The organism is Streptomyces sp. NPDC088745, assembly GCF_044751045.1.
Lineage (GTDB): Bacteria > Actinomycetota > Actinomycetes > Streptomycetales > Streptomycetaceae > Streptomyces > Streptomyces cremeus.
Genome location: NZ_JBIVLB010000007.1, coordinates 169,677 through 282,340, shown reverse-complemented (window position 1 = coordinate 282,340; position 112,664 = coordinate 169,677). Strand labels below are relative to the sequence as shown.

The window sequence follows — 112,664 nt, the reverse complement described above, 5'->3', positions numbered from 1 at the left end:
CCGGCCGTGTAGTGCCCCCTCCCCCCCCCGCGGTTATACCCCCCCTGGGTTTCACCAACCAGGTGTCCCATTGCGGCACGGGGGGGGGGGGCGGGCCGCACCCCCCCCCCCCCGCCCCCGCCCCCGTACCGCCAGTACCTGCCGTGCTCGTGCGGCAGCGCGTGCCGTTCCTACTGCGCGCCCGGCCGCACCAGGCCGCTCTCGTACGCGAACACCGCGGCCTGCACCCGGTCGCGCAGCCCCAGCTTCGTCAGCACATGACCGACGTGCGTCTTGACCGTCGTCTCGCTCACGAACAGGTCCGCCGCGATCTCCGCGTTCGACAGCCCGCGCGCCACCAGCTTCAGGACCTCCACCTCACGGTCGGTCAGCGTGTGCAGGGTGTCCGGCATCTCGTCCTCACCCGACGGCAGGTGGTCCGCGTACTTGTCCAGCAGACGGCGCGTGATGCTCGGCGCCAGCATCGCCTCACCGGCCGCCACCACCCGGATCGCCTGCACCAGCTCGTGCGCGGGGGCGTCCTTCAGCAGGAAGCCGCTGGCTCCCGCCCTGAGGGCCTCCACCACGTACTCGTCCAGGTCGAACGTCGTCAGCACGAGCACCTTCGCCGGACCGTCCCGGCCCGGCCCGGTGATCTGCCGGGTCGCCTCCACCCCGTCCATCCGCGGCATCCGGATGTCCATCAGCACCACATCGGGCTGCAAGGCCCGCACCTGATCGAGCGCCTGCAAACCGTCACCGGCCTCGCCGACGACCGCAAGATCCTGCTCGGCCTCCAGGATCATCCGGAAACCGGTGCGCAGCAGAGGCTGGTCGTCGACCAGTAGGACGCGGATCGCCACAGGAACTCCTTCATTAGACCGGCCCCATTCTGCCCTGTGCGCGGATCGGTGCGTCCGGGCGCGGGTGCTGGGGGGAGGGGGGAGTCGCGGGCGGGTGCGTGGCGCATGTCACGTGCGGGTGCGTCGTGGCCGGTGCGCGTCCTGTGCGGGTGCGTCGTGTTCGGCGGGCGTCCTGTGCGGGCGCCTCATGGGCGGCGGGCATTCGGTGCGGGTGCGTCGTGGCCGGTCGCGCAGTTCCCCGCGCCCCTGATGGCCTGCCGTGCGGGCAGCCGTCCCCTGCGGCGCGGCCGCCCCCCTCCCGGCGAGCGCCTGCGCCGGTCGCCCTACTCCGCCAGCGCCTGCCTCGGCACCACCGGCAACGGATACACCGGGGGAGTGCCCCCGAACTCCGGACACACCGCCTGGTGATCACACCACCCGCACAGCTTCGTCGGCCGCGGCCGCCATTCCCCCGTCTCCGTCGCCTCCACGATCGCCTCCCACAGCGCGTGCAGCTTGCGCTCCATCCGCTCCAGATCCGCCTCGTTCGGGTCGTACGTCAGCACGTCTCCACTGCCCAGGTACACCAGCTGAAGCCTGCGCGGCACGATCCGCTTCCACCGCCAGATCACCAGCGCGTAGAACTTCATCTGGAACAGCGCGCCCTCCGCGTACTCCGGACGCGGCGCCTTCCCCGTCTTGTAGTCGACGATCCGCACCTCACCCGTCGGCGCGACGTCCACCCGGTCGATCACCCCGCGCAGCCGCAGCCCAGACTCCAGCTCCGTCTCCACGAAGAGCTCCCGCTCGGCCGGCTCCAGACGCGTCGGATCCTCCAGCGTGAACCACTTCTCGACCAGGTCCTCCGCCTGCCCCAGCCACCGCGCCAGCCGCCCGCCCTCGGCGTCGTCCGCGAACAGCCCGGCCAGCTCGGGCTTCGACTCCAGCAGCCGGTCCCACTGCCCCGGCACCATCGCCCGTGCCCGCGGCGCCGTCCGCTCCACCGCGGGGTCGTCGAACAAGCGCTCCAGGACGGCATGGACCAGCGTGCCCCGGGTAGCAGCCTCACTCGGCTTCTCCGGCAGCTTGTCGATCACTCGGAACCGGTACAGCAGCGGACACTGCATGAAGTCGCTCGCCCGCGACGGGGACAACGACACGGGCCGCCTCGCCACGTCCGCAGGACCGCTACTCGTATTCATGACTCAGACCCTACGACCCACCACTGACAACGCCCGCCTACCATCGACGGCAGACCCCGTCGCACTGCATGATCGGGGCATTGCCCCGCACAACGGCACCAGGTCGACACAGGCTTCAACAAAGATTTACCCGACGGCGCAGCACCCGGCACCACCGACGAGACGCCAGCCAACGAAGGGACACCGTGGACGAGAGCGGCGACAGCGGACGCCCCCACACCGGCGCGGACGACACCCGCCCCGACGCCACCCGCCCCCCGGGCCCGGACGCCACCCACGCCTCCGACCCCACCGGCACCCGCGTCCCCGGCCCCGACACCACCGGCACCCCCGGCCCCGACGGCAGCCGCGCCCCCGGTCCCGACGGCAGCCACGTCTTTGGCCCCGACGGGTCCCGGGCCTCCGGCCCTGACGGCAGCCGTGCCCCCGGCTCCGAGGCCACTCGCGTCTCCGGTTCCGGCGGCACTCGGACGCCTGGCTCCGACGGCAGCCGCGTCCCCGGCCCCGACGCCACCGGTACCCCCGGTCCCCGCGTCCCCGGCCCCGACACCACCGGCACCCCTGGTCCCGACGGCCCCCGCGCCTCCGGTCCCAGCGGCACTCATACGCCCGGCCTCGACGACACCCGCGCCCCCGACGCCACCGGCACCCCTGACCCCGACGGCCCCCGCGCCCCCGGTCCTGACGACAGCCGCACCCCCGACCCCGCCCCCACCCCCGGCGGCCCGACCAGCACGGACGCGGCCCCCGCCCCGTCGGCGTCCGCCGAGCGGTCCAGCAATCCCGGCGGCGGTCTTCTCATGGGCCGTCCCTTCGGGGTGCCCGTCTACGTCGCCCCGAGCTGGTTCCTCGTCGCCGCCCTCATCACCTGGGTCTTCGGCGGCCAGCTCGACATCGTCCTGCCCGAGCTCGGCGCGGCCCGCTACCTCGTCTCCCTCTTCTTCGCCGTCGCCTTCTACGCCTCCGTACTCGTCCACGAACTCGCCCACACCGTCGCCGCCCTCCGCTTCAAACTCCCCGTACGGCGCATCCAGCTCCAGTTCTTCGGCGGCGTCTCCGAAATCGAGAAGGAGACCGAGACCCCGGGCCGCGAATTCGTCCTCGCCTTCGTCGGACCCCTCCTCTCCCTCGCCCTCGCCGGACTCTTCTACTGGGCCATGGACCTCGTCGAAGCGGGCACCGTCCCCGGCGTCCTGCTGGCCGGGCTGATGATCTCCAACCTCATCGTCGCCGCCTTCAACCTCCTTCCCGGCCTCCCCCTCGACGGCGGCCGCATGCTCCGCGCCGTCGTCTGGAAGATCACCGGCAACCCCATGACCGGCACCGTCGCCGCCGCCTGGGTCGGCCGCGCCCTCGCCGTCGCCGTCCTCATCGGCCTCCCCCTCCTCACCCACACCGGCGCCCTGGGCAACAAGACCCAGGACATCACCGGCATGGACACCGTCCTCGACGCACTCCTCGCCGCGATCCTCGCCGCCATCATCTGGACCGGCGCCGGAAACAGCCTCCGCATGGCCCGCCTGCGCCAGCACCTCCCCGACCTCCGCGCCCGCACCCTCACCCGCCGCGCCGTCCCCGTCGAACCCGCCACCCCCCTCTCCGAAGCACTCCGCCGCGCCAACGAAGCAGGCGCCCGCGCCCTCGTCGTCGTCGACGGACACGGCACCCCCACCGCCGTCGTCCGCGAAACCGCCATCGGCAACGTCCCCGAACACCGACGCCCCTGGGTCGCCGTCAGCGGCCTCGCCGCCGACCTCACCGACGACATGCGCATCCCCGCCGAACTCGCCGGCGAAGCCCTCCTCGACCGCCTCCGCGCCGCCCCCGCCACCGAGTACCTCGTCATCGAGGAGACCGGCGAGATCTACGGGGTCCTCTCCACCGCCGACGTCGAGCGCGCCTTCGTCAAGGCCATGGCCCGCCCCCGCCCGTGACCACCGCGGTGAGAAGGCATCCCAGCAGCCGGTAGGCTGGTCACATGTCCGAACCGACCGGTGCCGCCCGCCGACGCGGGCCCTTCAAGGTCGGGGACCAGGTCCAGCTCACTGACCCCAAGGGCCGCCACTACACGTTCACGCTCGAAGCCGGGAAGCAGTTCCACACCCACAAGGGTGCCTTCTCGCACGACGAGCTGATCGGGGCGTCCGAGGGCAGTGTTGTCCGAACCACGGGAAACGTCGCCTACCTGGCGCTGCGCCCCCTGCTCCCCGACTACGTCCTGTCCATGCCCCGCGGCGCCGCCGTGGTCTACCCCAAGGACGCGGGGCAGATCCTGGCCTTCGCCGACATCTTCGCCGGCGCCCGCGTCGTCGAGGCGGGAGTGGGCTCCGGAGCGCTCAGCGCCTTTCTCCTGCGCGCCATCGGCGACCACGGAATGCTGCACTCCTACGAGCGCCGCCAGGACTTCGCGGACATCGCCCGGGGCAACGTCGAACGCTACTTCGGCGGCCCCCACCCGGCCTGGACCCTCACCGTCGGCGACCTCCAGGACAACCTCTCCGACACCGAGGTCGACCGCGTCGTCCTCGACATGCTCGCCCCCTGGGAGACCCTGGAGGCCGTCTCCAAGGCCCTGGTCCCCGGCGGCATCCTCTGCGCGTACGTCGCCACCACCACCCAGCTCGCCCGGACCGTCGAGTCCATCCGCGAGATCGGCTGCTTCGCCGAACCCCAGCCCTGGGAGTCCATGGTCCGCAACTGGCACGTCGAAGGACTCGCCGTCCGCCCGGACCACCGCATGATCGGCCACACCGGCTTCCTCGTCACCGCCCGGCGCCTCGCCGACGGCGTCGAGCCCCCCATGCGCCGCCGCCGCCCCTCCAAGGGCGCCTACGGCGACGACTACGAAGGCCCCAACAAGGAGCGCGGCTCCAGCGAGGCCCAGGGCTGAGCCCAGGCACCGCACCCGCAGCCGCCCCAACAGACCGGCGCCGCCGTCCCGTTCCCGTACCGACACGGAAATGGGACGGCGGCGTCTTTTCGTTGCCCGCCCCCACCGATCCGTTCTCTGTACGAAGTCCCACCCCCGGCATTCCCACCCCCCGCCCCGTGTGGCACGATTCCGGCACCCCTCCCGTCGCCGGCGCCCCTCCCGGCACAGCCCCACAGGAGACCCCCGCGTGCCGAACACCGCGCTCCCGGACCTCGCACACACCCGGCCCCGCGCGATGCACTGGCTCGCCACCGCAGCCGCCACCGCAGCCGTCGTGGCCCTCGCCGGACTCCTCCAGCCCACCGCCGCCACCGCCTCCCAGACGGCGGCCGGCAACGCACCCCAGGCCCCGGCAGCGGCCCGCCCCGCCCCCGACCCGGCCACCGCCACCTACCCCCTGCGCTGCCGCGCCGGCAAGCCCGTCGTCGTCCACCGGGCAACCGGCGACCTCGACGGCGACAACGCCCCCGAAACCGTCGCCGCCGTCCGCTGCGAGACCGGCATGGGCACCCCGTCCACGGGCATCTACGTCCTCACCGGAGCCGGAACCGGAGCCGGAAGCAATGCCGGAGCCGCAGCGGAAAACGGAACCGGCGGCCGCGTCGTCGCCACCCTCCTCGACCCCGCCGACCAGCAGAACGCCACCGGCCTCACGATCACCGGGCGCGCCGTCACCGCGACCCTCCTCGGCTACTCCTCCGAAGCCGTCGCCCGCTGCTGCCCCGACACCAGGCAGCGCACCACATGGCAGTGGCGGAACGGAAAATTCCTCCGCTCCGCCACCACCGACGCCCGCAGCGTCTGAGGACCGGTCCCCGCCTACTCGGCGTCCGGCCCGTACACCTCGACCCTGTCCGAAACCCGACGCACATGAATGCAGTCGCCCGGGCACTCCTTCGCCGAATCCACGACATCGTTCAGCAAGGTGAGCGGAACCGGCGTCGTCGCACCGGGCGACTGCAGCAACTCGTCGTCACCGCTCTTCACATACGCCAGACCGTCGATGTCGAGCTCGAAGACCTCCGGCGCGTACTGCGCGCAGATCCCGTCGCCGGTGCAGAGGTCCTGATCGATCCACACCTCGAGAGGGTCGCCGACCTGGGCGCCGTCCGCGGTGGGAGCCTCTTCCTGCACGGTCATATCTCCTGCCGTTTCCTGCGCGGTATGCACCAATTGAAGCCAGCCCTGACGGGTGTTGAACACTTCGAAGATACAACCGCCCGCTTTCCGATGTTGCTGGGTGGGTATCCCCCCACTGTGAGGGAGTACGCAAGGGTGAAGATCAGACACTCCGCGATCCGGTTTGTGATCTAGGGGTTTCAACCAGCACCCACCCAGGTAGGGTCAGGAAGCGTCCAGCTCCCCCTGGAGGAGGTGAGGACCGTGGCAGCCCACGACGACGACATCAACCGCGGCATCCGGCCCGCGCGAGGGTCCGAGGACCCCGCCGGACAGGTTGCCTATCTAGAGCAGGAAATCGCCGTCCTGCGACGCAAGCTCGCCGACTCTCCGCGTCACACGAGGATTCTCGAAGAGCGGATCGTCGAGCTGCAGACCAACCTGGCAGGCGTGTCCGCCCAGAACGAGCGGCTCGCCAACACACTCCGCGAGGCCCGCGACCAGATCGTGGCCCTCAAGGAAGAAGTGGACCGGCTCGCACAGCCGCCGGCCGGCTTCGGAGTGTTCCTGGAAGCCAACGAGGACGGCACGGCCGACATCTTCACCGGCGGGCGCAAGCTCCGGGTGAACGTCAGCCCCAGCGTCGAGCTCGACGAGCTCCGACGCGGCCAGGAAGTGATGCTCAACGAAGCACTCAACGTGGTCGAAGCCATGGAGTTCGAGCGCGCCGGGGACATCGTCACCCTCAAGGAGATCCTCGAGGACGGCGAACGCGCCCTGGTCACCGGGCACACCGACGAGGAGCGGGTGGTCAGGCTCGCCGAGCCCCTGCTGGACGTCACCATCCGCCCCGGCGACGCCCTGCTCCTCGAACCCCGCTCCGGCTACGTCTACGAGATCATCCCCAAGAGCGAGGTCGAGGACCTGGTCCTCGAAGAGGTCCCGGACGTCGACTACGAGAAGATCGGCGGCCTGGGCGACCAGATCGAACTGATCCGCGACGCGGTCGAACTGCCCTACCTCTACCCCGACCTCTTCAAGGAACACGAACTGCGTCCCCCGAAGGGCATCCTGCTCTACGGCCCGCCCGGCTGCGGCAAGACGCTCATCGCCAAGGCCGTCGCCAACTCCCTCGCCAAGAAGGTCGCCGAGGTCACCGGACAGCCCCAGGGGAAGTCCTACTTCCTCAACATCAAGGGCCCCGAACTCCTCAACAAGTACGTCGGCGAAACCGAGCGCCACATCCGGCTCGTCTTCCAGCGCGCACGCGAGAAGGCCAGCGAGGGCACCCCCGTCATCGTCTTCTTCGACGAGATGGAATCCCTCTTCCGCACCCGCGGATCCGGCGTCAGCTCGGACGTGGAGAACACCATCGTCCCCCAGCTCCTCGCCGAGATCGACGGCGTGGAAGGCCTGGAGAACGTCATCGTCATCGGCGCCTCCAACCGCGAGGACATGATCGACCCGGCGATCCTCCGGCCCGGCCGACTCGACGTCAAGATCAAGATCGAGCGCCCGGACGCCGAAGCCGCCAAGGACATCTTCGCCAAGTACCTCAAGGCCAGCCTGCCCCTGCACGCCGACGACCTCTCGGAGCACACCGGCTCCAAGGACGCCGCGGTGCACGGCATGATCCAGACGGTCGTCGAGCGGATGTACGCCGAATCCGAGGAGAACCGCTTCCTCGAAGTCACGTACGCCAACGGCGACAAGGAAGTCCTCTACTTCAAGGACTTCAACTCCGGCGCGATGATCCAGAACATCGTCGACCGGGCCAAGAAAATGGCGATCAAGGCCTTCCTCGACCACAACCAGAAGGGCCTGCGGATCGCACACCTCATCCAGGCCTGCGTGGACGAGTTCAAGGAAAACGAAGACCTGCCCAACACCACCAACCCCGACGACTGGGCCCGCATCTCCGGAAAGAAGGGCGAGCGGATCGTCTTCATCCGCACCCTCGTCACCGGAAAACAGGGCGCGGACACCGGACGCTCCATCGACACGGTGGCCAACACCGGCCAGTACCTGTAAGGCGCAACCCGGCTGCGGATGCCGGCGGACACCCCGCCCGGCATCCGCAGCCGACGCATTCCCCCCACCGCTTCCACCGCTTCACCCCCATCCCGAAGCCATTCCGGAGCAAACACGCAATCGTTCTCCCCACCAGCGCAAAGGCGTTCTAGGCTCTTCCGTACCGCCACCGCCGGTCGCACAGTGCGGGGACGGGACCGCACACGCACCCGAAAGAACCAGCGGTACTTGAGCCCGCCCCAGAACAGGGGCGGCGCCGGGCAAGGAGGGCCGCATGACCGTACGTCGAGTAATGGGCATCGAGACGGAATACGGAATCTCCGTCCCCGGCCACCCCAACGCCAATGCCATGCTCACCTCGTCCCAGATCGTCAACGCCTACGCCGCCGCGATGCACCGGGCCCGCCGCGCCCGCTGGGACTTCGAAGAAGAGAACCCCCTGCGCGACGCCCGAGGCTTCGACCTCGCCCGCGAAGCAGCCGACTCCAGCCAGCTCACCGACGAGGACATCGGCCTCGCCAACGTCATCCTCACCAACGGCGCCCGGCTCTACGTCGACCACGCGCACCCCGAGTACAGCTCCCCGGAGATCACCAACCCGATGGACGCCGTCCTCTGGGACAAGGCCGGCGAACGCATCATGGCCGAAGCCGCCGACCGCGCCGCTCAACTCCCCGGCGCCCAGCCGATCCTGCTCTACAAGAACAACACCGACAACAAGGGCGCCTCCTACGGCACGCACGAGAACTACCTGATGAAGCGGGAGACCCCCTTCTCGGACATCGTGCGCCACCTCACCCCGTTCTTCGTCAGCCGCCAGGTCATCACCGGCGCGGGACGCGTCGGCATCGGCCAGGACGGCAACGAACACGGCTTCCAGATCAGCCAGCGCGCCGACTACTTCGAGGTGGAAGTCGGCCTGGAGACCACCCTCAAGCGCCCCATCATCAACACCCGTGACGAACCCCACTCCGACGCCGAGAAGTACCGCCGCCTCCACGTCATCATCGGAGACGCCAACCTCTCCGAGATCTCGACGTACCTGAAGCTCGGCACGACGGCACTCGTCCTCTCCATGATCGAGGACGACTTCATCAACGTCGACCTCGCCGTCGACCAGCCCGTCCGCACCCTCCACCAGGTCTCCCACGACCCCGGCCTCCAGCAACTGGTCACGCTGCGCAGCGGCCGGTCACTGACCGCCGTACAGCTCCAGATGGAGTACTACGAGCTGGCCAGGAAGTACGTGGAGGAGCGGTTCGGGGCGGACGCCGACGACCAGACCAAGGACGTCCTCACCCGGTGGGAGGACGTGCTCAACCGCCTGGAGAACGACCCGATGAGCCTGTCCGGGGAACTGGACTGGATCGCCAAACGGGAACTCCTGGAGGGCTACCGCCGGCGCGACAACCTCGACTGGGACGCACCCAGGCTCCACCTGGTCGACCTCCAGTACGCGGACGTACGCCCCGACAAGGGCCTCTACAACCGCCTGGCGGCCCGGGGCAGGATGAAGCGGCTCCTGGACGAGAGCGCGGTGGAGCGGGCCGAGACGAAGCCCCCGGAGGACACCAGGGCCTACTTCCGCGGCCGCTGCCTGGAGCAGTACGCGGACGACGTCGCGGCGGCCTCCTGGGACTCGGTCATCTTCGACCTCCCGGGCCGCGACTCCCTCCAGCGCGTCCCGACCCTGGAACCGCTGCGGGGCACCAGGAACCACGTCAAGGAGCTGCTCGACCGGTGCCGGTCAGCGGAGGATCTGGTCCGGGTGCTCTCGGGCGGCTGAAATGCGGCCCAGGTGGGAATCACACAAGTGCGAGGCGAATGTCGGACCCGGGTTATAGGGTCGGATCAGGGGTCGGACAAACGGCCCGCAGGAAAAACATCTAACCGAGCGGGGTGAGGTAGAGATGGCGACCAAGGACACCGGCGGCGGACAGCAGAAGGCGACGCGTTCCACCGAGGAGACCGAGGAGCAGACTGCGGAGGCGCAGGGGTCGGAAGACCTCAAGGAACGCCAGGAAAAGCTTTCGGATGACGTGGACTCCGTCCTCGACGAAATCGATGATGTGCTCGAGGAAAACGCCGAGGAGTTCGTGCGTGGATTTGTTCAGAAGGGTGGAGAATAGGCGTAAATGTCCGATTCCCTTCCGGTCAAGAAATGCTCACGCTGTCAGCGTCTTTTGTCGCGGGATGCTTTTGCGCGGAACAAGGCATCCCGCGACGGCCTTCAAGCATACTGCCGTGAATGCTGGGCCGCGTATTACCAAGAGCGTCAAATTGCTCGGGGCAAGAATGTGCGGCCGAGGGTGCAAACGCCTGAGGGGCATAAGTACTGTCGAGCTTGCGGGCAAGTCAAGCCGCATAGTGAATGGCACAAAAACGCATCGGCATCAGATGGGTTGGCCACACGTTGCAAACCGTGTCGGGCGGAGGAGAGTCGAGCGCATCACCTCAAGCGCGCTTACGGCATCACCGAAGCCCAGCGCGACGAAATGGTCGCCTCGCAGCAGGGGGTCTGCACGATCTGCCTGAAGGCCCCCGCCGTGCATGTGGATCACTGCCACGAGACGGGTAGGGTCCGAGGCGTACTGTGCTTCAACTGCAATGCGGCCCTCGGCCAGTTGGGAGACGATCCCGACACCTTCAACCGGGCCATCGCATACCTGGAGGGAAACGCGTGGAAGCCAACACTCGTAGCACCGGGCGTCTACCAGCTGCCTTCCTGACGCCCGGGTCGTCCTCGTTCATGGACTTCCTCGGCGAGCACTCGCCCGAGCTGCTCCCCGGCAACCGGGTGCTGCCGCCCGTGCAGGGCGTCGTCGAAGCGCCGCACGGGACGACCATCGTGGCCGCGGCCTTCCCCGGCGGGGTCGTCCTCGCCGGCGACCGCCGCGCGACCATGGGGAACATGATCGCCCAGCGCGACATCGAGAAGGTCTTCCCGGCCGACGAGTACTCGGCGGTCGGGATCGCGGGCACGGCGGGGCTCGCGGTGGAGATGGTGAAGCTCTTCCAGCTGGAGCTGGAGCACTTCGAGAAGGTCGAGGGCGCGCAGCTCTCGCTCGAGGGCAAGGCGAACCGCCTGTCGACGATGATCCGGTCGAATCTCGGAATGGCGATGCAGGGGCTGGCCGTCGTGCCGCTGTTCGCGGGGTACGACCTGGACCGGGAGAAGGGCCGCATCTTCTCGTACGACGTCACGGGCGGCCGTTCCGAGGAGGCCGCCGGTTACGCGGCGACCGGTTCGGGTTCCGTGTTCGCGCGCGGTTCGATGAAGAAGCTGTACCGGAAGGACCTGTCGGAGCAGGAGACGACCACGCTGGTCATCCAGGCGCTCTACGACGCGGCGGACGACGATTCGGCGACCGGTGGGCCCGATGTGGCGCGGCGCATCTATCCGATTGTGACCGTCATCACGGAGGACGGTTTCCGCCGGTTGTCGGACGACGAGTCCGCCGAACTGGCGCGGGCGATTCTGGAGAAGCGTCTGGAGCAGCCCGACGGCCCGCGTGCCGCGCTCCTCTGATTTTCCCGAGCTTCTTTCATGTTTTCGCCTCTGACAGAAAGGGACGGATAGCCGGTGTCGACGCCGTTCTATGTCTCACCCCAGCAGGCCATGGCCGACCGGGCGGAATACGCCCGGAAGGGCATCGCCCGTGGACGCAGCCTGGTTGTGCTGCAGTTCGCCGACGGCATTGTCTTCGTCGGCGAGAACCCGTCCCGTGCGCTGCACAAGTTCAGCGAGATCTATGACCGGATCGGCTTCGCGGCCGCCGGTAAGTACAACGAGTACGAGAATCTGCGGATCGGTGGCGTCCGGTATGCGGACATGCGTGGGTACACGTATGACCGTGACGACGTGACGGCGCGGGGTCTGGCGAACGTGTACGCCCAGACGCTCGGTTCGATTTTCTCCAGCAGTGCGGAGAAGCCGTACGAGGTGGAACTGGTGGTCGCCGAGGTCGGCACCGAGCGGGAGGGCGACCAGATCTACCGGCTGCCGCACGACGGGTCGATCGTGGACGAGCACGGTTCGGTCGCGGTGGGCGGCAACGCGGAGCAGATCAGCGGTTTCCTGGATCAGCGGCACCGTGACGACATGAGTCTGGCGGAGGCGTTGAAGCTGGCCGTGCAGGCGTTGTCGCGGGACACCAACGGTACGGAGCGGGAGATTCCGGCGGAGCGGCTGGAAGTGGCGGTGCTGGACCGTACGCGGCCGCAGCAGCGGAAGTTCAAGCGGATCGTGGGGCGGCAGTTGTCGCGTCTGCTGGATGCCGACGGTGATGCGTCGGCGCCGACCGAGGTGCCTTCGGACACCGAGGAGGAGTAGCGCCGAGAGTTCTGCGGGTGGCCCCGGACTGCGTGGATGCGGTCCGGGGCCACTGGTGTGTCAGGGCTTGGCCGGTGCTGCCGTGGAGCCGCGGGTGACGAGTTCGACGGGGAGCTCGGTGTTGTCGGGGGTGTGTCCTTCGAGGACGGCGAGGAGGGCGGCCATGCCGCTTCTGCCGACCTGTTCGGCGGGGAGGCGGACGGTGGTGAGTTCGGGTTCGACGGCGGTGGCGAGGGCGAGGTCGTCGAAGCCGGTGACGGAGATGTCGTCGGGGACGCGCAGGCCGAGGCGGCGCAGGGCCTTGCAGGCGCCGGCGGCGAGGACGTCGTCGTCGCAGATGACGGCGGTGGGGCGGTCGGTGCCGGTGGTGAGGGCGTTTTCGAGGGCGGTGCGGGCGCTGTGCACGTCGAGGGCGGAGTGGACGGTGCGCAGGGTCGTGGTGCCGGGCGGGAGGGTCTCGGCGAGGGCGCGGGCGCGGACGTGGAAGGTCCAGGTGTCGACGGCGGAGGCGAGGTGGAGGAAGCGGCGGTGGCCGAGGCCGAGGAGGTGGTGGGCGACCTGGTGCATGCCGTCGGCGACGGCGAGGTTGACGTGGGCGGCGGCGTGGCGGCCGGTGGCGTGCGTGGCGGTGGCGTCTGTGTCGTCGGCGTCCGGGTCGGTGGTGTCCGCCGGGTCGTGGGTGTCGGTGGGGTAGCTGTCGAGCATGACGAGGGGGAGTCCGGTGCCGCGGAGTGCGCCGAGGGCGTGGGTGGCCATGGAGGAGGCGATGACGCCGTCGAGGGCGGTGCGGGCGGAGGCGAAGGGGTCGCGGGCGGGTCCGGTGCCGTCGGGGGAGGGGTAGAGGACGACGCCGAAGCCGTGTTCGGCGGCGGTGGCGGCGGCTCCGGTGTAGACGCGGGCGAAGAATTCGTTGGTGAGGGCGGGGACGACGAGGAGGGCGGTGCGGGTGTTGCCGAGGCGGAGGCTGCGGGCGGCCTGGTTGGGGCGGTAGCCGAGGTCGTCCGCGGCGCCGCGGACGAGGGCGGCGGTGCGGGGGGAGACGCGGCCCTGCCACTTGTCGCCGAGGACGAGGGAGACGGTGGCCTGGGAGACTCCGGCGGCCCGGGCGACGTCCCTGCTGGTGGGGGCGGTGCGGGCGGGGTGTGCGGGGGTGGGCACCGGGTTCTCCGTGGGGGTGGGCGCTGGGGGTGCGGGGTGGACCGCGGGGTTGGGCTCATGGTACGTATGACGGCGGTAGTTATACGTAAAACCCCTTCGCCCGGCGGGCGGTTCCGGGGGAAGAAGGGCGGGACGGATGGCCGCGGGATACGGCGAGCTGCTCAGGACGCGCCATGCGGCGCGCCTGTTGGCCGGGACGCTGGTGGGGCGGCTGCCGAACGCGACGGCGCCGATCGCCATCATGCTGTTCACGCGTGCGGAGGGCGGTTCGTACACGCTGGGCGGCGCCCTGGCCGCGGTGTACGGGGTCTCCAACGCGGTCGGGCAGCCGCTGCTGGGCCGGGCGGTGGACCTGAAGGGGCAGCCGAGGGTGCAGTTGCCGGCGGCGTTCCTGTCGGCGCTGGGGATGCTGCTGCTGTGCCTGTCCGGGATCGGGCACCCGGTGCTCGCGTACCTGGCCGTCGTGGTGGCGGGCCTGTTCACGCCGCCGCTGGAGGGCGGGCTGCGGGCGCTGTGGCCGAGCGTGCTGGGCGACGGGGACAAGGTGCACCGGGCGTACGCGATGGACGCGGTGGCCCAGGAGGTCATGTTCACGGTGGGTCCGCTGCTGGTGACGGTGCTGGTCTCGCTGTGGTCGCCGGCGGCGGCGCTGCTGGTGATCAACGGGATCGGCGTGCTGGGCGCGTTGTCGGTGGTGGTGTCGGAGCCTTCGCGGGTGTGGCGTTCGGCGCCGCGCGAGGCGCACTGGCTGGGGGCGCTGCGTTCGCCGGGGCTGCTGGCGTTGCTGGGGTCGTTCTTCTTCGTCGGGGTGGCGCTGGGTTCGATCACGGTGGCGGGGGTGGCGTACGGGGACGACCACGGGAAGCCGTGGGTGTACGGGGTGCTGATGGCGGCGCTGGGGCTGGGTGCGCTGGTGGGAGGTCTCGGGTACGGGGCCCGGCGGTGGGCGGGGGCTCCGGAGCCGCGCCTGCTGGTGATCGTGGCGTTGCTGGCGGTGGGGTATCTGCCGTTGCTGCTGACGCCGGGAGTGGTGGCGATGACGGTGCTGGCGGGTGTGGCGGGGGTGTTTCTGGCGCCGGCGTTGGCGTGTGCGTTCATCGTGGTGGACCGGCATGCGCCGCGGGGGACGGTGACGGAGGCGTTCTCGTGGCTGGTGACGACGTTCGGTGTGGGGTCGGCGGTGGGGACGGGTGCGGCGGGGCCCGCGGTGGAGCTGGGGGGTACGGCGGCGAGTTTCGGGGTGGCGGCGGTCGGCGGGGTGCTGGCGCTGCTGGTTCTGGTGGCGACGCGCCGGGTGCTGACGGTTCCTCAGGTCGGGGAGGGCGCCGTAAACATGGCGGGGGCTTCCGAAAATGATCGAATCGGTGAGGTCGAACCCGGTTTCAGCTCGGGCCATCAGGCGTAATGTTCAGACATGGACCGCCGCATTTTCGGGCTGGAGAACGAGTACGGCGTCACGTGCACGTTCAGGGGACAGCGCCGACTGTCTCCTGACGAAGTGGCGCGCTACCTCTTCCGCCGTGTTGTGTCATGGGGCCGCAGCAGCAACGTCTTCCTGCGGAACGGCGCCCGCCTGTACCTCGACGTGGGATCGCATCCGGAATACGCGACACCCGAGTGCGACAACCTGACCGAGCTGGTCACCCACGACAAGGCCGGGGAGCGCATTCTCGAAGGCCTGCTCGTCGACGCCGAACGACGCCTGCACGAGGAGGGAATCGCGGGCGACGTCTATCTGTTCAAGAACAACACCGATTCCGCCGGGAACTCCTACGGCTGCCACGAGAATTACCTGGTGGCGCGGCACGGTGAGTTCTCCCGGCTCGCGGACATTCTCATTCCGTTCCTGGTGACGCGTCAGTTGATCTGCGGAGCGGGCAAGGTGCTCCAGACGCCCCGGGGCGCGGTGTACTGCGTCAGCCAGCGTGCCGAGCACATCTGGGAGGGCGTCAGCTCCGCGACGACGCGTTCGAGGCCGATCATCAACACGCGTGACGAGCCGCACGCGGACGCGGAGCGCTACCGGCGGCTGCACGTCATCGTGGGCGACTCGAACATGTCCGAGACGACGATGCTGCTGAAGGTCGGCGCGACGGACCTGGTGCTGCGCATGATCGAGGCGGGCACGGTGATGCGGGACCTGACGCTGGAGAACCCGATCCGGGCGATCCGCGAGGTGTCGCACGACATCACGGGCCAGCGGAAGGTGCGGCTGGCCAGCGGCCGGGAGGCGTCGGCGCTGGAGGTGCAGCGCGAGTACTACGAGAAGGCCGTGGACTTCGTCGACCGTCGCGAGATCCGCGAGGGCAACGTGGCGAAGGTGCTGGAGCTGTGGGGCCGGGCGCTGGACGCCATCGAGGCGGAGGACCTGGACCGGATCGGCACCGAGATCGACTGGGTCATGAAGTACAAGCTGATCGAGCGGTACCGGGCGAAGCACAACATGACGATGTCGCATCCCAGGGTCGCGCAGATAGACCTCGCGTACCACGACATCCACCGGCGTCGCGGGCTGTACTACCTGCTGGAGAAGAAGGGGCAGGCGGCGCGGGTCTGCAACGACCTGAAGATCTTCGAGGGCAAGTCGGTGCCGCCGCAGACGACGCGGGCGCGCCTTCGGGGCGACTTCATCCGGCGGGCGCAGGAGCAGCGCCGGGACTTCACGGTCGACTGGGTGCATCTGAAGCTGAACGACCAGGCGCAGCGGACGGTGTTGTGCAAGGACCCCTTCCGGTCGGTGGACGACCGGGTGGAGAAGCTGATCGCGGGCATGTGAGCGGGCGCGGCCGGACGGTCGCGGGCGGGCCGCCGGATTTCCGGTGGCATGCGGCTCAGTGCGCGTCACTCGTGGGGCCCCGTGGGCGGTGTGTCCGTGGGGCCCCCTCGCACGCCCTCCGCCGCACGGGGCGGGGCGGGCCGTAGAGTGGCGGCCACTGGCCATCAGTCCCCCCAACCCCCGAGGACACTTGTGCGACGCCGACTTGCAGCCTTTCTGATCGTTCCGGCCCTGGCTCTGACCGCGTGCGGGGGCGGTGAGTCGAAGGAGCCGACGGACGGGAAGAGTTCCTCGGCGAGTCCGGACAAGCCGGCGAAGCAGCCGGAGGCGCCGAAGCCGGTGGAGTCGGCGGACCCGATGCCCACGGTGAAGGGCGAGGTGGGCAAGCAGCCCGAGGTGACGATCCCCAAGGGCGACCCGAGCGGCAAGTTCGTGGTGAACACCCTGAAGGAGGGTGACGGCGCGGAGGTCAAGAAGGGCGACCAGGTGATCACCGGGTACGAGGCGAAGATCTGGAAGGGCGGCAAGGCGCTGGGCGGCTCGTACGGCGAGAAGGCCGCTCCGCCGCAGATCATCTCGGCGGGTTCGCCGACGGTGATTCCGGCGTTCTCGCAGGCGGTGCTGGGCAAGAAGCTGGGCAGCCGGCTGCTGGTGGTGGCGCCGCCGGCCGCCGCGTTCGGTGCGCAGGGGCAGCCGCAGATGGGTGTCGGCCCCACGGACAACCTGGTCTTCGTGCTGGACCTGCAGAAGGTCATGCCGAAGATGGCCGAGGGCAAGCAGAAGGACACCGCCGCCGACCAGCCGAAGATCGTCGCGGACAAGCCGGAGCCGGCCACGATCACGATTCCGAAGAACGACCCGCCGAAGAAGCTGGTCTCGGAGACGCTGATCGAGGGCGACGGCCCCGAGGTGAAGAACGGCCAGACCGTGTACATGCACTACAGCGGTGCGGCCTGGGAGCTGAACAAGGGCAAGCCGAAGGCGGAGCTGTTCGACTCGAGTTGGAAGCGGGGCGAGCCGTTCAACACGGCCATCGGCGCCGGTCAGGTCATCGAGGGCTGGGACAAGGGTCTGGTCGGCAAGAAGGTCGGCAGCCGGGTCATGCTGATCGTTCCGGCGGCGCAGGCGTACAAGGACCAGGCCCGTGGCGAGGCCCTGCCGGCCAATTCCACGCTGGTCTTCGTGGTGGACATCCTCGCGGCAATGTAAGACTGTCCCGTTGTCCGACATGTACGAAGTAGGAGCAGACCTGTGAGCATCGAGAAGCCCGAGATCGACTTCCCCGAGGGCCCCGTTCCCACGGACCTGGAGATCGTCGACATCTGGGAGGGCGACGGTCCCGAGGCGAAGGCCGGTGCCTACGTCAAGGTCCACTACGTGGGCGTGGCGTTCTCCACCGGCGAGGAGTTCGACGCCTCGTGGAACCGCGGCACCCCGCTGGAGTTCCAGCTCGGCGCCGGTCAGGTCATCAAGGGCTGGGACCAGGGCGTGCAGGGCATGAAGGTCGGCGGCCGCCGCCGGCTGACGATCCCGGCGAACCTGGCCTACGGCGACCGCGGCGCGGGCGGCGGTGTGATCGCCCCGGGCGAGACGCTGATCTTCGTCTGCGACCTGGTGTCCGTCTGATCGCAGCGTGTGTACGCCGCCGCCGTGTGTGGTGCGAGGGCCCCCGCCTCCCCGGCGGGGGCCCTCGGCGTCCTCCCGGGGTCTCGGCGCCCTCTCGGGCCCTCTGGGTCTTCCCCGGGGTCCGGGGGCGGGCGGGGGCCTGCCGGAGGGGCCCTCGGCTTTCGCGGCGACACCCCGGGGCGGTACGGTCGACGGTCGTAGCGCCCGGACGGTTGGTGGCGCGCATCTGGGGAGAGAGGGCGTCGATGGCGATTGCCAAGGCCGAGCGTTTGATGAACCTGGCGCTGTGCCTGCTGGGGACGCGGCGCCCGCTCAGCAAGCGTGAGCTGAAGGAGTCCATCGAGGCCTATCTGGAGGCGGGCAACGAGGAGTCCTTCAACCGGATGTTCGAGCGCGACAAGGACGATCTGCGCGAGCTCGGCCTGGTCATCGAGACGGTGGAGAACCTGGACGGCGACGCCGGGTACCTGGCCCGCCGGGACAGCAACCGGCTGCCCGCGATCCAGCTGGACGCCGAGGAGGCCGCCGCGCTGGGGCTCGCCGCGAAGGTGTGGCAGCAGGCCCGGCTCGCGGGCGCGGCCTCGGGCGCGCTGCAGAAGCTGCGCGCGGCGGGGATGCCGGAGGCGGAGGACCCGTACGCCGCCCAGCCGCCCAGTGCGCTGGAGCCGAGGATTCCGGTGCACGAGGCGGCGTTCGAGCCGTTGATGCTGGCCTGCCGGGACCGGCGGCCCGTGGTCTTCGACTACCGCAAGGCGACGGCGGCGCGGCCGGAGCCGCGGCAGGTGGAGCCGTGGACGCTGGAGTGCTGGCGGGGCCACTGGTATCTGGCGGGCTGGGACCGCGACCGGGGTGCGGAGCGGGTGTTCCGGCTGTCGCGGATCACCGGGAAGGTGCGGTCCAGGACGGGGCGGTTCACCGCGGAGGTGCCGGACGTGGTGACGGTGCGGGAGACGGTGGAGAGCTGGGCGGGGGAGACCGCGACCCGCAGCGCGCTGATCAAGCTGCGGGCGGGGGCCGGGTATCCGCTGCGCGAGCGGGCCACCGCGGCGCGGGAGCTGGGCGACGGCTGGGACGAGCTGGCGATTCCGTACGGGCACGGCCTGGACGCGTGGCTGGTGGAGTTCGGGCCCGACGTGGTGGTGCTGGAGCCCGCGGACCTGCGGGCGGATGTCGTGGACCGGCTGCGCGCCGTGGCCAAGGGCTGAGGGGCGGGAGCTTTCTTCATGGCGACGAATGCCATTGACCAGACGCGGCGGATGCTGTCGCTGGTGACGTATCTGCGGGAGCGGCCCGGCGCGTACATCGAGGACGTGGCGCGGGCCTTCGGGATCACCCAGGACGAGCTGATCTCGGACCTGGACGTGCTGCCGATGTGCGGGACCAGTTTCCGGGGCGGTGACCTGCTCGACATCGACACCGACGGCGAGCGCATCTGGTGGCACAACCCCGACGACGTGGCGGAGCCGCTGCGGCTGGCCGCCGACGAGGCGACGGCGCTGCTGGTGGCGGCGCGCGCGGTCTCCACGCTGCCGGGGCTGCGCGAGGGCGACCGGCAGGCGCTGCTGCGGGCGACGGCGAAGCTGGAGGCGGCGGCCGGTGAGGCGGCGGGGGCGAGCTCCCGGCTCTCGGTGACGTTCGAGTCGGAGGGCGGGGTCTTCGCGGACGTCGACCGGGCGATCTCGGAGCGGCGCCGGCTGTGGCTGCGCTACTACTCGCCCGCCCGGGACGAGCTGACCGAGCGCGAGGTGGACCCGATCCGCCTGTTCGCGGTGGGCCACACGTACATGGAGGCGTGGTGCCGCCTGTCGGAGGCGCGGCGCACCTTCCGCCTCGACCGGGTCGCGGAGATCAAGCTGCTCGACGAGCCGTCAGCGCCGCCCCGGATCGAGCTGCGGGACCTGTCGGAGGGGCTGGTGCAGCCCGCGGCGGAGGACCCGGAGGTCGTGGTGGAGGTCGGGCCGGGCGGACGCTGGGTCGCCGAGTACTACCCGCACGACAGCGCCGAGGAGCTGCCCGACGGCGGCCTGCGGGTCACGCTGCGCACCCCCGACCCGGCGTCCCTGCGCCGGCTGGCGCTGCGGCTGGGCCGAGACGGGCGGATCGTGTCGCCGGCGGGTCTCGCGGTGAGCGCCCGGGAGGCGGCGCGGGAGGCGCTGGCGGCGTACGAGGCGCAGCCGGGCGGGCCCGCGTAGCGGCACCGGGGAGCGCGGGGGCGGGACGGGTGCGGGCGGGCGCGTGGGGGCGGGCCCGCCCGGTGTGACGGAACCACCAAGGAGAGCTGGGACATGTCAGTGATGTCTGGTCCTTATCCAGCGGCCGCCGCACCGGAGGCGGTCCTCTTCAAGGCGGCCTGCCCGGACTGCCGGGCCCGCTTCGAGCTGGACGCCGACGGGCTGCGGCTGGCGATCGGCGGCAGCCGCCGCACCACCTTCTACTCCTTCACCTGCCCGGAGTGCGGGAACGCGGTCCGCAAGCCGGCCGGGGAGCGGATCGTGGAACTCCTCACCCGGGGCGGGGTGCGGACGCTGCGCCTCCACTCGGCGCTCTGACGTCCCGGCCGCGCCGCCTCCGCGCGGCGTTGCGACCGCGTGCGACCCCTTAGGCTCCTTCCATGTTCTGGCCCATGCTCGCCATCGCCCTCGGTTTCCTCGGACTCGCCGTGCTCGGCGTGCTGGCGGTCCGGGTCTTCGTCGAAGTCCGTCGTCTGGGGCGGCAGGTCGCCGAGTCCTCGCAGCGGATCACGGTGGCGGCGGAGGACCTGGAGCGGTCGGCGGAGGGGCTGGCGCGCACGGGGGACGCCCTGCGGTAGGCCCGGAAGGCCCGGGTGCGGACCGCGACGTCTCGTGGCGGGCACGTCGGGTGGCTGCCGCTCGTGGTGGCATGGGCGGTACGCTCGAAATGCGGCCCCGAACGAGGCGACGGGCCGCAACCAGGGCGACGCACAGGGATTGCTCGGAGTTTACCCCTGCGGGTTACGATCGCTGACAGCGCGGCGACCGGACAAGCGTCCGGCCGGTCGAGTGCCAGACCCCCTGTCGCCTCGGTGAAGAAGGAAGCAACATGAACCTCGGTGCCCCCGAAATCGTACTGATCATTGTGGTCCTCCTCCTGCTCTTCGGCGCCAAGAAGCTTCCGGACATGGCGCGTTCGCTGGGCAAGTCCGCTCGTATCCTCAAGAGCGAGGCCAAGGCGATGAAGAAGGACGACGCGCCCGAGCCCGCTGCGGAGCCGCAGGGCCCGGTGGTCGAGGCCCCCCGGACGATCAAGGCCGCTCCGGGCGACGTGACCAGCTCGCGTCCCGTGGCCGAGCCGACCGACACCCAGCGCTGACCCAGGTCTGCCGCAGGCGCCGCACGTGGTGACCTGCCGCCGCACGAGATGAGGACGTGGGTTGCTCAAGTCTGCCCGTAAGACGGAGAAGGATCCCGAGGGCCGGATGCCCCTCGTGGAGCACCTGCGCGAGCTCCGCAACCGGCTCGCCAAGGGCGTGGGTGCCATTCTGGTGGCAACCATCGTGGCGCTCGTCTTCAGCCAGAAGGTGCTCGAGTTCATCACGAAGCCGGTGCCCGCCTGCCCGCCGGGCGCGACGAGCAGCGGCGGCAACTGCGCCATCGTCGCCTTCAACTCGCTGATGGCGCCGATCAGCGTGACGATCCAGGTCAGCCTGACCGTCGGGCTCGTGGCGTCCAGTCCCATCTGGCTGTACCAGCTGTGGGCGTTCGTCGCGCCGGGCCTGCACCGGAACGAGAAGAAGTACACCTACGCCTTCGTCGGTGCCGCCGTGCCGCTCTTCGCGGGCGGCGCCTACCTGGCGTACCTGATCCTCCCGGTCAGCGTGAAGGTGCTCATCAGCTTCACCCCCGCCGGGTCGGCGAACATTCTCTCGCTCGGCGACGTCCTCGACTTCACGCTGCGCATGGTGCTCGTCTTCGGTGTCTCCTTCGAGCTGCCACTGATTCTGATCATGCTCAACATGACCGGTGTCCTCACCGGCAGGACCATGCTCAAGTGGTGGCGCTTCGTCATCATGGGCGTCTTCGTCTTCGGCGCGGTGATCACACCCACGACCGACCCCGTCGGCATGCTGGCCCTGGCCGGACCGATCGCCGTCCTCTACTTCGTCGCGGTGATCTTCTCGCTGCTCAACGACAAGCGGCGGGCCCGCCGCGATCCCGACGCGGGTCTGGACGACGACGAGGCCTCGCACCTGGACCTCACGCCCGAACCCCTGGACCACGAGGTCGAACCGGTCGCCGCCTCCCGGATGCTGCCGGAGCAGGCGGGGGCCAAGGGGCCACGGCAGCTCAACGGCTACGACGACATCACCTGATCGCACATGGCCCCCCGGACGACGTCCGGGGGGCCTCTTCGTGCCGGGCGCCGGCCCCCGGGCCCACGTGTCCCGGACGGCGACGCCGCCGACGCCCGGGGCGGGGCGGCCGTGTCCGTCGGTCATTAAAGATCGGGCTGACTGTCACAGGTGACGGGTAGGCTCGAAGACAAGATGACAGAGGACCTCTCACCAGCCGAGCGATACGCCGCCTCCCGGATCCGCGCCGCCGAGGAGGCCACCGCGCTCCACCCCTTCCGCGCCATGTACGACTTCGACCTGGACCCCTTCCAGATCGAGGCCTGCGAGGCGCTGGAGGCGGGCAAGGGAGTGCTGGTCGCGGCGCCCACCGGCTCGGGCAAGACGATCGTCGGCGAGTTCGCCGTGCACCTCGCCCTCACGCAGGGCGGCAAGTGCTTCTACACCACGCCCATCAAGGCGCTGTCCAACCAGAAGTACCAGGACCTCGTGAAGCGCTACGGCGCCGACAAGGTCGGACTGCTGACCGGTGACAACAGCGTCAACTCGGACGCGCCCGTGGTGGTCATGACCACCGAGGTGCTGCGCAACATGCTCTACGCGGGCTCCCAGTCGCTGCTGGGCCTGGCCTACGTGGTCATGGACGAGGTGCACTACCTCAGCGACCGCTTCCGCGGGGCCGTGTGGGAGGAGGTGATCATCCACCTCCCCGAGTCGGTGACGCTCGTGTCGCTGTCGGCGACCGTGTCCAACGCGGAGGAGTTCGGCGACTGGCTGGACACCGTGCGCGGCGACACCGCCGTCATCGTCTCCGAGCACCGGCCCGTGCCGCTGTGGCAGCACGTGCTGGCCGGGCGCCGGATGTACGACCTCTTCGAGGAGTCCGACGACGGGCGCGGCGGCCGCCGCGAGGTCAACCCCGACCTGCTGCGCATGGCCCGCATGGAGAACCAGAGGACGTACAACCCGCGCGACCGCCGCAAGGGCAAGACGGTCCGCGAGGCCGACCGGGAGCGCGAGCGCCGCCAGCGCACGCGGATCTGGACACCGGGCCGCGCCGAGGTCATCGAACGCCTGGACTCCGCCGGGCTGCTGCCCGCGATCACGTTCATCTTCAGCCGGGCCGGCTGCGAGGCCGCCGTCCAGCAGTGCCTGTACGCGGGACTGCGGCTCAACGACGAGGACGCCCGGCAGCAGGTCCGCGAGATCGTCGAGGAGCGCACGGCGTCCATTCCCGGCGAGGACCTGCACGTACTGGGGTACTACGAGTGGCTGGAGGCCCTGGAGCGGGGCATCGCGGCCCACCACGCGGGCATGCTGCCGACCTTCAAGGAAGTCGTCGAGGAGCTGTTCGTACGGGGTCTGGTGAAGGCGGTCTTCGCGACGGAGACCCTGGCCCTCGGCATCAACATGCCCGCCAGGTCCGTGGTGCTGGAGAAGCTGGTCAAGTGGAACGGCGAGCAGCACGCCGACATCACCCCCGGCGAGTACACGCAGCTCACCGGCCGGGCCGGGCGGCGGGGCATCGACGTCGAGGGGCACGCGGCGGTGCTGTGGCAGCGCGGCATGGACCCGCAGGCCCTGGCGGGACTCGCCGGCACGCGCACGTATCCGCTGCGCTCCAGCTTCAAACCGTCGTACAACATGGCGGTCAACCTGGTCCAGCAGTTCGGCCGGCACCGGTCGCGGGAGCTGCTGGAGACGTCGTTCGCGCAGTTCCAGGCGGACAAGTCGGTCGTCGGCATCGCCAAGCAGGTGCGGCGCAACGAGGAGGGCCTGGAGGGTTACGAGCAGGGCATGACCTGCCACCTCGGGGACTTCCAGGAGTACGCGGCGATGCGGCGCGACCTCAAGGACCGCGAGACGGAACTGGCCAAGCAGGGCGCGGCCCAGCGGCGGGTGGCGGCGGCCGACTCGCTGGAGAAGCTGAAGGTCGGCGACATCATCCACGTGCCGACGGGGAAGTTCGCGGGCCTCGCGCTGGTCCTGGACCCGGGGGTCCCGGCGGGACGCACGAACGGCCACCGGCGGGGCCTGGAGCACCACGACGGGCCGCGCCCGCTGGTGCTCACCGCCGAGCGGCAGGTCAAGCGGCTGGCGGAGATCGACTTCCCGGTGCCGGTGGAGGCCCTGGAGCGGATGCGCATCCCGAAGTCCTTCAACCCGCGCTCCCCGCAGTCGCGCCGGGACCTGGCGTCCCAGCTCCGCACCAAGGCCGGGCACATCACGCCCGAGCGGCACCGCAGGGGGCGGGCGGCGGCGGCCGACGACCGGGAGATCGCCCGGCTGCGGACCGCGCTGCGCGCCCACCCGTGCCACGGGTGCGACGAGCGCGAGGACCACGCCCGGTGGGCGGAGCGGTACTACCGCCTCCAGCGGGACACCCGGCAGTTGGAACAGCGCATCGAGGGCCGGACGAACACCATCGCCCGCACCTTCGACCGCATCTACGCGCTGCTCACCGAACTGGACTACCTGCGCGGTGACGAGGCGACGGAGCACGGCAAGCGACTGGCCCGCCTGTACGGGGAGCTGGACCTGCTCGCGTCGGAGTGTCTGCGGGACGGGGTCTGGGAGGGCCTGAACCCCGCTGAACTGGCGGCGTGCGTCTCGGCGTTGGTGTACGAGGCGCGGCAGGCGGACGACGCGGTGGCGCCGAAGGTGCCGGCCGGGGCGGCCAAGGAGGCGCTCGGCGAGATGGTCCGCATCTGGGGGCGGCTCGACGCCCTGGAGGAGGACCACCGGATCAACCAGACCGAGGGCGTCGGCCAGCGCGAGCCCGACCTCGGGTTCGCCTGGGCGGTGTACCTGTGGGCCTCCGGCAAGGGCCTCGACGAAGTGCTGCGCGAGGCGGAGATGCCGGCCGGTGACTTCGTGCGCTGGTGCAAGCAGGTGATCGACGTGCTCGGCCAGGTCGCGGCCGCCGCGCCCGCTTCCAGCGGGGGCAGCACGGTGGCGAAGAACGCCCGCAAGGCGGTGGAAGCGGTGCTGCGGGGCGTGGTGGCGTACAGCTCCGTGGGCTGACGCCTTCGGACAGTGCCCGCAGCGTGCGGTGCGTGGGTCCCGGTCGGGAAGTTTCTGACCGGGGCCCTTCGTCCGTCAGGGGGCGGGCTGCCGCGGGCCGGCGGCCCAACCCTCGGGGTCGGTCCACGCCTGGAGGGTGCGCCGGGACTCGAAGCGGTGCCGGGCGCCCGTGATCGGGTCGGTGAACTCCAGGGTGCGGGCGAGGAGTTGCAGCGGCTTGCTGAAGTCGTCCGGGGCGGGGTCGGTGAGGGCGGGGAAGTAGGGGTCGCCGAGGATCGGCAGGCCCAGGGCGTTCATGTGGACGCGGAGCTGGTGCGTGCGGCCGGTGTGGGGGGTGAGGCGGTAGCGGGCGAGGCGGGCCCGGTGCTCGACGAGCTCGATGTGGCTCTCGCTGTTGGGCTCGCCGGGGACCTCGCGGGCGGCGACGACGCCGGGGGTCTTCTCGATGCGGCTGCGGAGGGTGCGGGGCAGGCCGACGGCCGGTTCGTACGCCGCCAGCGCCTCGTACCGCTTGCGGACCCGGCGGTCGCGGAAGAGGTTCTGGTACGCGCCCCGGGCGGCCGGGTCGACCACGAAGAGGACCAGGCCGGCGGTGAGCCGGTCCAGGCGGTGCGCCGGGCTGAGGGCGGGCAGGCCCAGGTCGTGGCGGAGCCGGGCCAGGGCGGTCTGGGCGATGTGGCTGCCGCGGGGGGTGGTGGCGAGGAAGTGCGGCTTGTCGGCGACCAGGATGCGGGCGTCCTGGTGGAGCACGTCGACCGGATACGGGACCGGGGTTTCCGGGGCGAGTTCGCGGTGGAACCACAGGTGGAGGCCGGGGACGTAGGGGGCGTCCGGGGGGAGCGGAGTGCCGTCGGCGGTGACGAACGCGCCGTCGGCGAACATGCGGTCGACGGTGCCGGGGCCCGCAGCGGCGAGGCGGGTGAGGAGGTGGGCGCGGACGGTGGACGGGGCGGCGCCCTGGAGACCGCTCCGGGCGTCGGCGTCGCCGGCGGCGGGCGGGAGCTTCAGGTGGACGGGGTCGATGCCCAGGTGCTGGGGGAGGGGCGAGGGGGGTGTGGTGCGGGGGCGGGATCTGCGGGTCATGGTGGGAGCAAGGGTATGGGGGCCGGGAGGCGACGCGACGGGCGTCCCCCGCCCTGCTCCCTCCCGCGCACGGGACGCGCCCTCCGAGCCGGTGCTCGAAGGGCGCGTCCCGTGCGTCGTCCGCGGGGCGGACGTACCGGCTGTAGGTCAGGCCTTCGGCATCAGGACGGTGTCGACGATGTAGACGGTCGCGTTGGCCGTGGGCACGTTGCCGCAGACCACGGAGGACGCGTCGTTGACCTTGTACGACTCGCCGGAGCCGGCCGTGGTCAGGGTGGACTTCTGGAGGGTCGGGTAGGTGCCCGACTCCAGCTGCTTCGGGGTCAGCTTCTGGCCGACCACGTGGTAGGTGAGGATGCTGGTGAGCTTGGCCTTGTCGGCGAGGACGGCGTCCAGGTCGGCCTTGGGGAGCTTGGCGAAGGCGTCGTTGGTCGGCGCGAACACCGTGATGTTCTCGGCGTTGTTGAGGGTGTCGACCAGGCCGGCCTTCTTCACGGCGGTGACCAGGGTGGACAGGGCCGGGTTGTTCGACGCGGCGGTCGCGACCGGGTCCTTGGCCATGCCGTCGAAGCTGCCCTTGCCCTCCTTGGGGACCCCGGCACAGCCCGGGCCGAACGGGCCGCTCATCGGCGCCGCGTCGGACGGGGTGGAGTCCATGCTGGCCTCCTTGGTGGGCGTCGCCTTGGAACCGGTGGCGTCGGCGGACTTGCCGCCGTCCGAGCAGCCGGTCAGGGCGAGCGGGAGGATCGCCGCCGCCGACACGGCGAGGGCGGCGCGACGGGCGATGGTGGTGCGGATGCTGCTCATGACGTTCTCCTTGAAGGGTGCTTGCAAAGGGGGGTGTGAAAGGTGGTCGGTGCGGTGGTGGCGGTGTCAGGTCACGGAGACCACCACCGAGTGCAGGCCGGTCGCGCCGTCGGGGACCGTCCCGACGCGGCGCTCCGTCTGGGTGTCGCCCTCGCGGTCCGTCGCGCGGACTTCGAGGGAGTGGCTTCCGGGAGCCGCCTGCCACGGCCAGCTCCACTGCCGCCAGGTGTCGCGGCTGGTCTCGGCGGCCAGTGAGGCGTCCTGCCAGGGGCCGCCGTCGACCCGCACCTCCACCCGGGCGATGCCCCGGTGCTGGGCCCACGCCACTCCGGCGACCATGATCCGGCCCGCCTTCGGCGAGGCGAACGGGCGCGGGGTGTCGATCCGCGACTGCGTCTTGATCGGCGCCTCGCGGGCCCAGTCGCGGCGCACCCAGTACGGGTCGAACGTGTCGAAGGTGGTGAGTTCGAGGTCGCGGAGCCACTTGCAGGCCGATACGTATCCGTACAGGCCGGGCACCAGCATCCGCACGGGGAAGCCGTGGTCGAAGGGCAGCGGCTCGCCGTTCATGCCGACGGCGAGGAGGGCGTCGCGGCCGTCCATCACCGTCTCGACGGGGGAGCCGAGCGTCATGCCGTCGACCGAGCGGGCGACGAGCTGGTCGGCCGGTCCGCCGTCGGAGGGCGGCCGCACCCCGGCCTCGCGCAGGAGGTCGGCCAGCCGCACCCCGAGCCAGCGGGCGTTGCCCACGTAGGGGCCGCCGACCTGGTTGGAGACGCAGGTCAGGGTGATGTCGCGTTCGACGAGGGGGCGGCGCAGCAGGTCTTCGTAGGTGTACGTCAGCGGCTTGGCGACGCCGAGGCCGTGGAGGGTGAGACGCCACCGGTCGGGGTCGGGGCGCGGGACCACCAGCGCGGTGTCGACGCGGTAGAAGTCACGGTTGGGGGTGGTCAGCGGGCCCAGGCCCGGGACGCGGAGCTCGGCTCCGGCCGGGACGGGACGGGCCCGGTCGGCGGGGGCGGGCAGCGCGATGCGGGAGCGGGCCGCGGCGGCGTCGGCCTGGCGGCCGGAGTTCAGCCGGCGGCCGAGGAGACCGGCACCGGCCGACACCGCGACGGCGGTGGACGCGGTGAGGACGAAGCCACGCCGGTTGAAGGGACGCAGGGCGGCCGCCCGGAGGCCCTCCGCTTCGGTCGCGGAGAAGTCGGGGGAAGCCGGGGGCGCGCCGTCCGTGTCCGCGGTGCCGGCGCGGGGCGTGGGGGTCCCGTGCGGGTGCATGTTGTGCGGTTGCGCGGCATCGGGGCGGGCCGGGGCGGGCGTCGGGGTGCTGGGTGCCGGCTCCCCCTCGGGTCCGTCGGCGCCCTGCCCCGGCTTCCGCGCGGGACCCGCAGTGTTCCGCGCGGGGAGCCGGGCGGCGGCCGGGAGGTTTTCCTCCGACGGGCTCCCGGCCGCCTCGGGCCGGGCCGGGGCCGAGGGCGGGGAGCCCACGTTCCCCGGGTCGGCGTCCGGCCCGGTCCGGGGCTCCGCGTCCTGCTCCCCAGCCGCGGGAGACGGACGCGTGCCCGGCTGTACGGCGAGCGCGTCGGGCGCGGACGCGACGTCCGCCCCCGGTCCCCGCGCCGCGCCGAGCTGTGAGGTGAGCAGCAGGAGTACGCCCGCGCCCGCCAGTCCGCCCAGCAGCGACGGCAGCGCGTCCAGCGGGCGGCCTTCCGGCCGGGACACCGCCGCCCACGCGCCGAGCGCGCCGAAGGCGAAGACCAGCAGGGCCGCGGTGCGCCGGTGGCGGGCCGACAGGAGCCCGACGGCCAGTGCGAACACCGCCAGCAGCACCAGGATGCCCAGCTGGAGGACCAGCTTGTCGGCCGTGCCGAAGGTGCGGACCGCGAAGTCCTTCACCGCGGAGGGGGTGCGGTCCACGACCGCCCCGCCGACCGCCGTCACGGGTCCGGCCTCGGGCCGTACCGCCGCAGCCGCCAGTTCGGCGGCGCACAGCGACGCGAAGGCGGCGACCAGGCCGCCGGCCGCGCTTGCGATGGTGCGTGTTTTTCCGCTCACGCAACCCATTCGGGGCTGCGGGGGCGGGCGGATTGGTCAGAAGATTCTCTTCCTCCTTTCGGGGGGACGGACCAATCCAGCGGGTTCGCGGCTCCGAATGAACCGGGGTTCGTCGCCCGGTCGACGCGTGCGGGACCGGCGCCGCCGTCACCGGTGCGGGGGCGGTCAGGCGGTGGGGTCCGGTCCCTCGCCGACCCGGTAGCCGACGCCCGGCACCGTGTGGATCGCCCACGGGGGGCCGAGGCGCTTGCGCAGGGTCGAGATGGTGATGCGCACCGCGTTGGTGAACGGGTCGGCGTTCTCGTCCCACGCCTTCTCCAGCAGCACCTCCGCGCTGACCACCCCGCCCCGGGCGGCCATCAGCACCTCCAGCACCGCGAACTGCTTGCGGGTGAGCGAGATGTAGCGCCCGGCCCGGAACACCTCCCGGCGGAACGGGTCGAGCCGCAGGTCCCCGGTCTCCAGCACCGGCGGTGTGCTCGCCTTGGGGCGGCGGGCCAGCGAGCGCAGCCGTACGACCAGTTCCTTCAGGTCGAAGGGCTTGGTGAGGTAGTCGTCCGCGCCCAGCTCGAACCCGGTGACCTTCTCGTCCAGGTGGGCCGCCGCCGTCAGCATCAGCACCCGGCAGCCGAGCTCGCGCGCCACGATCGTGCGGCACACCTCGTCGCCGTGCGTGCCGGGGATGTCGCGGTCCAGGACGACCACGTCGTACGTGTGCACGTCGAGGCGCTCCAGGGCCGTGTCGCCGTCGCCCGCGATGTCGGAGGCGATGGCCTCCAGGCGCAGCCCCGCCTGCACCGCCTCCGCCAGGTACGGCTCGTCCTCGACAATCAGCACCCGCATCTGCGGCCTCTCCTCGGTCGGCGCACTCCGGTCCATTGAACGACGCGGGGCCTGTCGAAAACGTATCGGGAATCCGAGACGCCCCAGCGACACCGCGACGACTGCACTGGAGCCCTACGACGACGGCTCGACGGAGGACGGCATGCGCGAGACGGATCGGGGACGGGCGGGCTGGACGGCGGCCGGGGCACTGGCCCTCGCGGCGGCCCTGGGCGTGAGCGGGGTGGTGGCCCTGTCGGCGACGTCCGACGGCGGCACCGGGGTGCGCGAGGAGGGGCGGGGGGCGGTGGCGGCCCCGCCGCGCGTGCCCGGCTCCGTGGGGCCGAACGGCGACGGGGCGGCCGACGCGGGCGACGGGTCCATACCCGTGGCCCGTCAGCTCACCCCGTTCGACACCGGGCACTCGGCGCTGCGCCGCCTGGACCCGGTGCTGCTGGCGGCGGTGCAGTCGGCGGCGAAGGACGCCGAGCAGGACGGGGTGGACCTCTTCGTGACGTCGGGCTGGCGCAGCAGGGGGTACCAGCAGCGGCTGCTCGACGAGGCGGTGCGGAAGTACGGGAGCGTGGCGGAGGCGCGGAAGTTCGTGGAGACGCCGGACGGGTCGCGGCACGTGCGGGGGCAGGCGATCGACATCGGTCCGGCGCGGGCGGACGAGTGGCTGATCAGGGAGGGGGCGCGGTACGGGCTGTGCCAGATCTACGCGAATGAGCCGTGGCACTTCGAGGTGCGGGAGGTGGGGGGCGGGCGGTGCCCGGCGATGCGGGGGGACGCGGCGGGGCAGGGGTGAGGCCCGGAGAGGTCCGGTCGGGGGCGGGAGGGGCCGCCCTCCTGCCGGCCGGGTCCCGCCCCCGGTGGAGCGGGGCCCTCAGGGGCGGGAGGACAGGAACCGGGCGCGGGCCTCCGAGAGGTCGACGATCGGGTCCGGATAGTCCAGGCGGGCGCGGTCCGGGCCCGCCAGGTGCCAGGGCTGGTGGACGGCGGAGCCCGGCAGGGAGGCCAGTTCCGGAACCCACCGGCGGACGTAGTCGCCGTGCGGGTCGAAGCGCTTGGCCTGGGCGAGCGGGTTCAGGATACGGTTGGGGCGGGTGTCGGTGCCGGTGCCCGCCGCCCACTGCCAGTTGAGCTGGTTGTTCGCCAGGTCGCCGTCGACGAGCAGCGACAGGAAGTGGCGGGCGCCGATCCGCCAGTCCACGTACAGCGTCTTGGTGAGGAAGCTGGCCACCAGCAGCCGGCCCCGGTTGTGCATCCAGCCCTCGTGCGCGAGCTGCCGCATCGCCGCGTCCACCACCGGAAAGCCGGTCCGGCCGGCCTTCCAGGCCTCGATCTCCCGGGTGTCCGTGCGCCAGCGGTCGTGCCGGTCGCGGTAGTCGGCCCGCGCGACGGCCGGGCGCGCGGCGAGGACCTGGTGGTGGAAGTCCCGCCAGGCGAGCTGCCGTACGAACGCCTCCGCACCCGCGTCCGCCTTCCGCCGCGCCCGGTGCACCGCCTCCAGCGGGGAGAGCGCGCCGAAGTGGAGGAAGGGCGAGAGACGGGAGGTCGCGTCGCCCGGCAGGTCGTCGTGGCGGTCCTCGTAGCCGGAAACGCCGTCGGCCAGCCAGGCGGAGAGGCGTTTGCGGGCCGCCTTCTCGCCGCCGCGGGCCAGCCCCGGCGAGGTGTCCGCCACCGCGTCCCGCGACGGCAGCGGATCGCCCGCCACCCACTCCGGCACCCGCACCGCCCTCGGCGCACCCAGCACCGTACGCAGCTTCACCGCCTCCCACCTGCGCAGATACGGGGTGAAGACGGCGAAGTGGTCGCGTCCGGCGCCCGAGGGGACCTCCGCGCCCGGCGGGACGACGGTGATCACCGCGTCGTGGACGGTCAGCTCGCAGCCCTGCGCGGCGAGCGCCTTGCGCAGCCGCTCCTCGCGGCGCTGTGCGTAGCCGCTGACGCCGCCCGCCACGTGCACGGCGGTCGCGCCCGTCTCGGTCACCAGGCGGGCGACCTCGTCGACGACCTCCCCGGTACGGAGCACCAGCCGCCCCCCGCGCTCGCGCAGGGCGGCGTCCAGGCCGGCCAGGCAGTCGGCGAGGAAGGCCCGCCGGTTCGGCGCGGTGAAGCCGGCGCGCCGCACCCCGTCGTCCAGGACGAACAGTGGAACCACCTCGTCCGCCCCGTGCAGCGCGGACCGCAGCACGGGCTGGTCGTGGACGCGCAGGTCGGAGGTGAACAGGGCGACGGCGATGCGCGGGGAGGCGGGGCTGGACGTGCGGGCCGTACGGGCCGTGCGGGTCGTGCGGGTCATGCCGGGAACTCCATGAGGGCGACGGGGTCGGAGGTGGGTGCGGGCGAGCCGCCGGACGGCTCGACGGTGATGCCCATGCCGGAGGCCTTGCCGACGGGGCCGTCGAGCAGGACGGCGCCGGTGGTGGCCGCCGGGTCCAGCAGACCGGCGGAGCGCATCGTTCCGGCGTCGTTGAACCAGAGCTGGTAGGTCTTGCCGGGCGGCGGAGTCGGCATGCCGGAGGCCACGAACGCGGCCCGGTCGCGGCTGCGCGAGACGACCACCGTCGCCGAGGCCCCGTCGCCCACTCTGCCGGTGGTCGTTCTGGCGTCCGGCGCGGCGAGCACCGCGGCCAGCGCCTCCGTCTGCCGCTGCGCGGTCTGCGCCTGCTGCTGGGCGTCCTCGGCCACCTGGTGCTGCCAGGCGGCGATCCCGCCGAACGTGGCCGCGGCGGCCAGGCACGCGGCGAGGGCGAAGCGGGTCGCGGCCCGCCCGTACCGGCCCCGGACGCGGCCCTGACGTACCGTCAGAGGGCCTTCCTGGCGTTCGGTGGTGATCCGCCGCAGCACTTCCTTCTTCATCCGGACCGGCGGGTTCTCGGTCATCGCACGGCCCAGCCGGGCGGCGGTGGCGGCCAGTTCGGTCACCTCCTGGGCGCAGGAGGGGCAGTCGACGAGGTGGCGTTCGAAGGAGAGACGCTCGTCGTCGGGGAGCGCGTGCAGCGCGTACGCCCCGGTCAGCGTGTGCAGTTCGGCGGTGCTCATGCGCCCACCCCCAGGCAGTCGCGCAGCCGGATCAGTCCGTCGCGCATACGGGTCTTTACCGTCCCCAGCGGGATGCCGAGGAGTTCGGCGACCTCGCGGTAGGCGAGGCCGCGGTAGTACGCGAGGGTCACCGACTGGCGTTGCAGCTCGGTGAGGGTGCGCAGACAGCGGCGCACCTGCTCGCGCTCCAGACGGGCCTCCACCTGCTCGGTGACCTCGTCGTACGCGGGGGTGCGGTCCAGCAGCGCGGCCCGCTGCTCGCGGTCGGCGGAGGCCTGCGCGGAACGCACCCGGTCCACGGCCCTGCGGTGCGCGAGGGTCAACACCCAGGTCATGCCGCTGCCCCGGGCCGGCTGGTAGCGGGCGGCGGTGCGCCACACCTCGACCAGCACCTCCTGGGCGACCTCCTCGGACTGCGCCGGGTCGCGCAGGACGCTGCGGACCAGCCCCAGTACCGGCCCGCTGACCAGGTCGTACATCCGGCCGAAGGCCTCCTGGTCGCCCCTGGCCACCCGGCCGATGAGCTCCTGGAGGCCGTCGGGCCCGGGCGCGGGCGCCCCTTGGAGGTGGACGGCTTCTTTCACGCGGGTTTCCTTCGCTGGTGCTGGGGCGGGCGGTCGACTCCCCACGGTCCCACCGGATATTCGGAGGTGTGGGACCTGCGGATTGGTGTCGTCGGCCGGGGGTGTTACGCGCGTGCCCCCGCGCCGCGCCCGCGCGGTCGCAACCGGTGCCGGGCGGTACGCACGTCACCCGTCCGGTCCCGTGCCGCGCGGGCCGTGTGCGCCGCCCGGACCGTGCGGAAGCCGCTCAGGCCGCGAGCTCCCTGTCGGACCGGCCGGACCGGCCGCGGCGGGCGGGCCCGGGGCGCAGGGCGAGCAGGACACCCGCCGCGGTCGCCACCGCCAGGGCCGCCGCGGCGACGAGCGTCATGGCGTCGGGCCGGACGAGGGCCTGCCCGCGCAGGGCCTGCCAGGTGACCAGGCCGAGGAGTGCGGCGTACGAGGCGCAGGCGACGGCGGTCAGCCGCAGCCGGACGAGGGGGTCGGCGAACCGGGTGAAGCGCGGGGCCAGGGCCAGGAGCAACAGGGCCAGCAGCGGCAGGAGTTGCAGCGAGTGCATGCCCACGAAGTGCGGTATGCGCAGGTCGCCGCCGGTGGTGGCCCAGCCGGTCACCGGCATGGCCGGACCGCCGTCGGCGACCCCCACCCCGTGCGCCCCGACCGTGTCGGTGATCCCGGCCTCGCGCTGGGCGGGGGTGGGCCGCGTCATCAGGAAGCCGAGTCCGGTCCCGACGAGGGCGAGCACGGCGCCGGCCTTCACGGCGAGCGAGGTGGCGCGCTCCAGGATCCTGGTGCGCAGCAGCAGGGCGGCTGCTACCAGGCTGCCCACCCACAGCACCACGATGGTCAGGCCCATCGCGGCGAACACGGCCGAGTCGAAGGCGGTTTCGAGATTGAAGTGGCTGCGCCTGCCCCGGGCGGCCTGGCCCAGGATCAGCACCATCTCGCCGGCGCTCGCCGCGGCGACGACGGTCCCGGCCCGCCGACCGGCCGTGCCCGCCCGCCCCTTCGGCAGCAGCGACAGCATCCAGGCCAGGGACAGCCCGTACGCGGCGAACGACACGGAGAACTTGAACGGCTTGAACCAGACCGGCGAGCCCGCGACCGTGCGGTCGTCGGCCACCAGCCCGATGCCGGTCAATACGGTGGAGGCGATCATCAGGGCCGAGAAGACCACCAGAGGACGGTGCCAGGCACGCCAGGCTGCGGGCATGGGAGACTCCCAACGGAGAACGGATAGTGGCACTGGCCACTATCGGATAGTTGAACTATCCGTCCGGGCCCGCGAGTTGGCAAGGCCCCTCCTCGGACCGAAAGGTGAACAGGCAGTGCGCATAGGTGAGTTGAGCCGCAGGACCGGAGTGCCGGTCCCGACCATCAAGTTCTACGTCCGCGAAGGGCTGCTCCCGGCGGGGGAGCTGACCAGCCCGAACCAGGCGACGTACGGGGACGGGCACGAGCGGCGGCTGCGCCTGATCCGTTCGATGCTGGGCGTGGGCGGCCTGTCGCTGGCCCGGATCGCGGAGATCCTCGCGGTGGTGGACGACACCTCGCAGCCGGTGTTCGAGCTGATGGGCGAGGTGGCCGGCACGGTGGCGGCGCCGCGCCCGGCCGGCAGCGGCGAACCCTCGGCGCGGGCCCGCGCCGAGGTGGCCGCCCTGGGCGAACGCCGGGGCTGGCACGTCCCGGCCGGCCACCCCGACGGCGAGGCCCTGGCCCGCACGCTCACCGAGGCGGAACGGCTGGGCCACGAGGAGTTCGCGGTGACGCTGGACGCGTACGCGCAGGCGGCGGAGCGGGTGGCGGAGGCGGACCTGTCGTACGTGCGGGGGCTGGGGGCGCGGGACGACGTGCTGGAGGGCGTGGTGATCGGGATGATGCTGGGCGACGCGGTGTTCGGCTCGCTGCGGCGCATCGCCCAGGCGGAGGAGGCGGGCCGCGTCTACGGCAGGGGGCGGCGCGGGGACGAGGAGTAGGCACGGGGCGCGGGGGGATACGGCCGGGGTCCACCGCGAAGGTACGCCCAAGGTTCACCGGAGGTCTGCAACCGTCGGCGTATGTGCCCCCGAGGGGTCTCCGTCAGCTTTCTGACCGGCCGCAGGAGCTGCCCGAAGGGGCGCGGCTCCGGGGCCCGGCGAGGAAGTTCCGTTCCGTGACCAGCAGGGGGAACGCCATGAATCCGATCCGCACCCGTGCCGCCCGGCTCGCCGCCCTCCTCGGCGGAGTGGGCCCGGCCCTCACCGCGATGACCGCCCCGGCGAGCGCGGCGGACGTCATCAAGCAGGGATACGAGGGGTACGAGGTCGCCTGCGTGCAGCGCGGGGTGAACATCGTCCAGAACCCGAACGTCGCGGTGGACTCCGACTTCGGCCCGGCCACCCGTGCGGCCGTGGTCCGCCACCGGAAGGCGGAGCGGATCAGCGCCGACGGCCAGGTCGGTCCGACCACCGGCAGCCACCTGATCAGCGACGTCCAGAGCATCCGCCAGAACGACATCCGCTCGGGCGGCACCGGCGTGTTCTGCCCGGACTGGCTGCGGGACTGCACCGGGAGCATCCCGCACCGAGCCGGACATGTGCCAGGGGCCGGTCCTTCGCGGGACCGGCACTGAGCCACGCACGGCGTCAGGGCCGGTCCTCTGCAGGGCCCGCACCGAGCCGGGCACGCGTCAGGGGCCGGTCCTTCGCGGGACCGGCCCCTGACGTGCGCCGTGACTCAGGCCGAAGCCTGCTCCTGCTCGCGCTCCACCTGCTCGTTCCACTCGCGCTTGACCGCGCGCCACGCGTCGTCGTCCTGGCCGAGCCGCCAGTAGCCCGAGACGGACAGCCGCTCGCGCGGGATCTGGCGCTCGACCCGCAGCAGCCGCCGCAGGTCCTTCACGAAGCCGGCCTCGCCGTGCACGAACGCGTGGACGTCACCGGCGGGGAACTCCAGGTCCCGTACCGCCGCGACCAGTTGTTCGCCGACCGGCGCGGAGCCCCGGTGCAGCCACGTCACCTCGACGCCCGCCGGGGACTCGATCTTCTGCTCCTCGGCGGCGTCCGCCACCTCCACGAAGGCGTGCACCCGGGCGCCCTCGGGCATCCGCTCCAGGGCCGCCGCGATCGCGGGCAGCGCGCTCTCGTCACCGACGAGCAGGTGCCAGTCGGCGGCCGGGTCCGGGGCGTACCCGCCGCCCGGACCCAGGAAGCGGACCGTCTCGCCGACCCGGGCGCGGGCCGCCCACGGACCGGCCAGACCCGCGTCGCCGTGCACCACGAAGTCGATGGCCAGCTCGCGCGCCGCCGCGTCCCAGCTACGGATCGTGTACGTCCGGTTCGCCGGCCACTGCTCCGCGGGGAACTCCTCGCGGATGCGGGCCATGTCGAAGGGCTCCGGGTAGGTCACCCCGGGCACCGGGAAGAGCACCTTGACGTAGGCGTCGGTGAACTCGTCGGCGGCCAGGCCCGCGAGAGCCTCGCCGCCCAGGACGACGCGCACCATGTGCGGGGTGATCCGCTCGGTGCGCACCACCTTGGCCTCGTGGGCTCGCGGTGCCTTGCGTGCCGGTCGTTCTGCCACGGTGCTCTCCCCAAACTGCGACTCAGGTACTTAGGTATACCTAAGCTAACAGCTCACCCCTGGAGCACCGAGAGCAGTCGCTGCAAAGATCCGCCCAAGCCCCACTTCCCGGCCAGCGCCTCCAGTGCCGCCGGATCGCGCGGCGCGTGCGGCAGGGCCGCGTCGAACCGCGGCACCGGGACGTCGTTCGCGACCCGCACGACCTTCGGGGCGACCGCGAGGTAGGGCCGGGCCGCGTCCAGCTTCGCGCGCTGGGACGGCGTCAGCTTCGCGGCGGGGTCGTCGACGGCGGCCATGATCCCGGCCAGGTCCCCGTACGCGTCGAGCAGCTTGGCGGCGGTCTTCTCGCCGATGCCCGGCACGCCCGGCAGGCCGTCGCTCGGGTCGCCGCGCAGCAGGGCCAGGTCCACGTACCCCGGGCCGTCCACCCCGTACCGCTCGCGCAGCCAGGACTCGTCGGTGACCTGGAGGGTGCCGACGCCCTTGATCGGATAGAGGATGCGGCGCCCGCGCGCGTCGTCGACGAGCTGGAAGAGGTCGCGGTCGCCGGTGACGACGTCGACCGGGCCGGTCGCGCGGGCGGTCAGGGTGCCGATCACGTCGTCCGCCTCGTACCCGTCGACCCCGACCCGGGCGATGCCGAGCGCGGCGAGCACCTCCTCGATCACCGGGACCTGCGGCGTGAGGGTGTCCGGGGTCTCCTCGGCGTCGGGGGCGCCCTCGATCTCCTCGGCGACGCGGTGCGCCTTGTAGGAGGGGATGAGGTCGACCCGCCACTGCGGGCGCCAGTCGTTGTCCCAGCAGGCCACCAGGTCGTCGGGCCGGTGGTCCTGCACCAGGCGGGCGATGAAGTCGAGCAGGCCCCGCACCGCGTTGACGGGGGTGCCGTCGGGGGCGCGGACCGAGTCCGGGACTCCGAAGTAGGCCCGGTAGTAGAGGGAGGCGGTGTCGAGGAGCATCAGGCGTCGGGTCACCTTCCTGATGATGCCGTACGGCACCGACAGCGACCGGGCGAGCTGGGGGCGCCCCTTGCCCGGTGGAAGAGGTCACGCCCTGCCCGGTGAAAAAGAGGACAAAACCGGGCCGAACGTCATCTTTGAAGTGAACTGGGTCACTTTTCGTTTGGTTGATCCCGACTTGGGAAGCAGCGCACTCGGAGCGGACCTCGTCCGAAGTTCAACTTCTTGATGTCAATTGCATCTTGTGGGGCGGGCTTCCGGGCGGGCGCAGCGGGCCGACTCCGCACCGCTCCACGACCTGTCCACGGGGGTGACGGGTCGTCTTCGTCCAACCCGTGAGGTGTATGTGTCCAGGCTCCAGGCCGAGAACCTGTACAAGGTGTTCGGCAGACGACCCGGCGAGGCGGTCCGCAAGCTCCAGGGCGGTGCGGACCGTGAGGAACTGCGCGCCGACGGAACGACCGCCGCGGTGATCGACGCCTCGTTCAGCGTCGAGCCCGGCCAGATCTTCGTCGTGATGGGCCTCTCCGGCTCCGGAAAGTCCACCCTGCTGCGCATGCTCAACGGGCTGCTGGAACCGACCTCGGGCCGCGTCCTGTTCGACGGACAGGACGTGACCGCCCTGTCGCCGAAGGACCTGCGCGACGTGCGGGCCAAGAAGATCTCGATGGTCTTCCAGCACTTCGCCCTCTTCCCGCACCGCAGTGTGCTGGAGAACGCCGCCTACGGCCTCGAAGTGCAGGGCGTCCCGCGCGCCGAGCGCGAGGAGCGCGCCCACGAGGCCCTGGAGATGGCCGGCCTCAAGGGCTGGGAGAAGTCCTGGCCCGACGAGCTGTCCGGCGGCATGCAGCAGCGTGTGGGCCTGGCCCGGGCGCTCGCCACCGACGCCGACGTCCTGCTGATGGACGAGTCCTTCTCGGCGCTCGACCCGTTGATCCGCCGCGACATGCAGGACCAACTGCTCGAACTCCAGAAGACCCTGAAGAAGACCATCGTCTTCATCACCCACGACCTCAACGAGGCCATGCGCCTCGGCGACAGCATCGCCGTGATGCGGGACGGCCGTATCGTCCAGCTCGGCACCGCCGAGGACATCCTCGTCACTCCCGCCAACGAGTACGTCGCCTCCTTCACCCAGGACGTGGACCGTTCCCGCGTGCTGACGGCCGGCGCCGTCATGGCCGAGCCGCACACCGCGATCGGCGGCCTGGACGACGCGGGCCGGGAGCTGCGCACCCCCGAGGACGTGCTCGACGCCGCCCCGGCGAAGGTCGGCGCGGACACCCCGATCATCGAGCTGTTCACGCCGTGCTCGACGAGCGGTGTGCCCGTCGCCGTGACCGACGCGAAGGGCTCCCTGATCGGCGTCGTCCCGCGCGCGCGGCTGCTGGCCGTACTGGGCGAGCCGATGGAGCCCGCCGTGCCCGCGCCCGTACCGGACGCGCAGGCCGCGACGGCGAACGACGTAGACCAGGCGAACGACGCAGACCAGGCGAACGAGGGCACCGAGAACGTGAAGAAGGTGTCCGCCGGTGCCTAGGCTCCCGCTCGGCCAGTGGGTCGACTCCGCCGTCGACTGGCTCATGGCCAACGTCAACTGGCTCTTCGACTTCGTCTCCACCGTCATCGGCGGCATGCAGGAGGGCATCTACGCCGTCCTCGGCGCCCCGAACGCGCTGCTCATGGCGGGCATCCTCGCCGTCGTCGCCTTCTGGCTGCGCGGCCTGACCGCCGGCGTGGCCTCCTTCGCGGGCTTCGCGCTGATCGACTCCATCGAGCTGTGGGACGACGCCATGTCGACCCTCTCGCTGGTCCTCGTCGCGACCGTCGTCACGATGGTCATCTCGATCCCGCTGGGCATCTGGGCGGCGCGCTCCGACAAGGTCAGCGCCGTGGTGCGGCCCGTCATGGACTTCATGCAGACCATGCCCGCCATGGTCTACCTGATCCCCGGCGTCCTCTTCTTCGGCGTCGGCCCGGTCCCCGGCATCATCGCCACGATCATCTTCTCGCTGCCCCCGGGCGTGCGCATGACCGAGCTGGGCATCCGGCAGGTCGACGCCGAACTGGTCGAGGCGGCGCAGGCGTTCGGCACCAAGCCGGGCAACATCCTCCGGCGCGTCCAGCTCCCGCTGGCCCTGCCCACCATCATGGCGGGCATCAACCAGAAGATCATGCTCTGCCTCTCCATGGTCGTCATCGCGGGCATGGTCGGCGCCGGCGGCCTCGGCGGCGCGGTCTACCGCGCGATCGGCAACGTCGACATCGGCCTCGGTTTCGAGGCGGGCATCTCCATCGTCATCCTGGCGATGTACCTGGACCGCATGACCAGCGCGCTCGGCACCGCCGTCTCCCCGCTGGGCCGCCGCGCCCTGGCCAAGGCGCGCGCCATGACGACCGGCGCCGCCAAGGTCTGGTCGTACCGTCCGCAGCCCGTGGTGGCGATCGCGGGCGTCGTCGTCCTCGCGCTCGTCGCGGGCGGCATGAGCCTGTTCGGCGGGAAGAAGGCCGACACGGCCGCCGACCCGTCGCAGATCGGCAAGGGCAAGAAGATCTCCATGGGGTACATCCCGTGGGACGAGGGCATCGCCTCCACCTTCCTCTGGAAGGAGATCCTGGAGCGGCGCGGCTTCACCGTCGACGCCAAGCAGTACGAGGCGGGCGCGCTCTACACCGGCCAGTCCACGGGGCAGATCGACCTGAACACCGACGCCTGGCTGCCCACCACGCACGCCCAGTACTGGGACAAGTACCAGGACAAGCTGGAGGACATGGGCGCCTGGTACAGCCCGACCTCCCTGGAGCTGACCGTCCCGGCGTACCTGGAGGACGTCAACACCCTGGAGGACCTCAAGGGCAGGGCCGACAGGTTCGGCGGCAAGATCGTCGGCATCGAGCCGAGCGCCGGCGAGATGGGCCTGCTCAAGGACAAGGTCCTGCCCGCGTACGGCCTCGACAAGGAGTACAAGCTCATCGAGGGCTCGACGCCCGGCATGCTCGCGGAGCTGAAGCGCGCGTACGCCAAGAAGGAGCCGATCGTCGTCCCGCTCTGGTCGCCGCACTGGGCGTACAACGACTTCGAGCTCAAGAAGCTCAAGGACACCAAGGGCGCCTGGGGCAAGGGCGACGGCGTCCACACGCTGGCCGCCAAGGGCTTCTCGAAGGAGAACCCCGAGGTCGCCAAGTGGATCAAGGACTTCAAGCTGGACGAGAAGCAGCTCACCAGCCTTGAGGCGCAGATCCAGAAGTCCGGCAAGGGCAAGGAGCAGGACGCCGTCCGCACCTGGCTGAAGGACAACCCGGGCATGGTCGACGAGCTCGCCCCGGTCGCCGGGGCCGCCAAGAACGCCGACGGCAAGGACGAGCGGACCCGCGCGGTCGAGATGGGCTGGTTCCCCTGGGAGGAGGACATCGCCGCCACGTACCTGTGGAAGAACGTCCTGGAGCAGCGCGGCTACAAGATCAACCTCAAGCAGTTCGAGGTCGGCCCGATGTACGCGGCCCTCGCCGCCGGTGACGTCGACGTCCAGCTCGACGGCTGGCTGCCGTACACACAGAAGAACTACTGGGACAAGTACCAGGACAAGCTGACCGACGTCGGCTCCTGGTACGGACCCACCTCCATCGAGGTCGCCGTCCCCTCCTACGTCAAGGACGTCAAGACCCTGGAGGACCTCAAGGGCAAGGCGGATCGGTTCAAGGGCCGGATCGTCGGCATCGAGGCGGGCACCGCCACGATGAAGAACCTCAAGGAGAACGTCCTGCCGCAGTACGGTCTGGACAAGGAGTACCAGGTCGTCGACAGCTCCACGCCGGGCATGCTCGCGGAGCTGAAGCGCGCCTACGCCAAGAAGGAGCCGGTCGCGGTCCTGCTGTGGACGCCCCACTGGGCGTACAACGCGTACGACCTGACCAAGCTCAAGGACTCCAGGAAGGCCTTCGGCGAGGGCGACCGCCTGCACGTCATCGGCAACAAGGACTTCGGCAGGAACTACCCGCAGCTCACCAAGTGGTTCAAGGACTTCAAGCTGAGCGAGAAGCAGCTCGCCGGCCTGGAGGACGAGATCCAGAAGCGCGGCACGGGCCACGAGCCGGAGGCCGTGGAGGCCTGGATGAAGGAGAACCCGGGCATCGCGGAGAAGATGGCCCCGGTCACCGGCTGACCCCCGCGAACCCCACGCCGGGCCCCGCCGTTCGTCACGAACGGCGGGGCCCGGCGTTCGTGCGTGGCGCGGCGCAAGGACCCGGGCCGACGCCTCCCACCTGCGTTCTTTGCTTAGACTTTGCGGTCGTGCGAATGACAGCGAGCACACCTCGCCCGCCCCTGCCCGCTTCCGGCCGTGGTCCGCGCCCGGCCGGCGGCCCGCCCCCTGCCCGGCCTCGGCACGCCCCGGCCGCCGGGCCCCGAGTGGACCGGCGGCCCCCGCGGTTGTGCCGCCCAGGTGTGACATGTGTACGAAACCGGGGCGTGAAGCTGCGTAGTCTGCTGTGCGTCGGTGGAAAGAACGAGTTGGGGAAGGGAGACGAGCCGTGTCGACGACCGGGGAACACGAGCGGTACACGAAGGACGACAAGAAGGACGACAAGGAAATCCTCCGGGTCGGCACCGCCGTCCGGAGGCGGCGCCGCGCCCTGGCGCTCACCCTCGCCGTGGTGGCCGAGCGCAGCGGCCTCTCGGTGCCCTTCCTCAGCCAGATCGAGAACGAGCGGGCCCGCCCCAGCCCGCGTTCCCTCCAGCGGGTCGCCGACGCCCTGGAGACCACCGCCCAGCAACTGCTCGCCGCCGCCGACTCGGCGCTCTCGGTCGGCCTGGTGCGCGCCGAGGACGACCCGGGACTCGAACCCGGCTCTGGGGTGCGTCCCCTGGTGCGCGGCCACCACCAGTTGCACGCGCTGGAGTTCACCGGCATGCAGGACGCGGGACAGGAGTACCAGCACCGCAACGACGAGCTGATGTACGTCGCGGAGGGCGCCGTCGAGGTCGAGGCGGAGGGCCGCGCCTACCGGCTCTCGCGCGGCGACGCGCTGCACCTCTCCGGGGGAGTGCGGCACCGGTGGCGGGCCACCGGTCCTGACACCAGGATCCTGGTGGTGGCGGTGGCCGAGCACATCGACGCCGCCGACGAATCGAGGCGGTGAGACGCGGTGCGGGTCGTCTCCCTCGTCCCGTCGCTGACCGAGGCGGTCGCGGTCACCGCGCCCGGCGTCCTGGTCGGCGCGACCGACTGGTGCACCCACCCCGCCGAGCTCGGGCCCGGCGTCGTCCGCGTCCGGGGCACCAAGAACCCCGACCTGCCCGCGATCCTCGCGCTGCGCCCCGACCTGGTCGTCGCCAACGAGGAGGAGAACCGCGCACCCGACCTCGCCGCCCTGCGGCAGGCGGGCCTGAACGTCCTGGTCACCGAAGTGCGCACCCTGGAGCAGGCGTTCGCCGAGCTGGCGCGGGTGCTGCGCGCCTGCGGCACGGACGGGCGCCCGCCCTGGCTGGCGGCGGCGCGCACGGCGTGGTCGGACCTGCCCGCTGTGCCGCCGCGCCTGGCCGTCGTGCCGGTCTGGCGCAAGCCCTGGATGGTCCTCGGCCGGGACACCTTCGCGGGTGACCTCCTGCGCCGGCTCGGCGTGCGGAACGTGTACGCCGGGCACGCGGAGCGGTACCCGCGCGTGGACGCGGCGCAACTGGCCGCGTGCGGCGCCGAGCTGGCGGTCCTGCCCGACGAGCCCTACCGCTTCACCGCCGACGACGGACCCGAGGCGTTCCCGGGCGTTCCCGCCGCGCTCGTCGACGGGCGGATGCTCACCTGGTACGGCCCCTCGCTCGCCCAGGCCCCTACGCTGCTGGGCGGGGCGCTGCGAGCAGCACACCGCTGAGCAGGCCCCGTACCGTACGGAAAGCGGTCACGGACCAGGCCGCCACGAGCAGGGCGAACAGGGCGGCGGCCAGCCCGCCCAGCGCGTCCAGGCCGGTGTGCCGGGCGAGGCCCGCCGCGCCGGTGACGCAGGTGCCGACCGGGAAGGTGAAGCCCCACCAGGTCATCGCGAAGCCCATCCCGGCGCGGGCGGCCCGGACGACCAGCGCCGCGGCGAGGGCCAGCCACAGCAGGGCGAAGCCCAGCACCGGCACCCCGTAGACCACCGCGAACGCCTGGAAGCCGTGCGCGTACGCGGGCCCGATCGCGCCGTCCGCGACGTCCGCGAGCTGGTTGACGGCGGTGGTCGACTGGCCGAGCGGCCCCAGGACCAGGAAGAGGGTGGGGGTCAGGGCCGACGGCGGCGGACCGTGCAGCAGCAGCCGGGCGAAGATCATCGGCAGCAGGAGCAGGGTGGCGAGCAGGCTCAGCCCGAACATCGCGTAGCAGGCGAGCAGCATCGTGGCCCTGGCCTGCCCCTCGGGCAGGTGCGGTATGAGCTGGGGGCCCAGCGCCGCCGCCACCATCGGCGCCACCATGGGCAGCAGCCACACGGGCGAGGCGCTGGACGGCCCGTCGATCCGGTGCCGCACGACCATGAGGTACGGAACGACCAGCGCGGCCAGCAGGGACAGGACCGTGCCGGCGCTCCACAGCACCCAGGCGACGGCGAGGGCCGCGGGCTCGCCGATCACGTCCTGCCCGGCGGCCGCGGTCGCGCCGCCCACGGCCAGCACGCCCATCGCGAAGCAGCCGTAGAAGGGGGCGACCGACGCGTCCAGGAGGTGCGCGCGGGCCTGGTCGCGGTGGTGGCGCCAGTGCAGCGACCTGGCGGCCAGGAGGACCAGGAGGGCGACGGCGGACAGGGCCCAGGCCGCGCAGAGCAGCGCGCGGGGCGGGGTGAAGGGGGCCGGGAGGGAGTGTCCGGCGGTGGCCAGGATCGCGGTGCCCATCACGGAGGCGTACCAGTTGGGGCCGAGGTGGCGAGTGAGGGGGGCCGGAGCGCGTGCGGTGGTGACCATGGACCTCATGGTCGGCCGCTCGGATCGTCCCTGGTAGAGGGCGGTTCGCGATGGCGGCATAAGCTGGGGTTATGAGCCAGGAGCCGTGGATACCGCTGTCCCACCGGGTGCCGGAGCTGGGCGCGCTGGAGCTGTTGCTCGCCGTGGCCCGGCTGGGGAGTCTGGGGCGGGCCGCCAAGGAACTGGGCATCACCCAGCCCGCCGCGAGCGGGCGGATCCGGTCGATGGAACGGCAGCTCGGGGTGACCCTGGTCGAGCGCTCCCCGCGCGGGTCGCGGCTGACGGCCGCCGGGGCGCTGGTGACGGACTGGGCGGGACGGATCGTGGAGGCGGCGGAGGCCTTCGACGCGGGGGCGCGGGCGCTGCGCGGGCGGCGGGATTCGCGGCTGCGGGTGGCGGCGAGCATGACCATCGCGGAGTACCTGCTGCCGGGGTGGCTGGTGGCGTTGCAGGCGGAGCGGCCGGGGACGGCGGTGTCGCTGCTGGCCGGGAACTCGGCCGCGGTGGCCCGGCGGCTGCTGGCGGGGGAGGCGGACCTCGGGTTCGTGGAGGGGCTGGCGGTGCCGGAGGGGCTGGACGGGGTGGTGGTCGCGCGGGACCGGCTGATCGTGGTGGTGGCGCCGGGGCACCCGTGGGCGCGGGCCGGGCGGGCGGTGACCGCCGGGGAGCTGGCGGCGACGCCACTGATCCTGCGGGAGGAGGGGTCGGGGACCCGGCAGGTGCTGGACGCGGCGCTCGCGTCGTACGGCGGGCTGTCGGCGCCGCTGCTGGAGCTGTCCTCGACCACGGCGGTCAAGGCCGCCGCGGTGAGCGGGGCGGGGGCCGGCGTGCTGAGCGAGCTGGCGGTGGGGGAGGAGGTGGGGACGCGGAGGCTGGTGCGGGTGGAGGTGGCGGGGGTGGCCCTCGCCCGGGACCTGCGGGCGGTGTGGCCCACGGGGCCGGGACCGGCCGGGCCGGGGCGTGATCTGCTGGCGCTGACGCGGAGGGGAGACGCCGTTTACGGCGCTCACTAGCGGTTACCCGATGGCCATGACTGCACAGAACGCCAACGCCAAGTCCACTGCCGCCACGGCGAAGAAGACCGCGGCGAGCGCCACCGACCAGGCCAAGGAGGCCACGGGCACGGCGAAGGACGCCACGAAGGACGCCACGACGGACGTCGCGTCCAAGGCGTCCGCCGCCGCCCAGACGGCGACCTCGGCCGGCCTCAAGGGGGTCCAGGCCGGGAAGCAGGCCCTGGAGTCCGCCTCGGGCAAGGTCGTCTCGTCGGCCACCACCGCGTGGACCCTCATCCAGAACCGCAAGGCGATCGTCGCCGGGGCGGGCGCGGGAGTGGTCGCCATCGGCGCGATGTCCTTCGCGATGGGCCGCAGGGTGGAGCAGCAGAGCAGGGGCCCCCTGACCAAGATGCTGGCCGGCACTCGTTTCTGAGCCTGGGCCGGGGCTTCTGAGCTGTTGCGGGGAGGGGCGCGGGCACCGTCGCGGTGGGTTCCACCGCGGCCGGGGCCCGCGCCCCTCGCTGCTTGCCCGGCCCTCGCCCCTGCCCGGACCGCGCCCGCGCGTCCTCCACCGCCGGACCGCCGAATGGGCCGCATCGCTCGCCCCCGGTTACGGAACATGCCCCCAGGGATGCGGGGAACCGCGCGACCAGCCACCACGCACCCGCACGGAACCCCGAGCCCCGGCACCGGACGCCGACCACCGAGCCCGCATCCCACCGGCCCCACCCGAACGCCCCACGCCCTAGTGCCCCGCCGCGGCCGCGATGTTGCGCACCATCCCCCCGAACACCACCCCGTGGAACGGCGCCACACTCCACCAGTACGCGTGCCCCAGCAGCCCGTGCGGATAGAACACCGCCCGCTGGTGGTACACCGTGCGCCCCTTCTCGTCCTGACGGACCCCCAGCTCCAGCCACGCCAGCCCCGGCACCCTCATCTCCGCCCGCAGCCGCAGCAGCGCCCCCGGCTCGATCTCCTCGACGCGCCAGAAGTCCAGCGAGTCCCCGACCCGCAGCCGCGCCTTGTCCCGGCGCCCGCGGCGCAGGCCCACCCCGCCGACCAGCCGGTCCATCCAGCCCCGTACCGCCCAGGCCAGCGGGAACGAGTACCAGCCGTTCTCACCGCCGATGCCCTCCACCACCCGCCACAGCCGTTCGGGTGACGCGTCCACCACCGCCTCCCGGACGTCCGTGTAGAGGCTGCCGCCCGCCCAGTCGGGGTCGGTGGGCAGCGGGTCGCTCGGGGCGCCCGGCACCGAGGCGGACGACCACCGGGTGGTGACGTTGGCGTCCTGGACCCGGCGCAGGGCCAGTTCCACGGCCCGCTCGAAGCCGACGGGGGCGTCCGGCGGAGTCGCGACGTACGTCTCGATGTCGTGCTCCGAGCACACCACCTCGTACCGCAAGGACTCCGAGAGCGGGCGCGCGAGAGCGGCGGGAACGGGCGTGATCAGCCCGACCCAGTGGCTGGACAGACGAGGGGTGAGGAGCGGAACGGGCAGGATCAGCCGCTTCGGGAGACCCGCCACCCGGGCGTAGCGCTGCATCATGTCGCGGTACGTGAGGATGTCGGGGCCGCCGACGTCGAAGGTGCGGCTGACGTCGGCGGGCAGCTCCGCGCAGCCGACCAGGAAGCGCAGGACGTCCCGCACGGCGATGGGCTGGATGCGGGTACGGACCCAGCTCGGCGTCACCATGAGCGGCAGCCGCTCGGTCAGGTACCGCAGCATCTCGAACGAGGCCGAGCCCGAGCCGATGATCACCGCGGCGCGCAGGACGGCCGTCGGCACGCCGGAGTCCAGCAGGATGCGGCCGACCTCGGCGCGCGAGCGCAGGTGCGGGGAGAGCTCCCGCTCCGGCACGCCGGAAGGGGTCAGCCCGCCGAGGTAGACGATCCGGCCGACCCCGGCCCGCTTCGCCTCCGCGCCGAAGACCCGGGCGGCCCGGCGGTCGGTCTCCTCGAAACGGCTGCCGGTGCTCAGGGCGTGCACGAGGTAGTACGCCACGTCCGTGCCCTCCATCGCCCGCCCCGTCGACTCGGGGTCGGTGACGTCGCCCTGGACCACCTCGACCTGGTCCGACCAGGGGAAGTCGCGCAGTTTGGCGGGGGTGCGGGCGAGGCAGCGGACACGGTGGCCGGCGGCGAGGAGCTCGGGGACGAGCCGGCCGCCGATGTAACCGCTGGCTCCGGTCACCAGACAGTGCATGCGGGCTCCTTCGGTGGGGCGATGTCTCCACTGTGCTCCACTGTGGTCGATGCGACGCGCCCCCGCCGCTCCTGGCCCCGCCGCCCGGGTGGGCGTGCGGCGTCCGGCGCACCCCGGGAAATGCCTTGCCCGGGGTGCGGACGGGGCCCGAACATGAGCCATGGAGACACCGCCCCCGCAGTTCACCGCCCCGCCCGCGACCGGCGTCCGCCTGGACTGGCACGCCGTCCCGGCCGCCGTCCGGGCCCGCGTCGAGCACGACATCCTCGGCTCGCCCGTCGTCGGGGCGCGCACCCAGGCCGGTGGTTTCTCCCCGGGCGTCGCCGCCCGCCTCACCCTCGCCGACGGCACCCGCGCCTTCGTCAAGGCGGTCAGCGCCGACGCCAACCCCCACTCCCCGGCGCTCCACCGCCGCGAGGCCCGCAACACCGCGGCCCTGCCGCCCGGCGTCCCCGCCCCGCGCCTGCTCGGTTCGTACGACGACGGCACCTGGGTCGTCCTCGTCCTGGAGGACGTCGAGGGCGTCCAGCCCCGCATCCCCTGGCGGCGCGACGAACTCGACCGCGTGCTGGCCGCCCTCGCCGGCCTGAGCGCGGCTCTCACGCCCGCCCCGTACGACGCGCCCCGTACCGAGGAGGCCGACGCCCAGACCTTCCGGGGCTGGCGGCAGCGGCTGGAGTCGGGGGAGTGGGACGGGCTCGACCCGTGGGCGGCGGCCAACCTCCCCCGGCTCGTCGAACTCTCCTCCCGGTGGGCCGAGTTCGCCCACGGCGACACCCTGTGCCACGCCGATCTGCGCGCCGACAACATCCTGCTCACCCCGGACGGCGGCGCCGTCTTCGTGGACTGGCCGCATGCGGTGCGCGCCGTGGCGTGGTTCGAGCTGCTGGTGATGCTGCCGAGCGTGGCCGCGCAGGGCGGGGGTGACCCGGAGGAGATCTTCGCCGCGCATCCGTCCGCGGCGGGTGCGGATCCGGACGGTGTCACCTGCGTGCTGGCCGCCCTCGCGGGCTACTTCGTCCACCACTCCCTGCTGCCGGCCCCACCGGGGCTGCCCACGCTTCGCCCCTTCCAGGGGGTGCAGGGAGCGGTGGCGGTGGCGTGGCTGCGGCGCAGGCTGGGGGAGTGAGCCCGTTCGGGCGGGGGTCTGCCGGGTGGGTCTCGCCGCGATCCGACCCCGCGCCGAGCAACCCCCTGGCCCAGCGGGTACCTCTCCCCCTCCCGCTTCCCTCGTCCCCTTGGGCGACGGGGCCGCCCTTCTCACTTCCCCCGCCCCCTTGGGCGACGGGACCCCCCTTCCCGCTCCCCCCGCCCCCTTGGGCGACGGGGCCGCCCCAAGGGGGCGGAACGGGCGGGCAAGGGGGCGGCCCCTTCCGCTCCCGGCCCACCCGGGTGCCGCCCCGTTGCGTGAGCGCCTGTGCCGGGCACGCTCCTCCGCCAGGGCCGTGAGCTCAGCCCCGGCACCGGACGCCTCAGCCCCGTTCTGCTCACGCAGAAGAGGCCCCGGACCCGCCCCTTTCCCTGAAGCGCTCGCCGCGCGGCCAAGGGGAACGGTTGCGTGCGGCTCCGTCGTGGCTGGTCGCGCAGTTCCCCGCGCCCCTGTGAGGGGGGCGTCAGGAGAGGCTTGGTTGGGGGAGGGGGGAGAGGGGGGTGGCCGCCGTCAGGAGGGAGTGCATCAGGCGCAGGTCCTGGCCCATCTCCGGATGCCACTGCACACCCAGCACCCACCCCGCCCCCGGAAGCTCGACCGCCTCGACCGTCCCGTCCTCGGCGTACGCCGACACCCGCAGGCCCGTGCCGAGGCGGTCCACCGCCTGGTGGTGGTAGGCGGGCACCACGTCGACGTCCGGCACCACGGAGGCGTACAGCGTTCCCGGCACCGGCTTCACCGGGTGCTCCCCGAAGACCCCCACCGTCTCGCTGTGCCCCTCCACGTGCTGCACGAGCGTCCCGCCCAGCGCCACGTTCAGCAGTTGCATGCCCCGGCAGATCCCGAGCAGCGGCGTCCCGGACTCCAACGCCGCCCGGATCAGGGCGAGTTCCCACGCGTCCCGCTCCGGTGCGGGCGGCCCGGTGCGCGGGTCGCGTTCGGCCCCGTACCGTACGGGATCCACGTCGGGCCCGCCCGCGATCACCACGGCGTCCAGCCGGGCCACCACCTCCGCCGCCTCCTCGGGATCGTCCGGCGGCAGCAGTGCCGCATGGCCGCCCGCCGCCCGCACCAGCCGTGGGTACCCCGCCGGGACCATTGCCGCGGGCAGGTTCCACACCCCCCAGGCCACGGACTGCTCCAGATACGTGCTGACGCCGACGAGGGGCTTGCGGGACACCGGTGGTTCCTCCAGAGGCGGGGGTGGGTGAGGCGGCGGGGTCACGGACGTTCGAGTTCGGCCTCGGCCGCGGCGAGTGCCGCGAATTCCTCCTCCGGCGCCGACGCCACGAGACGGTGCCGAGAGTAGAGGGCGAAGTAGCCGAGCGCGACGACATACACGACCAGGGCGATGACGGCCGCGGTGACGTCCACCAGGAACGTCGCGACCAGCGCGAACAGTGCCAGCACGAGGGCCGTGCCCGAGGTCGCGACTCCGCCGGGCGTGCGGTAGGGGCGCGGGAGTTCGGGCTCGCGGCGGCGCAGCACCACGTGCGAGAGGGCCATCAGCGCGTACGAGATGGTCGCGCCGAAGACGGCGATGTTGAGCATGCGCGCGCCGTTGCCGGTCGAGGCGGCGAGCGCGAAGCCGATCGCGCCCGGGATGAGCAGCCCCAGGTAGGGGGCCTTGCGGCGGCTGGTGAGGGAGAGGAAGCGGGGCAGGTAGCCCGCCCGGGAGAGCGCGAAGAGCTGCCGGGAGCCCGCGTAGATGAGGGAGAAGAAGGAGGCGACGAGTCCGGCGAGGCCCGCGTAGTTCACGAAGCGGCTCAGACCGGTGGCCGCCCCGTCGCCCTGGAGCGCCACCACCAGCGGATTGCCCGCGTCCTGCACCGCCGCCGCGCCGCGGGCGCCGGTCGCGGCGAAGAACGTCAGCATGGCGAGCAGGACGAGGACGCCCATCGCGATGGAGAGGGCCCTCGGCATCGAGCGCACCGGGTCCTTCGCCTCCTCGGCCGCCAGCGGCACCCCCTCCACGCCCAGGAAGAACCACATGCCGAAGGGGAAGGCGGACCAGATGCCGAGCAGTCCGAACGGCAGCCAGGAGTTCGCCCCCAGCGCGCCCTCGTCGACCGGGATGTCGTTGAGGCCGTCCGCGCTGAACTCCGTGAACGCGCCCACCGCGAAGATCAGCAGCGCGGCCACCGCGATCGCCGTGACCACCAGGCTGAAGCGCAGCGCCTCGCCGACGCCCCACAGATGGATGCCGATGAACAGGACGAAGCAGGCCAGGTATACCGGCCAGCCCGAGGTCAGGCCGAAGAGGTCGAGCGACTCCACGTAGTCGCCGATGAAGATCGAGATCGCGGCGGGCGCGAGGATGTACTCGATGAGGATCGCCGTGCCGGTGAGGAAACCGCCCCAGGTGCCCAGCGCCCGCCGGGCGAAGCCGTAACCGCCGCCCGCGGTCGGCAGGATCGCGGAGAGCTCCGCGAGGGCGAAGACCAGACAGGCGTACATCACGCCCATCAGGAGCGTGGCGATCGCGAGCCCGCCGAAGCCGCCCTTGGACAGGCCCACGTTCCAGCCGGAGAAGTCCCCGGAGACGACGTACGCGACGCCGAGTCCGGTGAGCAGCAGCCAGCCCGCGCTGCCGCGGCGCAGGGCGCGCCGTTTGAGGTAGTCGGAGTCGTGGGAGGAGGGGGGCGGGGGCGTCGTCCCGCCCGCCGGCGGCGCCCCGGGTGCCGCCGTTGCCTCGTGTGCCGTTGGTCCGTCCGTGGCCATGGGCCGCTCCCGCCGTCGCCTGGCAAAGGTGTGGTTCCACACCATTGCGGCCGCGTGGGCGGTTGGCAACCCCCCGGTGACGACCGGCGGACCGCGTCTGCGGTGGGCAAGCTCCCGCAGCGGCACGGGAGTTGCGTCCACGGCTCAGGTCAGGAAGCCGCGCAGCAGGGCCGCCGTGCCCGAGCAGTGTTCCCGCATCGCCGCGCGCGCCGCGTGCGCGTCCCCGGCCAGCACGGCGTCCACGAGGGCCGTGTGCTGGGACTGGGAGTGCTCCAGGTTCCGCACCAGCAGCGGTATGCAGTCCAGGAGTTCGTTCACCTCGGCGCGCACCGCCGCGTACTGCGCGGCCAGCCGCGGCGACCCCGACAGCTCGGCGAGGGTCAGGTGCAGCAGGGTGTCCCGCCTGCGGTACTCCGCGAGCGGGGCGTCGTGCGTGGCGGCCAGCGCGTCGCGCAGCCGGTCGGCCTCCGGCCCGTGCAGTCCGCGTGCGGCGCAGAGCCCGGCGGCCCCGACCTCCAGCACCTCCCGGAAGCGCAGCGCGTCCTCCACGTCCGACTCGCCGACCCGGCGCCGCAGTTCCGCCTCGCCCGGGGTCTCCGGGCGGCGGCGCACGAACGTGCCGCCGTAGCGGCCGCGCCTGCTCTCCACCAGGCCCTGCTCCTGGAGGACCTTGAGCACCTCGCGCAGGGTGACCCGGCTGATGCCCAGCCGGTCGGCCAACTCCCGTTCGGAAGGCAGCCGTTCACCTGCCGGCACCAGACCCAGCCGCAGCACCTGGAGTACCTGCTCCAGCGCCTCCTCGAAGCCGTTGCCCGCCCGGACGGGCCGGAGCACGGCCGTCAGCCGGTCCCGCTCCCGATCCCGCGCCCCCTCGTCCGACACGCGCCCGAACCCCCTTCCCAATCAATGGTCTTGGGTCATACCTTAGGGCTCCCGGTGGCTTCCGGCTGACCCAAGGAGGAACTTCCCGTGGCAGACCGCACACCCCCGCTCCCGCTCGACGAGCTGCGCGCCCTGGTGGCGGACGGAGAGATCGACACCGTCGTCCTGGCCTTCCCCGACATGCAGGGCCGGCTGACGGGCAAGCGGTTCGCCGCCCCCTTCTTCCTCGACGAGGTCCTGGAGAACGGCGCGGAGGGCTGCAACTACCTCCTCGCCGTCGACGTCGACCTCAACACCGTCGACGGCTACGCCATGTCCTCCTGGGAGAGCGGCTACGGCGACTTCGGGATGCGCCCCGACCTCGGCACACTGCGCCGGGTGCCCTGGAACGCCGGCACCGCCATGCTGATGGCCGACCTGACCTGGCAGGACGGCTCACCCGTCGTCGCCGCGCCCCGACAGATCCTGCGCCGGCAGATGGAACGGCTGGCCGAACTGGGCTACACCGCGCACGCGGGCACCGAACTCGAATTCATCGTCTTCAAGGACACGTACGAAGAGGGCTGGGACTCCGGCTACCGGGACCTCACGCCGGTCAATCAGTACAACGTCGACTACTCCATCCTGGGGACCGGCCGGGTCGAGCCGCTGCTGCGGCGCATCCGCAACGAGATGGCGGCGGCAGGGCTCGTCGTGGAGTCGGCCAAGGGCGAGTGCAACCCCGGGCAGCACGAGATCGCGTTCAAGTACGACGAGGTGCTGAGGACCTGCGACCAGCACGCCGTCTACAAGAACGGGGCGAAGGAGATCGCCGCGCAGGAGGGCGTCTCCCTCACCTTCATGGCGAAGTACAACGAACGGGAGGGCAACTCCTGCCACATCCACCTCTCGCTGCGGGACGCGGAGGGCCGCAGCGCGATGGCGGGGGAGGGGCCCGAGGGCATGTCGCCGCTGATGCGGCACTTCCTCGCGGGACAGTTGGCGGCGCTGCGGGACTTCTCGCTGCTGTACGCCCCCAACATCAACTCCTACAAGCGTTTCCAGCCGGGTTCCTTCGCGCCGACCGCCGTCGCCTGGGGCCTCGACAACCGGACGTGTTCGCTGCGGGTCGTCGGGCACGGGGCGTCGATGCGGTTCGAGAACCGGCTGCCGGGCGGGGACGTCAACCCGTACCTGGCGGTGGCGGGGATGATCGCGGCGGGGCTGCACGGAGTCGAGCACAAGCTGGAGCTGCCGGAGGCGTGCGGGGGGAACGCGTACACGGCCGCGTACGAGCGTGTGCCCAGCACCCTGCGGGAGGCGGCGGAGCTCTGGGAGGCCAGTCCCATCGCGCGGGAGGCATTCGGGGAGGAGGTGGTGGCGCATTACGGGAACATGGCGAGGGTGGAGGTGGGGGCGTTCGACGCGGCGGTGACGGACTGGGAACTCCGCCGCTCCTTCGAACGCATGTAATCCCCACCCTTCCTCCCCTCACCCTCTCGCCCCTTCCTCCCTTCACCCTTACCTCCTCCACCTCCGTCCCCTTGTTCCCCTTCCCCCCAGCCTCCTTGGGCTTTCGCAGTCGCCCTACCACCCCCATCCCTTGGACTTCGTCCCAAGCCCCCTTGGGCGACGGGGCCGCCCCAAGGGGGCGAGGGGGGTACCCCCTGCTCGAGCGAAGCCGAGAGCTTGGGGGAGGGCGGGCAAGGGGGCGGCCCCTCCCGCTCCCGGCCCACCCGGGTACCGCCCCCTGCCCGAGCGCCTGTGCCGGGCAAGCTCCTCCGCCGAGGCCGCGACCCCAGCCCCGGCACCGGACGCCTCAGCCCTGCCCGGCTCGGGCAGGAGAGGCCCCGGACCCGCCCCTCCACCTGAAGCGCTCGCCGCGCAGCCGTGCACGGTTCCGTGCAGGAGCGTCGTGGTTGCTCGCGCAGTTCCCCGCGCCCCTGAAAGGGGCACGGGACACGTCCCCCGTAACCCGGAAGCCAGCCCACCCGACAAGGACCCCCGTGGACATCCTCAACCCCGCCACCGGCGACCTCCTCACCACCGTCCCCGCCGCCACCCCCGCCGACGTCGACACCGCCGTCGCCCGTGCCACCCGTGCCCAGCGGGCCTGGGCCGCCGCCGCGCCCGCCACCCGCGCCCGCCACCTCCACCGCTTCGCCGCCCTCGTCGACGACCACGTCGAAGAACTCGCCCGGCTGGAGGTCGACGAAGCCGGCCACACCCTCGGCAACGCCCGCTGGGAAGCGGGCAACGTCCGCGATCTCCTCACCTACTCCGCCGGCGGCGCCGAACGCCTCAACGGCCGCCAGATCCCCGCCCCCGGCGGCCTCGACATCACGATTCACGAACCCCTCGGCGTGATCGGCGTGATCGCCCCGTGGAACTTCCCCATGCCGATCGCCGCCTGGGCCACCGCCCCCGCCCTCGCCGCCGGCAACGCGGTGATCCTCAAGCCCGCCGAGACCACCCCCCTCACCGCCCTGCGCCTCGCCGAACTCGCCCTGGAGTCCGGCCTCCCCGAGCACCTCTTCCAGGTCCTGCCCGGCGAGGGCCCGGTGGTGGGCAACGCCCTGGTCGAGCACCCCGGCGTGGCCAAGATCGTCTTCACCGGCTCCACCCGCGTCGGCAAGCAGATCATGGCCGCGTGCGCCGACCGCGTGAAGCGCGTGACCCTGGAACTCGGCGGCAAGAGCCCCAACATCGTCTTCGCCGACGCCGACCTGGCGGCCGCCGTGGCCGCCACCCCCATGTCGTTCCTCGACAACTCCGGGCAGGACTGCTGCGCCCGCACCCGCATCCTCGTCCAGCGCAGCGTCCACGACCGGTTCCTGGAGCTGCTCGCCCCGCTCGTCGAGGCGGTCGTCGTGGGGGACCCGTACGACGAGAAGACCCAGATGGGGCCGCTGATCTCGCAGGCCCAGCTCGATCGCGTACGGACGTACGTCGACGAGGACGCGCCCGGCATCCGGGGCACGGCCCCCGAAGGGCCCGGGTTCTGGTTCCCGCCCACCGTGCTCACCGGGCTGGACCCCGACCATCCCGCCGCCGTCGAGGAGATCTTCGGGCCCGTCGCCGTCGTCCTCCCCTTCGAGGACGAGGCGGACGCCGTCCGTCTCGCCAACGCCACCGAGTACGGGCTGTCCGGGTCGATCTGGACCCGCGACGTGGGGCGCGCGCTGCGCGTCTCGCAGGCCGTGCGGGCGGGCAACCTGTCCGTCAACTCCCACAGCAGCGTCCGCTACTGGACGCCCTTCGGCGGCTACCGCCAGTCGGGTCTCGGGCGCGAGCTCGGACCCGACGCCCTGACCGCGTTCACCGAGACCAAGAACGTCTTCATCAGCACGGAGGCCTGACCAGCATGAGCACCGAGCACATCGAGAGCGCCGAGAACGCCGCGAGCGCCGAGGCCGTCTGCCGGCGCCTCGTCGGCCGCACCGCCGTCATCACCGGCGCCGGCAGCGGCATCGGCCTCGCCGCCGCCCGGCGTCTCGCCTCCGAGGGGGCGAACGTCGTCTGCGGCGACATCGACGAGACCGCGGGCAAGGCCGCCGCCGAAGTCGTCGGCGGGACCTTCGTCCGCGTCGACGTCACCGACGCCGAGCAGGTCGACGCCCTGTTCAAGGCCGCGTACGACACGTACGGCAGCGTCGACATCGCCTTCAACAACGCGGGGATCAGCCCGCCCGACGACGACTCCATCCTCACCACCGGGCTGGAGGCATGGAAGCGCGTCCAGGACGTCAACCTCACCTCCGTCTACCTGTGCTGCAAGGCGGCCCTGCCGTACATGCGGCGGCAGAAGCGCGGCTCGATCATCAACACCGCGTCGTTCGTCGCCGTCATGGGGGCGGCCACCTCCCAGATCTCGTACACCGCCTCCAAGGGCGGCGTCCTCGCCATGTCGCGCGAACTGGGCGTGCAGTTCGCCCGGGAGGGCATCCGGGTCAACGCGCTGTGCCCGGGGCCCGTCAACACCCCGCTGCTCCAGGAGCTGTTCGCCTCCGACCCCGAGCGCGCCGCCCGCCGCCTGGTGCACATCCCGCTCGGCCGGTTCGCCGAGGCGAAGGAGATCGCGGCGGCCGTCGCCTTCCTCGCCAGCGACGACGCCTCCTTCGTCAACGCGACCGACTTCCTGGTCGACGGCGGGATCTCCGGCGCGTACGTCACTCCGCTCTAGGCGTCCGCTCCGGACCTGGACGCGTGCCGCACGCCGTCTAAGGTGTGCCGCATGAGCATGACGACCCCGCCCGGCTGGTACCCGGACCCCAGCGCTCCCACCCAGGAGCGCTGGTGGGACGGCACCGCCTGGAGCGCGCACACCCGGGCCCCCGGCCGGCCGCCGCAGGCCCCGCAGACTCCTCAGTACGGCTACCCGCAGCAGCCGCCGCAGGGGTACGGGTTTCCGCCCGCCCAGCCCCAGGCCGGCGCCCCGGCGCCGCCGTCGTCCCCTCCCGGCGCAGGCGGCGGGGGGCTGGGCAAGGGCGGCCTGATCGCCGTGATCACCGCCGGGGCCGTCCTGGTCGCGGCCATCGTCACCGGTGTCGTCGTCCTCGGCGGCGAGGACGACCCCGAGCCGCCCCCGGCCGCCGCCACCACGCAGCCCGTGCCCGGCGGCAGCGGCGCCCCCACCCCGCCGCCCGTCACCCCCGGCCCCTCGGCGGGCGCGGCCGTCCTCGCCGACCAGCTCAACGGCATCACGCTGCCGGTCCCCGACGGCTGGGAGATCCCCGAGTTCGGCGGCGACCGCGAGGCCGCGTCCATGCAGACCGAGGAGACGTACGACTGCCCCGCCGAGGGCGGCTACTGCCACCACGGCACGGTCAGCTCCCGCACCGCCCCGGCCGGCCAGACCACCCCCGAGGCCGTGGCCAAGGCCGACATCGCCAAGGCCGCCGAACTCGCCTACGGCAAGGACGTCCTGGACCGCCAGAAGCACGGCGGCATCACCTCCCACCAGGAGGTCAAGGCCGAGACCGTCACCGTCGCCGGCAAGCAGGGCCACCTGGTCCGCTGGAAGGTCGTCACGGGCAAGGGCCCCGGCGGGTACGTCCAGTCCCTGGCCTTCCCCAGCAACATGGGCCCCGCCTCGATCGTCCTCGTGCGGTTCGCCTTCGACGCGGGCCCCGACGGGCCGCCCCTGGACGGCATGGACAAGATCACCCAGGGCATCCGCAACGCCGGCTGACCCCTACAGGAAGGTGTGCCCCTCACCCCGGTACGTCGGCGCGGCGCCCGTCACCCGGTCGCCCTCGATGAGCTGCAACTGGGCGAACCGCTCGCACAGTTCGCCCGCCTTGGCGTGCCGGAACCACACCTTGTCGCCGATCAGCAGGTCGTCCGCCGCCGCCCCCAGCAGCGGCGTCTGCACCTCTCCCGCGCCCTCCTGCGCGTCATAGCGCAGGCCCTCCGGCAGGTAGGGCACGGGGGAGCGGTCCGGCCCGGCGACGCCCGACGCCGGGTAGCCGCCGCCGAGCACCGTCACCACGCCCACGCCCGGACGGCGGACGACCGGCATCGCGAACAGCGCCGCCGGACGCCCGTCGAAGGCCCGGTAGTGGTCGAACAGCCGCGGCACGTACAGACCCGACCCGGCCGCCACCTCCGTCACCGCGTCCTCCGCGACCGTGCTCTCCACGCTCCCGGTCCCGCCGCCGTTCACGAACTCCAGATCCGGTACGACACCGCGCACGGCCCGCACCACGGCCGCCCGCCGCACCGCCAGCTCCTTGCGCGCCGCACCCTGCATCGCCCGCACCACCCGCGAGCGCACCGGCCGCCCGGGCACCAGGTCGCCGACACCGGCCACGTGTCCCTCGTACGCCATGATCCCGACGAGCCGGAAACCCGGCCTGCGGTCGACCGAACGGGCCAGCTCGGCCAGTTGCTCCGGCTCGCGCAGCGGCGAGCGCAGGGCGCCGATCCGCAGCCGCCCGCCGAGCATCCGCAGCGAGGTGTCCATCTCCAGACAGACCCGGATCTCCTGCGTCCCGCCGTCCCGCGCCCGGTCGATGAGCTCCAACTGCGCGACGTCGTCCACCATCACGGTCACCGCGGCCGCCAGCTTCGGGTCCGAGGCCAGCTCGGCGTAGCCCGCGCGGTCCGGCGACGGATAGGCCAGCAGGACGTCCGCGAAGCCGGACCGGGCCAGCCACAGGGATTCCGCGAGCGTGTACGACATCACGCCCGCGAAGCCGTCCCGCGCCAGCACCCGCTCCAGCAGCGCCCGGCACCGCACCGACTTGCTCGCCACCCGGACGGGCTTGCCGCCGGCCCGGCGCACCAGGTCGGCCGCGTTGTCGTCGAACGCCTCCAGGTCGACCACGGCGAGGGGGCCGTCCAGATGCGCGGTCGCACGGTCGTAGCGGGCACGGTCGGCAGCCCGGGGGGCCTGGGCGTGAGCAGCACGGAGAGTCATGGGCGCAGCTTGCCAGAGAGGATTACCGACCGGTAGGGCCTGTTCGGAGGTCGGCCCCGGAAGGGCGGCACCGGCACCGGCCGGCGGATCCCGGAGGGACGTTCCGGTCAGATCCGTCCCACGCCGCGCACCGGTTCCCGCCCGGGCGCGGCCAGCCCGTAGAGTGACGGAATTCCGCTGGAGGCCCCGGGTGCCGGGAGTGCGGCGGGGTACGTGCCGGGAGCACCACAAGAGACGGACCTGGGGGCCGGATGACCACCGAACCACACCGCCCCCGCATCCCTCCCCGCCCCTCCGCCCCACCCCCCGCGGCCCCTCCCCGCCCCGCGCCCGCTCCGTCCGCCCGGCCCGCCGGTGCGCCCCCGGCCGCGCCCGTGACGCCGTCCAGCTCCTGGGCCGGGCCCGGTGCTTCCGGGAGCGGGTCCACCGGCGCGGCTCCCGCGGCGCCCCCGCACCCGGCGCCGTCCGGCCCGGGGGCCCTCGCACCCGCCGGCACGATCGCGGACCCCGCCCCCTCGGCGGACCCCCGGCGCCCCGGGGGCCGGCCGGGGCCCGCGGGCGACGCCCGGGCGACCGCGCCCGCCGTGGGCCGGGAGCCCGCACCGGCCGCGGCCGGAGAGACCGGGGGCCGTGCGCCGGCCCCGCGCGGGGCCGGGCAGGCCGATCCGACGCCTTGGACGGACGGGGCCGCGCCCCCGGTCTTCGCCCCGCCCCAGCACTGGGCGCGCGAGGACGAGGAGAGTCCCGCCGGGCGCACTGCCCGGCCGCGGCCCCCCGGCAGCCGAAGTCCCGCCCGTATCGCGGCGACCGCCGTCTGCGCGGTCCTCGGCGCCGGGCTCCTCGGCGGTGCCGCCGCCGGGAGCCTGCTCGCCGTCGACACCCCCGCGGCCGTCACCCCCGAGAGCCGCTTCCAGGACGCCCGCACCGCCTGGCACAGCACCCCCGTCGACACCCTCTTCCCCCGCACCCTCAAGGGCCGGGGCGCGGGCCCCGGCGGCGCGGACCGGGCCTGGACCCGGGTCGCCGTCGCCCCCGACGGGCCCTGCGCGGACGCCCTCGACCCGCTCCTGCTCACGGCACTGGGGCCGGTCGGCTGCGCCCGGCTGCTGCGGGCCACCTACACCGACGCCACCGCCAGCAGCGTCACCACCGTCGGCCTGGTCTTCACCCAGGGCGACCGGGCCGCGACGAACGCCCTGCGCACCCGGTTCGTCCGCGAGAAGCTGGCCGAGCGCGCCGACCTGATGCCGCGCGCCTTCCCGGTGCCGAAGACCGTCGCCGCCGGGTTCGGCGACGCGCAGCGGGCGAGCTGGACGGTCCGCGTGCTCGGGGACGCGCCCGTCGTGGTGTACGCGGTGTCCGGCTTCGCCGACGGACGCGCCGTCACCGACCCCCAGCCCGCCCCCCGCGCCACCGCCGACGGCGCGACGAGCGCCCCCGCCCAGTCCGGCCTCGGCCACGAGGCCAAGGGCATCGCCGACCGGGTCGAACGCGGCCTGCGCACGACCGTCCAGAAGCCCACGGAGACGCCAGGATGAACCGCCGCCCCGCTCTCGCGGGCGCCGCCGCCGCCCTGCTGGTCGCGCTGTCCGCCGCTCCCGCCCGCGCCGACACCGTCCGCGACAAGCAGTGGGGCCTGGCGGCCATGCACACGCAGGAGGCGTGGCGCACCACCAAGGGGGCGGGCGTGACGGTCGCCGTCCTGGACACCGGCGTCGACGACCAGCACCCCGACCTGACCGGCAACGTCCTGCCCGGCCGTGACCTGGTCGGCTTCGGCGCGAAGAGCGGCGACCGCTCCTGGGCCCGGCACGGCACCGCGATGGCGTCCATCATCGCGGGCCACGGGCACGGTCCCGCCCGGGGCGAAGGGGTGCTGGGCGTGGCCCCGGAGGCGAAGGTGCTTCCGGTACGGGTCATCCTCGAAGGCACGGACCCCTCCCGGGACAAGGCCCGCGAGTCCCGGGGCAACGCCCTCGCCGAGGGCATCCGGTGGGCCGTCGACCAGGGCGCCGACGTCATCAACCTCTCCCTGGGCGACGACAGCGAGTCCGCGCACCCCGAGGCGGAGGAGGACGCCGCCGTCCAGTACGCGCTGCGCAAGGGCGCGGTGGTCGTCGCCTCCGCGGGGAACGGCGGCGAGAAGGGCGACCACATCTCCTACCCGGCGGCCTACCCGGGCGTCATCGCGGTGACGGCCGTGAACGCGGCGGGCACGCACGCCTCCTTCTCCACCCGCCGGTGGTACGCGACGGTGGCCGCGCCCGGCGTCGACGTCGTGATCGCGGACCCCGACCGCAGCTACTACGAGGGCTGGGGGACCAGCGCCGCGTCCGCCTTCGTGTCGGGGGCGGTGGCACTGGTCCGCGCCGCCCACCCGGACCTCCCCCCGGCCGAGATCAAGCGCCTCCTGGCCCGCACGGCCCGCGACGCCCCCTCCGGCGGCCGGGACGACTCCCGGGGACACGGCATGGTGGACCCGGCGGCGGCGATCGCGGCGGCGACCCGTGGCCGCACCCCCGTCCACTCCACGGCGGCGGGCCACTCGGCCCCCTACTTCGGTCCCGGCCCGACGGCCCCCGCCCCGGCCCCGACGGGCCCGGAGACCTGGTCCCTGGCCGCGGGCGGCGCCGGCCTGCTGCTCCTCGCCACGGCCGCCACCCTCTGGCACACCTCCCGCCGCCGCTGACCCGGCGGGCATCCCGGCCGACGTACCGCCCGCAGACAGGCATTCCGACGGGCCGCGCCCCTGGCCGTCACGCCGCCCGAAGGGCAGGCATTCCGACGGGCCGCGCCCCCGGCCGTCACGCCGCCCGAAGGGCAGGCATTCCGACGGGCCGCGTCCCCGGCCGCCACACCGCCCGAAGGGCAGGCATGCAGGGGCGCGGGGAACTGCGCGACCAGCCACGACGCACCCGCACGGAAAAGCCCCCCGGCGCCGCCCCCCGACAATCCACCCCGCACCGCGCCCGAGCGGCCCGCGCCCGAGCGGCCCGCGCCCGAGCGCCCCGCGCCCACCGACTACCCTCGACCCCGTGCAGCTCAAGAACATCCCGGACCCCGGCTTCTCCGACGACGACGGCACCGCCCACCCCGCCCTCGCCTCCGCCCTCGCCGCCTGGGCGGCGGGCCCGCAGGACGCGCGGGCCCATCAGCGCGTCATCGAGGCCCTCCCCGGCGCCCGGCTCCTGGTCCCCGTCGTCGCCGTCCTCGGCGAGGTCGAGACCGACCCCGAGACCGGGCTCAAGCGCGAGAAGACCAGCGACATGGCCGTGCCCACCCTCCGCGCGGGCGAGCGCAAGGCCCTCCCGGCGTTCACCTCCACCGAGGCCCTCGCCCTGTGGGACCCCGCCGCCCGCCCCGTCGCCGTCCCGCTGCACCAGGCCCTCCAGGCCGCCGCCCACGAACAGGCCGACACCGTCGTCCTCGACCTCGCGGGCCCCGTCCCCTTCCAGCTCACCGGGCCCGCGCTGCGCGCCCTCGCCGAGGGGCGCACCAGTACCCGCCCCCTGGACGACCCGGCCGTGGTCGAAGCGGTCCGCGCCCTGGTCGCCGCCGAGCCCGCCGTGCTCCGCGCCCACCTCGGCCCCGGTGAGGCCGACGGCACCCTCGCGCTGGCACTGGCTCCCGACGCCGCCCCCGCCGAGGTCGCGCGCCGCATCGCGAACGCCCTCGCGCAGGACGACGTCCTGCGCGCCCGTCTCGTACGAGGACTGGACCTGGCCCTGCTGCCCCCCGGCAGCACGCCGCCCGGGGAGCCGCTCCTCGCACGCTGAACGACTCCCCGGGCGGTCACCGGTCCCGCGACCGGCCCGGCTCAGCCGTAGACCGGTCCGGTGTACTTCTCGCCCGGGCCCTGACCCGGCTCGTCCGGTACGACCGAGGCCTCGCGGAAGGCGAGCTGCAGGGACTTCAGGCCGTCCCGCAGCGGGGCCGCGTGGAACGAGCTGATCTCCGTGGCGCTGGCCGTGATCAGGCCGGCCAGCGCCTGGATCAGCTTGCGGGCTTCGTCCAGGTCCTTCTGGTCCTCGCCGCCCTCGGCGAGTCCGAGGTTCACGGCGGCGGCGCTCATCAGGTGCACGGCCACCGTGGTGATCACCTCGACGGCGGGCACGTCCGCGATGTCGCGGGTGAGGTCGTCGAAGCCGGGGTTCTGGCCTTCGGTGGTGGTGCCGGTGCTGCTGGTCGCGTCGCTCATGCCGTCAACGATAGGTCCCGGCCGGCCCGGCTTCGCACACCGGACCGGTTCGCCCGTTCCGCCTCCCCCTGGTAGGCTGGTCGAGCGACCGGCCGGACACATCTGTGCCCGGCCCACAAGTGGAGGCTCCGTTTCTCCCACCTGACCGTCCCCCGGGACGGTGGGTCACCGGTCAGAAGACGGTCACCATCGTTCCGTACGGACGATGGAACTGTCCGATGTGCGCGCCCCGCGGTTTCAGACGCGGCGGTGCTCCGGTACATCCAGGAGCCCTGCCTGTGTCCCGTCCGGGGCATTTTTTGCGTTCCCGCGCGGTTGGTCCGAAGACATAAGACGTCTCGCGGCTGTCTGCCAGACAGTCGTGTGGTGCTACTGAGGAGGATCCATCAGCGCCGAGCCCCGCATCAACGACCGGATTCGCGTTCCCGAGGTGCGACTTGTCGGACCCAGCGGCGAGCAGGTGGGCATCGTCCCGCTCGCGAAGGCCCTGGAACTGGCGCAGGAGTACGACCTCGACCTGGTCGAGGTCGCGGCGAACGCCCGTCCGCCCGTGTGCAAGCTCATGGACTACGGGAAGTTCAAGTACGAGTCGGCCATGAAGGCCCGTGAGGCGCGCAAGAACCAGGCGCACACGGTCATCAAGGAAATGAAGCTCCGCCCGAAGATCGACCCGCACGACTACGACACCAAGAAGGGTCACGTCGTCCGGTTCCTCAAGCAGGGTGACAAGGTCAAGATCACGATCATGTTCCGTGGTCGTGAGCAGTCCCGTCCCGAGCTTGGCTTCCGGCTGCTTCAGCGACTCGCCTCCGACGTGGAGGACCTGGGCTTCATCGAGTCCAATCCGAAGCAGGACGGCCGGAACATGATCATGGTTCTTGGCCCGCACAAGAAGAAGACCGAGGCGATGGCCGAGGCCCGCGAGGCCCAGGCCGCCCGCAAGGCGGAGCGTCAGGGCGTTGCCCAGGACGACGAGCCGGCGGCAGCCGAGGTCGTCGCCGAGGCTCCGGCCGAGGCACCTTCCGAGGCGTGATCCTCGGGGCCGCCACCCAGGCGGCCCCCGGGTCCCGGACCGGAAACCCCCAACCAAAGATCTGACGCTTCCGTTGAGTACCGGTGCCCGCACCGGGGGCCGGGGGGAGCGGCACTGACGAGGAGATACGGCGCTATGCCGAAGAACAAGACGCACAGCGGTTCCAAGAAGCGCTTCAAGATCACCGGCTCCGGCAAGGTGCTCCGCGAGCGCGCCGGCAAGCGCCACCTGCTTGAGCACAAGTCGTCCCGCGTGACGCGCCGCCTCACCGGCACCGCCGAGATGGCCCCGGGCGACGCCGCGAAGATCAAGAAGCTTCTCGGCAAGTAATTCCACTGCTCCCGGCCCACCCGCCGGAGCACTGGAACGAGACCGGGACCAATTCGTTTTCGGGTCGTGTGAACTCCCCCACGGCCCCGCTACAAGGAGTCAAAAGTGGCACGCGTCAAGCGCGCAGTAAACGCCCACAAGAAGCGCCGGGCAATCCTCGAAGCCGCCAAGGGTTACCGCGGCCAGCGTTCGCGCCTGTACCGCAAGGCCAAGGAGCAGGTCACCCACTCCCTGGTCTACAACTACAACGACCGCAAGAAGCGCAAGGGCGACTTCCGTCAGCTGTGGATCCAGCGCATCAACGCCGCTGCCCGCGAGAACGGCATGACGTACAACCGCCTCATCCAGGGTCTGAAGGCCGCCAACATCGAGGTGGACCGCAAGATCCTCGCCGAGCTGGCCGTCAACGACAGCAACGCGTTCGCCGCGCTCGTCGAGGTCGCCCAGAAGGCGCTTCCGAGCGACGTCAACGCCCCGAAGGCCGCCGCCTAGTCCTCCCCGGACAGGCAGAAGCCCTTCTTGGCTCGAAGCCGGACCCGCAGGCGCACCAAGCGCCTGCGGGTCCGGTTGTTTCCCGGCTCGTCTCCCGGCCGGGGGCCCGGGGGCCGTCCCCGGGAAGACGCAGTCGCCCCCCTCGTACGCACGTCATGGAAGTGAGCCGCACACCCATGGGCACCCCCGAGCTGATCTCCCCGCGTTCCCCCCGTGTCGCCGCCGCCAAGCGGCTGGCCAAGCGCAGCTTCCGGGGCAAGGAGCGCCGGTTCATCGCCGAGGGGCCGCAGGCCGTGCGCGAGGCCGTCGGACACCGGGGTCCGGACGGGACGCCGACGCTGATCGAGCTGTTCGCGACCGTGGAGACCGCGGAGCGGTACGCCGACATCGTGGACGCCGCGCACGCCGCCGGGGCCCGGGTGCACCTGGCCGGGGACGAGGTCCTCGCCGAGATCTCGCAGACCATCACCCCGCAGGGCATCGTCGGCGTCTGCCACTTCCTGGACTCGCCGTTCGAGGACATCCTCGCCGCACGGCCCAAGCTGGTGGCCGTCCTCGCGCACGTCCGCGACCCCGGGAACGCCGGCACGGTGCTGCGCTGCGCGGACGCGGCGGGCGCGGACGCGGTGGTCCTCACCGACGCCTCCGTGGACCTCTACAACCCCAAGTCCGTGCGCGCCTCGGTCGGCTCCCACTTCCACCTGCCGGTGGCCGTCGGGGTCCCCGTCGAGCAGGCCGTCGCCGAGCTCCAGGCGGCGGGCGTACGCATCCTGGCCGCCGACGGCGCGGGCGACAACGACCTCGACGACGAGCTGGACGCCGGCACCATGGGCGTCCCCACCGCCTGGGTCTTCGGCAACGAGGCCTGGGGCCTGCCCGAGGAGACCCGGGCGCTCGCCGACGCCGTCGTCCGCGTCCCGATCCACGGCAGGGCCGAGAGCCTGAACCTCGCCACGGCCGCCGCCGTGTGCCTGTACGCATCCGCGCGGGCACAGCGGGTACGCACCACTGCCTGAGGAGCTTTCGGCCGGAGTAGGGTGACGGGCTCGGGGGCCCTGCTGCGCCACTCGGGAAGTGGGGGTACGGGAATGGTCGCGGAGATCACGGAACAGACCGCCGCGGTAAGGGAGTTGGGCGCGTCCGGGATCGGCGCGGACGACCTCCCCGACGGTCTCGTCGTCGCCGACGAGACCGGCCGGGTCGTCTGCTTCAACGCGGCCGCCGCCCGGATCACCGCCGTCCCGGCCCGCCGCGCGCTCGGGCGCCCGCTCGTCGACGTGCTCCCGCTCGAAGACCTCAAGGGGCGTCGCTGGTGGACGCTCACCGATCCGTACGACGGGCTCGCCATCCGCGTCGGACAGCCCGAGCGGAACCTGCTGCTGCCGGACGGGCGCGAAGTGCTGGTGTCGGCGCGGTACGTACGGGAGCATCCGCGAGGGCCGGTGCGGCGGGTCGTGGTGTCGCTGCGCGGGACCGAGGCGCGGCGGCGCACCGAGCGCAGCCACGCCGAGCTGATCGCGACCGTCGCCCACGAACTGCGTTCGCCGCTGACCTCGGTGAAGGGCTTCACCAGGACCCTGCTGAAGAAGTGGGAGCGCTTCACCGACGACCAGAAGCTGATGATGCTGGAGACCGTCGACAACGACGCCGACCGCATCGCCCGCCTGATCGCCGAGCTGCTCGACATCGCCCGGATCGACACCGGACGGCTGGAGCTGCGCAGGCAGCCCGTCGACGTCGCCGCCGCCGTCGCCCGGCATGTCCACTCCCTTGTCTCCGCAGGTCAGAGTGCCGACCGCTTTCTCGTACGGATCGCCCACCCGCTGCCCGACCTGTGGGCCGACCCCGACAAGATCGACCAGGTGCTCGGCAACCTGCTGGAAAACGCGGTGCGCCACGGCGACGGAATGGTCACCATTGAGGTGGCGCCCGCCACCGCCAAGGACGACGAGAAGGGAACGGCCGTGACCGTCAGCGACGAGGGACCGGGAATTCCCGAGGAGTCGCTGAGCCGCGTCTTCACCCGCTTCTGGCGGGGCAGCAAGCGCGGCGGCACCGGCCTGGGCCTCTACATCGTCAAGGGCATCGTCTCGGCGCACGGCGGCACGATCACGGTCGGCCGCGGGCCCGGCGGCGGCGCCGAGTTCCGATTTGTCCTGCCCGTCGGGGCTCCGGCCCACCTGGCCTGAGCGCCCCACGGGCTTCTTCGCGTCCCACGGCCCTTTAGACTCGACTTTTGGCACCTTTGCGTCCTCACACGTGTCGAGCGGGGCCGCCCACCAGCCATCGGAAGTACGGGAAGAGATGTCCGCACCCAATAAGTCGTACGACCCTGTCGAGGTCGAGGCGCTGAAACCCGAAGAGATCGAGCGCATGCGCGACGAGGCGCTCGCCGCCTTCGAGGCCGCCGCCGACCTCGACGCGCTGACGCACGCCAAGACCGCGCACACCGGGCCCACCTCGCCGCTGTCGCTGGCCAACCGCGAGATCGGCGCGCTCCCGCCCCAGGCCAAGGCCGAGGCGGGCAAGCGCGTCGGCATGGCGCGCGGCGCGGTGAACAAGGCCCTGGCCGCCCGCCTCGCGGTCCTGGAGGCTGAGCGCGACGAGCGCGTGCTGGTCGAGGAGGCGGTGGACGTCACGCTGCCCCACGACCGCACCCCGGCCGGCGCCCGGCACCCGCTGACCACCTTCATGGAGCGCGTCGCCGACGTCTTCGTGGCGATGGGCTACGAGGTCGCCGAGGGCCCCGAGGTCGAGGCCGAGTGGTTCAACTTCGACGCCCTGAACTTCGTGCCGGACCACCCGGCGCGGCAGATGCAGGACACCTTCTTCGTGCAGGGCGAGGACGGCGCGAAGAACGACGAGTCCGGTGTCGTGCTGCGCACCCACACCTCCCCGGTGCAGGCCCGCGCGCTCCTGGAGCGCCGCGAGCCGCCGGTGTACGTGGTGTGCCCCGGTCGCGTCTACCGCACCGACGAGCTCGACGCCACGCACACCCCGGTCTTCCACCAGATCGAGCTGCTGGCCGTCGACGAGGGCCTGACGATGGCGGACCTCAAGGGCACCCTGGACCACATGGTCCAGGCGCTCTTCGGCGAGGGCATGAAGACCCGGCTGCGCCCCAACTACTTCCCCTTCACCGAGCCGTCCGCCGAGATGGACATGGTCTGCTACGTCTGCCGCGGCGAGTCCGTCGGCAACCCGGACCGGCCCTGCCGCACCTGCGGCAGCGAGGGCTGGATCGAGCTGGGCGGCTGCGGCATGGTCAACCCGAAGGTCCTGGTGGCCTGCGGCGTCGACCCGGAGAAGTACAGCGGGTTCGCCTTCGGCTTCGGCATCGAGCGGATGCTGATGTTCCGGCACAACGTGGAAGACATGCGAGACATGGTCGAGGGTGACGTGCGTTTCACTCGGCCCTTCGGGATGGAGATCTGATGCGGGTCCCGCTTTCCTGGCTGCGGGAGTACGTCGACCTCCCCGCCACCGAGACCGGCCGTGACGTGCAGGCCAAGCTGGTGTCCGCAGGACTTGAGGTCGAGACGGTCGAGCAGACCGGCGGCGGCATCAAGGGCCCGCTGGTCGTCGGCCAGGTCCTGACCGTCGAGGAGCTGGAGGGCTTCAAGAAGCCGATCCGCTTCTGCACGGTGGACGTCGGCTCCGCCAACGGCACCGGCGAGCCGCAGGAGATCGTCTGCGGCGCACGCAACTTCGCCGTCGGCGACAAGGTCGTCGTGGTCCTCCCGGGCGCCGTGCTGCCCGGCGACTTCGCGATCGCCGCGCGCAAGACGTACGGCAAGACCTCGCACGGCATGATCTGCTCCGGCGACGAGCTGGGCATGGGCGACGACGGCAGCGGCGGCATCATCGTGCTGCCGCCGGAGTACGAGCCGGGCACCGACGCCATCGAGCTGCTGGAGCTCGTGGACGAGGTGCTCGACATCGCGGTCACCCCCGACCGGGGCTACGCCCTGTCGATGCGCGGCATCGCCCGCGAGACCGCCACCGCGTACGGGCTGCCGCTGCGCGACCCGGCGCTGCTCGACGTCCCCGCGCCGAACTCGTACGGCTACCCGGTGAAGATCAGCGACCCGCAGGGCTGCGACCGCTTCACCGCGCGCACCGTCACCGGGCTCGACCCGGAGGCCCGCTCGCCGATCTGGCTGCAGCGCCGCCTCCAGAAGGCGGGCATGCGCCCGCTCTCGCTCGCCGTGGACATCGCCAACTACGTGATGCTGGAGCTGGGCCAGCCCCTGCACACGTACGACCGCTCCCGCATCCAGGGCGCCATCGGCGTCCGCCGCGCCGAGCAGGGCGAGAAGTTCACGACGCTCGACGGGACCCAGCGCGTCCTGGACGCCGAGGACCTCGTCATCACCGACGACCGCGGGCCGATCGGCCTGGCCGGCGTCATGGGCGGGGCCAACACCGAGGTCGCCGACGTCGAGATCGACGCCGAGACCGGTGAGGCCAGGGGGACGACCGAGATCGTCGTCGAGGCGGCGCACTTCGACGCGCTGACCATCGCGCGTGCCTCGCGCCGCCACAAGCTGACCTCCGAGGCCTCCAAGCGCTACGAGCGCGGGGTGGACCCGGAGGCCGGACCGGCCGCCGCCCAGCGCTGCGTCGACCTGCTCGTGCTGCTCGCGGGCGGCACCGCCGAGGCCGGGGTCACCGAGGTCATCGCGCCCTCCGCGCCCCGCTCCATCGCCATGCGAGCGGACCACCCGGACCGGGTCGCGGGCGTGGCCTACGGCCGCGAGACCGTCGTGCGCCGCCTCCAGGAGGTCGGCTGCGACGTCTACGGCACCGACGAACTCGTCGTGACCGTGCCGTCCTGGCGGCCCGACCTGGCCTTCCCCAACGACCTGGCCGAAGAGGTCATCCGTCTGGAGGGCTACGAGAACCTGCCCTCCACGCTGCCGACCCCGCCGTCCGGCCGCGGCCTCACCGAGCGCCAGCGCCTGCACCGCCGCGTCGGCCGCGCGCTCGCGGGCGCCGGTTACGTCGAGGCGCTGAGCTACCCCTTCGTCGGGGACGCCGTCTTCGACCAGCTCCAACTGGCCGCCGACGACGCGCGCCGCACCACCGTCACGCTGGTCAACCCGCTCGCCGACACGGAGCCCGCGCTCCGTACGACGCTGCTGCCGGGCCTGCTCGGCGCGCTGCGCCGCAACGACGGACGCGGGTCGCACGATCTGGCGCTCTTCGAGACCGGGCTGGTCTTCCGGCCCACCGGCGAGGAGACGAAGGCCGTCCGGCCGCCCGTCGACCGCCGTCCCACCGACGAGGAGATCGCGCAGCTCAACGCCTCGCTGCCCGCCCAGCCCCGGCACGCCGCCGTCGTCCTCGCGGGCGCCCGCGAGCAGGCCGGCTGGTGGGGCAGGGGCCGCCCGGCGACCTGGGCCGACGCGGTCGAGGCCGGCCGTGTGCTGGCCCGCGAGGCCGGCGCCGACCTGGTCGTCGCCGCCGCGGCGAACGCCCCCTGGCACCCGGGCCGCTGCGCCGCGCTGTCGGTCGTCGTCGACGGCGAGGAGCAGGTCATCGGGTACGCGGGTGAGCTGCACCCGCGTGTCATCAAGGCGATGAACCTGCCCGAGCGCACCTGCGCGATGGAGCTGGACCTGGACGTGCTGGAGAAGGCGGGACAGGGCGTGCTGGTCGCGCCCCGGATCTCCACCTTCCCGGTCGCCACCCAGGACGTCGCCCTGGTCGTCGACGCCGCCGTGCCGAACGTCGAGGTCGAGCGGTGGCTGCGCGAGGGCGCGGGTGAACTCCTCGAGGACATCCGCCTGTTCGACGTCTACACCGGCGAGCAGCTCGGCGAGGGAAGCAAGTCCCTGGCGTACGCGCTGCGCTTCCGGGCCGCCGATCGCACGCTGACCGTCGAGGAGGCCTCGGCCGCCCGTGACGCGGCGGTGGCGCTCGCGGCCGAGCACACGGGAGCCGTGCTGCGCGGGGCGTAACACCCTGACGGGGAAACCCCGTCGAAGGGGTTGTCGAGGGGCACATCCGGAACACGGGTGTGCCCCTCACCCATGGGGTGAGCTCTGCGGGCGATGTGCGCACAGCGGCACGAACGGCGGACGCGGTCGTTCCGGCCTCGTGACGCCGCCGCCCGCCCCGCCGCGGAGGTGCAGGTCGGCCGGGCGGGGCGGGCGGGGGTGGGGAACGGGCCGCCGCACTGATGGAGGGGGGGAGCCGACGGCCCGGCCGCCTCTTGCGAGGCAGTTCAGTCAACCGAGTTCACGGGGTGGGGCGGGAGTGGGTGAAGGGGGCGGATGCGGGTATTCCGTTCACCCCCCGTGTGAACGCCCCGGTACTACGCTGATGCACGACTGACGTCATCCGGAGGCGCTCCCATGCAGCCCAATGCACTCCTCGACGCCCTGCTCGACGAAGCGGGGATCTCCCAGGCGGGTCTCGCCGCCCATGTCAACCAGGCGGGGAAGAAACGGGGGTTGGCGCTCCGCTACGACCACACGGCGGTGCGCCGGTGGCTCAAGGGGCAGCGGCCGCGCGGCCAGGCCCCCGACCTGATCTGCGAGGTGCTCAGCACCCGCCTGCGCCGCCAGGTCGCGCTCGACGACATCGGCCTCGGCGGCGTGCGGGGCGACGCGACGCCGCCGGACAGCGGCTCGCACTCGACCCTCTCGGGGTTCGTGGAGCGCGCCACCGCCCTGTGGCGCTCCGACGAACAGCAGCGCCCGCACGTCCTCGGCGCGCCCGCCGTCACCGGCACCCCGGCCGTGATGCCGGTCTGGGAGTGGGAGAACCCGCCCGAGGACTCCGACGTGTCCCGGTCCGGGCAGACGCATGTGAACCTCGCGGACATCGAGACCCTCAAGGCCGCCCGGGCGCACTACGAGCAGATGTACCGCAAGGCCGGCGGCATCGCCACCCGCACCCGCATCGTCGGCTTCCTCAACTCCGAGACCGCGCCCCTGCTGCGCGGCGGCTACAACGACACGACGGGCCGCCAACTGCACCGCGCCACCGGCGGGCTGGTGGCGATCGCGGGCATCTGCGCGTACGACTCGGACGCTCAGGGGCTCGCCCAGCGGTACTTCCACCAGGCCCTGCGGCTCGCCAAGGCGAGCTGCGACCGGGGGCTCGGCGCGTACGTCATCGCGCTGCTCGTCAACCAGTCGCTGTTCATGCGGGAGTACCGTCAGGCGGTCGCCTTCGCCGAGGCCGCGCTGCGGGCCGCCGGGCGTGAGATCACCCCGGCGCTGGCCGCCGACCTCTACGCGATGCAGGCCAAGTCCTACGCCCACCTCGGGGACGGGACGAGCGCGCTCGCCTGCATCCGGCGGGCCGAGAAGGCCGCCGACCGCATCCGTCCCGGCCGCGAGCCGGACGAGACCGGGTACGTCCAGCCGGGTCTGGTCAATGTGCAGGTGGCGGAGGCGCTGCTCAGCATGGGGGACCTCAGCACCGCGCGGGAGCACGCGGCGGCGGCGGTCGACACCCGCGCACACGACCGCGGCCGGGTGCACCGGCTCGCGATCCTCACCCATGTCGAGCTGCGGCAGGGCGAGGCCGACCGGGCGGTGGCCACCGCGGTCGAGATGGCCGAGCAGGCGCGGGGCATGGAGTCCCAGCGTTTGAGAGACCGGCTGCGGGCCGTGCGTGAACATCTGGCGGCCAGCGGCTGCGCCGAGGCCGACGAGGCGGCCGAAATGATCGACGGGGCGTTGCGCATTCCCCTGTAGGGCCGCTGCGAAGGTCCGTCGAGTGCTGGTTCCCCCAGCGCTGCGCTACTGCGATGTTGCCATCTACGTGCATCTACGTGCCGGAAGGTGGCAGAACTGTGCAGTGGACGAACCTAAACGAACAAACTGTGTATGAGAACCCGTGGTTCCGGGTGAATCTCGCGGACGTCGAACTCCCCAACGGCCGTCATCTGGACCACTTCCTCATCCGCCTGCGCGCGGTGGCCGTCGCGACGGCCGTCAACGAGGCGAACGAGGTGCTGATGCTCTGGCGCCACCGCTTCATCACCGACAGCTGGGGCTGGGAACTGGCCGCGGGCGTCGTCGAGGACGGGGAGGACGTCGAGGCGGCCGCGGCCCGCGAGATGGAGGAGGAGACGGGGTGGCGGCCGGGGCCGCTGCGCCACCTGCTCACCGTCGAACCGTCCAACGGCCTCACCGACGCCCGGCACCACCTGTACTGGGCGGAGGGCGCCACGTACACCGGCTACCCCGAGGACGACTTCGAGTCCTCGCGCCGCGAGTGGATACCGCTGAGGCTCATCCCGGACATGATCGCCCGGGGTGAGGTCCCGGCCGCCAACATGGCGGCCGGGCTGCTGATGCTGTATCACCTCCGGCTGGGCCAGGGGGAGTTGGCCTCCGGCTCCAACAGGTAGTACGTACGGCCGGGCAGGCGGTACGTACGGTCGGACAGGCAGTGCGCACGGTCGGGCCGATACGTACGGCGCCTAGCGCCCGATGGCCTGCCACAGGGTGACGGCGAGCGCGCCGAGTGCGGTGAGCGCCGCCACCGAGGGCAGCGGCCAGCGGGTGTGCTCCAGGGCGTTGACGCGGGCGACCAGATCGGCGAGGTCCTTGTCGTTCTGGTCGTCACGCAGCGTCTGCACGGCGAGCCGTCCCTCGATGTGGGCCAGTCCCACGTCGAGGCGGCGGCGCACCTCCGCGAGTTCGTCCACGACCACGCTCTGCTCGGGTTCGGTGGCCACGATGTACCGCTCCTTCACGGGAGAGTCGACTCGAATGGTGTGACGGTGAGTCAACTCCCTTTGCGCGCAGGGCGGGAGCGTGTGTTCGGGGCATATGCGAGCGCACCCCGCACACCGCGCGCGCCCCCGCACACTCCGTGCGAATCAGGAGTGCGGGGGGCGCTGACGTGGCGGGGTGACGCTGCGTGCCTAGCCGTACGGGTAGAAGCCCGAGCCCGTCTTGCGGCCGAGCCGGCCCGCGTCCACCATCCGCTGGAGCAGCGGCGGGGCGGCGTACAGCGGCTCCTTGAACTCGGCGTACATCGAGTCCGCCACCGAGGCGACCGTGTCCAGCCCGATCAGGTCCGCCAGCTTCAGCGGGCCCATCGGGTGGGCGCAGCCCAGCTCCATGCCGTTGTCGATGTCCTCGCGGGACGCGATGCCGGACTCGAACATCCGGATGGCCGAGAGCAGGTACGGGATCAGCAGCGCGTTCACCACGAAGCCGGAGCGGTCCTGGGCGCGGATGGCGTGCTTGCCGAGGATCTTCTCCACCATGGCGTGCGCCCGGCTGATCGTGCCCTCGGACGTGGTGAGCGCCGGGATCAGCTCGACGAGCTTCTGCACGGGTGCCGGGTTGAAGAAGTGGATGCCGATGACGGCGTCCGGGCGGGAGGTGGCGACGGCCAGCTTCACCAGCGGGATGGAGGAGGTGTTGGACGCCAGGATCGCGTCCGGGCGGGTCACCACCTGGTCCAGGACCTGGAAGATCTCCGTCTTGACCTGCTCGTTCTCCACGACGGCCTCGATCACGAGGTCGCGGTCGGCGAACTCGCCGAGGTCGGTGGTGAAGCTCAGGCGCGCCAGCGCCGCGTCGCGCTCCTCCTCGGAGATCTTGCCGCGCTCGGCGGCCTTCGAGAGGGAGTTGTAGAGGCGCGTACGGCCGATCTCCAGGGCCTCGCCCGTGGTCTCGGCGACCTTGACCTCAAGGCCGCTGCGGGCGCACACCTCCGCGATGCCGGCGCCCATCTGGCCGCAGCCCACCACTCCGACGCGTTCGATGTCGGTCACATCGTGCCTTTCGCTCTACGGTCACGCTCTGGGTGACGGGGGCCCTGCCGGTGTCGCCGGGGGCCCGCCGTGAACCCCCGACGTTACTCCGCGCCTGACGCGTTCCGGCCGGGAGGGCGGGCATGCTGTGCCGGACAGTGGGTCCGTACCGGAGCGGTGAGGTGTTGTTTGGTGGGACATGTCGCACGAAGGCGGCTTGTGGCCGCGGCGGTCGGCGCGCTCGGCGCGCTGTCCCTGACACAGAGCGCGGCGGGGCGTCCGGCGCCGCGCCGCGAGCGGGAGATGCGGGGCATGTGGCTGGCCTCGGTCGCCAACCGGGACTGGCCGTCCCGCAAGGGCCTCACCGCTGATCAACAACGCGCTGAGCTGCTGGTTCACCTGGACACCGCGGTACGCAGAAAGCTCGGCGCGGTGGTGCTCCAGGTACGGCCGACCGCCGACGCGCTGTGGCCGTCGCCGTACGAGCCCTGGGCGGAGTGCCTCACCGGGAGGCAGGGCGGGGACCCCGGATGGGACCCGCTGGGCACGGCGGTCGAGGAGGCCCACCGCAGGGGGCTGGAACTGCACGCCTGGTTCAACCCGTACCGGGTGGCGAATCACACAGACCCCGGGCGTCTCGTCGCGTCCCATCCGGCACGGGTGCACCCGGAGTGGGTGATCCGCTACGGCGGCAAGCTGTACTACCACCCCGGGCTCCCGGAGGTCCGCCGCTTCGTGCAGGACGCGATGCTCGACGCGGTGCGCCGGTACCCGGTGGACGCCGTGCACTTCGACGACTACTTCTACCCGTACCCGGTGGCCGGCGAGGTCTTCGACGACGCGGACGCCTTCGCGCGGTACGGGAGCGGCTTCGCCACGGTGGGGGACTGGCGGCGGCACACGACGGACGCGCTCGTACGGGAAATGGGGGAGCGGATCCGGCGGGTGCGGCCCGGGGTGCGCTTCGGGGTCAGCCCCTTCGGGGTGTGGCGCAACGCCGACAAGGACCCCGAGGGGTCACGGACCAGGGCGGGCGTGGGCACGTACGACGACCTGTACGCGGACACCCGGAAGTGGGTGCGGGAAGGATGGCTCGACTACATCTGCCCGCAGTTGTACTGGCATGTCGGGTTCGCGGCGGCGGACTACGCGGAGCTGGTGGGGTGGTGGGCGCGGGCGGTGCGGGGGACGGGGGTCGACCTCTACGTCGGGGAGGCGCTGTACAAGGCGGGGGACCCGGCGCAGCCCGCCGCGTGGCAGGACCCGGCCGAGCTGTCGCGGCACCTGACGCTGGCCCGGTCCCACCCGGAGGTCCGGGGGCACGTCTTCTTCTCCGGGCGGGAGGTGGCCGAGGACCGGATCGGGGCGATGCGCCGGGTGGTGGCGGACCACTACTGATCCGGGGAGCCTCTCCGCGGCGCGGGACGCCTCAGCCGATCGCGTCGCAGGCCGTACGCAGTCTCCGCACGCCCTCCCCGAGTTCCGCGGTGCTCGCTACCGCCGCGAAGCTCAGCCTGAGGTGCGCCGCCGGCGGCTCCGCGCTGAAGTAGGGGCGGCCCGGCGCGACCGCCACGCCCGCGCGCAGGGCGGCGGAGACCACGGCCGGCTCGTCCACGCCGTCCGGCAGGCGCAGCCACAGGTGGTAGCCGCCCGAGGGCACGTGGGGGAGGGCCAGTTCCGGGAGGCGCAGGCGCAGGGCGGAGACCAGGGCGTCCCGGCGCTCGCGCAGCTCCGCCGAGACCGTGCGCAGGTGGCGCGGCCAGGCGGGGGAGCCGACCAGCTCGACCGCCGCCTCCTGGAGGGGACGCGGCACGAAGAAGTTCTCCACCACCTGGATGGCGCGCAGCCGCTCCAGGACCGGCCCGCGCGCCGCCAGCGCGCACACCCGGAAGCTGGGGGAGGTGGCCTTGGTGAGCGAGCAGACGTGCACGACGACGCCCTCCTGGTCGTCCGCCGCCAGCGGCCGGGGCAGCGGCCCCGCGTCCGAGTGCACCAGGCGCCGCACGAAGTCGTCCTCGACCAGGAAGGCCCCCGCCGCCCGCGTGATGCGCAGGACCTCCGGGCGGCGCGCGGCCGAGAGCACCGCGCCGGTCGGGTTCTGGAAGAGGGGCTGGCAGATGAAGACCCGGGCCCCGGTCGCCCGGAAGGCGGCCTCCAGCAGGTCGGGACGCACCCCGTCCGCGTCCACCGGCACCGGCACCGGCCGCAGTCCCGCCGCCCGTGCGACGGCGAGCAGGCCGGGGTACGTCGGCGACTCGACCAGCACGGCCGAGCCGGGCGGCGCGAGGGCGCGCAGCGTCGTGGTCAGCGCGCTCTGGCCGCCCGCGGCGATCAGTACGTCGGCGGCGGTGATCGCCCCGCCGATGCCCCGCGCGAACCAGGCGCGCAGCTCGTCGATGCCCTCCACGGGCGGCCTGCCCCAGGCCCCCGGCCGCCGTCCGGCCCGGCCGAGGGCGGCGGCCATGGCCTGCTCCGGCTGGAGGGAGGCGTGCAGATAACCGCCGTTGAACTCGACCACCCCGGTGGCGGGCGCGGACAGGGTGACCAGCACGCCCGTCGCGTCGACCGCGCGCGGCACCTGGTCGGTGGCCCCCTCGGCGCTGAGCGCGACCTCCTGCCAGGAGGTGTCACCGGCCGCACGCGCCTGCGTGCGCCGGTCCGCGCACCGGAACGCCCCGGCGCCGGGCCGCGTCTCCACGAGCCCCTCGGCGGCGAGCCGGGCGAGCGCCCGGGAGACGGTGACGGGACTGACCCGGTACTGCTCGACGAGGGCCCGACTGGACGGCAGCTTTCCACCGGGGGAGTAGCGGTGGAGATCCGCCCGGAGGGCTGATGCCAGTTCGGAGACGCTGCTACGCTCGTGCATGAACGCACACAATAGCGCTACTGCCCACAACGCGATAGCAGTTGATGGCTCACCGAAGCACCCGGAGAGCTCGCCGGGGACTCCCGTCGCCGCGCCGCGCGCCCAGGCCCCGGACGCCGTGCGGGCCCGCCGGGGGACCGTGTTCGCCGCGTTCGGGGTGGTCGCCTTCTCGCTCACCTTTCCCGCCACCGCCTGGGGCCTCGACGGCTTCGGGCCGTGGACGCTGGTGTCCGTACGGAGCGTCCTGGCCGCCCTCGTCGCGGGCGGCGCGCTGCTCGCCCTGCGGGTCCCCGTGCCCGGGCGGCGGCACTGGGGCGGTCTGGCCGTCGTCGGCGTCGGCGTCGTCCTCGGCTTCCCGATGCTGACCACCCTGGCCCTCCAGAGCTCGACCACCGCCCACGCGGCCGTGGTGGTCGGCCTGCTGCCGCTGACCACCGCCGTCCTCTCGGCCGTACGCACCGGCCACCGGCCCTCCCGGGCCTTCTGGGCGGCGGCACTGGCCGGGGCGGCCGTCGTGATCGCCTTCACCGTGCAGCAGAGCGGGGGCGCCCTGTCCGGCGCGGACCTCTACCTCTTCGGGGCGCTGCTGGTGTGCGCGGCCGGATACACCGAGGGCGGACGGCTGGCCCGGGTGATGCCGGGCTGGCAGGTCATCGGGTGGGCGCTGGTGATGTGCCTGCCGGTGGCGGCGCCGGCCGCGGCGGTCGCCCTGGCCGTGGAACCGGTGCACCTGACGGGGAAGGCGGTGGCCGGACTGCTGTGGGTGGCGGTCGGCTCGCAGTTCCTGGGCCTGGTGGTCTGGTACCGGGGGATGGGCGAGATCGGCGTCGCCCGCGCCAGCCAACTCCAGTTGGCACAGCCGCTGCTGACGCTGGTGTGGTCGGTGCTGCTGCTGGGCGAGGTGCTGCCGGTGGCGGCGCCGGTCGCGGCGGTGGCGGTGCTGGTGTGCATCGCGGTCACCCAGCGGGTGCGGGCCTGAAGGCCGCACCGGGAGGCGGTGACCCGCCCCTCCCGCTCCCGGCGGGCCGGAAAATCCCGTGATCGCGGCGCGCCCGCCCGTTACCGTGACCCCCTCCGCCCACCCTTCCCGTCGGGAGCCCTCTGCGCATGCGGCAGTCCGCCCAGCCCCTTCCTGCTCCGATCCGCGTACGGGAGGGGCTCGTCCGGGGCGCCGAGGCCGTCCCCGGCGTCCTCCGCCACCTCGGAATCCCCTACGCCGCACCGCCGTTCGGGCCGAACCGCTTCCGGGCCCCGCAGCCGCCCGTGCCCTGGGACGGCGTGCGCGACTGCACCGCCCACGGGCCCGTCGCCCCGCAGTCGGCCGAACTGCCCGGCGCGCCCTCCTGGTCGCCCGGGGACGAGGACGTCCTCACCCTCAACGTCTGGTCCCCGCGGGGCGGTTCGGGACTGCCGGTCCTCGTCTGGCTGCACGGCGGCGCGTACACCTTCGGCTCCAGCGCCCAGCCCGACTTCGACGGCACGGTCCTGGCCCGGGCCGGTCTGGTGGTCGTCACCCTCAACTACCGCCTGGGCTTCGAGGGGTTCGGGCACGTCCCGGGCGGCGGGGCGGAGTTCCCCGCGAACCGGGGACTGCTCGACCAGGTCGCCGCGCTGCGCTGGGTCGCCGCGAACATCGCGGCCCTCGGCGGCGACCCCGGGCGCGTCACCGTCGCCGGCCAGTCCGCCGGGGCCACCTCCGCGGTGAGCCTGCTGCTGCGCGAGGAGGCGCGCGGGCTGTTCGGCCGGGTCATCGCGCACAGCCCCGTCGGGCCCTGCTTCTCGGGCGAGTTGGCCGAGGAGGTCACCCGCACGGTGGCGGCGCAGGCCGGTGTCGTGCCCACCGCCGACGGCCTGCTCGGGGCGTCCCCGGCGGCGCTGGTGGCCGCGTCCGACCGGGTGGCGGCGGCCTGGCGGCAGGACGCGGGAATCGGGCGCAGGCGCTACGACCCCGTTCTGTACGGTCCGGTCGCCGACGGCACGGACCTGCCCGCCGACCCTCTCGCGGCGCACGCCGCCGCCCGGCTCGCCGGAGTGGACCTGCTGGTCTGCCACACCACCGAGGAGAGCCGGCTCTTCGACGCCGTCGGCAGCACCGCCCCGGTGGAGACGGAGGCCGAACTCGCCCGCTTCTGCGCCGACTTCGGACTTCCCGCCGCCCTGCCCGCCGCCTACCGGGACCGGATGCCCGGCGCGTCCGTCCCCGACGTCCACCTCGCGCTCCTGGGCGACCGGGCCTTCGCCGAGTACAGCCACCGCGTCGCCGACGCCCACGTCCGCGCCGGGGGCCGCGCCTACCTGTCCCGCTTCGCCCGGCGGCGCACCGCAGCCGACGGAACGCCCCTCGTGCGGGCCTGGCACTGCGCGGACGTCCCCTTCGCCTTCGGCAACCACCACGATCCCGCGCTGGAGTTCCTCATCGGCGGGCCGCCCCTGGCCGGGGACGACGAGCTGTCCGCCGCCCTCGTGCGCGCCTGGGCCGAGTTCGCGGCGACCGGGAACCCGGGCTGGCAGCCGTACGAAGCCGGGGAGGGCGGTCCCGTACGGACCTGGGGCGCGGCCACCGCCGACGGCCCGCCGCGCGAGGCCTGGCGGGAAGTGGACTTCGGCCCCGAACGGCCCTGACCGGGGCCGGTCACCGGCCCCTTACCCGCGGAGTAATCGACGCCCGGCCGCGGTGGGGAGACCGTGGGGGTGCCGCCGGGGGAAACACACCGGCGGCGCACCCGAATCCGTACGGCGGACGCCCGTACGGCAGGTATCCGCACGGCACACGTCCGTGCGGCACATCCCCGTACGGCAGGCGTCCGTACGGCAGACGCCCGTTCGCGGGACCCAGAGGAGACCGTCATGAGCGCCGACTTCCGCACCGCCCTGCAGAGCTACTTCGCCGCCTGGAACGCCACCACCGGGCCCGACGACCTCGCCAAGGCCGTCGCGGCCGCCTTCACCGAGGACGCCGCCTACACCGACCCGGTCGCCGACGTGCGCGGGCACGCGGAGGTGACGGAGATGATCGCCGGGGCGCACGCCCAGTTCCCCGGCTTCGAGTTCCGGCTCGTGGGCGAGCCCGACGGGCACCACGACATCGTCCGGTTCACCTGGGAGCTGGTCTCCCCGGCGGACGGCTCCGCGCCCGTCGCGGGCTTCGACGTGGCCACGGTCGCGGCGGACGGCCGGGTGTCCTCCGTGAAGGGCTTCCTGGACCGGCTGCCGGGAGCCTGAGACGAGCGGCCCGGCCCCGCGCGGGCCGCGGCGGGGGCACCCGGGACGGCACCGCCCAGGTCACCGGGACGGCCCTGCCCAGGTCACCGGGAAGGGCCCGCCCAGGTCACCCGGGGCGGGCCCGTCCCGCCCGCCCCCACGTCACCCCCATCCCCGCTCACGAGATATCTTGACGTCAAGCAATGTTGCAGACGTGGAGCGGAGTACCCGGTGACTGACTCGACCATCATCTATACGCACACCGACGAGGCCCCGGCCCTCGCGACGTATTCGTTCCTGCCCGTCGTGGAGGCCTACGCCTCCACGGCCGGTGTCACGGTCGAGAGCCGTGACATCTCCCTCGCGGGTCGCATCATCGCGAGCTTCCCCGAGCGCCTGAAGGAGGAGCAGCGGATCGACGACGCCCTCGCCGAGCTCGGCGAGCTGGCCAAGACGCCCGGCGCCAACATCATCAAGCTGCCCAACATCTCGGCCTCGATCCCGCAGCTCAAGGCCGCGATCGCCGAGCTCCAGGCGCAGGGCTACGCGCTTCCGGACTACCCGGACGACCCGAAGTCCGACGAGGACAAGGACGTCCGCGCCCGGTACGACAAGGTCAAGGGCTCCGCCGTCAACCCGGTCCTGCGCGAGGGCAACTCCGACCGCCGCGCCCCCGCCTCGGTCAAGAACTACGCCAAGGCCCACCCCCACCGCATGGGCAAGTGGACCCCGGAGTCCAAGACCAACGTCGCCACCATGGGCGCCGACGACTTCCGCTCCACCGAGAAGTCCGCCGTGATCGCCGACGCGGGCTCCCTCCGCATCGAGCTGGCCGGCGACGACGGCAGCACCACCGTCCTGCGCGAGTCCGTCCCCGTCCTCGCCGGTGAGGTCGTCGACGCCTCGGTGATGCGCGTCGCCGCCCTGCGCGAGTTCTTCACCGCGCAGCTCGCCCGCGCCAAGTCCGAGGGCGTCCTGTTCTCCGTGCACCTCAAGGCCACGATGATGAAGGTCTCCGACCCGATCATCTTCGGCCACGTGGTTCGCGCCTTCTTCCCCAAGACCTTCGCCCAGTACGGCGACGTCCTGGCCACCGCGGGCCTGACCCCGAACGACGGCCTCGGCGGCATCTACAAGGGCCTGGAGTCGCACCCGCAGGGCGCCGAGATCAAGGCGTCCTTCGACGCCGAGCTCGCCGAGGGCCCCGAGCTGGCCATGGTCGACTCCGACAAGGGCATCTCCAACCTGCACGTGCCGTCCGACGTCATCGTCGACGCCTCGATGCCCGCGATGATCCGCACCTCCGGCCACATGTGGGGCCCGGACGGCAACGAGGCCGACACCCTCGCGGTCCTCCCGGACTCCTCGTACGCGGGCATCTACCAGGTCGTCATCGACGACTGCCGCGCCCACGGCGCCTACGACCCGGCCACCATGGGCTCCGTCCCGAACGTCGGCCTGATGGCGCAGAAGGCCGAGGAGTACGGCTCCCACGACAAGACCTTCGAGATCCAGACCTCGGGCACGGTCCGCGTCGTCGACGCCGCCGGGAACGCGGTCCTGGAGCAGGCCGTCGGCGCCGGCGACATCTTCCGCATGTGCCAGACCAAGGACCTCCCGATCCAGGACTGGGTCAAGCTGGCCGTCACCCGCGCCCGCGCCACCGGCGTCCCGGCCGTGTTCTGGCTGGACGAGGAGCGCGCCCACGACGCGCAGCTCATCACCAAGGTCAAGAAGTACCTCGGCGACCACGACACCGACGGTCTCACCATCGAGATCATGTCGCCGGTCAAGGCCATCGCGTACTCCCTGGAGCGCATCCGCCGCGGCGAGGACACCATCTCGGTGACCGGCAACGTCCTCCGCGACTACCTGACGGACCTCTTCCCGATCCTGGAGCTGGGCACCAGCGCCAAGATGCTCTCCGTGGTCCCGCTGATGAACGGCGGCGGCCTCTTCGAGACGGGCGCCGGCGGCTCCGCCCCCAAGCACGTCCAGCAGCTCGTCAAGGAGAACTACCTCCGCTGGGACTCCCTCGGCGAGTTCCTGGCGCTGGCCGTCTCCTTCGAGCACCTCGCCACCACCACGGGCAACGCGCGCGCCCAGGTGCTCGCCGACACCCTGGACCGCGCCACGGGCACCTTCCTCAACGAGGACAAGTCCCCGAGCCGCAAGCTGGGCGGCATCGACAACCGCGGCAGCCACTTCTACCTGGCCCTGTACTGGGCCCAGGAGCTGGCGAAGCAGACCGACGACGCCGCGCTCGCCGAGGCGTTCGGCTCGCTGGCCGCGAAGCTGGCCGAGCAGGAGGAGACCATCGTCTCCGAGCTGATCGCCGTGCAGGGCTCGCCGGTCGACATCGGCGGCTACTACCAGCCGGACGCGAAGAAGGCCTCGGCCGTCATGCGCCCGTCGAAGACGCTGAACGAGGCGCTGGCGACCCTCGCCTGATCCTCTGACGCCACGTCAACAGGACTGCCCCGGCCGGTACTTCACCGGCCGGGGCGGTTCCGTGTCGGGGCCGCGTCGGAGCGGTTGCGGGGCGGAGCCGGGAGAGGCGAGTCCCGGATGGGCGGGGCCGCGCCGCCCGGCGTACGGACCGCCGTCACCCGCGTCGGCGCGGGCCGTACGAGCCGGGCCGGGGCCGTCGTCCCCTGCGCCGTACCGCCTCGGCGGCGGGGTGTCCCGTACGGGCGAGGACCGGGCCCTGCAACCGAGGCGGCCCGTCAATCCCTGCCCCCGCGCGCCCGGCGCTCGCGCGGTGCGTCCGTCAGCGGCGGCCGTCCGCCCCGGTTCCGGCCGCCCTCGGCGGTCCGGGGGTCCCCGTGTCCCCGGTGGCCCCGGCGGACCCCTTCGTGGAGAGCTCCGCCAGACTGTCCGTCGACAGCACCAGCGCCGCCCCGACCACCCCGGCGACGGAGGCCGCCACCACGCCCGCCCAGTGCGTTCCGCCCTCCCAGGGGGCCTGGCAGAGCAGCCCGGCCGCCACCACCGCCAGCAACGCCGCGTTGCGCACCACGTGCCGGGGCCCGATCGGCGCGGTGGTGGACCCGAAGCAGTTGCAGGACTGGTCCTTGCCCCGCAGGAGCACGCCCGCGATCCCCGCCGTGAACGCCACGAGCAGCACTCCCGCCACGACGAAACCGGCCGTTCCGCCCGGCCACAGCACCAGCAGCGCCGCCGCGCCGAGTTCTCCCGCCACCACGCACACCGCGACGGCGGGGGCGAGCACGCCGGGCACCGCCATGTCCCGCGTCGCCGTCACGAACGACCGGAACGAGGCGGCCGAGAGCAGCTTGCTTGCCGCGGAGGCCACGAACACCATCGCGACGAGCACGCGACACGCCAGCACGACGTAACCCACATCCACGGGCCGACCTCACTTCTCCCGGTACCTCGGCAGCCGCCATCTAACCTCACCCGCCCCAGGGGCAACAGGTGCGATTCCGTCAACGCGGCCCCCGCCGAGCCCCGTTGACCGACCGGCCCGGTGTCCTTCCAGCACCCTTGCGCGCCCCCGCGGCACCGTGCCGTCCGACGGTACTCACCAGCCCGAGCCGGTGTTAGGTTAGCCTCACCTAACTTAGTTGAGGGGTGAACGGCATGGCCAAGGACGGCAAGCATCGAAAGCCCGAGCGGCGGGAGTTCCTCGTCCTGCGCGTGGTGGCGCGCGAGCGGATCAGCCCGGGCTTCGTCCGCGTCACCCTGGGCGGCGAGGCCCTGAACCGCTTCGTGCCCATGGGGTACGACCAGTGGTTCCGGGTCTTCCTGCCCACGGCCGAGGGCGTGCTCCGCCTCCCGAAGCGCACCAGCGGGCTCTGGGCCGCGGAGTACCTGCTCATGTCCAAGGACACCCGCCCCATCGGCCGCAACTACACCGTCCGCGACCACCGCACCGAGGGCCGCTACGGCGAAGGCCCCGAACTCGACGTCGACTTCGTCCTCCACGAGGACGCCGACGGCAGGCTCGGCCCCGCCTCGCAGTGGGCCCGCGACGCGACGCCCGGCGACGAGATCGGCATCTTCGACGAGGGCATCACCTTCCTGCCCCCGGAGCGCACCGCCTGGCATCTGCTCGTCGGCGACGAGAGCGCGCTCCCCGCGATCCTCGGCATCCTCGGCTCGACCCCGTCCGACGTTCCCACCGAGGTCTACGTCGAACTCCCGGACGCCGACGACGCCCAGCCCGTCGCCACGCGCCCCGGCACCACCCTCCACTGGCTGACCCGGCCGCCCGGCACCCCCGTCGGCGACACGGCTCTCGCGGCCGTCCGCGCCGCCGCCTTCCCCCCGGGCCCCGGATACGCCTGGACCGCGGGCGGCCGGCACCTCGCCACCGGAGTCCGCCGCCACCTGGTCACCGAGCGGGGCTTCCCCAAGGACGCGGTGACCTTCACCGGTTACTGGCGCTGAGGCCGCCGGGATTCACAGGGCGAGCACGGGCCGTACCCGGAAGTCGTCCCAGGCGTCCTCCCCCTCCTCCCCGTACACGAACCGGGCCGTTCCCGGATTGCGGTGGGCGGTGGCCAGCGGCAGCCAGGCGAGCAGGTTCCCGTACCCGCCGCACACCGACTCGCCGCCGTCCCCGCCGTGCACCGATGCGGGATCAGCGCTCAACTCCGCGTGGTAGGTGTCGTACGCGATGCGCAGCCCGAAGGCGTTCGGCTCCCGGTGCGGACCGGTCCTGCTCCCGTACGGATCACAGTCGAGCGGGCATGCGTCACCCCACCGGAACAGGGTCTCCGCGCCCGCCCCGCACGCGTGCTCCCACTCGTCCGCGCTCGGCAGCCGCAGCCCCCGCGCGGCGAGGGCGTCCGACGCCTCCCCGGGAGGCCCGTCCAGCTCCTCCGCCTCGACGGCCATCAGCACCGTCGGGAGCAGCGCCCTGCGCCGGGGGCTGAGCACCTGCGCGAGATGGGCCCGCAGATCCGGCCCCGGCGCGAGCCCCTGCGCCGCACTCGCCGCGAAGTCCGCCTCCTGCGCGGGCGTCGGCCGCCAAGCCCCCAGGTCGACTCCGAGTACCACCGCCCCGCCGGGTATCAGCGCGAACTCCCGCCCGTCACGCGCGATCCGAGCCCGGTGCAGCACCCCGCCGAGATGCGCGACGGTCTCCACGGAGACCACCCGGCCCCCCACCCGTCGTGCGGCCTCCTCGGCGGCACGCCGGGCGGCGGCCGGGGCGAGGGCCCGCCAGTCTTCGAAAGTCAGCTCGGCCAGGTTCATGTGACGCAGTGTGACACTTGGGTCTGACAGCGCCCCACGACGGGCGGCAGGCAGCCGACGGAGGACGGCCATGACACCTGAGCCCGAGCCGCACCCCGCCGTGCCCGAGCCGCACCCCCTCACACCCCCCAGCCCCCTGCCCACCCGCGCCCTGACCCGCGAGTCCGCCCGCGTCCGCCGCCTCCTGGCCACCGGGGCCTGGTGCCCCTCCGCCGCCGACGCCCACGCGGCGGCAGCCGTCCTGACCCGCCTCACCGCTCCGCTCCCGTCCCGGCGGGCAGCATCCGTACGCACGATCGTCACCGACCGCGACCGGCGGCTTCAGCGCGTCCTGCGCGCCACCCTCCACCACCTCGACGCCCACGCGGTCGACCCGCCCGTCACCGCCCTCCTGGCAGCCGTCGCCCGAGCCCTCCTGCCGTGGCACGCCGCCCCGAAACCACCGGCCGCCGCCGCGGCACCGAGATACGGGGAGCTGTCCGCCGCCCCGCCCACGGCGGCGGGCGAGGCCCTGCTCCCCGCGCTGAGCGCCCTGTTCACCGAACTGGTCGCGCCGCACCCGCCCACCAGCACCCCGCGCCCACCCGCGACCGCCCCCTGGCAAGCCCATCACCCGGGCCGTTTCCGCCACTACGGCAGGCCTGCCCCGGACGTGTGGACGGCCCGTACCTTCGCCTGCCCGGCCTGCGGCGACACGGACGGCCCGTGGACTGTGACCAGCGACTGGCGCCTGACCTCCCTGCGCTGCCCGTGCGGCGCGACCACCCACGACCACGGCCTCGCCCTCTCCGAGATCTGGCTCCTCCTGCCCGACGAGTGAGAGGGGGCGGCCCGACCTCCCTGGCGAAAAACGAGCTTTGCATAAACCTGCGCTCATACGTATAGTCATGCCATCGACAAGGAGGGTCCGATGGTGGTCAGGGCGGCAGTGGCGGGTGCGAGCGGATACGCGGGCGGGGAACTGCTGCGTTTCCTCCTCGTGCACCCCGAGGTGGAGATCGGAGCCCTCACGGGCCACTCCAACGCAGGTCAGACGCTCGGCAGCGTCCAGCCGCACCTCGCGCCGCTGGCGGACCGCGTCCTGGAGCCGACCACCGCTGAGGTGCTGTCCGGGCATGACGTCGTCTTCCTCGCACTGCCGCACGGCCAGTCGGCCGCGGTGGCCGAGCAGCTCGGCGACGAGGTCCTCGTCGTCGACATGGGGGCCGACTTCCGGCTCGCCGACGCCGCCGACTGGGAGAAGTTCTACGGCTCCCCGCACGCCGGCACCTGGCCCTACGGCCTGCCCGAACTGCCGGGCGCCCGTGCCGCGCTGAAGGGGTCCAAGCGCATCGCGGTGCCCGGTTGCTACCCGACGGCCGTCTCGCTGGCCCTCGTGCCGGCGTACGCCGCCGGACTCGCCGAGCCCGAGGCGGTGATCGTCGCCGCGTCCGGCACCTCGGGCGCCGGCAAGGCCGCGAAGCCGCACCTGCTCGGGTCCGAGGTCATGGGCTCCATGTCCCCGTACGGCGTGGGCGGCGGCCACCGGCACACCCCCGAGATGATCCAGAACCTGAGCGCGGCCGCGGGGGAGCGGGTCACCGTCTCCTTCACGCCGACGCTGGCCCCGATGCCGCGCGGCATCCTCGCCACCAGCAGCGCGAAGGCCCGGCCCGGGGTGACGTACGCGGACGTGCGCGCCGCCTATGAGAAGGCGTACGCCGACGAGCCGTTCGTCCGGCTCCTTCCCGAGGGGCAGTGGCCGGCCACCGCCTCCGTGTACGGCTCCAACGCCGCACAGATCCAGGTCGCGTACGACGAGGCGGCCCACCGGATCGTCGTCGTCAGCGCCATCGACAACCTGGCCAAGGGCACCGCCGGCGGCGCGGTGCAGAGCATGAACATCGCCCTCGGGCTCGACGAGTCCACCGGCCTTTCCCCGATCGGGGTGGCACCGTGAGCGTCGCACGCGCAGCCGCCGGGCCGCACTCGATCAGGAATCCCGCGCCGCTGTGCTGCGTGGGCGGAGAAGCGAACGAGGAGATCCGGTGAGCGCCGCACGTGCAGCCGTCCGGCCGCACCCGATCAGGAAACCCGCGCCGCTGCGCTGCGTGGGCGGAGAAGCGAACGAGGAGATGCGGTGAGCGTCACACGCGCAGCCACCGGGCCGCACCCGATCACGAATCCCGCGCCGCTGCGCTGCGCGGGCGGAGAAGCGAACAAGGAGATGCAGTGAGCGTCACGGCAGCACAGGGATTCACGGCGGCGGGCATCGCCGCCGGGATCAAGGCGAACGGCAACCCGGACCTGGCCCTCGTGGTCAACACCGGACCGCGCCGGGCCGCCGCGGGCGTCTTCACCTCCAACCGCGTCAAGGCCGCCCCGGTCCTGTGGTCCGAGCAGGTCGTCAAGGGCGGTGAGATCGCGGCCGTCGTCCTCAACTCCGGCGGCGCCAACGCCTGTACCGGCCCCCGGGGCTTCCAGGACACCCACGCCACCGCCGAGAAGGCCGCCGACGTGCTGGGCGTCGGCGCGGGCGAGGTCGCCGTCGCGTCGACCGGGCTGATCGGCGTGCTCCTGCCCATGGACAAGCTGCTCCCCGGCATCGACAAGGCCGCCGCCGAGCTCTCCGTCCACGGCGGCGAGAAGGCCGCCATCGCCATCAAGACCACCGACACCGTGCACAAGACGTCCGTGCACACCAGCGAGGCGGGCTGGACGGTCGGCGGCATGGCCAAGGGCGCGGGCATGCTCGCCCCGGGACTGGCCACCATGCTGGTCGTCCTCACCACCGACGCCGACCTCGAAGCCCCCGTGCTCGACGCGGCGCTGCGCGACGCCACCCGGCAGACCTTCGACCGGGTCGACTCCGACGGCTGCATGTCCACCAACGACACCGTGCTGCTGCTCGCCTCGGGCGCGTCCGAGGTGGCCCCCGGCCAGGCCGAGTTCGCGGCAGCCGTGCGCACCGTCTGCGACGACCTCGCCCGCCAGCTCATCGGCGACGCCGAAGGGGCCAGCAAGGACATCCGCATCGAGGTGATCAACGCGGCGACCGAGGACGACGCCGTCGAGGTCGGCCGCTCCATCGCCCGCAACAACCTCCTCAAGTGCGCCCTGCACGGCGAGGACCCCAACTGGGGCCGGGTGCTGTCCGCCATCGGCACCACGAAGGCCGCCTTCGACCCGAACGAGCTCAACGTCGCCATCAACGGCGTCTGGGTCTGCAAGAAGGGCTCCGTCGGCGACGACCGCGACCTGGTCGACATGCGCTACCGGGAGATCAAGATCACCGCCGATCTCGCCGAGGGCTCCGAGTCCGCCGTGATCTGGGCGAACGACCTCACCGCCGACTACGTCCACGAGAACAGCGCGTACTCCTCATGAGCGGCCCCCAGAAGACCACGGCCCGCAAGCACACCGCCCTCCCCAAGGCGCAGATCCTCATCGAGGCCCTGCCCTGGCTCACCCGCCACCGGGGCAAGACCGTCGTCATCAAATTCGGCGGCAACGCCATGGTCGACGAGGACCTGAAGGCGGCCTTCGCCCAGGACGTCGTCTTCCTGCACCACGCGGGCCTGAAGCCCGTCGTCGTGCACGGCGGCGGCCCGCAGATCAGCAGGCAACTGGACGCGGCGGGCATCGTCAGCGAGTTCAAGGCGGGCCTGCGGGTCACCAGCCCCGAGGCCATGGACGTCGTACGGATGGTCCTGGCGGGCCAGGTCCAGCGCGAGCTGGTCGGCCTGCTCAACCAGCACGGCCCCCTCGCCGTCGGCATCACCGGCGAGGACGCGCACACCATCACCGCCACCCAGCACTTCCCGCAGATCGACGGCGTGGCCGTCGACATCGGCCGGGTCGGCGAGATCACCGCGATCGACACGGGTGCCGTCGAGGCACTCCTGGCGGACGGCCGCATCCCGGTCGTCTCCTCGATCGCCCGCTCCCAGGACGCCTCCGAGGGGGGACGTGTCTACAACGTCAATGCTGATACGGCGGCTGCGGCACTCGCTGCGGCGCTGGACGCCGAAACGCTGATGGTCCTGACCGACGTCGAGGGCCTCTACGAGGACTGGCCCCACAGCGACGACGTCATCAGCCGCCTCACCGCCACCGAACTGGAGAAGCTCCTCCCCGAGCTGGCCAGCGGCATGGTGCCCAAGATGCAGGGCTGCCTGCACGCCGTGCGCAACGGCGTGAACACCGCCCGCGTGATCGACGGGCGGGTCCAGCACTCGATCCTGCTGGAGATCTTCACGGATGAAGGAATCGGCACGATGGTCGTGCCCGACGAGCAGCTCACCCAGGGGGAATCATGAGCAACGCCGACCTCACCGGGCGGTGGCGGCACGCCCTCACCGACAACTACGGCACCCCGGAGCTGGCCCTCGTGCACGGTGCGGGCTCCACCCTCCGGGACGCCGACGGCAAGGAGTACGCCGATTTCGTCGGCGGTATCGCGGTCAACGCCCTCGGCCACGCCCACCCGGCGGTCGTCGAGGCCGTCTCCCGGCAGGTCGCCGCCCTGGGCCACGTCTCCAACCTCTACGTCGCCGAACCCCCCGTCGCGCTCGCCGAACGCCTCATCGAGCTCTCGGGGCGCCCCGGCAAGGTCTACTTCAGCAACTCGGGCGCCGAGGCCAACGAGGCCGCCTTCAAGATCGGCCGGCTCACCGGCCGCACCCACGTGGTCGCCACGACCGGCGGCTTCCACGGCCGCACCATGGGCGCGCTCGCCCTCACCGGCCAGGAGGGCAAGCGGACGCCGTTCCTCCCGCTCCCCGGCGAGGTCACCCACGTACCGTACGGAGACGTGGCGGCCCTGCGCGAGGCCGTCACAGAGGACACCGCGCTGCTGGTCGTCGAGCCCATCCAGGGCGAACTCGGCGTCGTCGTGCCCCCGCCCGGCTACCTGCGGGCCGCCCGCGAGATCACCCGGGCCACCGGCACCCTGCTGGTCCTGGACGAGGTCCAGACCGGAACGGGCCGCACCGGCCACTTCCTCGCCCACCAGGCCGAGGAAGGCGTCGACCCCGACATCGTGACCCTCGCCAAGGCCCTGGGCGGCGGCCTTCCGCTGGGAGCCACGATCGCGTACGGAGCCTCCGCCGACCTCCTGCGGCCCGGCCACCACGGCTCCACCTTCGGCGGCAACCCGATCGCCTGCGCCGCCGGACTCGCCGTCCTGGACACGCTCGCCGCCGACGGGCTCCTCGACGCGGCCAAGCGCAAGGGCGAGAAGCTGCGCAACGGAATCCAGTCACTCGGACACCCGCTGGTGTCCCACGTCAGGGGGGCGGGCCTGCTCCTGGGTATCGTCTTGTCGGAGTCCCGCGCCCCCCAGGTGGCGCAGGCGGCTCAGGACGCCGGTTTCCTGGTGAACGCGCCCGCCCCGGATGTCGTACGGCTCATGCCCGCCCTGACCATCGGCGACGACATCCTGGACGCGTTCCTCCAAGCACTCCCCGGTGTTCTCGACACGGCACACGGGGACCGACGATCCGGAGAATGACGCAGATGACCGAGGCGCAGGCGCGGGACAACGACCACGGCGGCAACGGCGGCCCCGCCGTCCCCCAGACCCGGACCGCCCGCCACCGCCGGATCGTGGACATCCTCAACCGGCAGCCGGTGCGCTCGCAGAGCCAGCTCGCCAAGCTCCTCAGCGACGACGGGCTGAGCGTCACCCAGGCGACGCTCAGCCGCGACCTGGACGAGCTGGGCGCGGTGAAGATCCGCAACACCGGCGGCGAGCTGATCTACGCGGTGCCCAGCGAGGGCGGCTTCCGCACCCCGCAGGCGCCGCTGGGGGAGTCCGCCAAGGAGGAGCGGATGCGCCGCCTCTCCGCGGAGCTGCTCATCTCGGCGGAGGCCTCGGCCAACCTGGTCGTCCTGCGCACCCCGCCGGGCGCCGCCCAGTTCCTGGCCTCGGCGATCGACCAGGCGGAACTGCGCGCCATCCTCGGCACGATCGCGGGCGACGACACGCTGATGCTGATCAGCCGCGACCCGGCGGGCGGCCAGGCCCTCGCCGACCACCTGCTGCGCCTCGCGCAGAAGGAGCGCTAGTCACTCCCCGCTCTTCCTGCTGCGGTACGACATCCAGGCGGCCACCAGCGCGCCCGACACGTTGTGCCACACCGAGAAGACCGCCGCGGGCAGCGCGGCCAGCGGGCTGAAGTGGGCGGTGGCCAGGGAGGCGGCGAGCCCGGAGTTCTGCATGCCGACCTCGAAGGCCATCGCCCGGCTCGCCGGCTTCCCGAGCCCGCCGAGTTTCCCGGCCCCGTAACCGAGGGCCAGCCCCAGCCCGTTGTGCAGCACCACGGCGACGAGGACGAGCAGCGCCGCCGACCTGATCGCGGCGGCACTGCCCGCCACCACCACGGCCACGATGACCGCGATCGTCCCGGCCGACAGCCACGGCAGCGCACCGAGCGCCCGGTCCAGACGCCGCCCGGCCGCCAGCCGCACGACGAGCCCCGCCACCACCGGCAGCAGCACGGTCTTCAGGATGTCCCCGACCATCGCGCCCGCGTCGACCGACAGGTACTCCCCGGCCAGCAGCAGCGTCAGCGGCGGCGTGACCAGCGGGGCCAGCATGGTGGACACGGTCGCGACGGACACCGACAGCGCCACGTCCCCACGGGCCAGGTACGTCACCACGTTCGACGCGGTCCCGCTCGGCGCGCAGCCCACCAGGACGACGCCGGCGGCGAGCTGCGGCGGCAGGCTCAGCGCGTGGGCGATGAGCCAGCCCAGTCCCGGCATGATCACGTAGTGCGCGACCAGCCCGAGCAGCACCGCCCACGGCCGCTGCGCGACCCCCTGGAAGTCCACCGGCGTCATCGTCAGCCCCATGCAGAACATGACGACGCCCAGCAGGTACGGCACGGCGGCCCTCCCGTCGGCGAAGGCGCCCGGGGCCAGCAGCCCCAGCGCGCCGGCGGCGAGGACCAGGACCGGGAAGACGGTGACGGCCCGTCTGGCCGTCCGGTCCGCGTCGTCCTGGCTGTTCACAGCGGGTGTCTCGGAATCGGTGCGCACGGCGCGATGCAACGCCCGCGGGGCCCGCCCGCGCAACACCGTCTCGATATGTGGTCGCTACACGTACGCGTCAGTAGCGGGTGATCGCCGTCCGCCCGCCCGTCGTCCCGATGGCGATGTGCGGCCCGCGTCCCGGATCGGCCCAGCGCAGGATCCGCCGCATGGCCTCCTTGGGCACGGACACACAACCGGCCGTCGCCCCGGCCCCGTCAACGTGCAGGAAGACGCCCGCGCCGCGCCCGCGCACGGGCCGGTCGTAGTTGAACGCGACCACGAGGGCGTGCGCGTACTGCGCCCCGTACGCGTCCAGCTTCTCGGACTCGCCCGCCCGGCAGTCCTTCGGCAGTCCCTCCACCCACCGGTTGTACGACCGGGAGAGGTTGTCCTGGCACCACCAGGAGTCCGGCCCGACCCGCCGGTACGCGACGTCGGTCCCCCTCGGCGCGGCCTCGGTCCCGAAGCCGTACGGCAGCGCGTACAGCCCGGTCGGCGTCGTGTTCGTGCCCTGCACGCGCGTGGCGCCCTCGGTGAGCCCCTTCGCCCCGAACCGCGCCGGAGCGCTCCCCGCCTCGACCCACCGGGCGCCCCGCCGCTCCCACCAGGTGACGGTCCCGGTGGTGGCGCGCGGGTCGTCGGCGACGGCGGTGACGAGCTGCCGCCCGCCGCCGGTGTCGGCCATCCGCTCGGGCAGCGGGGCCTCGGGGGCGCCGGGCCCGAGCAGACAGGACACCAGGACGGCACAGCCGGCGACGCGCGTGAGGATCATCCCCCGACGTTACGGAGCCTTCAGCGGCGGAAGCGGCAACGGCACTCCGGGAAGCCCGTCGATGCTGGTCGCGATGTCGTCCTTCCCCTCGAAGTACGCCGACAGCGACGCGTCGTCCTCCCGTGCGAACCGTGAGGTGTGGAGCGTGCGGTCCTCGTCGTACGACATGAACGGGACGGCGTAGCCGCAGGTGTCCCGGACCTTCTCGGCCGTGACGACGACGACGGCCCGCAGCCCGTTCCGCGTGACGTCGTACCCGCCGAACCGTTCCAGCAGCTCCGGGAAGCGGGCATCGTCCCGGAAGACCGGCTCGCCGCGCCCGTGCACGCGCACGATGTTCGGCGGTCCCTCGAAGGCGCACCACATGAGGGTGATCCGCCCGTTCTCCCGCAGGTGCGCCACGGTCTCGGCGTTGGACCCCGCGAAGTCCAGGTAGGCGACGGTGTGTTCGTCGAGCACCGCCCAGGAACCCTTGAGGCCCTTGGGGGAGAGGTTGATGGTCCCGTCGCCCGCGAGGGGCGCGGTGGCGGTGAAGAAGACCGGCTGCGCCTCGATGAAGGCGCGCAGCCGCCCAGATATGTCGTCGTATGACTTTCCCATGGGGTCCATTCTTCGGCTCAAGCACTGTGCGGGACGCAGTGTTTCACCAGGTGGACGGGCGGTCGCCGGCCGTCGGCCGGGACGGCCGCGCCACCGCGCGACGCGTCGGGCGCGGCACGGACGGAGGGGCCCGGACGCGGTGCGTCCGGGCCCCTCCGTCCGTGCGTGGCGGGTGCTACTTCTTGGCCTCGGCCCACGCGTGCTGGGTCGCCAGGTCCGCCTTCACCTCGGCGAGCTGGACGGCGACCGCCGACGGGGCCGTGCCGCCGCGCCCGCTGCGGGAGGCCAGGGCGCCCGGGACGTTCAGCACCGTGCGCACCTCGGGCGTCAAGTGCTCGGAGATCTTGGCGAACTGCTCGTCCGTGAGCTGGTCGAGCTCGATGCCCTCCGCCTCGCACACCTGCACGCACCCGCCCGCCACCTCGTGTGCCACCCGGAACGGCACCCCCTGCTTGACCAGCCACTCCGCGATGTCCGTGGCGAGCGAGAAGCCCGCCGGGGCCAGCTCCTCCATCCGCTCGCGGTGGACGGTGAGGGTGGCCATCATGCCGGTGAAGGCGGGCAGCAGGACTTCGAGCGTCTCGCAGGAGTCGAAGACCGGCTCCTTGTCCTCCTGGAGGTCCCGGTTGTACGCGAGGGGCAGGGCCTTGAGCGTGGCCATCAGGCCGGTCAGGTTGCCGATGAGGCGGCCCGACTTCCCCCGGGCCAGCTCGGCGATGTCGGGGTTCTTCTTCTGCGGCATGATCGAGGAGCCGGTGGAGAAGGCGTCGTGGAGGGTGACGAAGGAGAACTCCTTCGTGTTCCAGATGATGATCTCCTCGGCGATCCGGGAGAGGTTCACGCCGATCATCGCGGTGATGAACGCGAACTCGGCGACGAAGTCCCGGGAGGCTGTTCCGTCGATGGAGTTGCCGGCCGACCCGCGCTCGAAACCGAGGTCGGCGGCGACCGCCTCGGGGTCCAGGCCCAGCGAGGAGCCCGCCAGGGCCCCCGAGCCGTACGGGGACACGGCGGTACGGGTGTCCCACTGCCGCAGGCGCTCGGCGTCCCGGGACAGCGACTGCACGTGCGCGAGGACGTGGTGGGCGAAGAGCACGGGCTGGGCGTGCTGGAGGTGGGTGCGGCCCGGCATCGCCACGTCCGGGTGCGCCTCGGCCAGCCCGACCAGCGCGTCCTGGAGTTCGGCGAGCAGGCCGCCGATGATCCGGGCGTGGTCGCGCAGGTACATCCGGAACAGGGTGGCGACCTGGTCGTTGCGGGAGCGGCCGGCCCGGAGCTTGCCGCCGAGGTCGGCGCCGAGGCGCTCGATGAGACCCCGCTCCAGCGCCGAGTGGACGTCCTCGTCGGCGATGGTGCCGGTGAAGTCGCCCGAGGCGACGTCCGCCTCGAGCAGGTCGAGTCCGGCCAGCATGCGGGTCAGCTCGTCGGCGGTGAGCAGTCCGGCCCTGGCGAGGACGCGGGCGTGGGCGCGGGACCCGGCGATGTCGTACGGCGCGAGCACCCAGTCGAAGTGGACGGACGCGGACAGCTTGGCCAGGGCCTCGGCCGGACCGTCGGCGAACCGGCCGCCCCAGAGCCGGCCTTCACCGGTGTTGCTGCTCACAGCTGGAACTCCTCAAGAGGTCTCGATGGGCGGTCCCCTCCCCGCGCGGAGGCACGGGGAGGAAACACGTCGTGGGCGTAACGAGTGACCGTCGGACGAGGTCGCTCCGGGCCGCGGCCCCCGACGTCGGTAGGCATAACTATGCGGAGGTCTGTATGTTTTGTCAAAGTGTTCACGGCGGGCGCACGGGGCCGGGCGGAGTTCCGGACGATCTCCCCCGGATGCTTCGCGAATCCCCCGCCAACGAGCGGGCAGGCGCAAGAACGCCGATGCTGGAGACGATTTCCGCGATTCCCGCCGGAGCGAAGGAGCAGTGGACACGATGACGCGACCGAGGATTGTGGTGGTCGGCGCAGGATTCGTAGGAGTCGAGTGCCTGCACCGCCTGGAACGCAAGCTCTCCCCGCGCGACGCCGAACTGATCCTGATCTCCCCCCAGGACTACCAGCTCTACCTCCCCCTGCTCCCTCATGTGGCCGCCGGGGTGCTGACCCCCCAGTCCGTCGCGGTCTCGCTGCGCCGCCGCCTGCGCCGCACGAAGATCGTGCCGGGCGTGGCCATCGGCATCGACGCCGAGGCGAAGGTGTGCATCGTCCGCAAGACGACGGGCGAGATCACCGCCAAGCCGTACGACCACCTGGTCATCGCCGCCGGGTCCACGACCCGCACCTTCGACATCCCGGGCCTCACCGACCACGCGCTGGGCGTCAAGACGCTCGGGCAGGGCGCGTACATCCGCGACCACGTCATCGAGCAGCTCGACCTCGCGGCGGCGGCCGTGGACGAGGAGGAGCGCCGGGCGCGCCTGCAGTTCGTGGTGGTCGGCGGCGGTTACGCGGGCGTGGAGACGGCCGCCTGCCTGCAGCGCCTGACCACCAACGCGCTCAAGCGCTACTCCCGGCTGGACCCCTCCCTGGTCCGCTGGCACCTGGTCGACGTGGCCCCGCGGCTGCTGCCCGAACTGGGCGAACGGCTCGGCGTCAAGGCGATGGCGATGCTGCGCGAACGCGGCATCGAGTTCTCGCTGGGCACGTCGGTGGCCTCGGTCGACGACACCTGCGTCAAGCTGACGGACGGCCGCTCCCTCCCCTCGCGCACGCTCATCTGGACGGCGGGCGTCGCCGCGTCCCCGCTGGTCACCACGCTCGGCGCGGAGACGGTCCGGGGCCGGATCATCTCCTCCGACCAGTTGAAGGTGCCGGGTTACGACGGTCTGTACGCGGCCGGCGACGTGGCGGCGGTGCCGGACGTGGCCAAGGGCGGCGACGCGATCTGCCCGCCGACCGCCCAGCACGCGCAGCGGCAGGGCAAGGTGCTGGCCGACAACATCGTCGCGAGCATGACCGGCGCGCCCCTGAAGCCGTACATCCACAAGGACCTGGGCCTGGTGGTGGACCTGGGCGGCGCCGACGCGGTCTCCAAGCCGCTGGGCGTCGAACTGCACGGGCTGCCCGCGCAGGTGGTGGCGCGCGGCTACCACGTGATGGCCCTCCCCACGCTCACCGCGCGGGCGCGCGTGCTCGTCAACTGGGGGCTCAACGCGGTGGCGGGCGACGACTTCGTCCGTACCGGGTTCCAGGACAACAAGCCGAAGACGCTGCAGGACTTCGAGCGGACGAAGTCGTACCTGGCGCCGGAGGAGGTCAAGGCGTACGGAGCCGAGGTCCGCGCCCAGGCCTGACCGCCCGCACGGACAGGTCTCCCTCGCCCCGCCCCGGGCCCGGAAGCGGTCCCCACCGCCCTCCGGACCCGGGGCAGTCGCATGCTTGAGACGTTTACGTCTCACCCGGGCTATTCTTGTCTCATGACAGTCGACCGCGACCGTGTCCTCCGCTCCGCCGCCGCCCTCCTCACCCGCAAAGCCACCGCGACCATGGACGAGGTCGCCAGGGCCGCCGGCATCGGACGGGCCACCCTGCACCGGCACTTCGCCGGGCGGGACGCCCTCATCAAGGCCCTCGAAGAGCTCGGGCTGCGCGAGCTGGACGCCGCGCTCGACGCCGCCCGGCTCGACGAGGACACCGCGACCGAGGCGCTGCGCCGCCTCATCGCCGAATCCGAGTCCGCCGCCGGGCTGTTCGCCTTCCTGATCACCGAGAACCAGCTCTTCGAGGACCAGCAGAACGAGGGCTGGGACCGCGTCGACGCCCGCATCGCCGCCCTCTTCCGGCGCGGCCAGGAAAGCGGTGAGTTCCGCATCGACCTCGGCCCGGCGTGGCTCACCGACGCCCTGTACGGGCTCGTCACCTCGGCCGCCTGGTCCATCCAGGACGGCCGGACCGCCGGCAACGACTACCAGCACATGATCGTCGAGTTGCTGCTCGGCGGTGTACGACGGAGCGTGGAGAAATGACAAGCACCGAACAGCGGAACGCGGGAGCGCCGAAGTCCGCGGGCGCGGCCGGGCCGGGCCGCTGGCTCGCGCTGGCCGTCCTCGTGTTCGCCGTACTGCTGGTGGCCGTCGACGCCACCGTCCTCGGCCTCGCGACGCCGTTCCTGAGCGAGGACCTCAAGCCCTCCGGGACGCAACTGCTGTGGATCGGTGACGTCTACTCGTTCGTCATCGCGGGCCTGCTCGTGTCGATGGGCAGCCTCGGCGACCGGATCGGACGCAAGAAGCTCCTGCTCACCGGTGCCGTCGCGTTCGGCGCGGTGTCCGTGCTCAACGCGTACGCCACCAGCCCCGAGATGATGATCGTCGCCCGCGCCCTGCTCGGCGTCGCCGGTGCGACCCTCATGCCGTCCACCCTCGCGCTGATCCGCAACATCTTCCACGACCCCAAGGAACGCAGCCTCGCCGTCGGCATCTGGGGTGCGGCGGCCTCCGCGGGCGCCGCGGTGGGGCCCGTCGTCGGCGGGTTCCTCCTGGAGAACTTCTGGTGGGGCTCGGTCTTCCTCATCAACCTCCCCGTCATGGCCGTCCTGGTCGTCGTCGGCATCAAGCTGCTGCCCGAGTCCAAGGACCCCTCGCCCGGCCCCTGGGACCTGCTCAGCGTGCTGCTCTCGCTGGTCGGCATGGTCGTCGTCGTATACGCCGTCAAGGAAGCGGCCGTGCACGGCTTCCGCTGGGACATCGCGGTCGCCGCGGTCGTCGGAATCGGCGCGCTCCACTGGTTCGTACGCCGTCAGCGCACCCTCCCGTCCCCGCTGCTGGACATGCGCCTCTTCCAGCACCGCGGCTTCTCCGGCGCCGTCCTCGCCGACCTGCTGACCATCCTCGGCCTCTCCGGGCTGGTCTTCTTCCTCTCCCAGTTCCTGCAACTGGTCCAGGAGCGCTCCCCGTTGCAGGCCGGGCTCATCGAACTCCCGGCCGCGGTGGGCGCCGTGGGCGCGGGTCTGGCCGCCGGGTTCCTGGCCCGGCGCACCTCGGTGCGCCTCGCGGTGTCGGGCGGGCTCACCGCCGTCGGGCTCGCGCTCGCCGCCTGCACCCTGCTCACCGCCGACACCGGCGTCGTGGCGCTCGGCTGCGCGCTGTTCCTCGGCGGCCTCGGTGCCGGCCTCGCCTTCACCGTCACCGCCGACGTGATCCTCTCCAGCGTCCCCAAGGAGCAGGCGGGCGCCGCCTCCGCCGTCTCCGAGACCGCCTACGAGCTCGGCGCCGCCCTCGGCATCGCCCTGCTCGGTTCCATCGTCACCGGCATCTACCGGGGCTTCCCGGTGCCGGACGGGGTGCCCGCCGACGTGTCGGCGGCCGCGCACGACTCGCTGGGCGGGGCCGTGGAGTCCTCCGCCGTGCTGCCCCAGGACCAGGCCGCCGTCCTCCTGGCGTCCGCCCGGGACTCCTTCACCGACGGCTTCCAGACCGCCGCCCTGGTCGGTGCGCTGGTGCTGTTCGCGACGGCCTGCGCCGCCTGGTTCATGCTGCGCGGCCAGAAGCTCGAAGAGGGCGTCGAGCACTGACGTACACGCGAGACACGCCCACGGGAGAGGGCCCGCCGGAAACATCCGGCGGGCCCTCTCCCGTGGCGAACCGGCCGCGGTCAGGCGGCCTTGGCCTTCGTGGCGTACATGTCCACGTACTCCTGGCCCGAGAGCTGCATGACCTCCGACATCACCGAGTCGGTCACCGCGCGCAGCACGTAGCGGTCGCGGTCCATGCCCTCGTAGCGCGAGAACTCCATCGGCTTGCCGAAGCGCACCGTCACCTTGCCCGGCCGGGGCAGGCCCGCGCCGCCGGGCTGGATCTTGTCGGTGCCGATCATCGCGAACGGGACGACCGGCGCGCCCGTCATCAGGGTCAGACGCGCGATGCCGGTGCGGCCCCGGTAGAGGCGGCCGTCGGGGGAGCGGGTGCCCTCGGGGTAGATCGAGAACATCTTGCCCTCCTCCAGCACCCGGCGGCCGGTCATCAGCGCCGCGACGCCGCCGCGCCCGCCGTCCCGGTCGACCGGGATCATGCCGCAGCTCGTGAAGAACCACGCCATCAGACGGCCCTTGAGGCCCTTGCCCGTGACGTACTCGTCCTTGCCGATGTAGTGGACCTGACGCTCCAGGCAGATCGGCATGATCATCGAGTCGATGAACGTGAGGTGATTGCCGGCGAGGATCACCGGACCCGTCCCCGGGATGTTCTCAGCGCCCTCCACCTGGGGGCGGAACATCAGACGCAAGATCGGTCCGAGCACTGCCTTGATGAGCCCGAGACGGGACAACGGTTCCTCCGAAGTCGTGGATTCCGGCGAACGGAATCAGGTTTACGCGGGACGGCGCAGGTGAGGACGATACTCGCGGGTCACCGCTGATCGCACATCGGGTTCACCGATCGGATACACAGTGTTGACCTGTGTTTGCGGTGCGTTCCGTCCAGTGTCTCCCCTCCGTCATGCGTACGCGTCTACGATCGGGCCCCCATCGGGGCACGGGCCGGTCAAGCGCGGGTCAAGAACGCGCCGGCCCATCTGAAGATCGACAGGACACCGAGGAGCTTTCATGACACAAGGTGCGGAATTCGGCCCGGGGCGGCGGACACTGCTCGGTGCGGCGGTCCTCGGCGCGTCCGGCGCCGCCCTCGGGATCTCCGGCACGGCACAGGCCGCGGAATCCGTGAGACGCGGCGACGGCCACGGCACACCCGCCTACCGGCGGCTGCCGTCGCCCACCGTCGTCGCCCACCGCGGAGCCAGCGGCTACCGCCCCGAGCACACCCTCGGCTCCTACCAGCTCGCCCTGGACATGGGTGCGCACGTGATCGAGCAGGACCTCGTCCCCACCAAGGACGGCCACCTGGTCTGCCGCCACGAGAACGACATCACCGGCACCACCGACGTCGCCGACCGCCCCGAGTTCGCCGCCCGCCGCACGACCAAGTCGGTCGACGGCGTGAAGCTCACCGGCTGGTTCACCGAGGACTTCACCCTCGCCGAGCTGAAGACCCTGCGGGCCAAGGAGCGCATCCCGGCCGTCCGCCAGCGCAACACGGTCTACGACGGCCGCTGGACGATACCCACCTTCGAGGAGGTGCTGCGCTGGGCCGAGAAGGAGGGCCGCAGGCGCGACCGCCCGGTGTGGCTGCACGTGGAGACCAAGCACCCCACCTACTTCCGGGACCTCGGCCTGGGCCTCGAGGAGCCCCTCGCCCGCCTCCTGCGCAGGTACGGCCGCCACCAGGCGAACTCCCCGACCTTCCTGCAGTCCTTCGAGCCCGGCAGCATGCAGCGCATGGCGAAGCTGGTCGCCGCCCCCCGCGTCGTCCTGCTGGGCGCGGCCGGCGACCGCCCCTGGGACTTCGTGCGGTCCGGCGACCCGCGCACGGTGGCGGACCTGGTCACCCCCCAGGGCCTGAAGTGGATCTCCTCGTACGCCCAGGGCATCGGCCCCACCCTCGACCTGGTCATTCCGCGCGACGCCGCCGGCAAGCTCGGCAAGCCGACCACCCTGGTCCGCGACGCCCACGCCAGGGGCCTGGTCCTGCACCCGTACACGGCCCGCAACGAGAACGCCTTCCTGCCCGCCGACTTCCGCAGGGGCGCCGACCCGGCCGCCCACGGCGACGTCTTCAAGGCGCTGCGCACCTACTTCGCCACCGGCATCGACGGCATCTTCTCGGACCACCCGGACACGGCCCTCCTCGCGGCGGCCGACCACCGTCCCTAGCCCGCCCCCTCCGTCGTCGACCCGTTACCCGTACGGGTGAGTCGCGCCCGGACCGGCAACCGCGCCGGCTCCGGGCCGCGTCCCGCCGGGCATGGATCTACAGCCACACGAGGTGCAGGCGCTGACCCCCCTCCTCGCCGCCGAGGCCGCGGCGGAGGCGCCGGGCGCCGGGGTCGACGCCGCCGACCTCGAACAGGCCGTCTGGGTTCGGCTGCTGGAGCACCCCGGCACGGCCCTGCCGCCCCAGCCCGCGGGCCTGCTGCGCGGCGCGGTCCGCGCGGAGGCCCGGCTCGCCCGCCGCCGGGTCAGGCGGGAGGCCCCGTACGCCGCCGAACCCGCGACGGCGTACGACGCGGGTCCCGAACCGGAGGCACTCGCCGCCGAACGCCGCCGCGCGCTGCGGGCGGCGGTCCGCCGCCTGCCGGCCCGCTGCCGTCCGCTGCTCTCCCTCCTGCTGTCGCCCGCAGACCCCACCTACCGGGAAATCGCAGGGGAGTTGGGAATGTCACAAGGGAGTTTGGGGCCGATGCGTTCCCGTTGCCTGGGATGCCTGCGCAGAATGCTCGCGGCGGAGGTTGCGCCCCCTGCGCGCAGGGGAATGGAGCCGTAGAACCGGCCGGTGGAGCGGGCGAGCAGGAGGCAGCACATGGGCACGAGCGTGATCATCTCTGCGGTGGCGGACGAACGGGACGCCGAGCAGATCCTCAAACTCCAGTACCTCTGCTACCAGAGCGAGGCTGAGCTGTACGACGACTACACGATCGAACCCCTCACCCAGTCCCTGGCGGACCTGACGGCCGAACTCGGCCGGGGTCACGCGCTGGTGGCCCGCCTGGGCGACGAGGTGGTCGGCTCGGTCCGGGCGACGGTCGACGAGAACGGCACGGCGCACATCGGAAAGCTCATCGTGCACCCGCGCATGCGCCGCCACGGCCTGGGCGGCCGCCTGCTCACCGCGGTGGAGACGCACCTCGCCGCCTCCCTGGACGCGAAGCGCTTCCGCCTCTTCACCGGACACCGCAACGAGACCAACCTCCGCCTCTACCGCAGCAGGGGCTACGCGACGGTCTCGAAGGAGCAGTCCACCCCGAAGCTGACCCTGATCACGCTGGAGAAGGAAGCCGAGGACTACGCCACCAGCGCCTGACCTCTTCTCAGAGGCCCGGGGGCGAAGCTCCCGGGCCCGCGCCGCGCACCCCCTGCGCGGCCCGGCGCGTCCGCAACCACCACAACCCGGTCACCGGCAGGATCACCGGAATCAGCAGGTAACCCAGCCCGAACTTCGACCACACGGTCGCGTCCGGGAACGACCCCGGCGACACCAGCGTCCACGTCCCGACCACCAGCACCCCCGCCAGCTCCACCGCACAGCACCCGAGCGCGACCTTCCGCGCCGTCTCCCCGCCCCGTACCAGCGTGTACGTGATGAACGCGTACACCACGGCCGCCACCGCGGACAGCGTGTACGCCAGCGGCGCCCGGTCGAACTCCGTCGCGATCTGGTAGGCCGACCGCGACACGGCCCCCACCGACATCACCCCGTACAGCCACACGAGCAGCAGCCCGGGCCCCTTCACGAGCCTCTTGCGCCCGGGGGCGGTCTCCGCGCTCATCTCAGCCACTCCAGATGTCGTACAGCCGTACTTCCAGCACGGCGAGCACGACCGCGCCCGCCGCCACCGTGATCGACCCCCACTTGGTCCGCTCCGCGAGCGACATGAACCCCGCGGCGGGGACGGCGGCGAACGAGCCGATCAGGTACGACACGAAGATCACGTTCCCCTCCGCCGGCTTCTCGCCCCGCGCCAGCATCACGATGCCGACCACCAGTTGGGCGAGGGCGAGGACGGTCACCACGGCCATGCCGATGAAGTGCCAGTCCTTGGTGGGCTGGTCGCGGTAGGCGGCGTAGCCGCACCACGCGGCGAGGGCGAGCGCGGCCACGGCGACCGCGACCGTCAGGGCGTCAAGCATGAGAGGGAGCGTACTGGGCGCTTCCGGACGCTTTCCCCGCAGCCCCCGCCCCCGCGCCCGGCGTGGCGTTGGCCACACACGCGCCCGCGCGCCCCTTGTCAGCACCGGGCGGCCGGTCCCGCGGGTGTCCACCCCTGGACACACTCTGTCCGCTATACGGACAGAAGTCCTCCGTCCGCACGCCCGTCTGGTTTACTCGTTCCCATGACCACGACGAGCAGCCGCACCCTTGCGACCGAGGCGATGATGACGCCCGGTGCTCGTTGTATGTGTCGAATGTGCGACTTCTGAGGGCCCCCGCCTGAGCCTCGCGCCCCGAAGCGAGACCCGGTCCCGGCCGCATCGCGTACGTGCCGTCACCCGGCCCGTGCGCGACCGCGCCGCCCGCCCCGCGCGCCCTCGGCCTCCCGGAACACCCCGAGCCGAGCTGAGCCGCGCCCCCGGACACCTGCCCCGTGCGTCCGGCGGACACGAACCGCCGCGCACTCGACGACAGTGATGGAAACCCTGTGATCACCACTACTGGCCTGACCAAGGTCTACGCCTCGCGCGGCCGTGAGGTCACCGCCCTCGACGGCGTCGACCTGCACGTCCGCGAGGGCGAGGTGTTCGGCGTGATCGGTCAGAGCGGCGCCGGCAAGTCCTCGCTCATCCGCTGCGTCAACCTGCTGGAGCGCCCCACCTCCGGCACCGTGACCGTCGACGGCGTCGACCTCACCGCACTCGCCGGCCGCGGCCCGCGCGCCGGCAAGGAGCTGCGTGCCGCCCGCTCCCGCATCGGCATGGTCTTCCAGCACTTCAACCTGCTGTCCTCGCGCACCGTGCAGGGCAACATCGAGCTGCCGCTGGAGATCCTCGGCGTCTCCGGCAGGGAACGCAGCCGCAAGGCGCTGGAACTGCTGGACCTGGTCGGCCTCGCCGACAAGGCCAAGGCGTACCCCGGCCAGCTCTCCGGTGGCCAGAAGCAGCGCGTCGGCATCGCCCGCGCCCTCGCCGGCGACCCCAAGGTGCTGCTCTCCGACGAGGCCACCAGCGCCCTCGACCCCGAGACCACCCGCTCGATCCTCCAGCTCCTGCGCGACCTCAACCAGCAGCTCGGGCTGACCGTCCTGCTCATCACGCACGAGATGGACGTCGTCAAGACGATCTGCGACTCGGCCGCCCTGATGAAGCGCGGACGCGTCGTGGAGACCGGCACCGTCGCCGAACTGCTCGCCACCCCCGGCTCCGAGCTGGCCGCCGAGCTGTTCCCGGTGACCGGCCGGGCGACCGGTCCCGGCGGCACCGTCATCGACGTCACCTTCCAGGGCGAGGCCGCCGGCCGGCCCGTCATCTCCCAGTTGTCCCGGACGTACAACATCGACATCTCGATCCTCGGCGCCGCGATGGACACCGTCGGCGGCAGGCAGATCGGCCGGATGCGCATCGAGCTGCCGGGCCCGTACGAGGAGAACGTCGTCCCGATCGGCTTCCTGCGCGAGCAGGGCCTCCAGGTCGACCACGTCGAGTACGCCGACGAAGCCGAGCCCGCCGACGCACCGGCGCAGACCCCCGCCCTGGTCAAGGAGAGTGCCAAGTGACCTGGTCCGACATGCAGCCACTGCTCTCGCAGGGCATCATCGACACGCTCTACATGGTCCTGTGGGCCACGGTCGTCTCCGTCCTCGGCGGACTTCCGCTGGGCCTGCTCCTGGTCCTCACCGACAAGGGCGGCCTGCTCCAGAACACGGTCGTCAACAAGGTCGTCGGCGTGATCGTGAACATCGGCCGCTCGCTGCCCTTCATCGTGCTGCTCATCGCGCTGATCCCCTTCACGACCCTGGTGGTCGGTACGTTCATCGGCCCCAGCGCCATGGTCGTACCGCTCGCCATCGGCGCCATCCCCTTCTTCGCGCGTCTGGTCGAGACGGCCGTCCGCGAGGTCGACCACGGGCTCGTCGAGGCCGCCCAGGCGATGGGCGGGGGAGTGCCGACGGTCGTCTTCAAGGTGCTGCTCCCGCAGGCCCTGCCGACCCTGGTCTCCGCCGTCACCACCACGGTGATCGTCCTCGTCGGCTACTCGGCGATGGCCGGAGCGGTCGGCGGCGGCGGCCTGGGCAGCGTCGCCGTCAACTACGGCTACAACCGCTTCGAGACCAACTTCATGCTGATCACCGTCGCGGTGCTGATCGTCCTGGTGACGGTCGTCCAGCTGATCGGCGACGGCGCCGTGCGCCTGCTCGCCCGCCGGGGCCGCACCTCCTGAACCCTCCTCCCCCTGAGCCCGCACTCCTTGTCCGGGCGAACTCTCCACAAGATCAAGAAAGAGGCACTTTTCGTGCGCAAGAACATCAAGATCTCCGTCGCCGCCGCCGCTGTCACCGCGCTCGCCCTGGGCGTCTCCGCCTGCGGCACGGCCTCCGACCCGGGCGCCAAGACCGACGGCGCCAAGGCCGACACGACCAAGCCGCTGACCGTGGCCGCGTCGCCGACGCCGCACGCCGACATCCTCAACTTCGTGAAGACGAAGCTGGCCGACAAGGCGGGACTCAAGCTGGAGGTGCGGGAGTTCTCGGACTACGTCCTGCCGAACACCGCCACCCAGTCCGGCGAGGTCGACGCCAACTTCTTCCAGCACAAGCCCTACCTGGACGACTTCAACAAGAAGCGCGGCACGTCCATCGTCCCGGTCGTCAACGTCGAGCTGGAGCCCCTCGCGCTCTACTCCAAGAAGGTCGAGGACCTCAAGGGCCTCAAGGCCGGCCAGACCGTCGCCGTCCCCAACGACACCACCAACGAGGGCCGCGCCCTGCACCTGCTCGCCGACAACGGCGTGATCGTGCTCAAGGACGGCGTGGGCGTCGACGCCAAGCTGTCCGACATCAAGGACAAGAAGGGCCTGGAGTTCAAGGAGCTGGAGGCCGCCTCGGTGCCCCGCGCCCTGGACCAGGTCGACGCCGCCGTCATCAACGGCAACTACGCCATCCAGGCCAAGCTGAAGCCCTCCGAGGACGCCCTCGCCACCGAGAAGGCCGACGGCAACCCGTACGCCAACTTCCTCGCGGTCAAGAAGGGCAACGAGAAGGACCCGCGCGTCGAGAAGCTCGCCGAGCTCCTCAACTCCGACGAGGTCAAGAAGTTCATCGAGGACAAGTACACCGGCCTGGTCGTCCCGTCCTTCGGCGCCGTCAAGTAGGTCCCCGCACGCCGCCTCCCACGCCAAGTGCCGTCACCCGTACGGCACTTGGCGACCGAGCCCCGTACTCCCGCGCGGAGTGCGGGGCTTCGGGCCGCTGACCGGCCGTCACCCGCGCCGCCGACCCGGCCATGCGCGGCGCCCGAGCCGTGCGGCATGCTGTGCCTTCACGCCCGTACGACCGCGGAATCGTTTCCCGCAACGATCCGGCCCGACGCCTCTTCGGTATGGAGCAGCGCATGACAACCACCTTCCCGGACGTCTCCATCAGCACGGACCGGCTGGTGCTGCGCCCCTACGAGGAGGCGGACATCCCGGCGCACATCGAGATGATGAACGACGAGGCGGTGACCGCCTGGACGACCGCCCCGCACCCCTACACCGCGCGCGACGCCGAACGCTGGGTGCGCCGCATCGCGCCCACCGAGCGCACCCAGGGCCGCGGCATCGTCTTCGCCGTCACCGAGTTCCTCACCCACCGGCTCGTCGGCCTCATCCACCTCTCCCGCACCGACTGGCACATCCGGGCAGCCGAGATCGGTTACGTCACGGCCCCCTGGGCCCGCGGCGAGGGCTACGCCACCGAAGCCGTCCTCGCGACCACCCAGTGGCTCTTCCGCGACCAGCGCTTCGAGCGCGTCGAGCTGCGCACCCCGGCCGACAACACCGCCGCCCAGCAGGTCGCCCAGCGCGTCGGCTGCATCAGCGAGGGCGTCCTGCGCAACGCCTGGATAGCGCGTACCCGCACCGAGAACGGCACCGCCGAAGGCTGGACGGACATCCGCACCGACCTCATCGTGTGGAGCCTGCTGCCCGAGGACCTGGAGGGCGTCTCCGACCGGATGGCCGACGCGGGCGGCTACGCGTCGGCGTACACCGACTGGAACTGAGAACCCCGGCCGCGAGAGCGCCGCAGGTGGTCTGGACCAGGTACTCTCAGCCTGCCCCGCGCAGCGCCCCCCAAGCTCCACCCTCCAGCCCTGCCCCAGCCCTACCCCTCAGGAGACAGACCACGATGGCCGACCGCGTCACGGTGATCGGCTGGGACGGCTCGCCCCTCACCGCCGCGGCCACCTCCGCCCTCGCGGCCGCCACCCTCGTCGCCGGCGCCCCGCACCACCTGGACCTCCCCGAGGTCCCCGCGGGCGCCGAACGCATCCGGCTCGGCAGCGTCGACCTCGCCGCCCGCCGGATCGCGGGCCACCGGGGCACCGCCGTCGTCATGGCGGACGGCGACCCCGGCTTCTTCGGCGTCGTCCGCACCCTGCGCGCCCCCGAACACGGCCTGGAGGTCGAGGTCGTACCGGCCGTCTCCTCCGTCGCCACCGCGTTCGCCCGCGCCGGAATGCCCTGGGACGACGCCCAGGTCGTCGTCGCCCACCGCCGCACCCTGCGCCGGGCCGTCAACGTCGTGCGCGCCCACACCAAGGTCGCCGTCCTCACCTCCCCCGGCGCGGGCCCGGCCGAACTCGCGCTGCTCCTCGACGGAATCCACCGCACCTTCGTCATCTGCGAGGAACTGGGCACCGACCGCGAGCGCATCACCGTCCTCACCTCCGAGAAGGCCGCCGACCACGCCTGGCGCGACCCCAACGTCGTCATCGCCGTCGGCGGCACCGCGCCGCCCGCCGAGGGCGGCGGCTGGCTGCTCGGCCAGGACGGCTCCCAGCCGCGCGAACCGCGCGGCTGGGCCCTGAACTCCGAGGAGTACGGGGAGGACCTGGCCGACGGCGAGACCCCCGGCCTGCGCGCCGCCCAGCTCGCCCGGCTCGGCCCGCGCACCGGCGACCTCGTCTGGGACATCGGCTCGGGCTGCGGCGCGTTCGCCGTGGAGGCCACCCGGTTCGGCGCGGCCGTCATCGCCGTCGACGAGAGCGCGGACGCGTGCGTGCGCGCGACGGCCGCCGCCCGCCGCTTCGGCGTCCAGCTCCAGATGGTGCGCGGCACGGCCCCGCACGTCCTGGAGGACCTTCCCGAACCCGACGTGGTACGCATCGGCGGCGGCGGGGTCCCCGTCGTCCAGGCCTGCGTCGACCGCCGCCCCGAACGCATCGTCACCCACGCCCAGACCCGGGACGCCGCCGAGGAGATCGGCCGCACGCTGGAGGAGGGCGGCTACACCGTCGAGTGCACCCTCTTCCAGACCGTCGACCTGCACGCGGCGGGCCAGTGGGAGGAGCGCCGGCGCTCCGTCGTCTTCCTGCTGACCGGCCGCCGCCAGGAGCGCGTCACCCGCGACCCGCGCGTCTGACGCCCCCCTCCCCGCCACCCCGTGCGCCCGGTCCCGGCCGGTTCGGGACGGTCGTACCCGATCCGGCAGGACCATGTCCCCCTCTTCGCGCGGATGTTCTACGGATCGCTCCCCAGGGCGAGTGCTGTCGGTGGCGCGGGGTAGGCTGGCCGATCGTTGTACCGCAGATGGGCGCTTGGCGGAACGTTCGCCAATGTCCTGAAACGGGGCCCGCTTTGGGGCACCCCGTGGTACGGCGGACCCGGGACGCGCGCGACGTGGCGCAGCCCACAGCGGGCCGTGGCGGATCTCCCTGCCCCGGCCTGCCCAGGGCCGCGACAATGCTGGGTGTCCGCGGAACCTTTCGTGCCGCACGACACCTCCGCTCGTTCAACCAGGAACGGGCGGGGCCGTGTCGGGCGGCCGTTCCGGGCGACGGGGCCCTGCCGGCGGAAGGCGGCGCGGCCGAAGAAGCGTTGGCGGCACAGATGAGCGAGGGGTACGCATGACTGACACCGGCCAGGTCCCGGGCGAGGGACTGCCGGAGAACGCAGGCATGGTGGAGCAGCCGGGCGTCCCCGCCCCGGGTGCCTACACCTTCCTCGACCCCTCCGACCCCGCCGCCCAGCACTCCGGGGACACCGGCGACGCCGGGATGGACGACGACGACGTCCTCCTGATGCCGGCCGCGCAGGGCGCGTGGAGCGACCCGCAGGTGGTCCCCGCGCAGCCCCCGCTCCCGCCGCAGCCCGAGACGGGCGCGCACGAGGCCGGCGGCCGGGACTCCGGTTCGGTCGACCTCTCCGGTGTGCGGATGCCCCCGCCGCCCGTGTCGATGACACCGCCCCCCGCCCGGCGCCCCCTCCACCTGGGCCCGCCCGTGCCGGACACCTCCGGCGGGGTCGTGCGCTCCCTGGCCGACCGGGGCCCCGCCGCCGCGACGCAGAGCCCGCAGACCACGACACAGGCCGCCGCGCCCGTACCGGGGCAGGCCCCGGCTCCGGCCGCCACGCCCGCTCCGGGCCGGCTCGCGGCCCCGGCCGCCGCCGCGCAGGCGCGGCACGCGGGACCGCCGACTGCGCGCCCCGAGTACCTGGACATCCCGGGCGAGGAGGCCGCGCTGCTGCCCGGCCCGCAGCTCGGTGTGATCCCCTCGCAGGGTCCGACGCCGTGGGCGCAGCCGCAGGCCGCGCAGCCCGGGGCGCAGCAGGTGCAGACGGCTTCCGTGCCCGTGCCCGCGCAGGGTGTCCCGGCGGACGGTGCCGCCGTCGCGGCCGGCGTGCCCGCGCAGGCAGAGGAGGCGCGGACGCACGTCCAGGTGCCGGAGACCGCGGCTCCGGTGCAGGACGTTGCCGGGGCGGAGACGGCCCAAGCCCAGCCGTACCAGGAGCCTCAGGGGGGCGCAGCAGAAACGGTCGTCCCGGAACAGAGCGCTCCGGAAGCGGTGGTTCCTGAAGCCCCCGAGACCTCCGAGGTCCCCGCGACCACCGAGGCCCTCGCGCCTGCGGCCCCGGCTCCCGCCGCGGCTGCTCCCGCCGCTCCTGCTCCCGCTGCCGTTCCCGCCGAGGAGCTTCCGGCCCCCGAGGCCGCCGCCGATGCCCCGAGCCCGGTGGTCGAACCCGGCCCCGAGCAGGCCATGCCCACGGCCCCGGTGCCGGCCCAGGGTGTGCCACAGGGTGAGTTCGTCCAGGTCGAGGGTTCGGTGCCGGACGGCACCCACCTGGCCCCGACGCCGCCGGCCGCACCGGTCGTCGTTGCGGCGGCGGAGGCCCCGGCTCCGGACGTCCCGGTGGGGGAGACCCCGGCCGAGGCCGTGCCCGTACAGGAGACCCCGGCCGTCGTGCAGGAGACTCCGGCGCAGGTCGCTCCGACCCCGGATGTCCAGACGGACGCGACGCCCGAGGAGGGCACGCCGGCGAACGGCACGCCCGTGGACGGCACGCCCGCCGCCACCGAGCAGGCAGTGACGACCCCCGAGCCGCCCGTGGCCCCGGAGCAGACGCAGGCCGCCGTGCCGGTGGAGCCTCCGGCGGACGCGCCCCCGCAGCACGCTCCGGAGCCGCCGAGCGCTCCCGCGGCGGAGGCGGGGACCGAGCCTATGGCCGTACCCCAGGAAGCGGAGCCGTCCGCGGAGGCCGAGGCGCCGGCCCCGGCCGACCAGCCCGTCGTCGTACCGGCCGAGCAGCCCGGCGAGGCACCGGCACCCCTCGCCGTCGTACCGGCCGAGCAGCCCGACGACGTACCGGCCCAGCCCGTCGTCGTACCGGCCGAGCAGCCCGGCGAGGCACCGGCACCCCTCGCCGTCGTACCGGCCGAGCAGCCCGACGACGTACCGGCCCAGCCCGGTGACGTACCGGCCGAGCAGCCCGGCGAAGCGTCGGCCCAGCCCGCCGACGCACCGGCCGAGCAGTCCGCCGACGTATCCACCGAGCAGTCCGCCGCCACCCCGGCCGAGCACCCCGCGGACGCCCCGGCCCAGCCCGCCGACGTGCCCGCCGAGCAGTCCGTCACCGTGCCCGCGCCGCGCGACGGTGGCCCGGTCGCCCAGTCGGCCGCGCAGTCCGTCCCGGCGGACCCTGAGGTCCTGGCTGCGGGCGACGCCCAGCCGCA

At 72.6% G+C, this 112,664-nt stretch carries 103 protein-coding genes (1 of these 103 only partly in view); 70 read left to right on the top strand and 33 right to left on the bottom strand.

Going from position 1 to position 112,664, the window contains the following annotated elements:
• Positions 1-170: 170 nt before the first annotated feature.
• Together ACIP93_RS20840 and ACIP93_RS20835 are read right to left on the bottom strand one after the other, a co-directional pair.
• Positions 171-842 (bottom strand): response regulator transcription factor, encoded by a 672-nt coding sequence (locus ACIP93_RS20840; RefSeq protein WP_345224640.1) that lies wholly within the window; start codon positions 840-842, stop codon positions 171-173.
• Positions 843-1,165: 323 nt separating this feature from the next.
• Complete coding sequence (locus ACIP93_RS20835) at positions 1,166-2,023, bottom strand: RecB family exonuclease (RefSeq protein WP_401760867.1); 858 nt, start codon at positions 2,021-2,023, stop codon at positions 1,166-1,168.
• 185 nt (positions 2,024-2,208) lie between these two features.
• Between ACIP93_RS20835 and ACIP93_RS20830 the strand changes: the two genes are divergently transcribed.
• The 3 genes from ACIP93_RS20830 (at position 2,209) to ACIP93_RS20820 (ending at position 5,760) form a co-directional block, all read left to right on the top strand.
• The gene (locus ACIP93_RS20830) at positions 2,209-3,957 is read left to right on the top strand and encodes a site-2 protease family protein (protein WP_401760865.1); all 1,749 of its coding nucleotides are present in this window, start codon (positions 2,209-2,211) and stop codon (positions 3,955-3,957) included.
• 44 nt (positions 3,958-4,001) lie between these two features.
• Positions 4,002-4,913, top strand: a complete 912-nt coding sequence (locus tag ACIP93_RS20825) for a tRNA (adenine-N1)-methyltransferase (RefSeq protein ID WP_345224645.1) — start codon at positions 4,002-4,004, stop codon at positions 4,911-4,913.
• 229 nt (positions 4,914-5,142) lie between these two features.
• A complete protein-coding gene (locus tag ACIP93_RS20820; protein WP_380837842.1) occupies positions 5,143-5,760 on the top strand; it encodes a hypothetical protein in 618 nt (205 codons plus the stop codon).
• Between the two features lie 14 nt (positions 5,761-5,774).
• Here the strand turns inward: ACIP93_RS20820 and ACIP93_RS20815 are convergent, their stop codons facing one another.
• Entirely contained in the window at positions 5,775-6,095 is a 321-nt protein-coding gene (locus tag ACIP93_RS20815) for a ferredoxin (RefSeq protein WP_189828463.1), read from the bottom strand.
• Positions 6,096-6,338: 243 nt separating this feature from the next.
• Between ACIP93_RS20815 and arc the strand changes: the two genes are divergently transcribed.
• The 6 genes from arc to prcA all read left to right on the top strand — a co-directional run bounded on the left by arc (position 6,339) and on the right by prcA (position 12,438).
• Complete coding sequence (arc, locus tag ACIP93_RS20810; protein WP_345224650.1) at positions 6,339-8,105, top strand: proteasome ATPase; 1,767 nt, start codon at positions 6,339-6,341, stop codon at positions 8,103-8,105.
• A 274-nt stretch (positions 8,106-8,379) separates the two neighbouring features.
• Complete coding sequence (gene dop, locus ACIP93_RS20805; protein WP_345224653.1) at positions 8,380-9,891, top strand: depupylase/deamidase Dop; 1,512 nt, start codon at positions 8,380-8,382, stop codon at positions 9,889-9,891.
• A 124-nt stretch (positions 9,892-10,015) separates the two neighbouring features.
• A complete protein-coding gene (locus tag ACIP93_RS20800) occupies positions 10,016-10,234 on the top strand; it encodes a ubiquitin-like protein Pup (RefSeq protein WP_189828432.1) in 219 nt (72 codons plus the stop codon).
• A gap of 6 nt (positions 10,235-10,240) precedes the next feature.
• Positions 10,241-10,834, top strand: coding sequence for an endonuclease VII domain-containing protein (locus tag ACIP93_RS20795; RefSeq protein WP_401760862.1), 594 nt, complete (start codon positions 10,241-10,243; stop codon positions 10,832-10,834).
• Positions 10,786-11,634 (top strand): proteasome subunit beta, encoded by an 849-nt coding sequence (gene prcB / locus ACIP93_RS20790; RefSeq protein WP_345224660.1) that lies wholly within the window; start codon positions 10,786-10,788, stop codon positions 11,632-11,634. Before ACIP93_RS20795 ends, prcB begins: the two co-directional genes overlap by 49 nt.
• Before the next feature lie 54 nt (positions 11,635-11,688).
• Positions 11,689-12,438, top strand: a complete 750-nt coding sequence (gene prcA / locus ACIP93_RS20785; RefSeq protein WP_345224663.1) for a proteasome subunit alpha — start codon at positions 11,689-11,691, stop codon at positions 12,436-12,438.
• 60 nt (positions 12,439-12,498) lie between these two features.
• On the opposite strand, the gene ACIP93_RS20780 is transcribed toward prcA, so the two are convergent.
• A complete protein-coding gene (locus tag ACIP93_RS20780; protein WP_401760860.1) occupies positions 12,499-13,596 on the bottom strand; it encodes a LacI family DNA-binding transcriptional regulator in 1,098 nt (365 codons plus the stop codon).
• 136 nt (positions 13,597-13,732) lie between these two features.
• Here ACIP93_RS20780 and ACIP93_RS20775 point away from each other — a divergent pair, with 136 nt between their 5' ends.
• The 11 genes from ACIP93_RS20775 to ACIP93_RS20725 all read left to right on the top strand — a co-directional run bounded on the left by ACIP93_RS20775 (position 13,733) and on the right by ACIP93_RS20725 (position 25,331).
• A complete protein-coding gene (locus ACIP93_RS20775) occupies positions 13,733-15,001 on the top strand; it encodes an MFS transporter (protein ID WP_401760859.1) in 1,269 nt (422 codons plus the stop codon).
• Between the two features lie 9 nt (positions 15,002-15,010).
• Entirely contained in the window at positions 15,011-16,372 is a 1,362-nt protein-coding gene (gene pafA / locus ACIP93_RS20770; protein ID WP_345224669.1) for a Pup--protein ligase, read from the top strand.
• 192 nt (positions 16,373-16,564) lie between these two features.
• Entirely contained in the window at positions 16,565-17,581 is a 1,017-nt protein-coding gene (locus tag ACIP93_RS20765) for an FKBP-type peptidyl-prolyl cis-trans isomerase (protein ID WP_345224671.1), read from the top strand.
• A gap of 42 nt (positions 17,582-17,623) precedes the next feature.
• Entirely contained in the window at positions 17,624-17,998 is a 375-nt protein-coding gene (locus ACIP93_RS20760) for an FKBP-type peptidyl-prolyl cis-trans isomerase (RefSeq protein WP_345224673.1), read from the top strand.
• A gap of 245 nt (positions 17,999-18,243) precedes the next feature.
• Entirely contained in the window at positions 18,244-19,203 is a 960-nt protein-coding gene (locus tag ACIP93_RS20755; RefSeq protein WP_345224676.1) for a WYL domain-containing protein, read from the top strand.
• 18 nt (positions 19,204-19,221) lie between these two features.
• Positions 19,222-20,190: a WYL domain-containing protein gene (locus tag ACIP93_RS20750; RefSeq protein ID WP_345224678.1), complete on the top strand. Its 969-nt coding sequence runs from the start codon at positions 19,222-19,224 to the stop codon at positions 20,188-20,190.
• Between the two features lie 93 nt (positions 20,191-20,283).
• On the top strand, positions 20,284-20,547 hold the full coding sequence (locus tag ACIP93_RS20745) for a hypothetical protein (RefSeq protein ID WP_401760856.1): 264 nt from the start codon (positions 20,284-20,286) through the stop codon (positions 20,545-20,547).
• Positions 20,548-20,609: 62 nt separating this feature from the next.
• Complete coding sequence (locus ACIP93_RS20740) at positions 20,610-20,807, top strand: hypothetical protein (protein ID WP_345224680.1); 198 nt, start codon at positions 20,610-20,612, stop codon at positions 20,805-20,807.
• Between the two features lie 251 nt (positions 20,808-21,058).
• Entirely contained in the window at positions 21,059-21,328 is a 270-nt protein-coding gene (tatA, locus tag ACIP93_RS20735; RefSeq protein ID WP_345224681.1) for a Sec-independent protein translocase subunit TatA, read from the top strand.
• 106 nt (positions 21,329-21,434) lie between these two features.
• A complete protein-coding gene (gene tatC / locus ACIP93_RS20730; protein ID WP_401760854.1) occupies positions 21,435-22,328 on the top strand; it encodes a twin-arginine translocase subunit TatC in 894 nt (297 codons plus the stop codon).
• Positions 22,329-22,502: 174 nt separating this feature from the next.
• Positions 22,503-25,331 (top strand): DEAD/DEAH box helicase, encoded by a 2,829-nt coding sequence (locus tag ACIP93_RS20725; protein WP_401760852.1) that lies wholly within the window; start codon positions 22,503-22,505, stop codon positions 25,329-25,331.
• Positions 25,332-25,406: 75 nt separating this feature from the next.
• Here ACIP93_RS20725 and ACIP93_RS20720 read toward each other — a convergent pair whose 3' ends face one another.
• The 4 genes from ACIP93_RS20720 to ACIP93_RS20705 all read right to left on the bottom strand — a co-directional run bounded on the left by ACIP93_RS20720 (position 25,407) and on the right by ACIP93_RS20705 (position 30,119).
• Entirely contained in the window at positions 25,407-26,414 is a 1,008-nt protein-coding gene (locus ACIP93_RS20720; RefSeq protein WP_345224683.1) for an RluA family pseudouridine synthase, read from the bottom strand.
• A 147-nt stretch (positions 26,415-26,561) separates the two neighbouring features.
• On the bottom strand, positions 26,562-27,221 hold the full coding sequence (locus ACIP93_RS20715) for a fasciclin domain-containing protein (RefSeq protein WP_345224684.1): 660 nt from the start codon (positions 27,219-27,221) through the stop codon (positions 26,562-26,564).
• A gap of 66 nt (positions 27,222-27,287) precedes the next feature.
• Entirely contained in the window at positions 27,288-29,285 is a 1,998-nt protein-coding gene (locus ACIP93_RS20710; RefSeq protein ID WP_401760850.1) for a molybdopterin-dependent oxidoreductase, read from the bottom strand.
• 156 nt (positions 29,286-29,441) lie between these two features.
• Complete coding sequence (locus tag ACIP93_RS20705) at positions 29,442-30,119, bottom strand: response regulator transcription factor (protein WP_401760848.1); 678 nt, start codon at positions 30,117-30,119, stop codon at positions 29,442-29,444.
• Positions 30,120-30,261: 142 nt separating this feature from the next.
• Here ACIP93_RS20705 and ACIP93_RS20700 point away from each other — a divergent pair, with 142 nt between their 5' ends.
• Positions 30,262-30,906 (top strand): M15 family metallopeptidase, encoded by a 645-nt coding sequence (locus tag ACIP93_RS20700; RefSeq protein WP_401760846.1) that lies wholly within the window; start codon positions 30,262-30,264, stop codon positions 30,904-30,906.
• Between the two features lie 78 nt (positions 30,907-30,984).
• On the opposite strand, the gene ACIP93_RS20695 is transcribed toward ACIP93_RS20700, so the two are convergent.
• The 4 genes from ACIP93_RS20695 to ACIP93_RS20680 all read right to left on the bottom strand — a co-directional run bounded on the left by ACIP93_RS20695 (position 30,985) and on the right by ACIP93_RS20680 (position 34,922).
• Positions 30,985-32,403, bottom strand: a complete 1,419-nt coding sequence (locus ACIP93_RS20695) for a cryptochrome/photolyase family protein (protein ID WP_401760845.1) — start codon at positions 32,401-32,403, stop codon at positions 30,985-30,987.
• A complete protein-coding gene (locus tag ACIP93_RS20690; protein WP_401760843.1) occupies positions 32,400-33,146 on the bottom strand; it encodes an anti-sigma factor domain-containing protein in 747 nt (248 codons plus the stop codon). The genes ACIP93_RS20695 and ACIP93_RS20690 overlap by 4 nt, the downstream gene beginning before the upstream one ends.
• Positions 33,143-33,730: a sigma-70 family RNA polymerase sigma factor gene (locus ACIP93_RS20685; protein ID WP_401760842.1), complete on the bottom strand. Its 588-nt coding sequence runs from the start codon at positions 33,728-33,730 to the stop codon at positions 33,143-33,145. Before ACIP93_RS20685 ends, ACIP93_RS20690 begins: the two co-directional genes overlap by 4 nt.
• A gap of 226 nt (positions 33,731-33,956) precedes the next feature.
• Complete coding sequence (locus tag ACIP93_RS20680; protein ID WP_401760841.1) at positions 33,957-34,922, bottom strand: hypothetical protein; 966 nt, start codon at positions 34,920-34,922, stop codon at positions 33,957-33,959.
• A gap of 115 nt (positions 34,923-35,037) precedes the next feature.
• Between ACIP93_RS20680 and ACIP93_RS20675 the strand changes: the two genes are divergently transcribed.
• Both ACIP93_RS20675 and ACIP93_RS20670 read left to right on the top strand, forming a co-directional pair.
• Positions 35,038-35,685, top strand: coding sequence for a MerR family transcriptional regulator (locus ACIP93_RS20675; protein ID WP_401760839.1), 648 nt, complete (start codon positions 35,038-35,040; stop codon positions 35,683-35,685).
• A gap of 176 nt (positions 35,686-35,861) precedes the next feature.
• Positions 35,862-36,320, top strand: a complete 459-nt coding sequence (locus ACIP93_RS20670) for a peptidoglycan-binding protein (RefSeq protein ID WP_401760837.1) — start codon at positions 35,862-35,864, stop codon at positions 36,318-36,320.
• 104 nt (positions 36,321-36,424) lie between these two features.
• On the opposite strand, the gene ACIP93_RS20665 is transcribed toward ACIP93_RS20670, so the two are convergent.
• Entirely contained in the window at positions 36,425-37,270 is an 846-nt protein-coding gene (locus ACIP93_RS20665; protein ID WP_401760836.1) for a siderophore-interacting protein, read from the bottom strand.
• Positions 37,271-37,323: 53 nt separating this feature from the next.
• Positions 37,324-38,229 carry a 5'-3' exonuclease H3TH domain-containing protein gene (locus tag ACIP93_RS20660; protein ID WP_401761027.1) on the bottom strand — a complete coding sequence of 302 codons (906 nt, stop codon included), beginning with the start codon at positions 38,227-38,229 and terminating at the stop codon, positions 37,324-37,326.
• A gap of 346 nt (positions 38,230-38,575) precedes the next feature.
• On the opposite strand from ACIP93_RS20660, the gene ACIP93_RS20655 reads away from it, so the two are divergent.
• The 4 genes from ACIP93_RS20655 to ACIP93_RS20640 all read left to right on the top strand — a co-directional run bounded on the left by ACIP93_RS20655 (position 38,576) and on the right by ACIP93_RS20640 (position 44,097).
• A complete protein-coding gene (locus tag ACIP93_RS20655; protein ID WP_401760835.1) occupies positions 38,576-39,769 on the top strand; it encodes a glycine betaine/L-proline ABC transporter ATP-binding protein in 1,194 nt (397 codons plus the stop codon).
• A 43-nt stretch (positions 39,770-39,812) separates the two neighbouring features.
• Complete coding sequence (locus tag ACIP93_RS20650) at positions 39,813-42,392, top strand: ABC transporter permease/substrate binding protein (protein ID WP_401761025.1); 2,580 nt, start codon at positions 39,813-39,815, stop codon at positions 42,390-42,392.
• Positions 42,393-42,819: 427 nt separating this feature from the next.
• Positions 42,820-43,368 carry a helix-turn-helix domain-containing protein gene (locus tag ACIP93_RS20645; protein WP_401761023.1) on the top strand — a complete coding sequence of 183 codons (549 nt, stop codon included), beginning with the start codon at positions 42,820-42,822 and terminating at the stop codon, positions 43,366-43,368.
• A gap of 6 nt (positions 43,369-43,374) precedes the next feature.
• Positions 43,375-44,097 carry a helical backbone metal receptor gene (locus tag ACIP93_RS20640; protein WP_401760833.1) on the top strand — a complete coding sequence of 241 codons (723 nt, stop codon included), beginning with the start codon at positions 43,375-43,377 and terminating at the stop codon, positions 44,095-44,097.
• Here the strand turns inward: ACIP93_RS20640 and ACIP93_RS20635 are convergent.
• Positions 44,057-45,166, bottom strand: a complete 1,110-nt coding sequence (locus ACIP93_RS20635; RefSeq protein ID WP_401760831.1) for a TDT family transporter — start codon at positions 45,164-45,166, stop codon at positions 44,057-44,059. The two genes, ACIP93_RS20640 and ACIP93_RS20635, sit on opposite strands and share 41 nt — an antisense overlap.
• Positions 45,167-45,228: 62 nt before the next feature.
• On the opposite strand from ACIP93_RS20635, the gene ACIP93_RS20630 reads away from it, so the two are divergent.
• Both ACIP93_RS20630 and ACIP93_RS20625 read left to right on the top strand, forming a co-directional pair.
• On the top strand, positions 45,229-46,170 hold the full coding sequence (locus tag ACIP93_RS20630; RefSeq protein ID WP_401760829.1) for a LysR family transcriptional regulator: 942 nt from the start codon (positions 45,229-45,231) through the stop codon (positions 46,168-46,170).
• A 16-nt stretch (positions 46,171-46,186) separates the two neighbouring features.
• Entirely contained in the window at positions 46,187-46,588 is a 402-nt protein-coding gene (locus tag ACIP93_RS20625; RefSeq protein WP_345224717.1) for a hypothetical protein, read from the top strand.
• A 312-nt stretch (positions 46,589-46,900) separates the two neighbouring features.
• Here the strand turns inward: ACIP93_RS20625 and ACIP93_RS20620 are convergent, their stop codons facing one another.
• Positions 46,901-48,364 carry an SDR family oxidoreductase gene (locus tag ACIP93_RS20620; protein ID WP_401760827.1) on the bottom strand — a complete coding sequence of 488 codons (1,464 nt, stop codon included), beginning with the start codon at positions 48,362-48,364 and terminating at the stop codon, positions 46,901-46,903.
• A gap of 160 nt (positions 48,365-48,524) precedes the next feature.
• Here ACIP93_RS20620 and ACIP93_RS20615 point away from each other — a divergent pair, with 160 nt between their 5' ends.
• Positions 48,525-49,493, top strand: a complete 969-nt coding sequence (locus ACIP93_RS20615; RefSeq protein ID WP_401760825.1) for a phosphotransferase — start codon at positions 48,525-48,527, stop codon at positions 49,491-49,493.
• A gap of 484 nt (positions 49,494-49,977) precedes the next feature.
• Here ACIP93_RS20615 and ACIP93_RS20610 read toward each other — a convergent pair whose 3' ends face one another.
• The 3 genes from ACIP93_RS20610 to ACIP93_RS20600 form a co-directional block, all read right to left on the bottom strand.
• On the bottom strand, positions 49,978-50,694 hold the full coding sequence (locus tag ACIP93_RS20610; protein WP_345224722.1) for a gamma-glutamyl-gamma-aminobutyrate hydrolase family protein: 717 nt from the start codon (positions 50,692-50,694) through the stop codon (positions 49,978-49,980).
• Between the two features lie 41 nt (positions 50,695-50,735).
• A complete protein-coding gene (gene eat / locus ACIP93_RS20605) occupies positions 50,736-52,235 on the bottom strand; it encodes an ethanolamine permease (RefSeq protein ID WP_401760823.1) in 1,500 nt (499 codons plus the stop codon).
• Between the two features lie 144 nt (positions 52,236-52,379).
• Positions 52,380-53,117: an FCD domain-containing protein gene (locus ACIP93_RS20600; RefSeq protein ID WP_345224726.1), complete on the bottom strand. Its 738-nt coding sequence runs from the start codon at positions 53,115-53,117 to the stop codon at positions 52,380-52,382.
• Between the two features lie 87 nt (positions 53,118-53,204).
• On the opposite strand from ACIP93_RS20600, the gene ACIP93_RS20595 reads away from it, so the two are divergent.
• From ACIP93_RS20595 to ACIP93_RS20580, 4 genes are all read left to right on the top strand, one after another.
• Positions 53,205-54,569: a glutamine synthetase family protein gene (locus ACIP93_RS20595; RefSeq protein ID WP_345224729.1), complete on the top strand. Its 1,365-nt coding sequence runs from the start codon at positions 53,205-53,207 to the stop codon at positions 54,567-54,569.
• Between the two features lie 533 nt (positions 54,570-55,102).
• Complete coding sequence (locus tag ACIP93_RS20590) at positions 55,103-56,455, top strand: aldehyde dehydrogenase family protein (protein WP_401760821.1); 1,353 nt, start codon at positions 55,103-55,105, stop codon at positions 56,453-56,455.
• Between the two features lie 5 nt (positions 56,456-56,460).
• Positions 56,461-57,279, top strand: a complete 819-nt coding sequence (locus tag ACIP93_RS20585; RefSeq protein ID WP_401760819.1) for a 3-oxoacyl-ACP reductase — start codon at positions 56,461-56,463, stop codon at positions 57,277-57,279.
• Positions 57,280-57,330: 51 nt separating this feature from the next.
• A complete protein-coding gene (locus tag ACIP93_RS20580) occupies positions 57,331-58,287 on the top strand; it encodes a DUF2510 domain-containing protein (RefSeq protein WP_401760818.1) in 957 nt (318 codons plus the stop codon).
• Positions 58,288-58,290: 3 nt separating this feature from the next.
• On the opposite strand, the gene ACIP93_RS20575 is transcribed toward ACIP93_RS20580, so the two are convergent.
• Positions 58,291-59,517, bottom strand: a complete 1,227-nt coding sequence (locus tag ACIP93_RS20575; protein WP_401760816.1) for an amino acid deaminase/aldolase — start codon at positions 59,515-59,517, stop codon at positions 58,291-58,293.
• Positions 59,518-60,101: 584 nt separating this feature from the next.
• On the opposite strand from ACIP93_RS20575, the gene ACIP93_RS20570 reads away from it, so the two are divergent.
• The 3 genes from ACIP93_RS20570 to ACIP93_RS20560 all read left to right on the top strand — a co-directional run bounded on the left by ACIP93_RS20570 (position 60,102) and on the right by ACIP93_RS20560 (position 63,293).
• Positions 60,102-61,055: a hypothetical protein gene (locus tag ACIP93_RS20570; protein WP_401760814.1), complete on the top strand. Its 954-nt coding sequence runs from the start codon at positions 60,102-60,104 to the stop codon at positions 61,053-61,055.
• Positions 61,052-62,206 carry a type VII secretion-associated serine protease mycosin gene (mycP, locus tag ACIP93_RS20565; RefSeq protein WP_401760812.1) on the top strand — a complete coding sequence of 385 codons (1,155 nt, stop codon included), beginning with the start codon at positions 61,052-61,054 and terminating at the stop codon, positions 62,204-62,206. Before ACIP93_RS20570 ends, mycP begins: the two co-directional genes overlap by 4 nt.
• A gap of 346 nt (positions 62,207-62,552) precedes the next feature.
• Positions 62,553-63,293 carry an SseB family protein gene (locus ACIP93_RS20560; protein WP_401760810.1) on the top strand — a complete coding sequence of 247 codons (741 nt, stop codon included), beginning with the start codon at positions 62,553-62,555 and terminating at the stop codon, positions 63,291-63,293.
• A gap of 41 nt (positions 63,294-63,334) precedes the next feature.
• On the opposite strand, the gene ACIP93_RS20555 is transcribed toward ACIP93_RS20560, so the two are convergent.
• Entirely contained in the window at positions 63,335-63,715 is a 381-nt protein-coding gene (locus tag ACIP93_RS20555) for a DUF1844 domain-containing protein (protein ID WP_401760809.1), read from the bottom strand.
• Between the two features lie 385 nt (positions 63,716-64,100).
• On the opposite strand from ACIP93_RS20555, the gene infC reads away from it, so the two are divergent.
• From infC to ACIP93_RS20510, 9 genes are all read left to right on the top strand, one after another.
• Positions 64,101-64,748 (top strand): translation initiation factor IF-3, encoded by a 648-nt coding sequence (infC, locus tag ACIP93_RS20550; protein ID WP_345226640.1) that lies wholly within the window; start codon positions 64,101-64,103, stop codon positions 64,746-64,748.
• Between the two features lie 135 nt (positions 64,749-64,883).
• On the top strand, positions 64,884-65,078 hold the full coding sequence (gene rpmI, locus ACIP93_RS20545; RefSeq protein ID WP_030387121.1) for a 50S ribosomal protein L35: 195 nt from the start codon (positions 64,884-64,886) through the stop codon (positions 65,076-65,078).
• A 105-nt stretch (positions 65,079-65,183) separates the two neighbouring features.
• Positions 65,184-65,570: a 50S ribosomal protein L20 gene (gene rplT / locus ACIP93_RS20540; RefSeq protein WP_189827453.1), complete on the top strand. Its 387-nt coding sequence runs from the start codon at positions 65,184-65,186 to the stop codon at positions 65,568-65,570.
• A gap of 176 nt (positions 65,571-65,746) precedes the next feature.
• On the top strand, positions 65,747-66,586 hold the full coding sequence (locus ACIP93_RS20535) for a TrmH family RNA methyltransferase (RefSeq protein WP_401761021.1): 840 nt from the start codon (positions 65,747-65,749) through the stop codon (positions 66,584-66,586).
• Positions 66,587-66,658: 72 nt separating this feature from the next.
• Positions 66,659-67,759, top strand: a complete 1,101-nt coding sequence (locus ACIP93_RS20530) for an ATP-binding protein (protein WP_401760807.1) — start codon at positions 66,659-66,661, stop codon at positions 67,757-67,759.
• Between the two features lie 115 nt (positions 67,760-67,874).
• Positions 67,875-69,005: a phenylalanine--tRNA ligase subunit alpha gene (gene pheS / locus ACIP93_RS20525; RefSeq protein WP_401760806.1), complete on the top strand. Its 1,131-nt coding sequence runs from the start codon at positions 67,875-67,877 to the stop codon at positions 69,003-69,005.
• A complete protein-coding gene (gene pheT, locus ACIP93_RS20520; RefSeq protein WP_401760804.1) occupies positions 69,005-71,533 on the top strand; it encodes a phenylalanine--tRNA ligase subunit beta in 2,529 nt (842 codons plus the stop codon). Before pheS ends, pheT begins: the two co-directional genes overlap by 1 nt.
• A gap of 396 nt (positions 71,534-71,929) precedes the next feature.
• Complete coding sequence (locus ACIP93_RS20515; protein ID WP_345224764.1) at positions 71,930-73,282, top strand: transcriptional regulator; 1,353 nt, start codon at positions 71,930-71,932, stop codon at positions 73,280-73,282.
• Between the two features lie 98 nt (positions 73,283-73,380).
• A complete protein-coding gene (locus ACIP93_RS20510; RefSeq protein ID WP_401760802.1) occupies positions 73,381-73,941 on the top strand; it encodes an NUDIX hydrolase in 561 nt (186 codons plus the stop codon).
• Positions 73,942-74,013: 72 nt separating this feature from the next.
• On the opposite strand, the gene ACIP93_RS20505 is transcribed toward ACIP93_RS20510, so the two are convergent.
• Together ACIP93_RS20505 and ACIP93_RS20500 are read right to left on the bottom strand one after the other, a co-directional pair.
• Positions 74,014-74,271: a hypothetical protein gene (locus tag ACIP93_RS20505; RefSeq protein WP_401760801.1), complete on the bottom strand. Its 258-nt coding sequence runs from the start codon at positions 74,269-74,271 to the stop codon at positions 74,014-74,016.
• A gap of 189 nt (positions 74,272-74,460) precedes the next feature.
• Complete coding sequence (locus tag ACIP93_RS20500; RefSeq protein ID WP_345224771.1) at positions 74,461-75,321, bottom strand: 3-hydroxybutyryl-CoA dehydrogenase; 861 nt, start codon at positions 75,319-75,321, stop codon at positions 74,461-74,463.
• A 171-nt stretch (positions 75,322-75,492) separates the two neighbouring features.
• On the opposite strand from ACIP93_RS20500, the gene ACIP93_RS20495 reads away from it, so the two are divergent.
• Positions 75,493-76,698 carry a glycoside hydrolase family 10 protein gene (locus ACIP93_RS20495; RefSeq protein WP_401760799.1) on the top strand — a complete coding sequence of 402 codons (1,206 nt, stop codon included), beginning with the start codon at positions 75,493-75,495 and terminating at the stop codon, positions 76,696-76,698.
• Positions 76,699-76,729: 31 nt separating this feature from the next.
• Here the strand turns inward: ACIP93_RS20495 and ACIP93_RS20490 are convergent, their stop codons facing one another.
• Positions 76,730-78,343 carry a PLP-dependent aminotransferase family protein gene (locus ACIP93_RS20490; RefSeq protein ID WP_401760797.1) on the bottom strand — a complete coding sequence of 538 codons (1,614 nt, stop codon included), beginning with the start codon at positions 78,341-78,343 and terminating at the stop codon, positions 76,730-76,732.
• On the opposite strand from ACIP93_RS20490, the gene ACIP93_RS20485 reads away from it, so the two are divergent.
• The 4 genes from ACIP93_RS20485 (at position 78,285) to ACIP93_RS20470 (ending at position 83,818) form a co-directional block, all read left to right on the top strand.
• On the top strand, positions 78,285-79,145 hold the full coding sequence (locus tag ACIP93_RS20485; RefSeq protein ID WP_401760795.1) for a DMT family transporter: 861 nt from the start codon (positions 78,285-78,287) through the stop codon (positions 79,143-79,145). The genes ACIP93_RS20490 and ACIP93_RS20485 overlap by 59 nt on opposite strands.
• A gap of 128 nt (positions 79,146-79,273) precedes the next feature.
• Positions 79,274-80,788, top strand: coding sequence for a carboxylesterase/lipase family protein (locus tag ACIP93_RS20480; protein ID WP_401760794.1), 1,515 nt, complete (start codon positions 79,274-79,276; stop codon positions 80,786-80,788).
• A 225-nt stretch (positions 80,789-81,013) separates the two neighbouring features.
• Positions 81,014-81,388, top strand: a complete 375-nt coding sequence (locus tag ACIP93_RS20475) for a nuclear transport factor 2 family protein (RefSeq protein ID WP_345224779.1) — start codon at positions 81,014-81,016, stop codon at positions 81,386-81,388.
• Positions 81,389-81,598: 210 nt separating this feature from the next.
• Complete coding sequence (locus tag ACIP93_RS20470) at positions 81,599-83,818, top strand: NADP-dependent isocitrate dehydrogenase (protein WP_401760792.1); 2,220 nt, start codon at positions 81,599-81,601, stop codon at positions 83,816-83,818.
• Positions 83,819-84,137: 319 nt separating this feature from the next.
• On the opposite strand, the gene ACIP93_RS20465 is transcribed toward ACIP93_RS20470, so the two are convergent.
• Positions 84,138-84,737: a MauE/DoxX family redox-associated membrane protein gene (locus ACIP93_RS20465; protein WP_401760791.1), complete on the bottom strand. Its 600-nt coding sequence runs from the start codon at positions 84,735-84,737 to the stop codon at positions 84,138-84,140.
• Positions 84,738-84,970: 233 nt separating this feature from the next.
• On the opposite strand from ACIP93_RS20465, the gene ACIP93_RS20460 reads away from it, so the two are divergent.
• The gene (locus ACIP93_RS20460; protein ID WP_401760789.1) at positions 84,971-85,780 is read left to right on the top strand and encodes a siderophore-interacting protein; all 810 of its coding nucleotides are present in this window, start codon (positions 84,971-84,973) and stop codon (positions 85,778-85,780) included.
• Positions 85,781-85,792: 12 nt separating this feature from the next.
• Here ACIP93_RS20460 and ACIP93_RS20455 read toward each other — a convergent pair whose 3' ends face one another.
• Positions 85,793-86,590, bottom strand: a complete 798-nt coding sequence (locus tag ACIP93_RS20455; RefSeq protein ID WP_401760788.1) for a hypothetical protein — start codon at positions 86,588-86,590, stop codon at positions 85,793-85,795.
• 70 nt (positions 86,591-86,660) lie between these two features.
• On the opposite strand from ACIP93_RS20455, the gene ACIP93_RS20450 reads away from it, so the two are divergent.
• From ACIP93_RS20450 to ACIP93_RS20425, 6 genes are all read left to right on the top strand, one after another.
• Positions 86,661-87,410 carry a hypothetical protein gene (locus ACIP93_RS20450; RefSeq protein WP_401760786.1) on the top strand — a complete coding sequence of 250 codons (750 nt, stop codon included), beginning with the start codon at positions 86,661-86,663 and terminating at the stop codon, positions 87,408-87,410.
• Positions 87,411-87,500: 90 nt separating this feature from the next.
• Positions 87,501-88,529 carry an N-acetyl-gamma-glutamyl-phosphate reductase gene (argC, locus tag ACIP93_RS20445; protein WP_401760785.1) on the top strand — a complete coding sequence of 343 codons (1,029 nt, stop codon included), beginning with the start codon at positions 87,501-87,503 and terminating at the stop codon, positions 88,527-88,529.
• A gap of 272 nt (positions 88,530-88,801) precedes the next feature.
• Positions 88,802-89,956: a bifunctional glutamate N-acetyltransferase/amino-acid acetyltransferase ArgJ gene (argJ, locus tag ACIP93_RS20440; RefSeq protein ID WP_345224793.1), complete on the top strand. Its 1,155-nt coding sequence runs from the start codon at positions 88,802-88,804 to the stop codon at positions 89,954-89,956.
• Positions 89,953-90,888, top strand: coding sequence for an acetylglutamate kinase (argB, locus tag ACIP93_RS20435; protein ID WP_345224795.1), 936 nt, complete (start codon positions 89,953-89,955; stop codon positions 90,886-90,888). The genes argJ and argB overlap by 4 nt, the downstream gene beginning before the upstream one ends.
• Positions 90,885-92,081: an acetylornithine transaminase gene (locus tag ACIP93_RS20430; protein WP_345224797.1), complete on the top strand. Its 1,197-nt coding sequence runs from the start codon at positions 90,885-90,887 to the stop codon at positions 92,079-92,081. The genes argB and ACIP93_RS20430 overlap by 4 nt, the downstream gene beginning before the upstream one ends.
• Positions 92,082-92,086: 5 nt before the next feature.
• Positions 92,087-92,638 carry an arginine repressor gene (locus ACIP93_RS20425; RefSeq protein WP_345226648.1) on the top strand — a complete coding sequence of 184 codons (552 nt, stop codon included), beginning with the start codon at positions 92,087-92,089 and terminating at the stop codon, positions 92,636-92,638.
• Here the strand turns inward: ACIP93_RS20425 and ACIP93_RS20420 are convergent, their stop codons facing one another.
• The 4 genes from ACIP93_RS20420 to argH form a co-directional block, all read right to left on the bottom strand.
• Entirely contained in the window at positions 92,639-93,586 is a 948-nt protein-coding gene (locus tag ACIP93_RS20420) for a bile acid:sodium symporter family protein (protein WP_401760782.1), read from the bottom strand.
• A gap of 97 nt (positions 93,587-93,683) precedes the next feature.
• Complete coding sequence (locus ACIP93_RS20415; RefSeq protein ID WP_345224802.1) at positions 93,684-94,379, bottom strand: L,D-transpeptidase family protein; 696 nt, start codon at positions 94,377-94,379, stop codon at positions 93,684-93,686.
• Positions 94,380-94,388: 9 nt separating this feature from the next.
• Positions 94,389-94,979, bottom strand: coding sequence for a pyridoxamine 5'-phosphate oxidase family protein (locus ACIP93_RS20410; RefSeq protein ID WP_401760780.1), 591 nt, complete (start codon positions 94,977-94,979; stop codon positions 94,389-94,391).
• Between the two features lie 175 nt (positions 94,980-95,154).
• A complete protein-coding gene (gene argH / locus ACIP93_RS20405) occupies positions 95,155-96,582 on the bottom strand; it encodes an argininosuccinate lyase (RefSeq protein ID WP_401760778.1) in 1,428 nt (475 codons plus the stop codon).
• Between the two features lie 322 nt (positions 96,583-96,904).
• Here argH and ACIP93_RS20400 point away from each other — a divergent pair, with 322 nt between their 5' ends.
• The 3 genes from ACIP93_RS20400 to ACIP93_RS20390 all read left to right on the top strand — a co-directional run bounded on the left by ACIP93_RS20400 (position 96,905) and on the right by ACIP93_RS20390 (position 100,482).
• Complete coding sequence (locus ACIP93_RS20400) at positions 96,905-98,263, top strand: NAD(P)/FAD-dependent oxidoreductase (RefSeq protein ID WP_401760776.1); 1,359 nt, start codon at positions 96,905-96,907, stop codon at positions 98,261-98,263.
• Between the two features lie 123 nt (positions 98,264-98,386).
• Positions 98,387-98,935 carry a TetR/AcrR family transcriptional regulator gene (locus ACIP93_RS20395; RefSeq protein ID WP_401760775.1) on the top strand — a complete coding sequence of 183 codons (549 nt, stop codon included), beginning with the start codon at positions 98,387-98,389 and terminating at the stop codon, positions 98,933-98,935.
• Complete coding sequence (locus tag ACIP93_RS20390) at positions 98,932-100,482, top strand: MFS transporter (protein WP_401760773.1); 1,551 nt, start codon at positions 98,932-98,934, stop codon at positions 100,480-100,482. The genes ACIP93_RS20395 and ACIP93_RS20390 overlap by 4 nt, the downstream gene beginning before the upstream one ends.
• A gap of 80 nt (positions 100,483-100,562) precedes the next feature.
• Here ACIP93_RS20390 and ACIP93_RS20385 read toward each other — a convergent pair whose 3' ends face one another.
• Entirely contained in the window at positions 100,563-101,234 is a 672-nt protein-coding gene (locus tag ACIP93_RS20385) for a 1-acyl-sn-glycerol-3-phosphate acyltransferase (RefSeq protein ID WP_189827421.1), read from the bottom strand.
• 277 nt (positions 101,235-101,511) lie between these two features.
• Between ACIP93_RS20385 and ACIP93_RS20380 the strand changes: the two genes are divergently transcribed.
• From ACIP93_RS20380 to ACIP93_RS20370, 3 genes are all read left to right on the top strand, one after another.
• Positions 101,512-102,675 (top strand): glycerophosphodiester phosphodiesterase, encoded by a 1,164-nt coding sequence (locus tag ACIP93_RS20380; RefSeq protein ID WP_401760771.1) that lies wholly within the window; start codon positions 101,512-101,514, stop codon positions 102,673-102,675.
• 91 nt (positions 102,676-102,766) lie between these two features.
• On the top strand, positions 102,767-103,285 hold the full coding sequence (locus ACIP93_RS20375) for a sigma-70 family RNA polymerase sigma factor (RefSeq protein WP_401760769.1): 519 nt from the start codon (positions 102,767-102,769) through the stop codon (positions 103,283-103,285).
• A gap of 36 nt (positions 103,286-103,321) precedes the next feature.
• Positions 103,322-103,822 carry a GNAT family N-acetyltransferase gene (locus tag ACIP93_RS20370; RefSeq protein WP_345224822.1) on the top strand — a complete coding sequence of 167 codons (501 nt, stop codon included), beginning with the start codon at positions 103,322-103,324 and terminating at the stop codon, positions 103,820-103,822.
• A 7-nt stretch (positions 103,823-103,829) separates the two neighbouring features.
• Here the strand turns inward: ACIP93_RS20370 and ACIP93_RS20365 are convergent, their stop codons facing one another.
• On the bottom strand, positions 103,830-104,288 hold the full coding sequence (locus ACIP93_RS20365) for a hypothetical protein (RefSeq protein WP_401760766.1): 459 nt from the start codon (positions 104,286-104,288) through the stop codon (positions 103,830-103,832).
• Position 104,289: 1 nt separating this feature from the next.
• Complete coding sequence (locus tag ACIP93_RS20360; protein WP_345224826.1) at positions 104,290-104,649, bottom strand: hypothetical protein; 360 nt, start codon at positions 104,647-104,649, stop codon at positions 104,290-104,292.
• Positions 104,650-105,158: 509 nt separating this feature from the next.
• Here ACIP93_RS20360 and ACIP93_RS20355 point away from each other — a divergent pair.
• The 6 genes from ACIP93_RS20355 to cobT form a co-directional block, all read left to right on the top strand.
• A complete protein-coding gene (locus ACIP93_RS20355) occupies positions 105,159-106,229 on the top strand; it encodes an ATP-binding cassette domain-containing protein (protein WP_345224829.1) in 1,071 nt (356 codons plus the stop codon).
• Positions 106,226-106,894: a methionine ABC transporter permease gene (locus ACIP93_RS20350; protein WP_345224832.1), complete on the top strand. Its 669-nt coding sequence runs from the start codon at positions 106,226-106,228 to the stop codon at positions 106,892-106,894. Before ACIP93_RS20355 ends, ACIP93_RS20350 begins: the two co-directional genes overlap by 4 nt.
• A gap of 72 nt (positions 106,895-106,966) precedes the next feature.
• Positions 106,967-107,824, top strand: a complete 858-nt coding sequence (locus ACIP93_RS20345) for a MetQ/NlpA family ABC transporter substrate-binding protein (RefSeq protein ID WP_401760763.1) — start codon at positions 106,967-106,969, stop codon at positions 107,822-107,824.
• A gap of 239 nt (positions 107,825-108,063) precedes the next feature.
• Positions 108,064-108,714: a GNAT family N-acetyltransferase gene (locus ACIP93_RS20340; RefSeq protein WP_401760761.1), complete on the top strand. Its 651-nt coding sequence runs from the start codon at positions 108,064-108,066 to the stop codon at positions 108,712-108,714.
• 125 nt (positions 108,715-108,839) lie between these two features.
• Complete coding sequence (gene cbiE, locus ACIP93_RS20335) at positions 108,840-110,075, top strand: precorrin-6y C5,15-methyltransferase (decarboxylating) subunit CbiE (protein ID WP_401760759.1); 1,236 nt, start codon at positions 108,840-108,842, stop codon at positions 110,073-110,075.
• Positions 110,076-110,559: 484 nt separating this feature from the next.
• Positions 110,560-112,664: the 5' portion of a nicotinate-nucleotide--dimethylbenzimidazole phosphoribosyltransferase gene (cobT, locus tag ACIP93_RS20330; RefSeq protein WP_401760757.1), read on the top strand. 2,188 nt of this gene lie beyond the right edge of the window; only the first 2,105 of its 4,293 coding nucleotides appear in the window; its start codon is at positions 110,560-110,562; its stop codon lies off the right edge, out of view.

What these genes read in the sequence shown, in the direction of transcription:
- ACIP93_RS20835 (WP_401760867.1), bottom strand. Translation starts at nt 2,023, where the DNA reads ATGAATACGAGTAGCGGTCCTGCGGACGTGGCGAGGCGGCCCGTGTCG.
- ACIP93_RS20825 (WP_345224645.1), top strand. Translation starts at nt 4,002, where the DNA reads ATGTCCGAACCGACCGGTGCCGCCCGCCGACGCGGGCCCTTCAAGGTC.
- ACIP93_RS20815 (WP_189828463.1), bottom strand. Translation starts at nt 6,095, where the DNA reads ATGACCGTGCAGGAAGAGGCTCCCACCGCGGACGGCGCCCAGGTCGGC.
- dop (WP_345224653.1), top strand. Translation starts at nt 8,380, where the DNA reads ATGACCGTACGTCGAGTAATGGGCATCGAGACGGAATACGGAATCTCC.
- ACIP93_RS20800 (WP_189828432.1), top strand. Translation starts at nt 10,016, where the DNA reads ATGGCGACCAAGGACACCGGCGGCGGACAGCAGAAGGCGACGCGTTCC.
- ACIP93_RS20795 (WP_401760862.1), top strand. Translation starts at nt 10,241, where the DNA reads ATGTCCGATTCCCTTCCGGTCAAGAAATGCTCACGCTGTCAGCGTCTT.
- ACIP93_RS20775 (WP_401760859.1), top strand. Translation starts at nt 13,733, where the DNA reads ATGGCCGCGGGATACGGCGAGCTGCTCAGGACGCGCCATGCGGCGCGC.
- pafA (WP_345224669.1), top strand. Translation starts at nt 15,011, where the DNA reads ATGGACCGCCGCATTTTCGGGCTGGAGAACGAGTACGGCGTCACGTGC.
- ACIP93_RS20755 (WP_345224676.1), top strand. Translation starts at nt 18,244, where the DNA reads ATGGCGATTGCCAAGGCCGAGCGTTTGATGAACCTGGCGCTGTGCCTG.
- ACIP93_RS20750 (WP_345224678.1), top strand. Translation starts at nt 19,222, where the DNA reads ATGGCGACGAATGCCATTGACCAGACGCGGCGGATGCTGTCGCTGGTG.
- ACIP93_RS20745 (WP_401760856.1), top strand. Translation starts at nt 20,284, where the DNA reads ATGTCAGTGATGTCTGGTCCTTATCCAGCGGCCGCCGCACCGGAGGCG.
- ACIP93_RS20740 (WP_345224680.1), top strand. Translation starts at nt 20,610, where the DNA reads ATGTTCTGGCCCATGCTCGCCATCGCCCTCGGTTTCCTCGGACTCGCC.
- tatA (WP_345224681.1), top strand. Translation starts at nt 21,059, where the DNA reads ATGAACCTCGGTGCCCCCGAAATCGTACTGATCATTGTGGTCCTCCTC.
- tatC (WP_401760854.1), top strand. Translation starts at nt 21,435, where the DNA reads ATGCCCCTCGTGGAGCACCTGCGCGAGCTCCGCAACCGGCTCGCCAAG.
- ACIP93_RS20725 (WP_401760852.1), top strand. Translation starts at nt 22,503, where the DNA reads ATGACAGAGGACCTCTCACCAGCCGAGCGATACGCCGCCTCCCGGATC.
- ACIP93_RS20720 (WP_345224683.1), bottom strand. Translation starts at nt 26,414, where the DNA reads ATGACCCGCAGATCCCGCCCCCGCACCACACCCCCCTCGCCCCTCCCC.
- ACIP93_RS20715 (WP_345224684.1), bottom strand. Translation starts at nt 27,221, where the DNA reads ATGAGCAGCATCCGCACCACCATCGCCCGTCGCGCCGCCCTCGCCGTG.
- ACIP93_RS20710 (WP_401760850.1), bottom strand. Translation starts at nt 29,285, where the DNA reads ATGGGTTGCGTGAGCGGAAAAACACGCACCATCGCAAGCGCGGCCGGC.
- ACIP93_RS20705 (WP_401760848.1), bottom strand. Translation starts at nt 30,119, where the DNA reads ATGCGGGTGCTGATTGTCGAGGACGAGCCGTACCTGGCGGAGGCGGTG.
- ACIP93_RS20700 (WP_401760846.1), top strand. Translation starts at nt 30,262, where the DNA reads ATGCGCGAGACGGATCGGGGACGGGCGGGCTGGACGGCGGCCGGGGCA.
- ACIP93_RS20695 (WP_401760845.1), bottom strand. Translation starts at nt 32,403, where the DNA reads ATGACCCGCACGACCCGCACGGCCCGTACGGCCCGCACGTCCAGCCCC.
- ACIP93_RS20690 (WP_401760843.1), bottom strand. Translation starts at nt 33,146, where the DNA reads ATGAGCACCGCCGAACTGCACACGCTGACCGGGGCGTACGCGCTGCAC.
- ACIP93_RS20680 (WP_401760841.1), bottom strand. Translation starts at nt 34,922, where the DNA reads ATGCCCGCAGCCTGGCGTGCCTGGCACCGTCCTCTGGTGGTCTTCTCG.
- ACIP93_RS20660 (WP_401761027.1), bottom strand. Translation starts at nt 38,229, where the DNA reads ATGCTCCTCGACACCGCCTCCCTCTACTACCGGGCCTACTTCGGAGTC.
- ACIP93_RS20650 (WP_401761025.1), top strand. Translation starts at nt 39,813, where the DNA reads ATGGCCAACGTCAACTGGCTCTTCGACTTCGTCTCCACCGTCATCGGC.
- ACIP93_RS20635 (WP_401760831.1), bottom strand. Translation starts at nt 45,166, where the DNA reads ATGAGGTCCATGGTCACCACCGCACGCGCTCCGGCCCCCCTCACTCGC.
- ACIP93_RS20630 (WP_401760829.1), top strand. Translation starts at nt 45,229, where the DNA reads ATGAGCCAGGAGCCGTGGATACCGCTGTCCCACCGGGTGCCGGAGCTG.
- ACIP93_RS20625 (WP_345224717.1), top strand. Translation starts at nt 46,187, where the DNA reads ATGACTGCACAGAACGCCAACGCCAAGTCCACTGCCGCCACGGCGAAG.
- ACIP93_RS20620 (WP_401760827.1), bottom strand. Translation starts at nt 48,364, where the DNA reads ATGCACTGTCTGGTGACCGGAGCCAGCGGTTACATCGGCGGCCGGCTC.
- ACIP93_RS20615 (WP_401760825.1), top strand. Translation starts at nt 48,525, where the DNA reads ATGGAGACACCGCCCCCGCAGTTCACCGCCCCGCCCGCGACCGGCGTC.
- eat (WP_401760823.1), bottom strand. Translation starts at nt 52,235, where the DNA reads ATGGCCACGGACGGACCAACGGCACACGAGGCAACGGCGGCACCCGGG.
- ACIP93_RS20585 (WP_401760819.1), top strand. Translation starts at nt 56,461, where the DNA reads ATGAGCACCGAGCACATCGAGAGCGCCGAGAACGCCGCGAGCGCCGAG.
- ACIP93_RS20580 (WP_401760818.1), top strand. Translation starts at nt 57,331, where the DNA reads ATGAGCATGACGACCCCGCCCGGCTGGTACCCGGACCCCAGCGCTCCC.
- ACIP93_RS20575 (WP_401760816.1), bottom strand. Translation starts at nt 59,517, where the DNA reads ATGACTCTCCGTGCTGCTCACGCCCAGGCCCCCCGGGCTGCCGACCGT.
- mycP (WP_401760812.1), top strand. Translation starts at nt 61,052, where the DNA reads ATGAACCGCCGCCCCGCTCTCGCGGGCGCCGCCGCCGCCCTGCTGGTC.
- ACIP93_RS20555 (WP_401760809.1), bottom strand. Translation starts at nt 63,715, where the DNA reads ATGAGCGACGCGACCAGCAGCACCGGCACCACCACCGAAGGCCAGAAC.
- rpmI (WP_030387121.1), top strand. Translation starts at nt 64,884, where the DNA reads ATGCCGAAGAACAAGACGCACAGCGGTTCCAAGAAGCGCTTCAAGATC.
- ACIP93_RS20535 (WP_401761021.1), top strand. Translation starts at nt 65,747, where the DNA reads ATGGGCACCCCCGAGCTGATCTCCCCGCGTTCCCCCCGTGTCGCCGCC.
- ACIP93_RS20530 (WP_401760807.1), top strand. Translation starts at nt 66,659, where the DNA reads ATGGTCGCGGAGATCACGGAACAGACCGCCGCGGTAAGGGAGTTGGGC.
- pheS (WP_401760806.1), top strand. Translation starts at nt 67,875, where the DNA reads ATGTCCGCACCCAATAAGTCGTACGACCCTGTCGAGGTCGAGGCGCTG.
- pheT (WP_401760804.1), top strand. Translation starts at nt 69,005, where the DNA reads ATGCGGGTCCCGCTTTCCTGGCTGCGGGAGTACGTCGACCTCCCCGCC.
- ACIP93_RS20515 (WP_345224764.1), top strand. Translation starts at nt 71,930, where the DNA reads ATGCAGCCCAATGCACTCCTCGACGCCCTGCTCGACGAAGCGGGGATC.
- ACIP93_RS20480 (WP_401760794.1), top strand. Translation starts at nt 79,274, where the DNA reads ATGCGGCAGTCCGCCCAGCCCCTTCCTGCTCCGATCCGCGTACGGGAG.
- ACIP93_RS20475 (WP_345224779.1), top strand. Translation starts at nt 81,014, where the DNA reads ATGAGCGCCGACTTCCGCACCGCCCTGCAGAGCTACTTCGCCGCCTGG.
- ACIP93_RS20460 (WP_401760789.1), top strand. Translation starts at nt 84,971, where the DNA reads ATGGCCAAGGACGGCAAGCATCGAAAGCCCGAGCGGCGGGAGTTCCTC.
- ACIP93_RS20455 (WP_401760788.1), bottom strand. Translation starts at nt 86,590, where the DNA reads ATGAACCTGGCCGAGCTGACTTTCGAAGACTGGCGGGCCCTCGCCCCG.
- ACIP93_RS20450 (WP_401760786.1), top strand. Translation starts at nt 86,661, where the DNA reads ATGACACCTGAGCCCGAGCCGCACCCCGCCGTGCCCGAGCCGCACCCC.
- argC (WP_401760785.1), top strand. Translation starts at nt 87,501, where the DNA reads ATGGTGGTCAGGGCGGCAGTGGCGGGTGCGAGCGGATACGCGGGCGGG.
- argB (WP_345224795.1), top strand. Translation starts at nt 89,953, where the DNA reads ATGAGCGGCCCCCAGAAGACCACGGCCCGCAAGCACACCGCCCTCCCC.
- ACIP93_RS20430 (WP_345224797.1), top strand. Translation starts at nt 90,885, where the DNA reads ATGAGCAACGCCGACCTCACCGGGCGGTGGCGGCACGCCCTCACCGAC.
- ACIP93_RS20425 (WP_345226648.1), top strand. Translation starts at nt 92,087, where the DNA reads ATGACCGAGGCGCAGGCGCGGGACAACGACCACGGCGGCAACGGCGGC.
- ACIP93_RS20415 (WP_345224802.1), bottom strand. Translation starts at nt 94,379, where the DNA reads ATGATCCTCACGCGCGTCGCCGGCTGTGCCGTCCTGGTGTCCTGTCTG.
- ACIP93_RS20410 (WP_401760780.1), bottom strand. Translation starts at nt 94,979, where the DNA reads ATGGGAAAGTCATACGACGACATATCTGGGCGGCTGCGCGCCTTCATC.
- ACIP93_RS20400 (WP_401760776.1), top strand. Translation starts at nt 96,905, where the DNA reads ATGACGCGACCGAGGATTGTGGTGGTCGGCGCAGGATTCGTAGGAGTC.
- ACIP93_RS20395 (WP_401760775.1), top strand. Translation starts at nt 98,387, where the DNA reads ATGACAGTCGACCGCGACCGTGTCCTCCGCTCCGCCGCCGCCCTCCTC.
- ACIP93_RS20390 (WP_401760773.1), top strand. Translation starts at nt 98,932, where the DNA reads ATGACAAGCACCGAACAGCGGAACGCGGGAGCGCCGAAGTCCGCGGGC.
- ACIP93_RS20380 (WP_401760771.1), top strand. Translation starts at nt 101,512, where the DNA reads ATGACACAAGGTGCGGAATTCGGCCCGGGGCGGCGGACACTGCTCGGT.
- ACIP93_RS20375 (WP_401760769.1), top strand. Translation starts at nt 102,767, where the DNA reads ATGGATCTACAGCCACACGAGGTGCAGGCGCTGACCCCCCTCCTCGCC.
- ACIP93_RS20370 (WP_345224822.1), top strand. Translation starts at nt 103,322, where the DNA reads ATGGGCACGAGCGTGATCATCTCTGCGGTGGCGGACGAACGGGACGCC.
- ACIP93_RS20365 (WP_401760766.1), bottom strand. Translation starts at nt 104,288, where the DNA reads ATGAGCGCGGAGACCGCCCCCGGGCGCAAGAGGCTCGTGAAGGGGCCC.
- ACIP93_RS20360 (WP_345224826.1), bottom strand. Translation starts at nt 104,649, where the DNA reads ATGCTTGACGCCCTGACGGTCGCGGTCGCCGTGGCCGCGCTCGCCCTC.
- ACIP93_RS20340 (WP_401760761.1), top strand. Translation starts at nt 108,064, where the DNA reads ATGACAACCACCTTCCCGGACGTCTCCATCAGCACGGACCGGCTGGTG.
- cbiE (WP_401760759.1), top strand. Translation starts at nt 108,840, where the DNA reads ATGGCCGACCGCGTCACGGTGATCGGCTGGGACGGCTCGCCCCTCACC.